This is a genomic window from Pseudomonas sp. BN411 (assembly GCF_029871235.1).
Taxonomy (GTDB): Bacteria; Pseudomonadota; Gammaproteobacteria; order Pseudomonadales; family Pseudomonadaceae; genus Metapseudomonas.
Map to the genome: position 1 here is coordinate 280,074 of NZ_SSOM01000065.1, position 113,804 is coordinate 393,877.

The 113,804-nt window shown below is 63.5% G+C and carries 107 protein-coding genes, 1 tRNA gene and 1 other RNA gene (2 of these 109 cut by a window edge); 77 read left to right on the forward strand and 32 right to left on the reverse strand.

The window, feature by feature from the left end:
- Both E8F06_RS11520 and algW read right to left on the reverse strand, forming a co-directional pair.
- Positions 1–956: the 5' portion of a TonB-dependent siderophore receptor gene (locus tag E8F06_RS11520; protein WP_280367141.1), read on the reverse strand. It extends 1,144 nt beyond the left edge of the window; 956 of the gene's 2,100 nt are visible here — the first part of the coding sequence; it begins with the start codon at positions 954–956; its stop codon lies beyond the left edge, outside the window.
- 130 nt (positions 957–1,086) lie between these two features.
- A complete protein-coding gene (algW, locus tag E8F06_RS11525) occupies positions 1,087–2,238 on the reverse strand; it encodes a Do family serine endopeptidase AlgW (RefSeq protein WP_280367143.1) in 1,152 nt (383 codons plus the stop codon).
- A gap of 111 nt (positions 2,239–2,349) precedes the next feature.
- Here algW and E8F06_RS11530 point away from each other — a divergent pair, with 111 nt between their 5' ends.
- Positions 2,350–3,108 carry a Nif3-like dinuclear metal center hexameric protein gene (locus tag E8F06_RS11530; RefSeq protein ID WP_280367144.1) on the forward strand — a complete coding sequence of 253 codons (759 nt, stop codon included), beginning with the start codon at positions 2,350–2,352 and terminating at the stop codon, positions 3,106–3,108.
- Between the two features lie 48 nt (positions 3,109–3,156).
- On the opposite strand, the gene mltB is transcribed toward E8F06_RS11530, so the two are convergent.
- Positions 3,157–4,254: a lytic murein transglycosylase B gene (gene mltB / locus E8F06_RS11535; protein WP_280367146.1), complete on the reverse strand. Its 1,098-nt coding sequence runs from the start codon at positions 4,252–4,254 to the stop codon at positions 3,157–3,159.
- A 296-nt stretch (positions 4,255–4,550) separates the two neighbouring features.
- Between mltB and cysD the strand changes: the two genes are divergently transcribed.
- Together cysD and cysN are read left to right on the forward strand one after the other, a co-directional pair.
- Positions 4,551–5,468, forward strand: a complete 918-nt coding sequence (gene cysD / locus E8F06_RS11540) for a sulfate adenylyltransferase subunit CysD (protein WP_120652885.1) — start codon at positions 4,551–4,553, stop codon at positions 5,466–5,468.
- Between the two features lie 12 nt (positions 5,469–5,480).
- Entirely contained in the window at positions 5,481–7,382 is a 1,902-nt protein-coding gene (gene cysN, locus E8F06_RS11545) for a sulfate adenylyltransferase subunit CysN (protein WP_280367148.1), read from the forward strand.
- 91 nt (positions 7,383–7,473) lie between these two features.
- Here the strand turns inward: cysN and E8F06_RS11550 are convergent, their stop codons facing one another.
- On the reverse strand, positions 7,474–7,914 hold the full coding sequence (locus E8F06_RS11550; RefSeq protein WP_280367150.1) for a DUF1043 family protein: 441 nt from the start codon (positions 7,912–7,914) through the stop codon (positions 7,474–7,476).
- Positions 7,915–8,043: 129 nt separating this feature from the next.
- Between E8F06_RS11550 and E8F06_RS11555 the strand changes: the two genes are divergently transcribed.
- From E8F06_RS11555 to zapE, 3 genes are all read left to right on the forward strand, one after another.
- Positions 8,044–8,670, forward strand: a complete 627-nt coding sequence (locus tag E8F06_RS11555; protein ID WP_280367151.1) for an alpha/beta fold hydrolase — start codon at positions 8,044–8,046, stop codon at positions 8,668–8,670.
- A gap of 29 nt (positions 8,671–8,699) precedes the next feature.
- Positions 8,700–10,046: a tryptophan--tRNA ligase gene (locus E8F06_RS11560; protein WP_280367153.1), complete on the forward strand. Its 1,347-nt coding sequence runs from the start codon at positions 8,700–8,702 to the stop codon at positions 10,044–10,046.
- 95 nt (positions 10,047–10,141) lie between these two features.
- Positions 10,142–11,236 carry a cell division protein ZapE gene (gene zapE / locus E8F06_RS11565; protein WP_280367155.1) on the forward strand — a complete coding sequence of 365 codons (1,095 nt, stop codon included), beginning with the start codon at positions 10,142–10,144 and terminating at the stop codon, positions 11,234–11,236.
- 60 nt (positions 11,237–11,296) lie between these two features.
- Here zapE and E8F06_RS11570 read toward each other — a convergent pair whose 3' ends face one another.
- Both E8F06_RS11570 and E8F06_RS11575 read right to left on the reverse strand, forming a co-directional pair.
- On the reverse strand, positions 11,297–12,262 hold the full coding sequence (locus E8F06_RS11570) for a hypothetical protein (RefSeq protein WP_280367157.1): 966 nt from the start codon (positions 12,260–12,262) through the stop codon (positions 11,297–11,299).
- Between the two features lie 257 nt (positions 12,263–12,519).
- Positions 12,520–13,419: a GlxA family transcriptional regulator gene (locus E8F06_RS11575; RefSeq protein ID WP_280367370.1), complete on the reverse strand. Its 900-nt coding sequence runs from the start codon at positions 13,417–13,419 to the stop codon at positions 12,520–12,522.
- A gap of 251 nt (positions 13,420–13,670) precedes the next feature.
- Here E8F06_RS11575 and E8F06_RS11580 point away from each other — a divergent pair, with 251 nt between their 5' ends.
- The gene (locus tag E8F06_RS11580; protein WP_280367159.1) at positions 13,671–14,810 is read left to right on the forward strand and encodes an acyl-CoA dehydrogenase family protein; all 1,140 of its coding nucleotides are present in this window, start codon (positions 13,671–13,673) and stop codon (positions 14,808–14,810) included.
- Between the two features lie 48 nt (positions 14,811–14,858).
- Here the strand turns inward: E8F06_RS11580 and E8F06_RS11585 are convergent, their stop codons facing one another.
- Positions 14,859–15,896 (reverse strand): NADP(H)-dependent aldo-keto reductase, encoded by a 1,038-nt coding sequence (locus E8F06_RS11585; protein ID WP_280367161.1) that lies wholly within the window; start codon positions 15,894–15,896, stop codon positions 14,859–14,861.
- Positions 15,897–16,172: 276 nt separating this feature from the next.
- On the opposite strand from E8F06_RS11585, the gene rplM reads away from it, so the two are divergent.
- The 7 genes from rplM to E8F06_RS11620 all read left to right on the forward strand — a co-directional run bounded on the left by rplM (position 16,173) and on the right by E8F06_RS11620 (position 20,994).
- Positions 16,173–16,601, forward strand: coding sequence for a 50S ribosomal protein L13 (gene rplM / locus E8F06_RS11590; protein WP_016490991.1), 429 nt, complete (start codon positions 16,173–16,175; stop codon positions 16,599–16,601).
- Positions 16,602–16,616: 15 nt separating this feature from the next.
- Positions 16,617–17,009, forward strand: a complete 393-nt coding sequence (gene rpsI, locus E8F06_RS11595) for a 30S ribosomal protein S9 (protein WP_003448478.1) — start codon at positions 16,617–16,619, stop codon at positions 17,007–17,009.
- 254 nt (positions 17,010–17,263) lie between these two features.
- Entirely contained in the window at positions 17,264–17,857 is a 594-nt protein-coding gene (petA, locus tag E8F06_RS11600; RefSeq protein ID WP_077526511.1) for a ubiquinol-cytochrome c reductase iron-sulfur subunit, read from the forward strand.
- Positions 17,857–19,068 (forward strand): cytochrome bc complex cytochrome b subunit, encoded by a 1,212-nt coding sequence (locus E8F06_RS11605; RefSeq protein ID WP_280367164.1) that lies wholly within the window; start codon positions 17,857–17,859, stop codon positions 19,066–19,068. The genes petA and E8F06_RS11605 overlap by 1 nt, the downstream gene beginning before the upstream one ends.
- Complete coding sequence (locus E8F06_RS11610) at positions 19,068–19,850, forward strand: cytochrome c1 (RefSeq protein ID WP_280367166.1); 783 nt, start codon at positions 19,068–19,070, stop codon at positions 19,848–19,850. Before E8F06_RS11605 ends, E8F06_RS11610 begins: the two co-directional genes overlap by 1 nt.
- Positions 19,851–19,937: 87 nt before the next feature.
- Positions 19,938–20,555, forward strand: a complete 618-nt coding sequence (locus tag E8F06_RS11615; RefSeq protein WP_271469956.1) for a glutathione S-transferase N-terminal domain-containing protein — start codon at positions 19,938–19,940, stop codon at positions 20,553–20,555.
- Positions 20,556–20,565: 10 nt separating this feature from the next.
- Positions 20,566–20,994 (forward strand): ClpXP protease specificity-enhancing factor, encoded by a 429-nt coding sequence (locus tag E8F06_RS11620; protein ID WP_280367170.1) that lies wholly within the window; start codon positions 20,566–20,568, stop codon positions 20,992–20,994.
- Between the two features lie 46 nt (positions 20,995–21,040).
- Here the strand turns inward: E8F06_RS11620 and E8F06_RS11625 are convergent, their stop codons facing one another.
- Genes E8F06_RS11625 through E8F06_RS11640 form a run of 4 tightly spaced genes read right to left on the reverse strand, consistent with a single transcriptional unit; the run spans position 21,041 to position 24,366 of the window.
- On the reverse strand, positions 21,041–21,571 hold the full coding sequence (locus E8F06_RS11625; RefSeq protein WP_280367172.1) for a BON domain-containing protein: 531 nt from the start codon (positions 21,569–21,571) through the stop codon (positions 21,041–21,043).
- Positions 21,568–22,161, reverse strand: coding sequence for a phosphoheptose isomerase (locus E8F06_RS11630; RefSeq protein WP_077526499.1), 594 nt, complete (start codon positions 22,159–22,161; stop codon positions 21,568–21,570). Before E8F06_RS11630 ends, E8F06_RS11625 begins: the two co-directional genes overlap by 4 nt.
- A 28-nt stretch (positions 22,162–22,189) precedes the next feature.
- The gene (locus E8F06_RS11635) at positions 22,190–22,558 is read right to left on the reverse strand and encodes a YraN family protein (RefSeq protein WP_280367174.1); all 369 of its coding nucleotides are present in this window, start codon (positions 22,556–22,558) and stop codon (positions 22,190–22,192) included.
- Positions 22,555–24,366, reverse strand: coding sequence for a penicillin-binding protein activator (locus tag E8F06_RS11640; protein ID WP_280367176.1), 1,812 nt, complete (start codon positions 24,364–24,366; stop codon positions 22,555–22,557). Before E8F06_RS11640 ends, E8F06_RS11635 begins: the two co-directional genes overlap by 4 nt.
- Positions 24,367–24,486: 120 nt before the next feature.
- Here E8F06_RS11640 and rsmI point away from each other — a divergent pair, with 120 nt between their 5' ends.
- The 18 genes from rsmI to lpxC all read left to right on the forward strand — a co-directional run bounded on the left by rsmI (position 24,487) and on the right by lpxC (position 43,829).
- Positions 24,487–25,359 carry a 16S rRNA (cytidine(1402)-2'-O)-methyltransferase gene (rsmI, locus tag E8F06_RS11645; protein WP_280367178.1) on the forward strand — a complete coding sequence of 291 codons (873 nt, stop codon included), beginning with the start codon at positions 24,487–24,489 and terminating at the stop codon, positions 25,357–25,359.
- A gap of 40 nt (positions 25,360–25,399) precedes the next feature.
- Positions 25,400–25,758: RNase P RNA component class A (gene rnpB, locus E8F06_RS11650), an RNA gene on the forward strand.
- A 320-nt stretch (positions 25,759–26,078) separates the two neighbouring features.
- On the forward strand, positions 26,079–26,534 hold the full coding sequence (mraZ, locus tag E8F06_RS11655; RefSeq protein ID WP_151131983.1) for a division/cell wall cluster transcriptional repressor MraZ: 456 nt from the start codon (positions 26,079–26,081) through the stop codon (positions 26,532–26,534).
- Positions 26,531–27,478, forward strand: a complete 948-nt coding sequence (gene rsmH / locus E8F06_RS11660) for a 16S rRNA (cytosine(1402)-N(4))-methyltransferase RsmH (protein WP_280367181.1) — start codon at positions 26,531–26,533, stop codon at positions 27,476–27,478. Before mraZ ends, rsmH begins: the two co-directional genes overlap by 4 nt.
- Entirely contained in the window at positions 27,475–27,768 is a 294-nt protein-coding gene (gene ftsL, locus E8F06_RS11665) for a cell division protein FtsL (RefSeq protein WP_280367183.1), read from the forward strand. Before rsmH ends, ftsL begins: the two co-directional genes overlap by 4 nt.
- A complete protein-coding gene (locus tag E8F06_RS11670) occupies positions 27,768–29,498 on the forward strand; it encodes a penicillin-binding transpeptidase domain-containing protein (protein ID WP_280367372.1) in 1,731 nt (576 codons plus the stop codon). Before ftsL ends, E8F06_RS11670 begins: the two co-directional genes overlap by 1 nt.
- Positions 29,498–30,961, forward strand: coding sequence for a UDP-N-acetylmuramoyl-L-alanyl-D-glutamate--2,6-diaminopimelate ligase (gene murE, locus E8F06_RS11675; RefSeq protein WP_280367184.1), 1,464 nt, complete (start codon positions 29,498–29,500; stop codon positions 30,959–30,961). The genes E8F06_RS11670 and murE overlap by 1 nt, the downstream gene beginning before the upstream one ends.
- A complete protein-coding gene (murF, locus tag E8F06_RS11680) occupies positions 30,954–32,318 on the forward strand; it encodes a UDP-N-acetylmuramoyl-tripeptide--D-alanyl-D-alanine ligase (protein WP_280367187.1) in 1,365 nt (454 codons plus the stop codon). The genes murE and murF overlap by 8 nt, the downstream gene beginning before the upstream one ends.
- 2 nt (positions 32,319–32,320) lie before the next feature.
- A complete protein-coding gene (gene mraY, locus E8F06_RS11685) occupies positions 32,321–33,403 on the forward strand; it encodes a phospho-N-acetylmuramoyl-pentapeptide-transferase (RefSeq protein WP_280355911.1) in 1,083 nt (360 codons plus the stop codon).
- Positions 33,404–33,409: 6 nt separating this feature from the next.
- Positions 33,410–34,756, forward strand: a complete 1,347-nt coding sequence (gene murD, locus E8F06_RS11690; protein WP_280367189.1) for a UDP-N-acetylmuramoyl-L-alanine--D-glutamate ligase — start codon at positions 33,410–33,412, stop codon at positions 34,754–34,756.
- Positions 34,756–35,964, forward strand: coding sequence for a putative lipid II flippase FtsW (gene ftsW, locus E8F06_RS11695; RefSeq protein WP_280367192.1), 1,209 nt, complete (start codon positions 34,756–34,758; stop codon positions 35,962–35,964). The genes murD and ftsW overlap by 1 nt, the downstream gene beginning before the upstream one ends.
- On the forward strand, positions 35,961–37,031 hold the full coding sequence (murG, locus tag E8F06_RS11700) for an undecaprenyldiphospho-muramoylpentapeptide beta-N-acetylglucosaminyltransferase (RefSeq protein ID WP_280367194.1): 1,071 nt from the start codon (positions 35,961–35,963) through the stop codon (positions 37,029–37,031). The genes ftsW and murG overlap by 4 nt, the downstream gene beginning before the upstream one ends.
- Positions 37,024–38,484: a UDP-N-acetylmuramate--L-alanine ligase gene (murC, locus tag E8F06_RS11705; protein WP_280367197.1), complete on the forward strand. Its 1,461-nt coding sequence runs from the start codon at positions 37,024–37,026 to the stop codon at positions 38,482–38,484. Before murG ends, murC begins: the two co-directional genes overlap by 8 nt.
- A complete protein-coding gene (locus E8F06_RS11710; RefSeq protein ID WP_151131993.1) occupies positions 38,481–39,428 on the forward strand; it encodes a D-alanine--D-alanine ligase in 948 nt (315 codons plus the stop codon). The genes murC and E8F06_RS11710 overlap by 4 nt, the downstream gene beginning before the upstream one ends.
- A 4-nt stretch (positions 39,429–39,432) precedes the next feature.
- A complete protein-coding gene (locus E8F06_RS11715; RefSeq protein WP_280367199.1) occupies positions 39,433–40,296 on the forward strand; it encodes a cell division protein FtsQ/DivIB in 864 nt (287 codons plus the stop codon).
- 21 nt (positions 40,297–40,317) lie between these two features.
- Positions 40,318–41,568, forward strand: a complete 1,251-nt coding sequence (gene ftsA, locus E8F06_RS11720) for a cell division protein FtsA (protein ID WP_190827196.1) — start codon at positions 40,318–40,320, stop codon at positions 41,566–41,568.
- 49 nt (positions 41,569–41,617) lie between these two features.
- On the forward strand, positions 41,618–42,805 hold the full coding sequence (gene ftsZ / locus E8F06_RS11725) for a cell division protein FtsZ (RefSeq protein ID WP_190827198.1): 1,188 nt from the start codon (positions 41,618–41,620) through the stop codon (positions 42,803–42,805).
- Positions 42,806–42,917: 112 nt separating this feature from the next.
- Complete coding sequence (gene lpxC / locus E8F06_RS11730) at positions 42,918–43,829, forward strand: UDP-3-O-acyl-N-acetylglucosamine deacetylase (RefSeq protein WP_028628442.1); 912 nt, start codon at positions 42,918–42,920, stop codon at positions 43,827–43,829.
- A 72-nt stretch (positions 43,830–43,901) separates the two neighbouring features.
- On the opposite strand, the gene E8F06_RS11735 is transcribed toward lpxC, so the two are convergent.
- A complete protein-coding gene (locus E8F06_RS11735) occupies positions 43,902–44,357 on the reverse strand; it encodes a DciA family protein (RefSeq protein WP_280367203.1) in 456 nt (151 codons plus the stop codon).
- A 283-nt stretch (positions 44,358–44,640) separates the two neighbouring features.
- Here E8F06_RS11735 and secA point away from each other — a divergent pair, with 283 nt between their 5' ends.
- The 4 genes from secA (at position 44,641) to E8F06_RS11755 (ending at position 50,552) form a co-directional block, all read left to right on the forward strand.
- On the forward strand, positions 44,641–47,382 hold the full coding sequence (gene secA, locus E8F06_RS11740) for a preprotein translocase subunit SecA (protein WP_280367205.1): 2,742 nt from the start codon (positions 44,641–44,643) through the stop codon (positions 47,380–47,382).
- A gap of 117 nt (positions 47,383–47,499) precedes the next feature.
- Positions 47,500–48,717, forward strand: a complete 1,218-nt coding sequence (gene argJ, locus E8F06_RS11745; protein WP_280367208.1) for a bifunctional glutamate N-acetyltransferase/amino-acid acetyltransferase ArgJ — start codon at positions 47,500–47,502, stop codon at positions 48,715–48,717.
- Between the two features lie 258 nt (positions 48,718–48,975).
- Positions 48,976–49,614, forward strand: a complete 639-nt coding sequence (locus tag E8F06_RS11750; protein WP_280367210.1) for a glutathione S-transferase family protein — start codon at positions 48,976–48,978, stop codon at positions 49,612–49,614.
- Positions 49,611–50,552, forward strand: coding sequence for a Nudix family hydrolase (locus E8F06_RS11755; protein WP_280367213.1), 942 nt, complete (start codon positions 49,611–49,613; stop codon positions 50,550–50,552). Before E8F06_RS11750 ends, E8F06_RS11755 begins: the two co-directional genes overlap by 4 nt.
- Before the next feature lie 575 nt (positions 50,553–51,127).
- Here E8F06_RS11755 and E8F06_RS11760 read toward each other — a convergent pair.
- From E8F06_RS11760 to E8F06_RS11775, 4 genes are read right to left on the reverse strand one after another with little or no spacing between them, the layout of a single operon-like run.
- The gene (locus E8F06_RS11760) at positions 51,128–51,703 is read right to left on the reverse strand and encodes a cob(I)yrinic acid a,c-diamide adenosyltransferase (protein WP_280367215.1); all 576 of its coding nucleotides are present in this window, start codon (positions 51,701–51,703) and stop codon (positions 51,128–51,130) included.
- 1 nt (position 51,704) lies between these two features.
- Complete coding sequence (locus E8F06_RS11765; protein ID WP_280367218.1) at positions 51,705–53,723, reverse strand: ATP-binding protein; 2,019 nt, start codon at positions 53,721–53,723, stop codon at positions 51,705–51,707.
- A gap of 46 nt (positions 53,724–53,769) precedes the next feature.
- Positions 53,770–54,681: a putative 2-dehydropantoate 2-reductase gene (locus tag E8F06_RS11770; protein WP_280367220.1), complete on the reverse strand. Its 912-nt coding sequence runs from the start codon at positions 54,679–54,681 to the stop codon at positions 53,770–53,772.
- On the reverse strand, positions 54,678–55,640 hold the full coding sequence (locus E8F06_RS11775) for a response regulator (protein ID WP_280367224.1): 963 nt from the start codon (positions 55,638–55,640) through the stop codon (positions 54,678–54,680). Before E8F06_RS11775 ends, E8F06_RS11770 begins: the two co-directional genes overlap by 4 nt.
- 224 nt (positions 55,641–55,864) lie before the next feature.
- Here E8F06_RS11775 and E8F06_RS11780 point away from each other — a divergent pair, with 224 nt between their 5' ends.
- Together E8F06_RS11780 and E8F06_RS11785 are read left to right on the forward strand one after the other, a co-directional pair.
- On the forward strand, positions 55,865–56,344 hold the full coding sequence (locus E8F06_RS11780; RefSeq protein ID WP_151132006.1) for a YajQ family cyclic di-GMP-binding protein: 480 nt from the start codon (positions 55,865–55,867) through the stop codon (positions 56,342–56,344).
- Between the two features lie 116 nt (positions 56,345–56,460).
- On the forward strand, positions 56,461–57,288 hold the full coding sequence (locus E8F06_RS11785; protein ID WP_280367226.1) for a mechanosensitive ion channel domain-containing protein: 828 nt from the start codon (positions 56,461–56,463) through the stop codon (positions 57,286–57,288).
- A 57-nt stretch (positions 57,289–57,345) separates the two neighbouring features.
- On the opposite strand, the gene E8F06_RS11790 is transcribed toward E8F06_RS11785, so the two are convergent.
- Both E8F06_RS11790 and E8F06_RS11795 read right to left on the reverse strand, forming a co-directional pair.
- Complete coding sequence (locus tag E8F06_RS11790; RefSeq protein WP_280367230.1) at positions 57,346–59,085, reverse strand: AmpG family muropeptide MFS transporter; 1,740 nt, start codon at positions 59,083–59,085, stop codon at positions 57,346–57,348.
- Positions 59,086–59,172: 87 nt separating this feature from the next.
- The gene (locus E8F06_RS11795) at positions 59,173–59,565 is read right to left on the reverse strand and encodes an MGMT family protein (protein ID WP_280367231.1); all 393 of its coding nucleotides are present in this window, start codon (positions 59,563–59,565) and stop codon (positions 59,173–59,175) included.
- On the opposite strand from E8F06_RS11795, the gene E8F06_RS11800 reads away from it, so the two are divergent.
- The 5 genes from E8F06_RS11800 (at position 59,564) to E8F06_RS11820 (ending at position 64,804) form a co-directional block, all read left to right on the forward strand.
- On the forward strand, positions 59,564–60,562 hold the full coding sequence (locus E8F06_RS11800) for a DUF481 domain-containing protein (RefSeq protein ID WP_280367234.1): 999 nt from the start codon (positions 59,564–59,566) through the stop codon (positions 60,560–60,562). The two genes, E8F06_RS11795 and E8F06_RS11800, sit on opposite strands and share 2 nt — an antisense overlap.
- 130 nt (positions 60,563–60,692) lie before the next feature.
- The gene (locus E8F06_RS11805; RefSeq protein ID WP_280367237.1) at positions 60,693–61,697 is read left to right on the forward strand and encodes a DUF481 domain-containing protein; all 1,005 of its coding nucleotides are present in this window, start codon (positions 60,693–60,695) and stop codon (positions 61,695–61,697) included.
- A 306-nt stretch (positions 61,698–62,003) separates the two neighbouring features.
- A complete protein-coding gene (locus E8F06_RS11810; RefSeq protein WP_280367238.1) occupies positions 62,004–62,960 on the forward strand; it encodes an ornithine cyclodeaminase family protein in 957 nt (318 codons plus the stop codon).
- A gap of 10 nt (positions 62,961–62,970) precedes the next feature.
- Positions 62,971–64,095, forward strand: coding sequence for an FAD-binding oxidoreductase (locus tag E8F06_RS11815; protein WP_280367375.1), 1,125 nt, complete (start codon positions 62,971–62,973; stop codon positions 64,093–64,095).
- A 79-nt stretch (positions 64,096–64,174) separates the two neighbouring features.
- Positions 64,175–64,804, forward strand: a complete 630-nt coding sequence (locus E8F06_RS11820) for a transcriptional regulator (protein ID WP_280367240.1) — start codon at positions 64,175–64,177, stop codon at positions 64,802–64,804.
- Between the two features lie 229 nt (positions 64,805–65,033).
- Here E8F06_RS11820 and E8F06_RS11825 read toward each other — a convergent pair whose 3' ends face one another.
- Positions 65,034–65,987 (reverse strand): helix-turn-helix domain-containing protein, encoded by a 954-nt coding sequence (locus E8F06_RS11825; RefSeq protein WP_280367242.1) that lies wholly within the window; start codon positions 65,985–65,987, stop codon positions 65,034–65,036.
- Positions 65,988–66,104: 117 nt separating this feature from the next.
- Here E8F06_RS11825 and E8F06_RS11830 point away from each other — a divergent pair, with 117 nt between their 5' ends.
- Genes E8F06_RS11830 through E8F06_RS11840 form a run of 3 tightly spaced genes read left to right on the forward strand, consistent with a single transcriptional unit; the run spans position 66,105 to position 67,928 of the window.
- Entirely contained in the window at positions 66,105–66,590 is a 486-nt protein-coding gene (locus E8F06_RS11830) for a nuclear transport factor 2 family protein (RefSeq protein WP_280367244.1), read from the forward strand.
- 48 nt (positions 66,591–66,638) lie between these two features.
- The gene (locus E8F06_RS11835; RefSeq protein WP_280367246.1) at positions 66,639–66,956 is read left to right on the forward strand and encodes a GIY-YIG nuclease family protein; all 318 of its coding nucleotides are present in this window, start codon (positions 66,639–66,641) and stop codon (positions 66,954–66,956) included.
- 36 nt (positions 66,957–66,992) lie between these two features.
- A complete protein-coding gene (locus E8F06_RS11840) occupies positions 66,993–67,928 on the forward strand; it encodes a glutathione S-transferase family protein (protein WP_280367248.1) in 936 nt (311 codons plus the stop codon).
- A gap of 215 nt (positions 67,929–68,143) precedes the next feature.
- Here E8F06_RS11840 and yejK read toward each other — a convergent pair whose 3' ends face one another.
- On the reverse strand, positions 68,144–69,151 hold the full coding sequence (yejK, locus tag E8F06_RS11845) for a nucleoid-associated protein YejK (protein ID WP_190827244.1): 1,008 nt from the start codon (positions 69,149–69,151) through the stop codon (positions 68,144–68,146).
- Positions 69,152–69,214: 63 nt separating this feature from the next.
- Positions 69,215–70,549, reverse strand: coding sequence for a TAXI family TRAP transporter solute-binding subunit (locus E8F06_RS11850; protein WP_280367252.1), 1,335 nt, complete (start codon positions 70,547–70,549; stop codon positions 69,215–69,217).
- A gap of 111 nt (positions 70,550–70,660) precedes the next feature.
- Here E8F06_RS11850 and sbcD point away from each other — a divergent pair, with 111 nt between their 5' ends.
- Both sbcD and E8F06_RS11860 read left to right on the forward strand, forming a co-directional pair.
- Positions 70,661–71,881, forward strand: coding sequence for an exonuclease subunit SbcD (gene sbcD, locus E8F06_RS11855; protein WP_280367254.1), 1,221 nt, complete (start codon positions 70,661–70,663; stop codon positions 71,879–71,881).
- Positions 71,878–75,303, forward strand: a complete 3,426-nt coding sequence (locus E8F06_RS11860) for an AAA family ATPase (protein ID WP_280367257.1) — start codon at positions 71,878–71,880, stop codon at positions 75,301–75,303. The genes sbcD and E8F06_RS11860 overlap by 4 nt, the downstream gene beginning before the upstream one ends.
- A gap of 393 nt (positions 75,304–75,696) precedes the next feature.
- Here E8F06_RS11860 and rlmF read toward each other — a convergent pair whose 3' ends face one another.
- The 7 genes from rlmF to E8F06_RS11895 all read right to left on the reverse strand — a co-directional run bounded on the left by rlmF (position 75,697) and on the right by E8F06_RS11895 (position 84,455).
- Entirely contained in the window at positions 75,697–76,686 is a 990-nt protein-coding gene (gene rlmF / locus E8F06_RS11865) for a 23S rRNA (adenine(1618)-N(6))-methyltransferase RlmF (RefSeq protein WP_280367258.1), read from the reverse strand.
- 174 nt (positions 76,687–76,860) lie between these two features.
- Positions 76,861–78,690, reverse strand: a complete 1,830-nt coding sequence (locus tag E8F06_RS11870; protein ID WP_280367260.1) for an SLC13 family permease — start codon at positions 78,688–78,690, stop codon at positions 76,861–76,863.
- Positions 78,691–78,731: 41 nt separating this feature from the next.
- Entirely contained in the window at positions 78,732–79,028 is a 297-nt protein-coding gene (locus tag E8F06_RS11875; RefSeq protein WP_280367262.1) for a winged helix-turn-helix domain-containing protein, read from the reverse strand.
- Positions 79,029–79,082: 54 nt separating this feature from the next.
- Complete coding sequence (locus E8F06_RS11880) at positions 79,083–81,932, reverse strand: valine--tRNA ligase (RefSeq protein ID WP_280367265.1); 2,850 nt, start codon at positions 81,930–81,932, stop codon at positions 79,083–79,085.
- 120 nt (positions 81,933–82,052) lie between these two features.
- Positions 82,053–82,541 carry a DNA polymerase III subunit chi gene (locus E8F06_RS11885; RefSeq protein WP_280367267.1) on the reverse strand — a complete coding sequence of 163 codons (489 nt, stop codon included), beginning with the start codon at positions 82,539–82,541 and terminating at the stop codon, positions 82,053–82,055.
- A 13-nt stretch (positions 82,542–82,554) separates the two neighbouring features.
- Positions 82,555–82,971: a DNA polymerase III subunit chi gene (locus tag E8F06_RS11890; RefSeq protein ID WP_280367269.1), complete on the reverse strand. Its 417-nt coding sequence runs from the start codon at positions 82,969–82,971 to the stop codon at positions 82,555–82,557.
- Positions 82,968–84,455 (reverse strand): leucyl aminopeptidase, encoded by a 1,488-nt coding sequence (locus tag E8F06_RS11895; RefSeq protein WP_280367271.1) that lies wholly within the window; start codon positions 84,453–84,455, stop codon positions 82,968–82,970. The genes E8F06_RS11890 and E8F06_RS11895 overlap by 4 nt, the downstream gene beginning before the upstream one ends.
- Before the next feature lie 142 nt (positions 84,456–84,597).
- Between E8F06_RS11895 and lptF the strand changes: the two genes are divergently transcribed.
- Complete coding sequence (gene lptF, locus E8F06_RS11900; protein ID WP_280367273.1) at positions 84,598–85,719, forward strand: LPS export ABC transporter permease LptF; 1,122 nt, start codon at positions 84,598–84,600, stop codon at positions 85,717–85,719.
- Positions 85,712–86,773, forward strand: coding sequence for an LPS export ABC transporter permease LptG (gene lptG, locus E8F06_RS11905; protein ID WP_280367275.1), 1,062 nt, complete (start codon positions 85,712–85,714; stop codon positions 86,771–86,773). The genes lptF and lptG overlap by 8 nt, the downstream gene beginning before the upstream one ends.
- Before the next feature lie 49 nt (positions 86,774–86,822).
- Here lptG and E8F06_RS11910 read toward each other — a convergent pair whose 3' ends face one another.
- The 3 genes from E8F06_RS11910 to E8F06_RS11920 form a co-directional block, all read right to left on the reverse strand.
- Positions 86,823–87,320 carry an RDD family protein gene (locus E8F06_RS11910; RefSeq protein WP_280367277.1) on the reverse strand — a complete coding sequence of 166 codons (498 nt, stop codon included), beginning with the start codon at positions 87,318–87,320 and terminating at the stop codon, positions 86,823–86,825.
- A gap of 229 nt (positions 87,321–87,549) precedes the next feature.
- Positions 87,550–87,762, reverse strand: coding sequence for a cold-shock protein (locus tag E8F06_RS11915; RefSeq protein ID WP_016491057.1), 213 nt, complete (start codon positions 87,760–87,762; stop codon positions 87,550–87,552).
- A 291-nt stretch (positions 87,763–88,053) separates the two neighbouring features.
- Positions 88,054–88,139: transfer RNA gene (locus E8F06_RS11920), tRNA-Leu, on the reverse strand.
- 109 nt (positions 88,140–88,248) lie between these two features.
- Here E8F06_RS11920 and queA point away from each other — a divergent pair.
- The 6 genes from queA (at position 88,249) to E8F06_RS11950 (ending at position 94,430) form a co-directional block, all read left to right on the forward strand.
- The gene (gene queA, locus E8F06_RS11925; RefSeq protein WP_280367279.1) at positions 88,249–89,298 is read left to right on the forward strand and encodes a tRNA preQ1(34) S-adenosylmethionine ribosyltransferase-isomerase QueA; all 1,050 of its coding nucleotides are present in this window, start codon (positions 88,249–88,251) and stop codon (positions 89,296–89,298) included.
- 14 nt (positions 89,299–89,312) lie between these two features.
- Positions 89,313–90,428, forward strand: a complete 1,116-nt coding sequence (tgt, locus tag E8F06_RS11930) for a tRNA guanosine(34) transglycosylase Tgt (RefSeq protein WP_280367377.1) — start codon at positions 89,313–89,315, stop codon at positions 90,426–90,428.
- Positions 90,429–90,483: 55 nt separating this feature from the next.
- Entirely contained in the window at positions 90,484–90,822 is a 339-nt protein-coding gene (gene yajC / locus E8F06_RS11935; RefSeq protein WP_280367281.1) for a preprotein translocase subunit YajC, read from the forward strand.
- A 62-nt stretch (positions 90,823–90,884) separates the two neighbouring features.
- Positions 90,885–92,747 (forward strand): protein translocase subunit SecD, encoded by a 1,863-nt coding sequence (gene secD, locus E8F06_RS11940; RefSeq protein WP_280367283.1) that lies wholly within the window; start codon positions 90,885–90,887, stop codon positions 92,745–92,747.
- 8 nt (positions 92,748–92,755) lie between these two features.
- Entirely contained in the window at positions 92,756–93,670 is a 915-nt protein-coding gene (gene secF / locus E8F06_RS11945) for a protein translocase subunit SecF (RefSeq protein WP_280367285.1), read from the forward strand.
- Positions 93,671–93,848: 178 nt separating this feature from the next.
- The gene (locus E8F06_RS11950) at positions 93,849–94,430 is read left to right on the forward strand and encodes a glycine zipper 2TM domain-containing protein (RefSeq protein ID WP_280367287.1); all 582 of its coding nucleotides are present in this window, start codon (positions 93,849–93,851) and stop codon (positions 94,428–94,430) included.
- Between the two features lie 63 nt (positions 94,431–94,493).
- Here the strand turns inward: E8F06_RS11950 and suhB are convergent, their stop codons facing one another.
- On the reverse strand, positions 94,494–95,309 hold the full coding sequence (suhB, locus tag E8F06_RS11955; RefSeq protein ID WP_151132039.1) for an inositol-phosphate phosphatase: 816 nt from the start codon (positions 95,307–95,309) through the stop codon (positions 94,494–94,496).
- 152 nt (positions 95,310–95,461) lie between these two features.
- On the opposite strand from suhB, the gene trmJ reads away from it, so the two are divergent.
- The 21 genes from trmJ to E8F06_RS12060 form a co-directional block, all read left to right on the forward strand.
- A complete protein-coding gene (gene trmJ, locus E8F06_RS11960; RefSeq protein ID WP_280367289.1) occupies positions 95,462–96,235 on the forward strand; it encodes a tRNA (cytosine(32)/uridine(32)-2'-O)-methyltransferase TrmJ in 774 nt (257 codons plus the stop codon).
- A complete protein-coding gene (cysE, locus tag E8F06_RS11965; protein WP_280367290.1) occupies positions 96,235–97,011 on the forward strand; it encodes a serine O-acetyltransferase in 777 nt (258 codons plus the stop codon). Before trmJ ends, cysE begins: the two co-directional genes overlap by 1 nt.
- A 187-nt stretch (positions 97,012–97,198) precedes the next feature.
- Entirely contained in the window at positions 97,199–97,696 is a 498-nt protein-coding gene (gene iscR, locus E8F06_RS11970) for a Fe-S cluster assembly transcriptional regulator IscR (RefSeq protein ID WP_016491067.1), read from the forward strand.
- 49 nt (positions 97,697–97,745) lie between these two features.
- Positions 97,746–98,960 (forward strand): IscS subfamily cysteine desulfurase, encoded by a 1,215-nt coding sequence (locus tag E8F06_RS11975; protein WP_280367293.1) that lies wholly within the window; start codon positions 97,746–97,748, stop codon positions 98,958–98,960.
- 30 nt (positions 98,961–98,990) lie between these two features.
- A complete protein-coding gene (gene iscU, locus E8F06_RS11980) occupies positions 98,991–99,377 on the forward strand; it encodes a Fe-S cluster assembly scaffold IscU (protein WP_151132043.1) in 387 nt (128 codons plus the stop codon).
- 25 nt (positions 99,378–99,402) lie between these two features.
- Entirely contained in the window at positions 99,403–99,726 is a 324-nt protein-coding gene (gene iscA, locus E8F06_RS11985; protein ID WP_280367296.1) for an iron-sulfur cluster assembly protein IscA, read from the forward strand.
- Positions 99,727–99,733: 7 nt separating this feature from the next.
- Positions 99,734–100,255: a co-chaperone HscB gene (gene hscB, locus E8F06_RS11990; RefSeq protein ID WP_280367298.1), complete on the forward strand. Its 522-nt coding sequence runs from the start codon at positions 99,734–99,736 to the stop codon at positions 100,253–100,255.
- Between the two features lie 47 nt (positions 100,256–100,302).
- Positions 100,303–102,162: a Fe-S protein assembly chaperone HscA gene (gene hscA / locus E8F06_RS11995; RefSeq protein ID WP_280367299.1), complete on the forward strand. Its 1,860-nt coding sequence runs from the start codon at positions 100,303–100,305 to the stop codon at positions 102,160–102,162.
- A 7-nt stretch (positions 102,163–102,169) separates the two neighbouring features.
- The gene (fdx, locus tag E8F06_RS12000) at positions 102,170–102,508 is read left to right on the forward strand and encodes an ISC system 2Fe-2S type ferredoxin (protein WP_280367301.1); all 339 of its coding nucleotides are present in this window, start codon (positions 102,170–102,172) and stop codon (positions 102,506–102,508) included.
- A gap of 158 nt (positions 102,509–102,666) precedes the next feature.
- Positions 102,667–102,867, forward strand: coding sequence for a Fe-S cluster assembly protein IscX (gene iscX / locus E8F06_RS12005; RefSeq protein ID WP_280367303.1), 201 nt, complete (start codon positions 102,667–102,669; stop codon positions 102,865–102,867).
- Positions 102,868–102,970: 103 nt separating this feature from the next.
- The gene (gene ndk, locus E8F06_RS12010; RefSeq protein WP_280367306.1) at positions 102,971–103,402 is read left to right on the forward strand and encodes a nucleoside-diphosphate kinase; all 432 of its coding nucleotides are present in this window, start codon (positions 102,971–102,973) and stop codon (positions 103,400–103,402) included.
- Positions 103,403–103,426: 24 nt separating this feature from the next.
- Positions 103,427–104,575: a 23S rRNA (adenine(2503)-C(2))-methyltransferase RlmN gene (gene rlmN / locus E8F06_RS12015; RefSeq protein WP_280367308.1), complete on the forward strand. Its 1,149-nt coding sequence runs from the start codon at positions 103,427–103,429 to the stop codon at positions 104,573–104,575.
- A gap of 13 nt (positions 104,576–104,588) precedes the next feature.
- Complete coding sequence (pilW, locus tag E8F06_RS12020; protein WP_280367311.1) at positions 104,589–105,347, forward strand: type IV pilus biogenesis/stability protein PilW; 759 nt, start codon at positions 104,589–104,591, stop codon at positions 105,345–105,347.
- Positions 105,344–106,468, forward strand: coding sequence for a helix-turn-helix domain-containing protein (locus tag E8F06_RS12025; protein ID WP_280367313.1), 1,125 nt, complete (start codon positions 105,344–105,346; stop codon positions 106,466–106,468). Before pilW ends, E8F06_RS12025 begins: the two co-directional genes overlap by 4 nt.
- A 3-nt stretch (positions 106,469–106,471) precedes the next feature.
- Positions 106,472–107,584, forward strand: a complete 1,113-nt coding sequence (gene ispG / locus E8F06_RS12030; protein WP_120652801.1) for a flavodoxin-dependent (E)-4-hydroxy-3-methylbut-2-enyl-diphosphate synthase — start codon at positions 106,472–106,474, stop codon at positions 107,582–107,584.
- Positions 107,585–107,598: 14 nt separating this feature from the next.
- On the forward strand, positions 107,599–108,888 hold the full coding sequence (gene hisS, locus E8F06_RS12035) for a histidine--tRNA ligase (protein ID WP_280367315.1): 1,290 nt from the start codon (positions 107,599–107,601) through the stop codon (positions 108,886–108,888).
- Positions 108,889–108,919: 31 nt separating this feature from the next.
- Positions 108,920–109,558, forward strand: coding sequence for a YfgM family protein (locus E8F06_RS12040; protein WP_280367317.1), 639 nt, complete (start codon positions 108,920–108,922; stop codon positions 109,556–109,558).
- A 4-nt stretch (positions 109,559–109,562) separates the two neighbouring features.
- Entirely contained in the window at positions 109,563–110,702 is a 1,140-nt protein-coding gene (gene bamB / locus E8F06_RS12045; RefSeq protein ID WP_280367320.1) for an outer membrane protein assembly factor BamB, read from the forward strand.
- 78 nt (positions 110,703–110,780) lie between these two features.
- A complete protein-coding gene (gene der / locus E8F06_RS12050; RefSeq protein ID WP_280367323.1) occupies positions 110,781–112,259 on the forward strand; it encodes a ribosome biogenesis GTPase Der in 1,479 nt (492 codons plus the stop codon).
- A 204-nt stretch (positions 112,260–112,463) separates the two neighbouring features.
- Positions 112,464–113,612, forward strand: a complete 1,149-nt coding sequence (locus E8F06_RS12055) for a pyridoxal phosphate-dependent aminotransferase (RefSeq protein ID WP_280367326.1) — start codon at positions 112,464–112,466, stop codon at positions 113,610–113,612.
- Positions 113,600–113,804 carry the 5' end (the start) of an amidohydrolase gene (locus E8F06_RS12060; protein WP_280367330.1) on the forward strand. The gene runs 590 nt beyond the window's last position, so the window shows 205 of its 795 coding nt (coding positions 1–205); the start codon lies at positions 113,600–113,602; the stop codon falls past the right edge of the window. The genes E8F06_RS12055 and E8F06_RS12060 overlap by 13 nt, the downstream gene beginning before the upstream one ends.

The window sequence follows — 113,804 nt, forward strand, 5'->3', positions numbered from 1 at the left end:
AGGTGTCCCTGGGCGTAGTGATTGGCCAGTCGGATCTTCCACGTCTCGTCGAGGTGGTGTTCGAGGCTGGCCTGGAACATCTGATTGCGGTTGCGGATATCACCGTCATTGGGTTCGCCAAGGAAGGTGGAGCGCTTGACCGCGCCCATTTCGCCGTTGACCGCGGGAATGCCGCGATCGAACACCGAGTCGTGCTGGACGAATTCGGTTTCCAGCAGCAGGCGGGTATCGGAGCTCAGTTGCCAGCTCAGAGCTGGGCTGACGACCAGGCGCTGGTTGCCGACATGGTCGCGGAAACTGCCGTTGTCCTCCGTCGCCAGGTTGACGCGCGAAAGCAGTCTGTCCTCCTCGTCGAGCGGAGCGTTGACGTCCAGGCTGGCGCGATAGCGATCCCAGCTTCCCGCGCTGGCCTTGAAGCGGGAGAAGGTTTCGGCCTGGGGTTTCTTGGTGACGATATTCACCGTGCCACCCGGATCGCCTCGGCCGTAAAGGCTGGCGGCGGGCCCCTTGAGCACTTCGATGCGCTCGATGCCGGACGCGTCCGGCGAGCTGTAGCTGCCGCGATTGATGGCAAAGCCATTCTTGTACAGCTCGCCGGTGGTGAAGCCGCGAATGCTGTAGGAGAGGAAGGTCAGCCCGCCAAAGTTGTTCTGCCGCGATACACCGCCGGCGAAATCCAGTGCGCGGTCGAGGCGGGTGGTATCCAGATCATCCAGCACTTGCGCCGGAATCACGCTGATGGCCTGGGGAATGTCGCGAATATCGGTATCGGTGCGGGTGGCGCTGGCCGAGCGGGTGGCGCGATAACCCTGCGCCGGGCCTTCGACGCTTTCCTGGCGGCGGCTGTCGATCTGGATGTCATCCAACAACAGGGGGAGGGCGGTTTCGGCGGCGGTGGCTTCACCCAGGAGGCTCAACAGCAGTCCGGTGGCAGGTGCAAGGTGACGGTGAGGCATCGAATGATCTTGCAAATATGTAATAACATAACATTTTGCGAGGTGAGAATGGTTCCTGTCCAGTGTCGGAGTGATCTTGCGTCAGAATGCAGAAACGAAAACGGCGCCCGAAGGCGCCGTTTCTTGCTGATCAGCTCCCGCCGTTGCTGCTCGGCGGAGGGCGAACGCCAACTTCGGCGGTCAGCTCCAGTTCCTGGCCGTTGCGCATCACCTGGATGCTGACCTTCTCGCCCGGGCGAGTCCGGGCTACCTGGTTCATGGAGCGGCGACCGTCACCTGCCGGTTCGCCATCGATGCTGAGGATGATGTCGCCGGGTTGCAGGGTGGCACGCTGGGCCGGACTGTCTCGGTAGATGCCGGCGACCACGATTCCCGGGCGACCTTCCAGGCCGAAGGACTCCGCCAGTTCCGGGGTCAAGGGCTGTACTTCGATGCCCAGCCAGCCGCGAATCACCGAGCCGTGCTCGACGATGGCCTTCATCACTTCCAAGGCCAGCTTGACCGGGATGGCAAAGCCGATGCCCTGGGAGCCGCCGGACTTGGAGAAGATCGCGGTGTTGATGCCGATCAGGTTGCCACTGGCGTCGACCAGGGCGCCGCCGGAATTGCCGGGGTTGATCGCGGCGTCAGTCTGGATGAAGTCTTCGTAGGTGTTCAGGCCCAACTGGTTGCGGCCGGTGGCGCTGATGATCCCCATGGTCACGGTCTGGCCGACACCGAAGGGGTTGCCGATGGCGAGCGCGACATCGCCGATGCGGATGTTGTCCGAGCGGCCGAGGGTGATGGGCGGCAGGTCCTTGAGGTCGATCTTCAGCACCGCCAGGTCGGTCTCCGGGTCGCTGCCCACCAAACGTGCCAGGGTTTCGCGGCCGTCTTTCAGGGCGACCACGATCTGGTCGGCGCCGGCGGTCACGTGGTTGTTGGTCAGCAGGTAGCCTTCCGGACTCATGATCACCGCCGAACCCAGGCTGGACTCCATGCGCCGCTGACGGGGCAGGTTGTCGCCGAAGAAGCGGCGGAACTGCGGGTCCTCGAATAGCGGGTGAGCCGGCTTGGTCACCATCTTGGTGGTGTAAAGGTTGGCGACGGCCGGCGATGCACTGGTCACGGCGTCGGCATAGGAGTCCGGGCCCTGGCGTGTGAAGTTGAACTTGGGGGCTTCCTGCAGATGCACTTCCTGACGGGGCATGCCGACCCATTCCGGGTATTGCTGGATGATCAGCAGTGCCACGAGCACGCCGACAATCAGGGGCCAGCTGAGAAATCGCAGGGCCTTGAGCATCGAGGGAGAATCCTGAGGGTTGCGGGGGGCAGGGGTGCCCCTTAAGGTGGCGCCATTATACGAGGGCGCCCGTTAAAAACGAGTCGTCCGCAACAGCTTGTGAGGAATGCCATGGCCATTGCCCTGAACACTCTGGTGGAAGAAGCGGACCGCTATCTGAACGCTTCGCGCATCCAGGATTACTGCCCCAACGGCCTGCAGGTCGAAGGGCGTCCGCAGGTCAGCCGTATCGTTACTGGCGTCACCGCCAGCCAGGCGCTGCTGGACGCTGCGGTCGAGGCCGAGGCAGATGTGGTGCTGGTGCACCACGGATACTTCTGGAAGGGCGAGAACCCCTGTGTCGTGGGCATGAAGCAGCGTCGGCTGAAGACCCTTCTCGCCAATGACGTCAGCCTGCTTGCCTACCATTTGCCGCTGGACCTGCATCCGGACGTGGGAAACAACGTCCAGTTGGCGCGGCAACTCGACATCATCGTCGAAGGCCCGCTGGAGCCGGATAACCCCCGGACCGTCGGGCTGATCGGTTCCCTGGCCGAACCCATGACCGCCACCGACTTCGCCCGTCGCGTACGCGAGGTGCTCGGGCGCGAGCCCCTGCTGGTGGAGGGCGACCGCATGATCAGTCGCATCGGCTGGTGCACCGGCGGTGGCCAGGGCTATATCGATCAGGCGATTGCTGCGGGTGTCGATGCCTATCTCACTGGCGAAGTCTCCGAACAGACCGTGCACAGTGCGCGGGAGAATGGTGTCAGCTTCATCGCCGCCGGCCACCACGCCACCGAGCGCTATGGCGTGCAGGCGCTAGGCGACTACCTGGCCAAGCGCTTCGCCATCGAGCACTTGTTCATCGACTGCGCCAATCCTGCCTGAGTTCGTAGGGCAAGGAAAAAACGGCCGGCTCAGTGAGCCGGCCGTTTTTCATCGGGAACGGTGACGTTGGCTCTGTACCGCCCTGCCCAGTTCCCACACCGCCATGGCGTAGTGTGTGCTGTGGTTATAGCGGGTGATCACGTAGAAGTTCGGTAGGCCGTACCAGTACTGGTAGGTGTTGCCCATGTCCAGGCGCAGCAGGCTGGCACTTTGGTGATTGCCCAGCGAGCTCTGCGGCCGGAGCCCGGCTGCAGTCAGCACACTGATCGGATACTGGGTCTCGAAACCGTTTTCCAGCGAGCGCGCCTGGCCGGTGGCGCGTACGGCTACGGTGTCCCCGGTGATCCAGCCATGCTGCTTGAAGTAGTTGGCCACGCTGCCGATAGCATCGCGGGGGTTCCACAGGTCTCGTTGTCCGTCGCCATCGAAGTCCACGGCATATTGGGTGAAGGACGACGGCATGAACTGTCCGTAGCCCATCGCGCCGGCATAGGAGCCGCGCAGCGACAGCGGGTCCTCACCTTCCTTGCGCGCTTGCAGAAGAAACTGCTCCAGTTCACCGCTGAAGAACTCGGCGCGGCGAGGGTAAGAGAAGGCAAGGGTAGCCAGCGCGTCGATGATCCGTGTATTGCCCATCACACGTCCCCAGCGGGTCTCCACTCCGATGATGCCGACAATGATTTCCGGCGGTACGCCGTACGTGTGGAAGGCGCGCTGCAGATCAGCTTCGTACTGGTCCCAGAACAACACGCCATTACGCACGTTGCCCGGCGTGATGAATTTCTTCCGGTAGCGCAGCCAGGCGCCGTTGGGGCCGCTGGGCGCTGTGTAGGTCGGCGCCTGGCGGTCCATCAGGCGGATCACCCAATCAAGTTCTCGGGTTTGGGCGAGAAGGTCCTGCAGGTGCTGGCGATTGAAGTCGTGCTGGCTGACCATGCGATCGATGAACCGCTGGGCGCTGACGTTGCCCGCGAAGTCGCCGCGCAGCGGCGTGATCGGTTGCACCGAACCGAATGTCGGATGGGCGCTGGGGGTGATGAGCGTCGGTTGCTTTGGCTTCTGGACCGGTTGCGGGACGGGAGTTGGTTTGCTGCTGCAGGCGGAGATCAGGACGAGCAAAGGCAGGGCGAAGGCAACGCGGCGCATGGGAAGTCTTTCGGGACAGGAAAATGTGCTGGCTATGCTAGCGCAGCGCTGCGCAGGAACAAGTCGCGAGTCAGCTTTGCCGGCATTGGGTACTCCTGGCCGAGTCACCGTCCGAGGCTGCGAAGTAGCTCGGGTAGAAGGGCCTTGGCAGCTTCGCTTCCACTGAATTCGTACGGCTATATAAGTATATTTTTTCGGTATAACCAGTCCCCCAGTTAGAGCCTTGCGCTGTGATAGAGTGCCCGCTCGTCCACGGCCCGCCGGCCGTCGTATCAGAAAGACCTTCGTGAGTAGCCATGCTCGATAAACTGACGCACCTGAAACAGCTGGAGGCGGAGAGCATCCACATCATTCGTGAAGTGGCCGCCGAATTCGACAACCCGGTGATGCTCTATTCCATCGGTAAAGACTCCGCCGTCATGCTGCACCTGGCGCGCAAGGCGTTCTTCCCCGGCAAGCTGCCCTTCCCGGTCATGCACGTCGACACCCGGTGGAAGTTCCAGGAGATGTACCAGTTCCGCGACAAGATGGTCGCCGAGATGGGCCTGGACCTGATCACTCACGTGAACCCGGAAGGCGTCGCCCAGGGCATCAACCCCTTCACCCACGGCAGTGCGAAGCACACTGACGTGATGAAGACCGAGGGTCTGAAGCAGGCGCTCGACAAGTACGGCTTCGATGCAGCCTTCGGCGGGGCCCGTCGCGACGAGGAGAAGTCCCGTGCGAAGGAGCGCGTGTACTCCTTCCGCGACAGCAAGCACCGCTGGGACCCGAAGAATCAGCGCCCGGAGCTGTGGAACGTCTACAACGGCAAGGTGAAGAAGGGCGAGTCGATCCGCGTCTTCCCGCTGTCCAACTGGACCGAGCTGGACATCTGGCAATACATCTATCTGGAACAGATCCCGATCGTCCCGCTGTACTTCGCTGCCGAGCGTGAAGTCATCGAGAAGAACGGCACGCTGATCATGATCGACGACGAGCGCATTCTCGAGCACCTCTCCGACGAAGAGAAAGCACGCATCGAGAAGCGCATGGTGCGCTTCCGCACCCTGGGCTGCTACCCGCTGACCGGCGCGGTGGAGTCCACGGCGACCACGTTGCCGGAAATCATCCAGGAAATGCTCCTGACCCGTACTTCCGAACGCCAGGGCCGGGTCATCGACCACGACGCCGCCGGCTCGATGGAAGAGAAGAAACGTCAGGGCTATTTCTAAGGATTCCGCACCATGAGCCATCAATCCGATCTGATCAGCGAGGACATCCTCGCGTACCTGGCCCAGCACGAACGCAAGGAACTGCTGCGCTTCCTCACCTGCGGCAACGTCGACGACGGCAAGAGCACCCTGATCGGGCGCCTGCTGCACGACTCCAAGATGATCTACGAAGACCATCTGGAAGCCATCACCCGCGATTCGAAGAAAGTCGGCACCACCGGTGACGACGTCGACCTGGCGCTGCTGGTGGACGGCCTGCAGGCCGAGCGCGAGCAGGGCATCACCATCGACGTGGCGTACCGCTACTTCAGCACCGCCAAGCGTAAGTTCATCATTGCCGACACCCCCGGCCATGAGCAGTACACCCGCAACATGGCCACCGGCGCGTCCACCTGCGACCTGGCCATCATCCTGGTCGACGCCCGCTACGGCGTGCAGACCCAGACCCGCCGTCACAGCTACATCGCGTCCTTGCTGGGTATCAAGCACATCGTCGTCGCCATCAACAAGATGGACCTGAAAGACTTCGACCAGGGTGTGTTCGAGAGCATCAAGGCCGACTACCTGCAGTTTGCCGAACGCATCAAGCTCAACCCCACGTCGATCCACTTCGTGCCGATGTCGGCGCTGAAGGGCGACAACGTGGTGAACAAGAGCGAGCGCTCGCCCTGGTACACCGGCCAGTCGCTGATGGAAATCCTCGAAACCGTGGAAATCGCCGGTGACCGCAACGTCTCCGACATGCGCTTCCCGGTGCAGTATGTGAACCGTCCGAACCTCAACTTCCGCGGTTTCGCCGGCACTCTGGCCAGCGGCATCGTGCGCAAGGGTGATGAGGTGGTGGCTCTGCCGTCGGGCAAGGGCAGCCGCGTCAAGTCCATCGTCACCTATGAAGGCGAACTGGAACAGGCCGGTCCGGGCCAGGCCGTCACCCTGACCCTGGAAGACGAAATCGACGTCTCCCGCGGGGACATGCTGGTGCATGCCGACAACCGTCCGCAGATCACCGAAGGCTTCGAAGCGATGCTGGTGTGGATGTCCGAAGAGCCGATGCTCCCGGGCAAGAAGTACGACATCAAGCGCGCAACCAGCTACGTGCCGGGCTCGATTCCGAGCATCACCCACAAGGTGGATGTGAACACCCTTGAGGAAACCGCTGGCAGCAGCCTTCAACTGAACGAGATCGCCAAGGTCAAGGTCAGCCTGGATGCGCCCATCGCCCTCGATGGCTACGAGCAGAACCGCACCACTGGCGCCTTCATCGTCATCGATCGCCTGACCAACGGCACCGTCGGCGCCGGCATGATCATCGCTGACCCGCAGGCGGGTCGTAATGTCGATGGTCACCACGGCAAGCAGGCTCACGTATCCCGCGAAGAGCGCGCCGCGCGCTTCGGCCAACAGCCGGCCACCGTGCTGTTCAGCGGCCTGTCCGGCGCCGGCAAGAGCACCCTGGCTTATGCCGTGGAGCGCAAGCTGTTCGACATGGGCCGTGCTGTTTACGTGCTGGATGGCCAGAATCTGCGCCATGACCTGAACAAGGGTCTGCCGCAGGATCGCGCCGGACGTACCGAGAACTGGCGTCGTGCCGCTCACGTTGCGCGTCAGTTCAACGAGGCCGGCCTGGTCACCCTGGCTGCCTTCGTTGCGCCGGATGCCGAAGGTCGCGAACAGGCCAAGGCCCTCATCGGTGCCGATCGCCTGATCACCGTCTATGTCCAGGCGTCGCCGCTGGCTTGCCGCGAGCGCGATCCGCAGGGACTTTACGCAGCTGGCCAGGACAACATCCCGGGCGAGTCCTTCCCCTACGATGTGCCGCTGAATGCCGATCTGGTGATCGACACCCAGGCCACCAACGTGGAAGAGAGTGCGAAGCTGGTGATCGATCTGCTCCGCGAGCGCGGCGCGATCTAAGCGACAGCCCAACAAAAAGCCCCGCGATTGCGGGGCTTTTTGTTGGCTTCCGGTTTGGCTGGCCGGGTTGTCCGGCCGAGCCTTGGCGGAATCAGTACTTGCCTTTCAGGCCGAAGGTTTCGTCCAGGGTGCCGGGTGCGTCCGGAGCTTTGGGCGCGTAGTCCTTGGGCGCTTCGTTGCTCTTCGGCGGGGTCAGACGCTCGCGCGGACTGGCGGCCTCGTCGGCGTGCAGGGCGGCCAGCAGGCGCTGGCGGGTAAGCTCGTCCAGGGCCAGGCGGCTGGCGCCTTCGGACAGATGTTCCTGCACTTCCTGATAGCTCTGGGTGAGCTTTTTCACCAGGTTGGCGGTGGTGTTGAAGTGAGTGACCACCTCGCTCTGGTAGGTATCGAAGCGTTCCTGCAGATCATCCAGCTGACGCTGTGTCCGGCCCGGAGCCGCATTGGGCACCAGGCGGGCGATCAGGAAACCGATGCCGATACCGGCGAGCAGGGCGAAGGCTGGTAACAACCAGACGGTGAGCGACTGTTCCACGAGTCCTTCCTCTATAAACGGCTTTGCTTTACGTTAACGGCTCGAATCCGCGCTGTATACCGCGACGCAAGCCCTGTTGTGCTAATCCAAGACGAGTCGACCCGCCACGGGGTCACGGAGTTTCCCCAGTTGAGCCGCGAAATCCCTCTCCTGCTCGATGGCCCTTGTGGCCAGCTCGAAGCGCTGCATCTCGATCTGCCCGAGGCCAAGGGCCTGGTGCTGATCTGCCATCCCAATCCGGTGCAGGGCGGCACCATGCTCAACAAGGTGGTTTCCACCCTGCAGCGTACCGCTCGTGATGCAGGTTACAGCACCTTGCGTTTCAACTATCGCGGCGTCGGCGCTAGCGCCGGCAGTCACGACATGGGCACCGGTGAAGTGGATGACGCCGAAGCGGCGGGCCACTGGTTCCGTGGCCAGCACCCGGAGCTGCCCCTGACCCTGATGGGGTTCTCCTTCGGCGGCTTCGTCGCTGCCAGCCTCGCGGGACGACTGGCGCGCCAGGGCATCGATGTGCCGCGCCTGTTCATGGTGGCGCCGGCGGTGATGCGCATGACTGACGACAACCCATTGCCCGAGTCCGGCCAGTTGACCGTGATCCAGCCTGACGCGGATGAAGTCGTATCGCCCCAGGCCGTGTACGACTGGTCCGCCGGCCTCGTGCGCCCCCATGAGCTGCTGAAAGTGGCAGAATGCGGGCACTTCTTCCACGGCAAGCTGACCGACCTCAAGGACCTGGTCCTGCCGCGCCTCTGATTCCGAATTAAGTCCGACAAGCGAACACCATGACTACTCGTATCCTTACCGGCATCACCACCACCGGCACGCCGCACCTCGGCAACTACGCTGGCGCCATCCGTCCGGCCATCGTCGCCAGCCGCGCCAGCGACGTCGATTCCTTCTACTTCCTGGCCGACTACCACGCCCTGATCAAGTGCGACGACCCGGCCCGTATTCAGCGCTCGCGCCTTGAGATCGCCGCCACCTGGCTGGCTTGTGGCCTGGATGCCGACAAGGCGACCTTCTATCGCCAGTCCGACATTCCTGAAATCCCCGAGCTCACCTGGCTGCTGACCTGTGTCAGCGCCAAGGGCCTGCTCAACCGCGCCCATGCCTACAAAGCGTCGGTGGACAAGAACCTGGAGAACGGTGAAGACCCGGACGCCGGCGTCACCATGGGCCTGTACAGCTACCCGGTGCTGATGGCCGCGGACATCCTGATGTTCAACGCCCACAAGGTGCCGGTAGGCCGTGACCAGATCCAGCACGTGGAAATGGCCCGCGACATCGGCCAGCGCTTCAACCACCTGTTCGGCGCCGGTCGTGAGTTCTTCACCCTGCCTGAGGCGGTGATCGAAGAAGAAGTGGCGACCCTGCCTGGCCTCGACGGCCGCAAGATGTCCAAGAGCTACGACAACACCATTCCGCTGTTCGGCAGTGCCAAGCAGCTGAAGGATGCCATCGCGCGCATCGTCACCGACTCCCGTGCTCCCGGTGAGCCGAAGGATCCGGACAACTCCCACCTCTTCACCCTCTACCAGGCCTTTGCCACTCCCGCGCAACTGACCGAGTTCCGCGCCGAGCTGCTGGCCGGCCTGGCCTGGGGCGAAGCCAAGCAGCGCTTGTTCCAGCTGCTGGACAACGAACTGGGCGAGGCTCGTGAGCGCTATCACGCGCTGATCGAGCGTCCGTCCGACCTGGAGGACATCCTCCTCGCTGGTGCCGCCAAGGCTCGCAAGATTGCTACCCCGTTCCTCAACGAACTGCGCGAAGCGGTGGGCCTGCGCTCGTTCCGCACCAACGTGCAGGCCGGCGCCGAGGCGAAGAAGAAGGCGACCAAAAGCGCTCGCTTTGTCAGCTTCCGCGACGAGGACGGCAGCTTCCGTTTCCGCCTGCTGGACGCCGATGGCGAGCAGCTGCTGCTGTCCCGCTCCTTCGCCGATGGTAAGGCTGCCGGGCAGGTCAGCAAGCGTCTGCAGTCGGGTGATGAGCTGGACCTGCGTGTGGAGGGTGACGCGTTCGGTATCTGGCTGGACGATGAGCAAGTGGCTTCCAGCCCCGCATTCGCTGACGATGCGGCCCGAGATGCGGCGATCCAGCGCCTCTATTCGGCTCTCGCACCTCAGGAATAACTGTCTTTCCAGCGGCCGGTTCTGCCGGCCAATTGCCAATCAACGGGGCAGGCTCTAAAGTACCTGCCCCGTTTTTCGTTGCCTTGCTATCGATCATGACCCCCCTCGAGCGCTACCAGTCCGATCTCAAGCGGCCGGATTTCTTCCACGATGCCGCGCAAGAAACCGCCGTTCGCCATCTGCAGCGGCTGTACGACGACCTGATCGCCGATGACCGCAGCAAGCCCGGCCTGCTGGGCAGCCTGTTCGGCAAGAAGCGCCAGGGCCCGGTCAAGGGCCTGTACTTCTGGGGTGGCGTGGGTCGCGGCAAGACCTACCTGGTGGACACCTTCTACGACGCGCTGCCGTTCAAGCAGAAGATGCGTACTCACTTCCACCGCTTCATGAAGCGCGTCCACGAGGAAATGAAAACCCTCAAGGGCGAGAAGAACCCGCTGACCATCATCGGCAAACGTTTTGCCGACGAAGCCCGGGTGATCTGCTTCGACGAATTCTTCGTCTCCGATATCACCGACGCCATGATCCTGGCCACGCTCCTCGAAGAGCTGTTCAAGAACGGCGTTAGCCTGGTGGCGACCTCCAACATCGTTCCTGACGGCCTCTACAAGGACGGCCTGCAGCGCGCGCGTTTCCTGCCGGCCATTGCGTTGCTGAAGGAACACACCGATATCGTCAACGTCGACAGCGGCGTGGACTACCGCCTGCGTGCCCTGGAGCAGGCCGAGCTGTTCCACTTCCCGCTGGACGCCGAGGCCGAGGCCAGCCTGAGCCGCAGCTTCAAGAGCCTGCTGCCTGACTGCACCATGGCCCAGGAAAACGAAGCCCTGATGATCGAGAACCGCGAAATCCGTGCCGTGCGCGTCTGCGAAGACGTTGCCTGGTTCGAGTTCCGTGAGCTTTGCGATGGTCCGCGCAGCCAGAACGACTACATCGAGCTGGGCAAGATCTTCCACGCGGTGATCCTCGCCAATGTCGAGCAGATGGGGGTGGCCAAGGACGACATGGCGCGGCGTTTCATCAACCTGGTGGACGAGTTCTACGACCGCAACGTGAAGCTGATCATCTCCGCCGAGGTGGAGCTGAAGGATCTCTACTCCGGTGGCCGCCTGAACTTCGAGTTCCAGCGCACCCTCAGCCGTCTGCTGGAGATGCAGTCCCACGAGTTCCTGTCGCGGCCTCACAAGCCCTGAGGTCCGTGTAATGAAAAAAGGCTGCCCGAGGGCAGCCTTTTTTCATTCCGGCTTGTGGGCTCAGTTCTGCGCCAGCTTCTCTTCCCGCTGTTTCAGCAGCTTCTGCGCATGGGCCACTTCCAGGGCTTCCATGGCGTTGATCGGCTTGATCGCAATGGCCTTCTTCAGGTGTTCCAGCGCCTTGGCTTCCTCGTCTTCGCCGTATACGTAATCCAGCGCGTTGGCGTACTCGTAGTGGCCGATGGGCAAGTCGTCCGTGGCTTTGAAGGAGCGGGCGAAGTATTGCTCCATCTTGTCCGAGCTGACGCCGTAGGTCATTTTGCCCACCAGCTTGCCGACCCGGCGGATCACGCCGGCCTCGTAGCCGCCGTATAGGGCCAGGGCGAAGGGTTGGCCAGGCTGTGTCTTCAGCAGCGCATCCAGCTCCTCGGGAATCTGGCTGGTGTAACCACGCTTGAGCACCACCGGTACCGGTAGCTCCTCGCCCAGACGGGCCTTGGCGTAGGCGCTGCCGAACTGGGCGACTACGTCAGCCTTCACCAGCTCGCCGGCTTCGTCGGTATAGCGGATCACTTCTTCCAGCAGGCGATGCTTCTCCGTCTGGTCCGGCACCAGGAACATGGCGTAAACCACCTGGGCGAACATGGCGGGGATCTGGCCGCCGACGCCGAGGGCCAGGCCTTGCTTCTTGGCTGCGGCGAAGTCGCCACGGAACATCAGGCGCCACACGTCCTGCAGCTTGGCCGCATAGACCTCGGCCTCCTCAGGCTTGCCGGTGAAGCCGGTATTGCCGGTCACGGTGAGCTCCAGGGCCTTGGGGTACTTGGTGGCCATGGTTACGACCCAGTCGGCGTCCGGGTAGGGGTAGTTCGCGCCAAAGCCGCGGGTCAGTCGAGGCCAGGCTTCGCGCAGCTTGTCGCCGGAATAGTCGTAGGCGGCCTTGTCGTAGGGGAAGGGTTTCCAGTTGTCGTCCGCCACAGCGGTGAGGCTGCAGGCGGCCAGCAGGGCAAGCAGGTAGCGGCGCATGGCGATGGACCTTTTCTTGTTGTTGTCCTCCCGCGCCGGGGCTGGCGCGGGTGCGGGGCATCCCGTTCGGGCATGGGCCGATCATAGGGCGGTGGTGGTCGTGGCCAACCCATCCTTGGGATGGCGCCGCACCTAACGTGAAAACGTCGCGAGCGAAGGCCAGGCAAGGCGGAGACAGCCGAAGAGGCGCAGTTTACGAGTTGTAAATGAGCATTCTGAGGCTGTTTCCAACACGGCATGGCCGAGCGCAGCAGTTTTCACTCGCCTTTCTGCTGGTACTGGCGGCGGTACTGATTAGGTGAGAGCTGGGTGTGTTGCCGAAACAGTCGGGCGAAGAAGCTGGCGTCGTCATAGCCCACTTCGTAACTGATGGTCTTGATGCTCTTGCGCGTAGCCGAGAGCAGCCCCTTCGCCGTTTCGATGCGTAACCGCTGCAGGTAGTGCAGTGGTTTGTCGCCGGTGGCTGCCTGGAAGCGCCGCATGAAATTGCGAATGCTCATGCCGTGCTCCCGCGCCACATCTTCGAAGCGGAACTTGTCGGCAAAGTGGTCTTCCAGCCAATGCTGGATCTGCAGGATGGTCATGTCGTGGTGCAGTTTCTGTCCACCGAAGCCGATGCGGCCCGGCGTGTAGCTGCGCTGCACTTCATAGAGGATGTCGCGGGCCACGGCCTGAGCGATACCAGCGCCGCAGAAGCGCTCGATCAGGTAGATATAGAGGTCGCAGGCCGACGTGACGCCGCCGGCGCAATAGAGGTTGTCGGCATCGGAAAGGTGCTTGTCCTGGTTCAGCAGCACTTTGGGGAAGCGTTCGGTGAATTCGCAGAAGAAGCGCCAGTAGGTGGTTGCTTCCTTGCCGTCCAGCAGGCCGGCCTGGGCCATCCAGAACACCCCGTACGCTTCGCCGCAGATGGCGCTGCCGGCAGCGTGGCGTTCGCGCAACCACTCGCAGACGCTTGGGTAGCGGGCGAGCAGGGCGTCGAAGTCACCCCAGAAGGTCGGGATGACGATGATGTCCGCTTCATCCAGCACCCCGTCCACCGGGATGCGTACCTCGCTGAAACTGGTCACCGGCTGGCCATCAGGGCTGACCAGGCGGGTCTGGAAGGCGGGGGTAAAACCTTTGCCCTGCAGCTTGCCGAAGCGCAGGCTGGCCATGTGGAAGAAGTCCTTGGCCTGCATCAGGGTGGAGGCGAAGACACCGTCGATGGCCAGGATGCTGACTTGTCGAAGGTTGGGAGACTGCGTAATGCTCATGGTGTTGTTCTTATTAGGGGAAAGCGGTCATTCTGCGGCTGGATCGTCTTATTTTTTGTCCTATGTGTCCAGTATGGCGGGGCAGGGGACTGGCCTAGAGTCGGTGGCCTCCGAACCCCACACGACAAGCAGTTTCATTCCAAGGTGATGCCATGATCCCGAGAACCCTGTTCAGCTCCGATCACGAACTCTTCCGCGATACCGTGCGTAAGTTCCTCGAGCAGGAGGCGGTGCCCTATCACCACCAGTGGGAGAAGGACGGCCATATCGACCGGACCCTGTGGAACAAAGCTGGCGAGGCCGGAATGCTCTGCTCGCATATCCCGGAGGAGTACGGCGGCATGGGCGCTGACTTCCTATACAGCACGGTGGTGATCGAGGAGATCGGCCGCCTTGGTTTGACTGGTATTGGCTTTTCCCTGCATTCCGACATCGTTGCGCCCTACATCCTTCACTACGGTTCCGAGGCGCAGAAGCTGAAATACCTGCCCAAGCTGGTCAGCGGCGAGCTGGTGACGGCCATCGCCATGACCGAGCCGGGCGCCGGTTCCGACCTCCAGGGCGTGAAGACCACCGCTGTGCTGGACGGCGACGAGTACGTCATCAACGGCTCCAAGACCTTCATCACCAACGGTTTCCTGGCCGATCTGGTGATTGTGGTGGCCAAGACCGATCCCAAGGCCGGCGCCAAGGGCACCAGCCTGTTCCTGGTGGAAGCGGGCACGCCGGGCTTTGCCAAGGGCAAGCGTTTGGAAAAGGTGGGCATGAAGGCCCAGGACACCTCCGAGCTGTTCTTCCAGGATGTTCGTGTGCCGAAGGAGAATCTGCTGGGCCAGGCGGGCATGGGATTCGCCTATCTGATGCAAGAGCTGCCCCAGGAGCGCCTGACGGTTGGCATCGGCGCGTTGGCTTCGGCCGAGGCTGCGCTGAACTGGACCCTGGACTACACCCGCGAGCGCAAGGCGTTCGGCAAGTCAGTCGCCGAATTCCAGAACACCCGCTTCAAGCTGGCGGAAATGGCTACCGAGATCCAGATTGGCCGTGTCTTCGTTGATCGGTGCCTGGAGCTGCACCTGCAGGGCAAGCTGGATGTGCCCACTGCGGCAATGCTCAAGTACTGGGGTACCGACCTGCAGTGCAAGGTGCTGGACGAGTGCGTGCAACTGCACGGTGGCTACGGCTTCATGTGGGAGTACGCGGTGGCGCGGGCCTGGGCAGATGCGCGCGTGCAGCGGATCTATGCCGGCACCAACGAAATCATGAAGGAGATCATCGCCCGCTCCCTGGTCTGAGCCTCCGGCGGATGTGAGAAGCCCGGCAATTGCCGGGCTTCTGCGCTTTTACGGGGCCGGGTTCGGCTGGTCCTTGTGGATGGCGGCGATGCCTTCAAGCACGTCTTCCGAAAGCGTCAGCTCGGTACTGCGCAGGTTCGCTTCCAACTGCTCCAGGGAGGTGGCCCCGATGATGTTGCTGGTCACGAAGGGTTGCGCGGTGACGAAGGCTAGAGCCATCTGCGCCGGGTCCAGGCCATGTTCGCGAGCCAGTTGAACATAGCGCGAGCAGGCGGACTGGGATTGCGGGTTGGTGTAGCGGGTGAAACGGCTGAACAGGGTAATCCGGGCGTTGGCCGGGCGGGCGCCGTCCTCATACTTGCCGGAGAGCATGCCGAAGGCCATGGGCGAATAGGCCAGCAGGCCGCATTGCTCGCGCATCGCCACTTCGGCCAGGCCTACCTCGAAGCTGCGGTTGAGCAGGTTGTAAGGGTTCTGGATGGACACGGAGCGGGGCAGGCCGAGTTGCTCGGCCAGCTGGAGGAACTTCATCGTACCCCAGGGCGTTTCGTTGGACAGGCCGATGTGGCGGATCTTGCCGGCTTTCACCTGTTCGCCGAGTATTTCGAGGGTTTCCTGCAGCGGGGTGAATGCTTCGTCCTTGTGCTGATAGCCGAGCTGGCCGAAGAAGTTGGTGCTGCGCTCGGGCCAGTGCAACTGATAAAGGTCGATCCAGTCGGTCTGCAGGCGCTTGAGGCTGGCATCCAGGGCGGCGGTGATGTGCTGGCGGTTGTGCTTCAGGTTGCCGCCGCGGATGTGGCTGATGCCGTTGCCGGGGCCGGCGACCTTGCTCGCCAGGACCCAGTCGGCACGGTCACGGCGCCTGGCGAACCAGTTGCCGATGATGGTTTCGGTGGCGCTGTAGGTTTCGGCGCGTGGCGGCACCGGATACATCTCGGCGGTATCCATGAAGTTGATGCCGTAGGCCTTGGCACGCTCGATCTGGGCAAAGGCTTCGGTCTCGGTGTTCTGCTCGCCCCAGGTCATCGTCCCCAGGCAAAGGCTGCTGACCTTGAGATCAGTGCGGCCAAGTTGGCGGTATTCCATCGCTGCCTCCTGCGTCTTCGGTAAAGAACGCATGAAATCAGGTTGAAATTTTTCCTGCAATCGGCATAATTTCGCGGCTTTCTTTGCGGGGATGCCTAGCCTGCGAAGATTGAAGGTGGGGATGCCTAGCCTGCCGAAAACCCTTTTGCCGTAGCGGACGCGCTGACCCGAGCCCCCGATAGCGTCTGTTTCCGGCTGTCCCTGACTTGTCAGGGCGAGCACTATTCAGTAAGATCCGCCGTCTTATTTTCAGGGCGGCCCCTGAGGCTATAGCGAATGAAGACTTTTACTGCAAAACCGGAAACTGTTAAGCGCGACTGGTACGTCGTCGACGCTGCAGGTCAGACCCTGGGTCGTCTGGCCACCGAAATTGCCAGCCGTCTGCGTGGCAAGCACAAGCCCGAATACACCCCTCACGTTGACACCGGCGACTACATCGTCGTGATCAATGCCGAGCAGGTTCGTGTTACCGGTGCCAAGACCACCGACAAGATGTACTACTCGCACTCCGGCTTCCCGGGTGGCATCAAGGAAATCAACTTCGAGAAGCTGATTGCCAAGGCCCCCGAGCGCGTGATCGAGACCGCGGTAAAAGGCATGCTGCCGAAGAATCCGCTGGGCCGCGACATGTATCGCAAGCTGAAGGTGTACAAGGGTGCTGTTCACCCGCACACCGCTCAGCAGCCCCAAGAACTGAAGATTTAACGGGATAAGTTCATTATGTCGGCGACTCAAAATTACGGCACCGGCCGTCGTAAGACTGCTACCGCTCGCGTCTTCCTGCGTCCGGGCACTGGCAAGATCTCCATCAACAACCGCAGCCTGGATACCTTCTTCGGCCGCGAAACCGCTCGCATGGTCGTGCGTCAGCCCCTGGAGTTGACCGAGACCGTCGAGAAGTTCGATATCTACGTTACCGTCGTTGGCGGTGGTGTAAGCGGTCAGGCCGGTGCTATCCGCCACGGCATCACCCGCGCCCTGATCGAATACGACGAGACCCTGCGCAGCCCGCTGCGTAAGGCCGGCTACGTAACTCGCGATGCTCGCGAAGTTGAACGTAAGAAAGTCGGTCTGCGTAAAGCGCGTAAGCGTCCGCAGTACTCCAAGCGTTAATCCGACGCTTGCAAAAAACGCCCAGTTTCTTCGGAGCTGGGCGTTTTTTTATGCGCAAAGAATTACGTCCTGCGACAGCTTGTCGCACGCACGGATCCCCCGCCAATCAAGGCTTTCGGGTCATTTGTATCCGGCTATTACCTTGTCAGCAAAGGGGGTTTTCTTTACCATTTGGCGAATTTTTTGCGCGGCTCGATTTTTTACTTAGTAGAGGCCTGAACAACAGGCCACAGAAGCTGATGGGAGACGACTGAATGAGCAATGACGGCGTGAATGCAGGCCGGCGTCGCTTCCTCGTAGCGGCCACGTCCGTGGTCGGTGCTGCGGGAGCGGTGGGGGCTGCGGTCCCGTTCGTGGGGTCATGGCTGCCCAGTGCCAAGGCCAAGGCCGCGGGTGCACCGGTCAAGGTGAATATAAGCAAGGTCGAAGCAGGCCAGCAGATCATTGCCGAATGGCGTGGTCAGCCGGTGTTCATCGTGCGTCGTACCGAGGAGATCCTGGCTAACCTGCCGAAGATCCACGACCGCATGGCCGACCCGGAGTCCAAGGCTTCGGTGCAGCCGACCTATGTGGATCCGGTCAGCCGCTCGATCAAGCCGGAAATCCTGGTACTGGTCGGCATCTGCACCCACCTGGGCTGCTCGCCGTCCTTCCGCCCGGAAGTCGCCCCGGCTGACCTGGGCGCCGAGTGGGTTGGTGGCTACTTCTGCCCCTGCCATGGCTCCCGCTATGACCTCGCCGGCCGTGTCTACAAGGCGCAACCCGCGCCGATCAACCTGCCGGTGCCACCGTACTCGTATGAGACGGATGACGTCATCATCGTCGGTGTGGACCAGGAGAAGGCCTGATGAGCAAATTCATGGAATGGGTCGATGCGCGCTTCCCCGCGACCAAGATGTGGGAAGACCATCTGAGCAAGTACTATGCGCCGAAGAACTTCAACTTCTTCTATTTCTTCGGTTCGCTGGCACTGCTGGTACTAGTCAACCAGATCCTCACCGGTATCTGGCTGACCATGAGCTTCACTCCGTCCGCAGAAGAAGCCTTTGCGTCCGTCGAGTACATCATGCGCGACGTGGAGTACGGCTGGATCATCCGCTACCTGCACTCCACAGGTGCATCGGCGTTCTTCATCGTTGTCTACCTGCACATGTTCCGCGGCCTGCTTTACGGTTCCTACCAGAAGCCGCGTGAACTGGTGTGGATCTTCGGCATGCTGATCTACCTCGCCCTGATGGCCGAGGCCTTCATGGGCTACCTGCTGCCCTGGGGCCAGATGTCCTACTGGGGTGCCCAGGTGATCATCTCGCTGTTCGGTGCCATCCCGGTTGTAGGTGATGACCTGACCCAGTGGATCCGCGGTGACTACCTTATCTCCGGCATTACCCTGAACCGCTTCTTCGCCCTGCACGTGATCGCCCTGCCGATCGTCCTGCTTGGCCTGGTCGTGCTGCACATCCTGGCGCTGCACGAAGTGGGTTCGAACAACCCGGACGGCGTGGACATCAAGAAGAAGAAGGACGAGAACGGCATTCCGCTCGACGGTATCGCGTTCCACCCCTACTACTCCGTGAAAGACATTGTCGGCGTAGTGGTGTTCCTCTTCGTGTTCTGCTTCGTGGTGTTCTTCTTCCCGGAAATGGGTGGTTACTTCCTCGAGAAGCCGAACTTCGAACAGGCCAACCCGTTCAAGACTCCTGAGCACATCGCGCCGGTTTGGTACTTCACTCCGTTCTACGCGATCCTCCGTGCGGTACCTGACAAGCTCCTCGGCGTAATCGCCATGGGTGCTGCCATCGCCGTGCTGTTCGTGCTGCCGTGGCTGGACCGCAGCCCTGTGAAGTCCATGCGTTACAAGGGCTGGCTGAGCAAGATCTGGCTGCTGGTGTTCTGCATTTCCTTCGTCATCCTCGGCGTACTGGGTGTTCTGGCTCCGACTCCGGGCCGTACCCTGCTGTCCCAGGTGTGCACCACCCTGTACTTCGCGTACTTCATCCTGATGCCGTTCTACACAAGGATGGAAAAAACCAAACCGGTACCGGAAAGGGTGACAGGCTGATGAAAAAGCTATTTGCTGCATTTGTATTTGCTGCTCTGCCGGCTCTTTCCTTTGCTGCTGGCGGTCATGATGTGCATCTGGACAAGGTCGACATCGACCTGACCGACAAGGCTGCCATGCAGGACGGCGCGCGTACCTTCGCGAACTACTGCATGGGCTGCCACAGTGCCAAGTTCCAGCGTTACGAGCGCGTAGCCAAGGATCTGGGCATTTCGGAAGAGCTGATGCTGCAGAACCTGGTCCTCACTGGCGCCAAGATCGGCGACCACATGAAGATCGGCATGCAGCCGCAGGACGCCAAGGTATGGTTCGGTGCAGCGCCGCCGGACCTGACCCTGGTTGCCCGCGTACGTGGCACTGACTGGCTGTACAGCTACCTGCGTTCCTTCTATGAAGATCCTGCACGTCCGTGGGGCGTGAACAACAAGGTCTTCCCGAACGTGGGCATGCCGAACGTACTGGTCAGCCTGCAGGGCCGTCAGGTCGTTGGTTGCAAGCAGGTTCAAGTGGTTGAGGACGGCAAGAAGCAGTTCGATCCGCTGACTGGCGCACCGCTGACCCATGAGGCCTGCGACCAGCTGACCGTGCTGCCGAAGACCGGAAAGCTGACCGAAGCTGAGTTCGACGAGAAGGTCCAGAACCTGGTGACCTTCCTCGCCTACTCGGCCAACCCGGTCAAGCTGGAAAGCCAGCGCATCGGTACCTACGTCCTGCTGTACCTGGCGTTCTTCTTCGTGTTCGCCTACCTGCTCAAGCGTGAGTACTGGAAGGACGTTCACTGATACGCCGCTGTACCGTTGTCAAAGCGCGCGCCCTTATAGGGCGCGCGCGTCTTTCTGCCCCTGAATAATTCGAGTGAGGAGGGCGCAATGGCCGTCACCAATAGGCTGGCCTGTTATTCCGACCCTGCCGACCACTACTCCCATCGCGTGCGCATCGTGCTCGCCGAGAAGGGGGTTGCCGCCGAGATCATCAACGTCGAGCCGGGCCGTTGCCCACCCAAGCTGGCCGAGGTGAACCCCTATGGCAGCGTTCCGACCCTGGTGGATCGCGATCTGGCTCTCTATGAATCCACGGTAGTGATGGAGTATCTCGAAGAGCGATATCCCCATCCGCCGCTGCTGCCGGTGTATCCGGTGGCTCGTGCCAATACCCGTCTGCTCATCCATCGCGTGCAGCGCGACTGGTGCTCGCTGGTGGACCGCATCCTCGATCCGCGCAGCAAGGACGCCGACAAGGCGCTGGCGCGCAAGGAGCTGCGTGAAAGCCTGACTGGCGTGTCGCCACTCTTTGCGGACAAGCCCTTCTTTCTGAGCGAAGATTTCAGTCTGGTGGATTGCTGCCTGCTGCCGATTCTCTGGCGCCTTCCCGTACTGGGCATCGAATTGCCGCGGCCGGCCAAGCCTCTCCTGGATTACATGGAGCGGGCGTTTGCCCGTGACTCCTTCCAGGCCAGCCTGTCCGCCGCCGAGCGCGAAATGCGCTAAGGAGACCTAGATGAATTCCAGTCGTCCCTATCTGGTCCGCGCGTTGTACGAGTGGATCGTCGACAACGATTGCACCCCACACCTATTGGTCAATGCTGAGCACGCCGGCGTGCGGGTTCCGCCCGGTTACGCCAACGATGGCCAGATCGTGCTCAATGTTTCCCCCAGTGCCGTGCGTCATCTGCACATGGACAACGAGGCGGTGAGCTTCGAGGGGCGTTTTGGTGGTGTTGCCCACAGCCTCTACATTCCTTCCGCTGCGGTCATGGCAATTTACGCGCGGGAGAATGGCCAGGGCATGGTGTTCGATCTTGAACCGCCGCTGCCTGGTGATGATCCGGAGCCAGATGGCGATGGGCCTTCCGGTGACGAGCCGTCGGGCTCGGGTGGCGAGCCTTCGCGACCCAGCGGCCGGCCCAGCCTGAAAGTGGTCAAGTAATAAAAAAGGCGATCCTCGGATCGCCTTTTTCATGCCTGCCGTAAGGTCAGTTGGTGTATTCGAAGAGTCGGACGATCTTCTGTACCCCAGAGACGCTCTGGACAATGCTGGTGGCCAGTTGGGCTTCCTGGCGGGTAACCAGGCCCAGCAGATAGACGATGCCGTTCTCGGTGATCACTTTGATCTGTGAGCTGGGGGCCTTGCCGTCGGCCAGTAGCTGGGTGGTGATCTTGGTGGTGATGGTGCTGTCGTTCATGCGCGCCAGGGTGGAGGAGGGCGGCAGCACTTGCAGCTCGTTGTGCACACGACGAACACCCTGAGCGGACTGGGCGGCCTGACCGGCCAGTTCCTTGAGATCGGCGCGAGGCGTCTGGCCAGCGAGCAGGACGACGCCGTTGTAGCTGGATACGACGATGTGCGAGTTGGTCTTCAGATCAGGGCTGGCCGCTTCGACTTTGGCGCGTACTTTCGATGGTGTGGACTGGTCATCGATGGTCTTGCCGATGGTGCGGCCACCGCAGCCGGAGAGCGCGAGGCAGAGGGCCAGGCCGGCGAGTATCAGCGGGGAACGGATCATTCTTCACTCCCAAACAGTTGACGGTCGATCAGGTCGCAGAGGCAATGGATGGACAGCAGGTGCACTTCCTGGATTCGTGCGGTGATCTTGGACGGCACACGAATTTCCACGTCCTCCGGAAGAAGCAGGGAGGCCATGCCGCCGCCATCACGCCCGGTCAGGGCGACGACGACCATCTCGCGGTCGTGGGCGGCCTGGATGGCCTGGATCACGTTGGCCGAATTGCCGCTGGTGGAGATGGCCAGAAGGACATCACCAGGTTGGCCGAGCGCGCGGATCTGCTTGGAAAAGACTTCGTTGTAGCTGTAATCGTTGGCGATGGAGGTGATGGTCGAGCTGTCGGTGGTCAGGGCAATGGCCGGGAGGCTCGGGCGCTCGCGTTCGAAGCGATTGAGCAGTTCCGAGGAAAAGTGCTGGGCATCGCCGGCCGAGCCGCCGTTGCCGCAGGACAGGATCTTGCCCTCATTGAGCAGCGCGTGGACCATCACCATGCTGCCGTGCTCGATGTGCGGGGCCAGCACTTCCATCGCCTGCAGCTTGGTGTCGATGCTGGCTTGGAAGAGTTGGCGGATACGGGGTTGCATGTCCATCGGGTAAGACCTTCAGTGGGGCGACCGATCAGATGTCGAAGGCGTTCTTCAGCCAGGTCAGTCGCGGGGGCGAATCACCGTCCATTGCATCGACGGCAATCACATCAAATCTACAAGGGTGTTTTGCCCAGCGGGATTCCTGCTGGAGGAACTGCTGGGCGGCGTATGCCAGTTTTTCGCGCTTGCGGGCATCGACGCTCTCGAGTGCGCCGCCCCATCCGGTATGACGCCGGTAGCGGACTTCGGCGAATACTACTGTATCGCCGTCGAGCATGACCAGATCGAGCTCTCCCCGCCGGCATAGCCAGTTCTGGGACAACAGACGAAGCCCATTTGCTTCTAGGTGGGCGCGGGCAACGGCTTCTGCCGCTTGCCCGCGGACTCGTCGATCGATCAAGAGTCGCTGTCTTGCAGGCGCTGGACCTGGCCGTCGCGGAACTCGGCCCAGGGCAGCTGGCGCTCGACTCGACGAGCGGGGTTGAGGGTCAGGCGACCGGAAAGGCCATCAACCTTTGTTTCCGGCAGGGCCTTCAGTTGCGTCAGGCGCGGTGCCAGGCGATAGGCGTCAGCGCCCATCGCGTATAGGCGGCCGAGGCTTCCGCCAGCCTGGGGCCATTGGCTGCCTACCTGCTGGCGCAGCGGATCATCGCCATTGAGCAGCCACGGGGTCTCGCAGAAGCGGATGCCATTCAGGTCCTGGTACTGGGCCGGGTCGTTGCTCGCGGAGTAGAGGTGGGACGTGGCGTAGACCGGTACATCGCCCGCGTACTGGAAGGCCAGGGTTGGCTTGATCTGCTGGGCCTGCTGCGGGGTGGCGGCGAGGAAGATGAAGTCGACGTCCTGGCGGCGCGCGGGTTGGGCGGCCATCGGAACCCCCAAGGTGCCCTGCAGGCGTTTGGCACGGGCTTCGCTCTGGCGGAGTTGGAAGAGATCGGCGATCTGCTGGGCCAGGGCGACTGGCTGGTCGACATGCTCGGCGGCGATCAGTCGGCCACCTTCGGCCTGCCAGCTTTGCTGGAAGGCGCGCAGTACGCGGTCGCCCCACTCGCCACGAGGAACGAGGGCCACTGCGCTGCGCATGCCGTCAGCCCAGGCGCGGCGGGCTACCTCGCGGGCTTCGTCTTCGGCGGCGAGGCCGAATTGGAAGAGCTGGGCGGGTGCTTCCTGGCTGGAGTCGCTGTAGTTCAGGGCCAGTGTGGTGATGGGCAGTTGTTCGCGGGAGCTGAGCTGCTTGACCAGCGGCTTCTCCAGCGGACCCACCACCAGTTGCACCCCGTCGGCCTGGGCCTGGCGGTAGAAGTCATCGATGGAGGTCAGCTTGGAGCTGTCATACAGCTCGATGGCAGGTTGTGGCTGGCCGGATTGCTGGGCCTGGTAGTGGGCCGCCAGGAAGCCGTCGCGCAGCGCGCGGGATACCGAGGCAAGCTGACCTTCCTGGGGCAGCAGCAGGGCAATCTTGGTCAGCGGTTGGCCTGCAATCTCCTTCAGCTTGGTCAGGGCCTGCGGCAGCTGCTTGGCGGCCGGGTGGTCCGGGTTCTGTGCGCGCCAGTTGTCGATGGCGGCCTGCTGCTGTTCGAGGGTGGAGGACGTCTTGGTCAGTCGCGCGAGCTCCAGCCAGCCGGCCAGATCCTTGTCGGCGCCACCTTGCAGCTGGTCCAGCGGCAGGCTGGAAACCAGTGCCCAGATGGCTTCGTGGTTGCTGCTGGCAGCTTCGCCACTCAATAGGGGGGCAATGAATACACGCTCGCGTGCGGCGGCGAGGGTCTGGCCATCGGCCTCCAGGGCGCGGGCGCGGACGAGCTGGGTGCGCACCTGCTGGTCGACGGGCAGCTCGGCCAAGTGCTCGAGGCTGGGGTGGCTCAGGGCCTTGAGGGCGCTCTTCGGCTGGTTGCGCGCCATGGCCAATTCAGCGGCCAGGGTGCTGGCGAATATCTGCTGAGCGGGCTTCAGGCTTTCCATCGGAATCTGCTCGAGGATTCGAGCGGATCGGCCAACGTCCTGCTGTTTGTAGGCGAGGTCGGCGGCAGAAAGACGCAGCAGCACGGCCTGTTCCGGCTTGGCCTCGCTAGCCTGCTGTAGCAGTTGCTCGATGCTGGCCTCGGGGGTGCGGGGCAATTCGCCAAGGCTGGACGAGGGCGAGCTGGAGCAGGCAGCCAGCAGGCCAGCGAGGCATAGGGCGGAGAGCGGACGCAGGCAAGCGATCATTTATCGGTCCCGATACTCGTTAAAGAAAGACGCGATTGTACCCAAGCACCGGTTGAGGCGCGATGTCGGGCCGGTGAATCGGGATACAATGCGCGCTTTCAGTCTTTTCCGAGGTGCCTTGTGACTCTTTCCTCCGCCAGCGGCAACGCATCAGGCACGCTTTATGTAGTCGCAACGCCAATCGGCAATCTCGACGACATCACTGCCCGAGCTTTACGGGTGCTGCGGGAGGTTGCTCTGATCGCCGCCGAGGATACCCGTCACTCTGCGCGCCTCCTGCAGCACTTCGGAATCGAAACTCCTCTGGCGGCCTGTCATGAGCACAATGAGCGCGATCAGGGTGGTCGCTTTCTCGCGCGCCTGCAGGCTGGAGAAGATGTGGCGCTGATTTCCGACGCGGGTACGCCGTTGATTTCAGATCCAGGCTTTCACCTGGTGCGCCAGGCGCGTGCCGCTGGTGTCGCAGTGGTGCCGGTGCCCGGTGCCTGCGCCCTGATCGCCGCCCTGTCGTCGGCCGGATTGCCGTCGGATCGGTTCATCTTCGAAGGTTTCCTACCGGCCAAGGCTAATGCGCGTCGCGGGCGGCTGGAAGAAATGAAGGAGGAACCGCGCACCCTCATCTTCTATGAGGCACCCCACCGGATTCTGGAGTCGCTGGAGGATATGCGCAGCGTCTTCGGTGGTGATCGTCCTGCGGTGCTGGCGCGTGAGCTGACGAAGACTTTCGAGACTCTGAAGGGTGCGCCGCTGGATGAACTGTGCGGCTGGGTGGCGGCTGACTCCAACCAGCAACGGGGTGAGTGCGTAGTGCTGGTGGGCGGCTGGCAGGCTCCGGAAGGTGAGGGCGCGCTGAGTGCCGAAGCCCTGCGGGTGCTGGATCTGCTACTGGCTGAAATGCCGGTCAAGCGGGCTGCCGCGCTGGCGGCGGAGATCACTGGCGTACGCAAGAATCTGCTCTACCAGGCGGCTCTGGAGCGACAGGCTGATTCCTGAGCTTGTTCTCGGAGGCGCCTGCCGTTAACCTTGGCGGCGGAGAGTCGATCGGACAGTCGCTGTCTCATTTCGTTCTGCGATTTTGAGAGGGAGGAAAGTCCGGGCTCCATAGGGCGGAGTGCCAGGTAACGCCTGGGAGGCGCAAGCCTACGGAAAGTGCCGCAGAAAATAACCGCCTAAGCGCGTAAGCGCCGGTAAGGGTGAAAAGGTGCGGTAAGAGCGCACCGCACGACTGGTAACAGTTCGTGGCTAGGTAAACCCCACTCGGAGCAAGACCAAATAGGAATCCATGGCGTGGCCCGCGTCGGATTCGGGTAGGTTGCTAAAGGCTGTCAGTGATGGCAGCCGTAGATGAATGACTGTCCTCGACAGAACCCGGCTTACAGATCGACTCTCTGCTTTTTTACTTCTCTCCGCGTTAGCTCTTCGGTGTTGCGTTCCCCTCCTTTCAAATGCCGAAAAGATCTTACTCTTAACAAATTACTTTAAGTTCGAAGTTCAGCTCCTTGTAAGTGCTGGATTTTCCTCCTGCTTTACTCCGTCAAAACCGTCTAAATCCCCTCTCAGCCCTCGCTAAATTGCCGTCCTGTAAGGAATTTTCCGCTTTTGCGCGCCTTGACGGTGGGGCTGGCCCATTTCTATAGTGTGCGGAAGTGGAGTGAAGTGGGTAGAAGTGGGATTTATCGGCAAGGAAAGCCAATCAAAGGGGGAGCGCAGCCGTGTTTCGCGGAGCCAACGCCATCAGTCTCGACGCTAAGGGGCGACTCGCGATGCCAAGTCGGTATCGGGACGAGCTCGTTTCGCGTTGTGGTGGCCAGCTCATCGTTACAATCGACGCCGTCGATCCCTGTTTGACTGTTTACCCCCTGCCTGAATGGGAGCTCATCGAAGCCAAGCTGCGAGAGCTGCCTTCCCTGCGCGAGGAAACTCGTCGCCTGCAACGTTTGCTGATCGGTAATGCCGTGGACCTGGAGCTCGATAGCGCCGGTCGCTTTCTGGTGCCGCCGCGCCTGCGCGAGCACGCCGGACTGGACAAGCGGGCCATGCTGGTCGGTCAACTGAACAAATTCCAACTGTGGGATGAGGATGCCTGGAACGCGATTTCCGAGGCAGACCTCATGGCAATCAAACAGCCCGGCGGTCTGCCGGACGAACTACGTGACCTAATCCTGTGAGTGCAACCAGCAGCTTCCGCCATATCACCGTCCTGCTCGAAGAGGCAGTGGAAGGCCTCGCCCTGCGCGCGGATGGCTGCTACCTGGATGGCACGTTCGGGCGGGGCGGGCATAGCCGGCTCATCCTTGAGCGGCTTGGACCCGGGGGACGCTTGCTGGGATTCGACAAGGACCCGCAAGCGATTGCGACGGGGCAAGCTCTGGCGGCCGATGACGGCCGCTTTGTCATTGTGCAACGGAGCTTTGCCGAGCTCGGTGACGAAGTGCGCCAGCGGGGCCTGGATGGCAAGGTGGACGGCGTTCTGCTCGACCTTGGCGTCTCCTCCCCGCAGCTGGACGACCCGGAGCGTGGTTTCAGTTTCCTCAATGATGGCCCGCTGGACATGCGCATGAACCCTGATCGCGGCCAGAGCGCTGCGCAGTGGATCGCCAGTGCCAGCGAGGACGAAATCGCCCGTGTCTTCAAGGACTACGGCGAAGAGCGTTTTGCCAAGCGCATGGCCCGTGCTGTGGTGCAGCGTCGCGCAGAGAAGCCTTTCGAACGCACCGCCGACCTTGCGGCCGTACTGAGCGCCGCCAATCCGGCCTGGGAAAAGGGCAAGAACCCTGCGACCCGTGCGTTCCAGGGCATCCGAATTCACGTCAACAACGAACTGGGCGACCTTGAGCAGGGGCTTGATGCCGCGCTCGAGGCAGTCGCCGTTGGCGGTCGCCTGGTGGTGATCAGCTTCCACTCCCTGGAAGACCGCATCGTCAAACAGTTCATGCGCAAGCACGCCAAGGGCGAAGCCGACAAGCTGCCCCGCGACCTGCCGATTCGCCAGGCCGTTTTCGATCCTCGCCTGAAGCTGCTGGGTAAACCGCAATACGCGTCGGACGAAGAGCTCAAGGCCAACCCGCGTTCGCGCAGTGCAGTCATGCGTGTGGCGGAGAAGCTGCGATGAGCCGCATTTACGCCAAACCCCTGCCCGGTGGCAGCCTGCTGATGCTGCTGCTGTTTGGTGGCGTCCTGCTGTCCGCCATTGCCGTTTCCTATAGCGCCCACTGGAACCGCAAGCTGCTCAACGAGCTCTACGCGGAACTCAGCGTGCGCGACAAAGCCCAGGCCGAATGGGGGCGCCTGGTCCTCGAGCAAAGTACCTGGACCGCACACAACCGCATCGAGTCCCTGGCCAGCGAACAGCTGAAGATGCGCATCCCTGATCCGGCCGAAGTGCGGATGGTGGCGCCATGATGAAGCTGGAAGGCGCACTCTATCCCTGGCGCTTCCGGATCGTTCTGGGCCTGCTTGCCATCATGGTCGGCGCCATTTCCTGGCGTATCGTCGACCTGCACGTGATCGACCATGACTTCCTCAAGGCGCATGGCGATGCTCGTAGCGTTCGGCATATCCCGATTCCCGCCCACCGCGGCCTGATCACCGACCGCAATGGTGAACCGCTGGCGGTGAGTACCCCGGTCACCACCCTCTGGACCAACCCCAAGGATCTGATGGCGGTTCGCGACGAGTGGCCGCGCATCGCCCAAGCGCTGGGTCAGGACCCGAAAGGCTTCGCCCAGCGCATCGAGCAGAACGCCAATCGCGAATTCATGTACCTGGCGCGCGGCCTCACCCCGGAGCAGGGGCAGGCCGTCCTGGCCAACAAGCTGCCGGGCGTTTATGGGATCGAGGAATTCCGTCGGTTCTATCCGGCGGGTGAAGTGACCGCTCATGTGGTTGGCTTCACCGATGTCGATGACCGTGGTCGCGAAGGCGTCGAGCTTTCGTTCGAGGAATGGCTGGCCGGCGTGCCCGGCAAGCGCCAGGTCCTCAAGGATCGACGTGGCCGTCTGATCAAGGACGTCCAGGTCGCCCGCAATGCCAAGCCGGGCAAGACTCTGGCCCTGTCCATCGACCTGCGCCTGCAGTACCTGGCCCATCGGGAGCTGCGCAACGCCCTGGTAGAGAACGGGGCGAAGGCTGGCAGCCTGGTGATCGTCGACGTGAAGACTGGCGAAGTGTTGGCCATGGCCAACCAGCCCACCTACAACCCGAACAACCGTCGCAACCTTCAACCGGCCGCCATGCGCAACCGCGCGATGATCGACGTGTTCGAGCCGGGTTCTACGGTCAAGCCGATCTCCATGGCCGCTGCGCTGCAGACCGGCCGCTGGAAGCCCGAGAACAAGGTCGAGGTATACCCCGGCTCGTTGCAGATCGGCCGTTACACCATCAAGGACGTATCCAGGACCGAAGGGCCGATCCTCGACCTGACTGGAATCCTGATCAACTCCAGTAACGTCGGCATGAGCAAGATCGCCTTCGATATTGGCGGCGAGACCATTTACGACACCATGCGCAGGCTCGGTCTCGGCCAGGATACCGGTCTCGGCTTCCCGGGCGAGCGTGTGGGCAACCTGCCCAACCACCGCGAGTGGCGCAAGGCCGAAACCGCCACCCTGTCCTATGGCTACGGCTTGTCCACTACCGCGATCCAGCTCGTCCATGCCTACGCCACCCTGGCCAACAACGGTCAGGCCGTGCCGCTGTCGATGACCCGGGTGGACAGCATCCCCGACGGTGCCCAGGTCCTGCCGGAAGAAGTGGCCAAGACCATGCAGGGCATGCTCCAGCAGGTGGTCGAGGCGCCGCGCGGTGTGTTCCGCGCACAAGTGCCTGGGTACCACGTGTCCGGCAAGAGTGGTACGGCGCGTAAAGCCAGCGTAGGAACCAAGGGCTACACCCAGAACGCCTATCGCTCGCTCTTCGCGGGCTTCGGTCCGTCCACCAATCCGCGCATTGCGATGGTGGTGGTGATCGACGAGCCCAGCAAGGCGGGCTACTTCGGCGGCCTGGTTTCGGCCCCGGTATTCGGCAAGGTGATGGCCGGCGCGCTGCGACTGATGAACATCGCGCCGGACAACCTGCCCACCGAGGAACAACAGACCGCGGAAGCGGCCACCGGCAAAGGAGGGCGGATCTGATGCCCATGCCACTGAACCAATTGTTGCCCCAGGCGCAAAGCGCCACCCTGATTCGTGAACTGACCCTGGACAGCCGCAAGGTGCGTCCGGGCGATCTGTTTCTGGCCGTACCCGGTGCCCAGCACGACGGTCGCGACCACATTGCTGATGCGGTGTCCCGTGGCGCCGTCGCCGTGGCCTATGAAGCCGTGGATGCGAAGGTGTCGGAAACCGCCGGTGCCGAGCTGATCCCGATCAAAGGCCTGGCCGGCCAGCTGTCGGCCATTGCCGGTCGCTTCTATGGTGAGCCGAGCCGTGCCCTGCGCCTGGTCGGTGTCACCGGCACCAATGGCAAGACCAGCGTCAGCCAACTGCTGGCCCAGGCCCTCGACCAGTTGGGCGAACGCTGCGGCATCGTCGGTACCCTGGGTACCGGCTTCTATGGCGAGCTGGAAAGCGGTCGCCACACCACACCCGATCCGCTGGCCGTGCAGGCCACCCTGGCAGGCCTGAAACAGGCCGGTGCCCGTGCCGTTGCAATGGAAGTTTCTTCCCATGGCCTTGAGCAGGGTCGGGTTGCTGCGCTGGACTTCGATGTCGCAGCGTTCACCAACCTGTCCCGCGACCACCTGGACTTCCATGGTTCGATGGAGGCCTACGCGGCCGCCAAGGCCAAGCTGTTCAGCTGGCCGAACCTGCGTGCGCGGGTGATCAACCTGGATGACGAATTCGGCCGCAAACTGGCCGGCGAACAGCACGAGTCGCGTCTGTTCAGCTACAGCCTGGAAGAATCCAGTGCCTTCCTTTATTGCCGAGAAGCCCATTTCGACGATCACGGCGTGCGTGCCCACCTGGTTACCCATCAGGGTGAAGGCTTGCTGCGCAGCCCGCTGCTGGGGCGCTTCAACCTGAGCAACCTGCTGGCCGTTGTCGGCGCGTTGCTGGCCATGGATTACCCGCTGGCCGATGTGCTGAAGGTCCTGCCGTCGCTGCAAGGCCCGGTAGGGCGTATGCAACGACTGGGCGGCGGCGAGAAGCCGCTGGTGGTGGTGGATTACGCCCATACGCCGGATGCCCTGGAGAAGGTTCTGCAGGCTCTGCGCCCCCATGTCCGTGGCCGCCTGCTCTGCCTGTTCGGTTGTGGTGGTGATCGCGATCGCGGCAAGCGTCCGCTGATGGCTGCCGTTGCCGAGCACCTGGCCGACCACGTGCTGGTAACCGACGACAACCCGCGCACCGAGGACCCGGCGCAGATCTTCGCTGATATCCGTCCGGGCTTCGCCGATGCGGACAAGGTCGAGTTCATTGCTGGTCGTGGCCTGGCTATCGCCCAGTTGATCGCTTCGGCTGGCGTTGACGACGTCGTGCTGCTGGCCGGCAAGGGCCATGAGGATTACCAGGAGATCGCCGGCGTACGCCATCTCTTCTCCGACCTCGACGAGGCGGCCAAGGCGCTGGACGCGAGGGAGGTGCCCAATGCTTAAGCCCTTCCGTCTTTCCGAGCTCCTCGGACCGCTGCAAGCCGAACTGGTGGGGGCCGACGTCGCCTTCACCGGCGTTTCCAGCGACAGCCGCAAGATCGAAGCCGGACAGCTCTTCATCGCCTTGGTTGGCCCGCGTTTCGACGGCCATGACTACCTTGGCGACGTTGCTGCCAAGGGCGCCATCGCCGCCCTGGTACAGCGCAAGGTGGCGGATGCGCCTATCCCGCAACTGGTGGTGACCGATACCCGCGAAGGTCTTGGCCGCCTGGGTGCCTACAATCGCGACGGTTTCACCGGCCGCGTCGCAGCGGTCACCGGTTCCAGCGGCAAGACCACCGTCAAGGAGATGCTTGCCAGCATCCTGCGGACCCAGGGAAGCGTGCTGGCCACGCGCGGCAACCTGAACAACGACCTCGGCGTGCCTCTGACCCTTCTGGAGCTGGGTGCCGAACACGACAGCGCGGTGATCGAACTGGGTGCCTCGCGCGTCGGTGAAATCCTCTACACCGTCGGCTTGACCCGGCCGCAGGTGGCGATCCTGAACAACGCCGGTACCGCCCATGTGGGCGAGTTCGGTGGTCCGGAAAAGATTGTCGAAGCCAAGGGCGAAATCCTCGAGGGGCTGCCGGCTGACGGCGTCGCCGTGCTGAACCGCGACGACCGCGCATTCGACATCTGGCACACCCGCGCTGCAGGCCGCCGCGTGATCAGCTTCGGCGTGACTGATGGCCGCGCCGATGTACGTGCCGAGAACCTGACCCGCGATGCGCGCGGTTGCATGGCCTTCAGCCTTCGTGGCCTGGCCGGCGACGCGGACATCCAGCTGAACCTGTTGGGGGCGCACAACGTCGCCAACTCCCTGGCCGCCGCTGCCGCCGCACACGCCCTTGGCGTGCCGCTGGTCGGGATCAAGGCAGGCCTGGAAAACCTGCAGCCTGTCAAAGGCCGCGCCGTAGCGCAGCTCGCCACGAGCGGCATGCGCGTGATCGACGACAGCTACAACGCCAACCCCGCGTCGATGCTGGCCGCCGTTGATATACTCGCCGGCTTTTCCGGTCGCACCGTCCTGGTGCTCGGGGATATGGGCGAACTCGGCGACTGGGCCGAACAAGGGCATCGCGAAGTTGGCGAATACGCTCGCGGCAAAGTCAGTGCCCTGTACGCCGTTGGCCCGCTGATGGCGCACGCCGTCGCTGCCTTTGGTGCCCAGGGGCGCCACTTCGCCGACCAGGCCAGCCTGATCCAGGCGCTGGTCAGCGAGCAGGATGCAAACACCACAATTTTGATCAAAGGCTCCCGCAGCGCGGCGATGGACAAAGTCGTCGCGGCATTCTGCGGGACGGGGGAGGCTCACTAATCATGCTGCTGCTGCTCGCTGAGTACCTGCAACAGTTCTATAAAGGGTTCGGCGTATTTCAGTACCTGACCCTGCGCGGGATTCTCGGCGTCCTGACAGCGCTGTCGCTGTCGCTCTGGCTCGGTCCCTGGATGATCCGCACCCTGCAGATCCGCCAGATCGGTCAGGCCGTGCGTAACGATGGCCCGCAATCGCACCTGTCGAAATCCGGCACGCCGACCATGGGTGGCGCGCTAATCCTGACCGCCATCGCCATCAGCACCCTGCTCTGGGCCGATCTGTCCAATCGCTATGTGTGGGTGGTGCTGGCCGTGACCCTGGCGTTCGGCGCCATCGGCTGGGTGGATGACTATCGCAAGGTGATCGAGAAGAACTCCCGCGGCCTCCCGAGCCGCTGGAAGTATTTCTGGCAGTCCGTGTTCGGTATCGCCGCCGCGATCTTCCTTTATATGACCGCCAGCACGCCGGCCGAGACCACGCTGATCCTGCCGCTGGTGAAGAACATCGAGATCCCGCTGGGCATCGGTTTCGTGGTGCTGACCTACTTCGTGATCGTCGGCTCGAGCAACGCGGTGAACCTGACTGACGGCCTCGACGGCCTGGCGATCATGCCCACCGTGATGGTCGGCGGCGCGCTGGGGATCTTCTGCTACCTGTCGGGCAACATCAAATTCGCCGACTACCTGCTGATCCCTTACGTACCGGGCGCGGGTGAGCTGATCGTGTTCTGCGCCGCTCTGGTGGGCGCCGGCCTCGGCTTCCTCTGGTTCAACACCTACCCGGCCCAGGTCTTCATGGGTGACGTCGGCGCCCTGGCCCTGGGTGCCGCCCTCGGCACCATCGCCGTGATCGTGCGCCAGGAAGTGGTGCTGTTCATCATGGGCGGTGTGTTCGTCATGGAGACCCTGTCGGTGATGATCCAGGTCGCATCGTTCAAGCTGACCGGTCGTCGTGTTTTCCGAATGGCCCCTATCCATCACCACTTCGAACTGAAAGGCTGGCCCGAACCCCGGGTCATCGTACGGTTCTGGATCATCACTGTGATCCTGGTGCTCGTTGGTCTTGCCACCCTGAAACTGAGGTAATCGAGAGTGACGCTGATCGCTTCCGACCAGTTCCGCATCGTTGTCGGCCTCGGCAAGAGCGGCATGTCCCTGGTGCGCTTCCTGGCGCGCCAGGGCGTGCCGTTTGCCGTGGCTGATACCCGTGCGAACCCGCCGGAGCTGGCGACGATCCAGAGCCAGTTCCCGCAGGTGGAAGTACGCTGTGGCGAGCTCGATCCGGATTTCCTCAGCCGTGCCAGCGAGCTTTACGTGAGCCCGGGCCTGGCGGTGGCCACGCCTGCGCTGCAAGAAGCGGCACGGCGTGGAACCAAGCTGTCCGGGGACATCGAACTGTTCACTCGCCATGCCAAGGCGCCGATCGTCGCCATCACCGGCTCGAACGCCAAGAGCACTGTCACCACCCTGGTGGGCGACATGGCCCAGGCTGCCGGCAAGCGTGTCGCTGTAGGCGGCAATCTTGGTACTCCGGCGCTGGACCTACTGGACGACGACGTCGAGCTCTACGTGCTGGAGCTGTCCAGTTTCCAACTGGAAACCACCGACCGGCTGAATGCCGAGGTGGCCACCGTGCTCAACGTCAGCGAAGACCACATGGATCGCTACGCTGACATGCAGGCCTACCACCTCGCCAAGCACCGCATCTTCCGTGGCGCGCGCCAGGTCGTCGTCAATCGCGGTGACGCCTTGTCGCGTCCGCTTGTGGCCGACCAATTGCCCTGCTGGACATTCGGCCTGAACAAACCTGACTTCAAGTCCTTCGGCATGATCGAGGAAGACGGCGAGAAGTACCTGGCCTACCAGTTCGACAAGCTGATGTCGGTTCGCGAACTGAAGGTTCGCGGCGCCCACAACCAATCCAACGCACTGGCTGCCCTGGCCCTGGGCCACGCCGTTGGCCTGGCGTTCGAGCCCATGCTCGATACGCTGCGGACTTTCGCCGGGCTGGCCCATCGCTGCCAGTGGGTGCGCGAGCTGCGTGGCGTCTCCTACTACGACGATTCCAAGGCGACCAACGTCGGGGCTGCCCTGGCGGCGATCGAAGGCCTGGGCGCCGATATCGACGGCAAGCTGGTGCTGATTGCCGGTGGCGATGGCAAGGGCGCTGATTTCTCCGGCCTCAAAGGCCCGGTGGAAGCGTTCTGCCGCGCCGTCGTGCTGCTGGGCCGGGATGCCGAGCTGATCGCCGCCGCCCTGGGGGATTCCGTGCCGCTGGTTCGGGTAAAAAACCTGGACGAAGCAGTGCTGCGCTGCTCCGAACTGGCCGAGGCTGGCGACGCCGTATTGCTCTCGCCGGCGTGTGCCAGCCTGGACATGTTCAAGAACTTCGAAGAACGCGGGCGTCTATTCGCCCAGGCCGTGGAGGGGCTCGTCTGATGCTGGCCCGTCTGCTCGCCGCCCCGTCGCCGCTGCGCAGCCGCCGCGGCATCGACATCGACTTCCCGCTGCTGGCCGGTTGCCTGTCGCTGCTCGGCCTGGGCCTGGTGATGATCACCTCGGCTTCGTCGGAAGTCGCGGCGGCGCTGTCCGGCAACCCGCTGTACCACATGATCCGCCACCTGATTTACCTGATGATCGGTCTCGTCGCGGGCCTGATCACGCTACAGATCCCCATGGCTTTCTGGCAGCGCCATGGCGCTCGACTGATGTTGGCTGCCATCGTCCTGCTGATCATGGTCCTGCTTCCCGGGATCGGCCGAGAAATCAACGGCGCCAAGCGCTGGATTGGTTTCGGTCTGTTCAACCTGCAGCCGTCCGAGCTGGCCAAGCTGTTCACCGTGATGTTCATCGCCGGCTACATGGTGCGTCGCCAGGACGAAGTTCGCGAGAAGCTGACCGGCTTCATCAAGCCAATGCTGGTGCTGGGCCCGATCGCCGTACTGCTGCTGGCCGAACCGGACTTCGGAGCCACCGTGGTGCTGGTGGGCTCCTGCATCGCGATGCTGTTCCTCGGCGGGATCAACCTGCTGCGCTTCGTCCCCCTGGCCGGTGCCGTACTCGCCGCCGGCGTGCTGGTAATGACCAGCCAGAGCTACCGGATGCAGCGCTTGACCAACTTCATCGACCCCTGGGCCGACCAGTACGGCGCGGGCTATCAGTTGAGCCAGGCGTTGATCGCTTTCGGTCGCGGCGAATGGCTTGGTGTAGGTCTGGGCAACAGCATCCAGAAACAGTTCTACCTGCCTGAGGCTCATACCGACTTCGTGTTCGCGGTGCTGGCCGAAGAGCTTGGAATGGTGGGCGCACTGGCAACCGTCGGCCTGTTCGTCTTCGTCAGCGTCCGGGCCCTCTACATCGGTCTATGGGCCGAGAAGGCGCGCCAGTATTTTTCCGCCTACGTCGCCTACGGCCTCGCTTTCCTCTGGATCGGCCAGGTGTTGATCAACATCGGTGTGAACGTCGGCCTGCTGCCGACCAAAGGCCTGACCCTGCCGTTCCTCAGCTACGGCGGCAGCTCCCTGGTGATCTGCTGCGTCAGCCTTGCGCTGCTGCTGCGAATCGAGTGGGAGCGGCGTACTCAGCTTGGCAACGAGGAAGTGGAGTTCGTCGAGAGCGATTTCTTCGACGAGGAGGTGCGCCCATGAGCGGCAACGTGCTGATCATGGCCGGCGGCACCGGCGGCCACGTATTCCCCGCCCTGGCCTGTGCCCGCGAGTTCCAGGCCCGTGGTTTCAAAGTGCACTGGCTGGGTACGCCGAAAGGCATCGAGAACGAACTGGTTCCCCAGGCCGGTCTGCCGCTGCACCTGATCCAGGTGAGTGGCCTGCGCGGCAAGGGATTGAAGTCCTTGCTCAAGGCTCCATTCGAGCTGCTCAAGTCGCTGTTCCAGGCGCGCCGTATCGTGCGTGAGCTCAAGCCGGTCTGCGTGCTGGGCATGGGCGGCTATGTCACCGGTCCCGGCGGACTGGCGGCGCGCCTGTCCGGCGTACCGCTGATCATTCATGAGCAGAACGCCGTGGCCGGCACTGCCAACCGCAGCCTGGCACCGATCGCCAGCCGCGTTTGCGAGGCCTTCCCCGATACCTTCGGGAAAAGCGACAAGCGGCGCACCACCGGCAACCCGGTGCGCGAAGAGCTGTTCCTGGAAACCCCGCGTGACACCCTGGCCGGTCGCAAGCCGCGCCTGCTGGTGCTGGGCGGCAGCCTGGGCGCCGAGCCCCTGAACAAGCTGCTGCCCGAAGCCCTTTCCCGGCTGTCCGCTGACCTGCGCCCGGAAGTGTTCCACCAAGCCGGTCGCAAACATGACGAGATCACTGCGGAGCGTTATCGCGAGGCCGCGGTCGAAGCGGAGGTCGCGCCTTTCATCAAGGACATGGCCCGTGCCTATGCCTGGGCCGATCTGGTCATCTGCCGTGCAGGCGCCCTGACCGTGAGCGAATTGGCCGCTGCCGGCCTGCCATCGTTCCTGGTGCCGCTGCCCCATGCGATCGACGACCACCAGTCGCGCAACGCCGAATACCTGGCGAAGGAGGGCGCGGCTGTCCTTCTTCCGCAACATTCCACTGACGCGGCCACGCTGGCCGCTCAGCTGACCGAGGTCCTGATGCAGCCCGAGAAACTCAAGGCCATGGGCGCTACCGCCCGCCGTCTGGCCAAACCCGCCGCCACCCGCACCGTGGTCGAGATCTGCCTAGAGGTGGCCAATGGTTGAAAGCCAGAAAGCCATGCCCCAGCCGGAGATGCGCCGCATTCGTCGTATCCACTTCGTCGGCATCGGCGGCGTGGGCATGTGTGGGATCGCCGAAGTGCTGCTGAACCTGGGCTACCGGGTTTCCGGTTCCGACCTCAAGGCCTCGGCCGTGACTGAGCGCCTGGAGAAGTTCGGCGCGCAAATCTTCATCGGCCACCGCGCCGAGAACGCCGAGCACGCCGATGTGCTGGTGGTGTCCAGCGCCGTGAACAAATCCAACCCCGAGGTCGCGGTCGCCCTGGAGCGCCGTATCCCTGTGGTGCCGCGCGCTGAAATGCTCGCCGAGCTGATGCGCTACCGCCACGGCATCGCCGTCGCCGGTACCCACGGCAAGACCACCACCACCAGCCTGATCGCGTCGGTCTTCGCCGCCGGCGGCCTGGACCCGACCTTCGTCATCGGCGGTCGCCTGAATGCCGCGGGCACCAATGCCCAGCTCGGCACTAGCCGCTATCTGGTGGCCGAGGCCGACGAGAGCGACGCCAGCTTCCTGCACCTGCAGCCGATGGTGGCCGTGGTCACCAACATCGACGCGGACCACATGAGCACCTACGAGGGCGACTTCAATCGACTGAAGAAGACCTTCGTGGAGTTCCTCCACAACCTGCCGTTCTACGGTCTGGCCGTGCTCTGCGTGGATGACCCGGTGGTCCGTGAAATCCTGCCCCAGGTGGCACGCCCCACCGTGACCTACGGCTTCTCCGAAGACGCGGACGTACGCGCCATCAATATCCGTCAGGAAGGCATGCGCACCTGGTTCACCGTCCTGCGCAAGGACCGCGAGCCGCTGGATGTCTCGGTGAATATGCCGGGCAACCACAACGTGCTGAATTCCCTGGCCACCATCGCTATTGCCACCGACGAAGGCATCAGCGACGAAGCCATCGTCCAGGGCCTGTCCGGCTTCCAGGGCGTGGGCCGGCGCTTCCAGGTCTACGGCGAGCTTCATATCGAAGGCGGCAGCGTGATGCTGGTGGACGACTACGGCCACCATCCGCGCGAAGTGGCCGCAGTGGTCAAGGCCGTTCGTGGTGGTTGGCCGGAGCGCCGCCTGGTGATGGTCTACCAGCCGCACCGCTACAGCCGTACCCGCGATCTTTACGACGATTTCGTGCAGGTACTGGGTGAAGCCAACGTCCTGCTGCTGATGGAGGTCTACCCGGCCGGCGAAGAGCCGATTCCCGGTGCCGACAGCCGTCAGCTCTGTCACAGCATCCGTCAGCGCGGCCAACTGGACCCGATCTATATCGAGCGTGGCGTGGACCTCGCGCCACTGGTCAAGCCGCTGCTGCGTCCCGGCGACATCCTGCTCTGCCAGGGGGCCGGTGACATCGGTGCACTGGCACCGCAACTGATCCAGAACCCGCTGTTTGGCGGTCAGGCCGACGACGCCGCCAAGAGGAAGACGAAATGAGCGCGCACTTCAAATCCACCCTCGAGCCGGCTGCGTTCGGTCGGGTCGCCGTGCTCTACGGTGGCAAGAGCGCCGAGCGCGAGGTTTCGCTGAAATCCGGCGCCATGGTGCTGCAAGCCCTGCAGTCTGCCGGTGTGGACGCTTTCGGCATCGATGTCGGTGACGACCTGCTGCAACGGCTGCAGGCGGAAAAGATCGACCGCGCCTTCATCATCCTCCACGGCCGTGGCGGCGAAGACGGCAGCATGCAAGGCCTGCTGGAGTGCCTGGAAATCCCCTATACCGGCAGCGGCATCCTGGCTTCGGCCCTGGCGATGGACAAGCTGCGTACCAAGCAGCTGTGGATCAGCCTCGGCTTGCCGACGCCGCGCCACGCCGTGCTGGCCAGCGAGCAGGACTGCCGCCAGGCAGCCGCTGAGCTGGGCTTCCCGCTGATCGTCAAGCCGGCGCATGAAGGTTCCAGCATCGGCATGGCGAAGGTCGAGGATGTCGACGCGCTGATCGAGGCCTGGCGTGATGCAGGCGTCTACGACCCGCAGGTGCTGGTGGAACAGTGGATCCACGGCCCGGAATTCACTGTTGCCTGGCTGCGTGGCGAAGTGTTGCCGCCCATCCGCCTCGGTACCCCGCACACCTTCTACGACTACGACGCCAAGTACCTGGCCAGTGATACCCGCTACCAGATCCCCTGTGGCCTGGATGCGGACAAGGAAGAGGAGCTGAAGCAACTGACCGCGCGTGCCTGCGAGACTCTCGGCATCCAGGGCTGGGCCCGTGCCGACGTCATGCAGGACGCCGAAGGGCGCTTCTGGCTCCTTGAAGTCAACACCGCACCGGGCATGACCGATCACAGCCTGGTGCCCATGGCCGCGCGCGCTGCGGGCCTGGATTTCCAGCAATTGGTGCTGGCGATCCTGACCGACAGCGTCGAGGCAAGGGGCTGATCCCATGCGTAGCGCCACTATCCGCCGCCAGGAACCCGTAATCGGCCGCGTCGCTCCGTCGCGCAAGCCGATACCGCGTGGCGCCAGCCGGACGGTGGCCAAGGAACCGCTGAGCCAGCGCCTGCCCAAGCCCAGCTTTGGCTTCCTGCGCAAGCTGGTCTGGCCAGTGATGCTCGTGGTGCTCGGTTTCGGTGCCTACGAAGCGGCCCAGCGGCTGCTGCCGTACGCCGACCGGCCCATCGCCAAGGTCAATGTCCAGGGCGATCTGAGCTACATCAGCCAGCAGGCGGTTCAGCAGCGCATTGCGCCGTACATCGCCGCGAGCTTCTTCAGCATCGACCTGGCGGGCATGCGCCGCGAGCTGGAGCAGATGCCGTGGATCGCCCACGCCGAGGTGCGCCGGGTGTGGCCGGACCAGGTGATGGTCCGACTGGAAGAACAACTGCCCATCGCCCGCTGGGGCGACGAGGCACTGCTGAACAACCAGGGCCAGGCATTCGCCCCGCGCGAACTGACCCACTACGAACAGCTGCCGCAGCTCTGGGGACCGCAGCGCGCCCAGGAGCAGGTGATGCAGCAATACCAGATGCTCAGCCAGATGCTGCGCCCGCTCGGTTTTTCCATAGTCCGGCTGGAGCTGCGTGAACGCGGCAGTTGGTTCCTGTCCACCGGGCAGGGCGTCGAGCTCCTGCTTGGGCGGGATCATCTGGTGGAGAAGATGCGACGTTTTATCTCGATCTACGAGAAAACGCTGAAGGACCAGATTGCGAACATAGAGCGCGTCGACCTGCGCTATCCCAACGGCCTCGCAGTGGCCTGGCGGACGCCGGTCGAGGCCCCGGCGGCGACCACGGTCGCCGTGCAGTGAATTAGAGAGAAGGTTAGAAGCATGGCAAGCGTACAGAGCGGCAAGATGATCGTCGGCCTGGACATCGGCACCTCCAAGGTGGTGGCGTTGGTGGGCGAGGTTGCGGCTGATGGCCAACTCGAGATCGTCGGCATTGGCACTCACCCGTCGCGCGGCCTGAAGAAGGGCGTGGTGGTGAACATCGAATCCACCGTGCAATCCATCCAGCGCGCGGTGGAAGAGGCTCAGTTGATGGCGGGTTGCCGCATCCACTCGGCCTTCGTCGGCATCGCCGGCAATCACATCCGCAGCCTGAACTCCCACGGCATCGTGGCGATTCGCGATCGCGAAGTCAGCGGCGCCGATATCGAACGCGTACTGGATGCCGCCCAGGCGGTCGCCATCCCGGCCGACCAACGTGTGCTGCACACCCTGGCCCAGGACTACGTAATCGATAACCAGGAAGGCGTGCGCGAGCCGCTGGGCATGTCCGGCGTCCGCCTGGAAGCCAAGGTGCACGTGGTGACTTGCGCGGTGAATGCCGCTCAGAACATCGAGAAGTGCGTGCGCCGCTGCGGTCTGGAAGTCGACGACATCATCCTCGAGCAACTGGCCTCGGCCTACTCGGTCATCACCGATGACGAGAAAGAGCTGGGCGTCTGCCTGGTGGACATCGGCGGCGGCACCACCGACATCGCCATCTTCACCGAGGGCGCGATTCGCCACACCGCGGTGATCCCGATCGCCGGCGACCAGGTGACCAACGACATCGCCATGGCCCTGCGTACGCCGACCCAGTACGCCGAAGAGATCAAGATCCGCTACGCCTGCGCCCTGGCCAAGCTGGCCGGTGCTGGCGAAACCATCAAGGTGCCCAGCGTGGGCGACCGTCCGCCGCGCGAACTGTCGCGCCAGGCCCTGGCTGAAGTGGTCGAGCCGCGTTACGACGAGCTCTTCACCCTGATTCAGGCCGAGCTGCGCCGCAGCGGTTACGAAGACCTGATTCCGGCGGGCATCGTTCTTACCGGTGGCACCGCCAAGATGGAAGGTGCGGTGGAACTGGCCGAAGAGATTTTCCACATGCCGGTGCGCCTGGGCGTACCGCATAGCGTGAAGGGGCTCGCCGATGTCGTGCGCAACCCCATCTATTCCACGGGCGTAGGCCTGCTGATGTACGGATTGCAGAAGCAGTCCGACGGCATGCCTGTCTCCACTGGCAGCTACGGCTATGCCGAAGAAGCCAAGGCTCCTGTACTGGAACGGCTCAAGCGCTGGGTTCAGGGCAATTTTTAACCGCGGTACGCAGTAGGCGAAAAAACTAAAAAAGGAAGGAGAGGGGAAAATGTTCGAACTCGTAGATAACGTTCCGCAAACAGCGGTCATCAAGGTAATCGGTGTCGGTGGTGGCGGTGGCAACGCCGTGAACCACATGGCCAAGAGCAGCATCGAAGGCGTCGAGTTCATCTGCGCCAACACCGATGCCCAGGCGCTGAAGAACATCGGCGCGCGCACCGTGCTGCAACTCGGCCCGGGCGTGACCAAGGGCCTGGGTGCCGGCGCGAATCCGGAAGTCGGCCGTCAGGCTGCCATCGAAGACCGTGAGCGCATCGCCGAAGTGCTGCAGGGCGCCGACATGGTCTTCATCACCACCGGCATGGGCGGCGGCACCGGTACCGGCGCTGCACCGATCATCGCTGAAGTGGCCAAGGAAATGGGCATCCTCACCGTTGCGGTGGTGACCCGTCCGTTCCCGTTCGAAGGTCGCAAGCGTATGCAGATCGCCGACGAGGGCATCCGCTCCCTGGCGGAAAGCGTCGACTCGCTGATCACCATCCCCAACGAGAAGCTGCTGACCATCCTCGGCAAGGACGCCAGCCTGCTGGCCGCCTTCGCCAAGGCCGACGACGTGCTCGCCGGTGCGGTGCGTGGCATCTCCGACATCATCAAGCGTCCCGGCATGATCAACGTCGACTTCGCCGACGTTAAGACCGTGATGGGCGAAATGGGCATGGCGATGATGGGTACCGGCTGCGCCAGCGGTCCGAATCGCGCTCGCGAAGCCACCGAGGCTGCTATCCGCAACCCGCTGCTGGACGATGTGAACCTGCAGGGCGCTCGCGGCATCCTGGTCAACATCACCGCTGGTCCGGACCTGTCCCTGGGCGAGTACTCCGACGTGGGCAACATCATCGAGCAGTTCGCTTCCGAGCACGCCACCGTCAAGGTGGGTACCGTGATCGACCCGGATATGCGTGATGAACTGCACGTAACCGTCGTGGCCACTGGCCTGGGTGCGCGCATCGAGAAGCCGGTCAAGGTGGTCGACAACACCGTTCAGGCAGCCGCCGTGGCCACTGCCACCGTTGCCGCTCGTCCGGAGCAGCCGTCCGTCAACTACCGCGACCTGGATCGCCCGACCGTGATGCGTAATCAAGCTCACGCCGGTGCGGCCACCGCGGCCAAGCTCAACACTCAGGATGACCTGGATTACCTGGATATCCCGGCATTCCTGCGTCGCCAGGCTGATTGATGATTTGTATCAGGAGCATTAGGGTGATTGGTGTTCAGCAAAGGGCGGTTCTGCTATTATCGCCGCCCATTGTTGAAAACAGTTCGCAACTTGCGCACAAGCGGCCAATGCCATGATCAGACAACGCACTCTCAAGAACATTATCCGTGCCACTGGCGTGGGGCTGCATTCCGGGGAAAAGGTCTACCTGACCCTCAAGCCCGCTCCTGTGGACACTGGCATAGTGTTCCGCCGTACCGACCTCGATCCCGTGGTGGATATTCCTGCACGCGCAGAGAATGTCGGTGAGACCACCATGTCGACCACACTGATCAACGGTGAGGTCAAGGTGGACACCGTGGAGCACCTGCTTTCGGCCATGGCAGGCCTGGGCATCGACAACGCCTACGTCGAACTCTCCGCGTCGGAAGTGCCGATCATGGACGGCAGCGCTGGTCCCTTCGTCTTCCTGATTCAATCCGCCGGCCTGCAGGAGCAGGACGCGCCGAAGAAGTTCATCCGCATTCTGCGCGAAGTGACTGTGGAGGAGGGCGACAAGCGCGCCACCTTCGTGCCCTTCGACGGTTTCAAGGTGAGCTTCGAGATCGATTTCGATCACCCGGTATTCCGCAATCGTACCCAGAGTGCGAGCGTGGATTTCTCCAGCACCTCGTTCGTCAAGGAGGTCAGCCGTGCGCGGACCTTCGGCTTCATGCGCGACATCGAGTTCCTGCGTTCCCAGAACCTGGCACTCGGCGGCAGCGTGGAGAACGCCATCGTGGTTGACGAGAACCAGGTGCTCAACGAAGACGGCCTGCGTTACGAGGACGAGTTCGTCAAGCACAAGATTCTCGATGCGATCGGTGACCTCTATCTGCTCGGCAACAGCCTGATCGGCGAATTCCGTGGTTTCAAGTCGGGCCACGCGCTGAACAACCGTTTGCTGCGCCAGCTCATCGAGCAGAAGGACGCCTGGGAAGTGGTGACCTTCGAGGATGCCAGGACTGCACCTATCTCCTATATGCGACCGGTAGCAGCCGTTTAAGCAATACCCTCTTTCCTGACTTCAAAGGCCACCTTCGGGTGGCCTTTTTTTATCTCCAGGTTTTCGACCTGCTCAGTCCTGTGATTTGCCGTGGCGCGCCAGGCGTTCCAGCGCTTCCCTCAGGCGCGGATCGCTGACGGTTTCCGCCGTGGCCTGCAGGCTCTCCGCGGCGGTGGTTGACAGGCGGCCTTCCGTCACTGGGGCGCTGCTCGGGGTGAAACTCGGCTGGACCTTGAAAACGATCCGCTCCAGGCCGGCGAAGGCCTCGAATCCCTTCAGCTGGCGTAGCAAGCGGGCCTGCTGGTAGCGCAGCCGGGTCGCCCAATGACCGTCGGTGACGATCAGCAGCAGTCGGCCTTCGCGCCAGGAGGCGACATGGCAGTGTTCGCGAGCGGCTGGCTGTAGCTGGCTGGCGAGCAGCTGCTGCAGTTGGTCGATGCGCTGGGCTTCGTTGAAAAGAGCCCGCAACGGCTTCTCCTCGCGCAACAGCGCGGCGGGGGAGCGGGCGGGTAGGGGACGAAACGCCATGATGGGTGCTTGAATGAGGGCTTGTGCGCCCATATTAACAGAGGCAGTTCCTCGCCTCGGCTTGTGCGCGCAATTCGATCGCTCAGGCTGTCGGTTCCTCTGGGTCCATGTAGCGATTGGCCATGACCGGGAAGTGTGGACGCCGTCCTACGGCAACCGGGAAGTGCTCCCGCTTTCCTCAGCAAGGAATCCGGGTAGAATGCCCCCTTCGCAAGCAGCCATGGCGGCTGCGCGGGCGACTACAGGCCGCCCTCCATCTCAATGTGTGGAAGATCCTCTCTATATGTTTGCGCCATTGTTGAAGAAACTCTTTGGAAGCAAGAACGAACGCGAAGTGAAGCGCATGGCCAAGGCTGTGCAGGCTATCAACGCGTTCGAAGAGCAGATGGTGGCCCTGTCCGATGACCAGCTGCGTGCCAAGACCGAAGAGTTCAAGGCGCGTCTGGCCAAGGGTGAGACCCTTGACCAGTTGTTGCCGGAAGCCTTCGCCGTGGCGCGTGAGGCCGGCAAGCGCGTCATGGGCATGCGCCACTTCGACGTCCAGCTGATCGGCGGCATGACCTTGCATGAAGGCAAGATCGCCGAGATGCGTACCGGTGAGGGCAAGACCCTGGTAGGGACCCTGGCCGTGTACCTGAACGCGCTGTCCGGCAAAGGCGTGCACGTGGTCACCGTGAACGACTACCTGGCCCGCCGCGACGCCAACTGGATGCGTCCGCTGTATGAATTCCTCGGCCTCTCCGTGGGTGTCGTCACGCCCTTCCAGCCGCCGGAAGAGAAGCGTGCCGCCTACGCCTCCGACATCACCTATGGCACCAACAACGAATTCGGTTTCGACTACCTGCGCGACAACATGGCGTTCAGTCTGGACGACAAGTTCCAGCGCGAGCTGAACTTCTCCGTGATCGACGAAGTGGACTCCATCCTCATCGACGAAGCGCGCACCCCGCTGATCATCTCCGGCCAGGCCGAAGACAGCTCCAAGCTCTACATCCAGATCAACAAGCTGATCCCGCGCCTCAAGCAGCACATCGAAGAGGTTGAGGGGCAGGTCACCCAGGAAGGCCACTACTCGGTCGACGAGAAGACCCGTCAGGTCGAACTCAACGAGATGGGTCACCAGTTCATCGAGGAAATGCTCACCCAGACCGGCCTGCTGGCCGAGGGCGAGAGCCTCTATTCGGCGCATAACCTTAGCCTGCTGACCCACGTCTATGCCGGACTGCGCGCCCACACGCTGTTCCACCGCAACATCGAATACATCGTGCAGAACGACCAGGTCCTGCTGATCGACGAGCACACTGGCCGTACCATGCCGGGCCGTCGCCTGTCCGAGGGCCTGCACCAGGCCATCGAAGCCAAGGAAAACCTGCCGATCCAGGCGGAGAGCCAGACCCTGGCTTCTACCACCTTCCAGAACTACTTCCGCCTCTACAAGAAGCTGTCCGGCATGACCGGTACCGCCGACACCGAGGCCTTCGAGTTCCGCCAGATCTACGGCCTGGACGTGATCGTCATCCCGACTCACCGCCCTGTTGCCCGTAAGGACTTCAACGACCTCGTCTACTTGACCCAGGAAGAGAAGTTCAGCGCCATCATCACCGACATCAAGGAATGCCAGGCCAGCGGCCGTCCGGTGCTGGTGGGTACCGCGTCGATCGAGAGCTCCGAGTACGTTTCCCAACTGCTGGGCAAGGCGGGCATCGAGCACAAGGTGCTCAACGCCAAGTACCACGAGAAGGAAGCCGAAATCATCGCCCAGGCCGGTCGTCCGGGGGCCGTGACCATCGCCACCAACATGGCCGGTCGTGGTACCGACATCCTCCTCGGCGGTAATTGGGAAGCCGAAGTGGCGGCCCTGGAAGCCCCGACCGACGAGCAGGTCGCGCAGATCAAGGCCGAGTGGCAGAAGCGTCACCAGCAGGTGATCGAGTCCGGTGGCCTGCATGTGGTCGCTTCCGAGCGTCACGAATCCCGCCGTATCGACAACCAGCTGCGTGGCCGTGCCGGTCGCCAGGGTGACCCGGGTTCCAGCCGTTTCTACCTGTCGCTGGAAGACAACCTGATGCGCATCTTCGCCTCCGACCGGGTGAAGAACTTCATGAAAGCGCTGGGCATGCAGTCCGGCGAGGCCATCGAGCACCGCATGGTGACCAACGCCATCGAGAAGGCGCAACGCAAGGTCGAAGGTCGCAACTTCGACATCCGCAAGCAGCTCCTCGAATACGACGACGTGGCCAACGAACAGCGCAAGGTGATCTACCACATGCGCAACAGCCTGCTGGCTGCAGAGCATATCGGCGACACCATCAGCGAATTCCGCGAAGAAGTGCTGAACAGCACCATCGACGCCCATATCCCGCCGCAGTCGATGCCTGAGCAGTGGGACGTCAGCGGTCTGGAAGCCGCCCTGTACAGCGATTTCGGCCTGAAGCTGCCGGTGCAGCAGTGGCTCGACGAAGACGACAAGCTCTACGAAGAGACTCTGCGCGAGAAGATCCTGACGCAGCTGCTCGCTGCCTACAACGAGAAGGAAGACCTCGCCGGCGCCGAAGCCCTGCGTGCCTTCGAGAAGCAGATGCTGCTGCGCGTGCTGGACGACCTGTGGAAGGATCACCTGTCCACCATGGATCACCTGCGTCACGGTATCCACCTGCGCGGCTACGCCCAGAAGAACCCGAAGCAGGAGTACAAGCGCGAGTCCTTCACCCTGTTCCAGGACCTGCTCGACTCCATCAAGCGCGACACCATCCGTGTCCTCTCCCACGTCCAGGTCCGCCGCGAAGACCCGGTCGAAGAAGAGGCCCGACTGCGCCGCGAGGCCGAGGAAATGGCCCGTCGCATGCAGTTCGAGCATGCTGCCGCGCCGAGCCTCGATGAGCCGGAAGTGGGCGAAGAGCAGGGCGATGTGGCTGTCGCCACCGCGGCCGCTCCGGTACGCACCGAGCCCAAGGTTGGCCGTAACGAGCCGTGCCCCTGTGGCTCCGGCAAGAAATACAAGCACTGCCACGGTCAAATCAACTAAGGCTCTGCTGTAATTCCAACGCCGCGACCGGCCCTGCCGCTCGCGGCGTTTTTCCTGATATCCCTGGCCGTCTGCGCCGTCCGCAGCCGGTCGCCTGCTGACAAAGGAGCGCTTCCCATGGCTGTTGGTCTTGGCCCTCTGCCTACCCTGCACCCGGTACCCGGTTTCGAACTCGGCATCGCCTCTGCCGGCATCAAGCGCCCTGGGCGCAAGGATGTGGTCGTGATGCGCTGCGCCGAAGGCTCCACCATCGCCGGCGTGACCACCACCAATGCCTTCTGCGCTGCCCCGGTGCTGATCACCCGTGAGCGCCTGCAGGGCGAAGTACGCTACCTGCTGACCAACACCGGCAACGCCAACGCCGGCACCGGTCCGGACGGCCTGGTCCGCGCGCGCCGTTCCTGCGCCAAGCTGGCTGAACTGGCTGGCGTGAGCGAAGACGCCGTGCTGCCGTTCTCCACCGGCGTGATCGGCGAGCCGCTGCCGGTCGAGAAGATCGAAGCCGCACTGCCGGCGGCACTGGCTGACCTCAAGGTGGATAACTGGGCCCAGGCCGCCGAAGGCATCATGACCACCGACACCCAGCCCAAGGGTGCCTGCCGCCAGTTCGAGCACGACGGCGTGACCGTCACCATCACCGGCATCAGCAAGGGTGCCGGCATGATCCGCCCGAACATGGCCACCATGCTCGGCTACATCGCCACTGACGCAAAGGTTGCTGGTGATGTGCTGCATGCCTTGGTGCGCGATGCCGCGAACAAGTCCTTCAACCGCATCACTATCGATGGTGACACCTCCACCAACGACTGCTGCATGCTGATCGCCACCGGCCAGGCTGCCCTGCCGGAAATCACCGCTGCCAGCGGTGAGCTGTTCGCCAAGCTCAAGCAGGCCGTGTTCGACGTCTTCATGGAAATCGCCCAGGCCATCGTGCGCGACGGCGAAGGTGCGACCAAGTTCGTCACTGTGCAGGTCAACGGTGGTGGCAACCACCAGGAATGCCTCGACGTGGCCTACGCTGTGGCCCATTCGCCGCTGATCAAGACCGCGCTATTCGCATCCGACCCGAACTGGGGCCGCATCCTGGCTGCCGTGGGCTACGCCGGCGTGCCGAACCTGGACGTGAGCAAGATCGACGTGTTCCTCGGCGAAGTCTGCATCGCCAGCCAGGGTGGCCGTGCCTCCACCTACACCGAAGCGCAGGGCGCTGCGGTGATGGCTCGCGAAGAGATCACCATCCGCATCGAGCTGGGCCGTGGTGACTGCAGCGAAACCATCTGGACCACCGACCTGTCCCACGAATACGTGAAAATCAATGCTGAGTACCGCACCTGAGAACCCGCCCACGATCAGCTGCGCGTCGGAATAACTGCGTTGGGAATGGCTTCGGGCTTGCTCATTTACAGCTCGTAAACCCCGCGCCCTCAGCCATTCCCGCCTTGTTCTTCTCTAGCTCGCAAGATCGTGAACGGGTTCAGTAGTGCAGCGGCATTCCCGATTTTCATCCCCCGATGAAAATCGGGAATTTGCCATGGGCGCAGGCAGCTTCCATGATCCAGCGACACCCTAGGGAACTGGAAAAAGGAGGAAGGCATGTCCCTGAAACTGGTAATTGGCAACAAGAACTACTCGTCCTGGTCGTTGCGCGCATGGCTGGCCATGGAGCTGACCGGCTCACCCTACGACGAGGTCCGCATTCCGCTCTACCAGGCCGATAGCCACAAGCGCCTGCTGGGCTACTCGCCCACTGCCAAGGTGCCTGTGTTGCAGTCCGAAGACGGCACCGTCTGGGACTCCCTCGCCATCGCCGAATACCTTGCCGAGCGCTTCCCCGAGGCGCATCTCTGGCCCTTTGGCCAAGCGGCCCGCGCCATGGCCCGTTCGGTATGCGCTGAAATGCACAGTGGCTTCGTGCCGTTGCGTAGCCATATGCCGATGGACATGAAGCGCAATAAGGCGCTCGCCGAAGTGCCGGACGAGGTTGCGGAAGACATTCGCCGCATCTGCGCGATCTGGGCCGAGTGCCGCTCGCGCTTCGGTCAGGACGGCCCCTATCTGTTCGGCCATGCCAGCATCGCCGATGCATTCTACGCGCCGGTGGCCTGCCGCCTGCGCAGCTACGGCGTTGAGCTGCCGGCAGACGCCGCGGCCTACGTCGACACCATTTACCGGTGGCCTGCCTTCCAGCGCTGGTACCAGGCCGCCTTGCAGGAAACGGAGATCATCGAATGAAACGAGTGCATGTGGCAGCCGCGGTTATCCGCGGCGCCGACGGCCGGGTGCTGATCGCCAGGCGCCCGGACGACAAGCACCAGGGCGGCCTCTGGGAGTTTCCCGGGGGCAAGGTGGAGGAGGGCGAGGCCGTGCAGGTCGCGCTTTCCCGAGAACTGGAGGAGGAACTGGGCATCCGCGTCAGCGCTGCCCGTCCGCTGATCCAGGTGCACCACGACTACCCGGACAAGCATGTGCTGCTGGATGTCTGGGAAGTCAGCGCTTTCACCGGCGAACCCCATGGCGCCGAGGGCCAGCCGCTGGCCTGGGCCTCACCGCGTGAGTTGGGGGATTACGAATTCCCGGCGGCCAACAAGCCGATCGTGGTAGCGGCGCGACTGCCCGACCGCTATCTGATCACGCCTGACGACATTGAACCTCAGGCGCTGTTGGCCGGCCTCAAGGCCGCCCTGGCCAAGGGCGTGCGCCTGGTGCAATTGCGTGCGCCGCGCATGTTCGACGCCCAGTACCGCGACCTGGCGGTCGACGTGCAGGGTCTCTGTGCCGGCAAGGCGCAACTGATGCTCAAGGGCCCGCTGGAGTGGCTGGGCGACTTCCCCGCAGCTGGTTGGCACCTGACCGCCGAGCAACTGCGCAAGTACGCACCCAACGGCCGTCCTTTCCCGCGAGAGCGCTGGCTGGCGGCGTCGTGCCACAGCATCGAGGAATTGCAGCTGGCGGCGGCCATGGAAGTGGATTTCGTCACCCTCTCGCCGGTGCAGGCCACCCAGACCCATCCCGAAGCCCAGCCCTTGGGGTGGGAGCGTGCCGAGGAGCTGCTTCGCGGCTTCAATCAGCCGGTCTACCTGCTGGGCGGCGTTGGCCCTGATGACCTGGAGCAGGCCTGGAAGGTCGGTGCCCAGGGTGTGGCGGGGATACGGGCGTTCTGGCCGGAATGATCGACGGCGCAGGCCTTTGGCCTGCAGTGCGATTGGTATGGCTATGAATGCGTTAAGCGTTCCTGGAAGGTGCTGAGCCAGGTTGCTTACCGGGTTTTGCGGATGTTTCTGGTTTCGCCTTCCCAGGCGAGTCCCTTTTGCAAACGCCCAAAAGGAACCAAAACGCTTGCCCCTGCATCCGGGTTTGGCTTCGCCAAACTCCCCTCGCTCTATCGTTGCGCCGGGGGCACGGCGAGAGGGGCCATCCATGGCCCCACACGCCTCTCGCGGCATCCACGCCTCTCGCGGCATCCATGCCGCTCGTCCCCTCTGCAACGATTCCGCTCGGCCTCCTGAAGGGACGCAGTCGCTGCCCCACCTCAGACGCTCAGGTTCAGGCCCGTGTGGGCTTCAGGATGACTTGTGCCTCGCCGGCGCGAGTCACCCCTCTCCCTCTGGGAGAGGGGCGGGGGTGAGGGACGTGTCGGCTTGCGCGGAGTCCTGGAGGTTCTGTGCTAGAGCGTTCCATTTCTCTCAGCAACAGCTAACGCAAAGATAGCCATCGGTATCGCCCCTGCAGAGCTAGCGTCAGGCGATCACTCTTTCTTCGCAGCCTGCCACAACACCTCATCGACCCCCTGTCGCCGGGCGATCAGGCGAGCGGCGACGAAGAGCAGGTCGGAGAGGCGGTTGAGGTAGGCCAGCAGTTCCTCGCGCAAGGGCTCTTCGCCGTTCAGTGTCTGGGCGCGGCGTTCGGCGCTGCGGGCGAAGCTGCGGCAGATGTGCGCCTGGGCCACCAGGCGGCAGCCGCCGGGGAGGATGAAGTTCTTCAGCGGCCCGAGCTCTTCGTTCCACAGGTCGATGGCGGCTTCCAGCCGCTCGATCTCCTGCATGTCCACCACCTGGTATTCCGGCATCGCCAGTTCGCCGCCAAGGTCGAACAGGCGGTGCTGACATGGCGTCAGTACGCCAATCACCTCATCCAGGCCCGGGCAGCTCTGCGCGCTTTCGGCCAGCTCCGCCAGCAGCAGGCCGAGCTGGCTGTTCAGGGTGTCCACCTCGCCTATCGCCTCGATGCGTGGGTGGTCCTTGGATACGCGCCGGCCGCTGGACAAGCCGGTCTCGCCTTTGTCGCCGGTGCGTGTATAGATCCTGGAAAGGCGGTTACCCATATCAAGCTCCGGCTTCGGTGGCGCTGGAAGTCAGCGGCAGGCGCAGGGTGAAGCAGGTGCCCTGGCCGGGCTTGGACTGCACTTCCATCTGGCCTTTGTGATTGTTGGTGATGATGAAATACGAGACCGATAACCCCAGGCCCGTGCCCTGGCCCACCTCCTTGGTGGTGAAGAAGGGCTCGAAGATGCGTTTGCGCACGTTCTCGGGAATGCCCACGCCTGTGTCTTCCACCTGAATTTCCGCCCAGGGCGGACTCAGGCGGGTACGTAGCGTGATGCGGCCTTCCTCGTCGTCCTCGCGCTGGTGGATAGCCTGGGCCGCGTTCTTCAGGAGGTTGAGCAGCACCTGCTCCAGCTCGTTGGCGGTACCGGGTACCGGCCCCAACTCGGCGTCGAATTCTCGGACGATCTGCAGGCCCTTGAAGTCGAAGCCTTCGGTCAGGTCGAAGTCGTTGCTGGCGATCTCCAGCGCCTGGTCGATCAGCACTGGCAGCTGACAGGGCGCCAGCTGGCGGTTGCTGCGCCGGCTGAAGGCGAGCATGTGGCTCACGATCTTGGCCGCGCGGGCCCCGGCCTGATGGATATCGTCCAGCAGCTTGGGCACCTCGCGGGCGTCCAGGTAGTGGCTGATGGATTGCAGGCTGATACCGCTGATGGCGGCCTGCTCCTGGTTGCGGTCCAGCTCCGGGGAGATGCGTCGCCGGATGTTCTGCACGTTGTGCAGGATGGCGCCCAAGGGGTTGTTGATCTCGTGGGCCATGCCGGCAGCCAGGCCCCCCACCGAGAGCATCTTCTCCGACTGCACCATCAGCTCTTCCATGGACAGCCGCTGGGTGATGTCGTCGATGCGGATCACCACGCCGCGCCCGGTGCCGCCCATCAACGGGTAGAAGGTCAGGGCGTAGTGGTGGACGTTCTCGCCCGCCAGCCAGCTCACCCGCTCCACTTTCTCCACCTTGTGCTTCTCGGCGGTCAGGCGGATCTGCGGGAGGAAGGGCTTGAGCGAGGGGAAAGCCAGGAAAACAGGCTGGTTCAGCGCATCGTCCATGGGCGTGCCGGAGAGCGCGCTGGCTTCCTGGTTCCACTGGGTGACGTAGAGCTGCTCGTCCAGGGCGATGAGCGCCGAGGGCATGGAGTCGATGATGCTGTTGAGGTAGTTCTGGAAGCCGGTGAGCTTCTTCTCGATCTTGCTGCGCACCTGCACTTCCAGCTCCAGCTTGCGGTTGGAGTGGCGGGTTTCCTCGGCCAGTTCGTGGGCCTGGTCGAAGGCGGCCTGGGCGTCGTCGCGGGCGCGCTTGAGTTGCTGTTCGCGGGCTTCGATGCGGCTGAGCATGGTGTTGAACGCGTCGGCGAGGTTGCCGATTTCGTCGCGGTTGCCACGGGGCGCGCGCAGCGAGTAGTTCTCTTCCCGGGTCACTTGGCGCGAGAGCTCCTCCAGGCGGCGGATGGGACGGGTGACCATGCGCCGGATCTGCCGCGCCACCAGCAGCCAGAGCAGCACGCTGCAGGCGAGGATCGCCAGGCTCGCCGTCAGGGTGCCGGTATAGAACACACTGGGCAGCTCGCTGGAGGCCACCAGCAGCAGGTGGCCGGCGGGCTTGCCGGGGATGGGCAGCTCGGCGAGGTGACTGGTGCGAAACTCCCGCAGGCGCCAACTGGAAATGTCGCTGGCTTTCAGCGGCAGGTCGAGTTGTTCGCCACGCTGCAACTGGGCCAGCAGCCGGCCATCGGTGTCGTACAGCGCGGCGGCGCGTAGTGGCGTGTAGCCGTTCAGGCGCTGCAGCATCTCCTTGGCATTTTCTTCCGAAGACAGCGCCTCGGGACCGACGGCCGAGGTAGCGAAGAGCCGGCCAAGGGTTTCCAGGCCCTGGGGGGCCACGCTTTCCTGGGAGATCCAGTAGGCGGCGCTGATGAAGGCCAGGTTGGCGATGAGCAGGACGGTAGCGAGCAGAACCAGCAGGGCGGCGAGCAGTTTGCGGCCGACCGAGAGGTTTTCGAGGCGCTGACGCAGGCTGGTCAAGGGGGTTGATATCCGCAGCTGGGCAGAAACGCAGGTTAGCGCGGGGTCAGGTGACGGGCAATCCGCGCTGTTCGAGATGGGCCCTCAGGCGGGTATGCAGGCTTTCCAGGTGCGGCAGCTTGAGCCGATGGCGCGTGGCGGTGGCACAGGCGTGGCCGAGCAGGTAGCTGATCTCGGTGCGGCGGCCGTTGGCGACGTCCTGGTACATGGATGAGTAGTTCGCTGCGGTGGCCTGAATCACTCGCAGCACTTCCTCATGCAGCCCTTCGGCCGCATCTGGCTGCCCGCAATGCTGGAGCAGTTCGGCCAGTTCCGCGCAGAGCACGCTGACCTCGGCCGGGTGATTGGCCAGGCCACCGTTGCGGCAGTCGTGCAGCACGGTGAGGGGGTTGATGGCGCAGTTCAGTGCCAGCTTGCGCCACAGGCGGGAGAGGATGTCCGGCGTCCAGCCATGGGGAATGCCGGCCCGCTCCAGGTCCGCGAGCCAGTCCGGCGCGGCCGGCTGCAGCGGGTCGCCGAGCCAGGTAAAGCCATGGCCGGCGAAGACCACGCGGAAGTCCGCTTCGCGAAAGGCACCTTCGGTACTGGAGGCGAGCACGCAGCGGGTGTGTGGCAAGCGCAGGGAAACGGCGTCCTGGCTGCCCAGGCCGTTCTGCAGCAGGATCAGTTCGGCGCCAGGGGCCAGGTAGGGCAGCAGGGGCTGGACCGCCGCTTCCGCGTCATAGGCCTTGCAGGCCACCAGTAGCCGGCTGATGGGGCCTGCAGTGCTGGGCAGCACCGCAGGGATGGCGTACTGGCGGGCCTGGCCCTGTTCCACCAGGGTCAGGCCACCGGCTGCTTCGTAAGCCTTGAGGCGGGCGCGATCACGCAGGATCAGCCGTACCGGCAGATCCGCGCGCGCCAGGCGAGCGGCCCAGAGACTGCCCAGGCTACCGGCGCCGAGAATGTGCCAGGTCATGGTTGCGGCAGGCGCAGCGCGGTGACGCGGCCGCTGGCGTAGGCCTCGGGCAGCATGGCGCTGGCTTTTTCCAGCAGCTCCTCGACGTCCAGGGGCAGGGCCTTGGTGTCCAGGCCCACGAGGGCGATGCCGGCCTTGAGGGTGATGAAACCTTCGCTGGTCTTGAAGGCCTTCAGGTTCAGCCCTTCGTGCAGGCGGCGGAAGCTGCTCGGCGAGCATTCGTGGAGGTCGTCGAGTAGCGTGATCAGGCCGAAGTGGCTGTCATCCACGCGGGTCAGCACGTCCAGCGGGCGCACCAGTTGCTGCAGGCGCCGCGCGACCCCGTGCAGCAGCTCGTTGTAGAAGGTTTCTCCGTATTGCTGGCGCAGTTGCGGTGCGTCCAGCAGGCCGATCAGCAGGTAGCACAGCGCGCCGCCGCGAGACTCCACCTGGCGCAGGCTGTCGGCGAGCTTCTGCCGCAGGTAGCGCGGGTTGCCGAGGCCGGTCAGGGAGTCCACCAGGTTGCGCTGTTCCAGGCTGGCGATGTTCTGGGTGAGCAGGCGGTTTTCCTGCAACAGGCGCTGCAAGGTGTTGCACAGGCGGTCGGCGGCGTAGACGCGGGGAACCAGTTGCTCGCTCATGGCCGCCTTGCTGATGAAGTCGTCCACACCCCGGTCGAAAGCCTCGCCCAGGACGTTTTCACCCTCCTTGCCGGTCAGCAGGATGATGTAGCTGTAGTGGTCGGTCATCTCATCCAGCTGGCGGACCCGCGCGGTCAGTTCCAGGCCGTCGATTTCGGGCATCAGCCAGTCGGCGAGGATGACGTTGGCAGGCTTGTCTTCCAGCAGCTTGAGGGCTTCGCTGGCGCTGCTGGCAAATCGCAGATCCTGGTAACCGGCCTGGCTCAGGGCACGGCCGATCATGGCGCTGGAGAATTTGGCATCGTCCACCACCAGGATACTGAGATAGGGGTTGGGCATTTGGCAGGCTCGCAAGGAGGGTGGAATAGCAGAGTATGGCGTTATGATATCAAGCCTTATCCAGGTTGCCTTGTCGCCCCACCGTTCTGCCGGTTTCGGACTGCTGGGGACGGCCCCCGGAAGGCGGCTTGTCGCTCGGTTATAATGGGTCCGCATTTTTTACCGTCAAGCCAGGCGCGTTCATATCCGTGATGCAGATCGCGCCGTCTATCTGGAGGAATCCCATGCCCTCGTTCGACGTGGTGTCCGAACTGGACAAACACGAAGTCACCAACGCTGTCGACAACGCCATGAAGGAGCTCGATCGCCGCTACGACCTGCGCGGCAAGGGCAGCTTCGAGTTCAAGGAACTGACCGTCACCCTGACCGCAGACGCCGATTTCCAGCTGGAGCAGATGCTGGAAATCCTCAGGATGGCCCTGGTCAAGCGCAAGATCGATGTCCAATGCCTGGAGATCAAGGATTCCTACGCGTCCGGCAAGGTCGTGAAGCAGGAAGCCGTGCTGCGCGAAGGTATCGACAAGGAACTGGCGAAAAAGATCGTCGCCCACATCAAGGAAAGCAAGCTCAAGGTCCAGGCCGCCATCCAGGGCGAGCAGGTACGAGTGACCGGCAAGAAGCGTGACGACCTCCAGGAAGCCATCGCTGCCCTGCGTGCCAAGGAATTCGGCATGCCCCTGCAGTTCAACAACTTCCGCGACTGAGCGGAACCTTCGCGACCGATCAGCGTCGCAGAACTGGAACCTTTTGAACCTTCGCTGCCATGGCTTGTCCATGGCGGCCTGGTTTTGCATTGCTGAAATAGTGCAGGAGAACACGCATGGAGATGAACGTCGACCAACTGGTGAAGGCATCCGAATCCTGGATGCCCGTCGTGCTGGAGTACAGCGGCAAGCTGACCCTGGCCCTGATCACCCTGCTGCTGGGCTGGTGGCTGATCAACATGCTGACCGGCAAGGTCGGTGCCCTGATGCAGCACCGCCGCGTCGACCGTACCCTGCAGGGGTTCGTCGGCAGCCTGGCCAACATCATTCTCAAAGTACTGCTGCTGGTCAGCGTGGCCTCGATGGTCGGCATCTCGACCACCTCTTTTGTTGCCGCCATCGGTGCGGCGGGCCTGGCTATCGGCCTAGCGCTGCAGGGTAGCCTGGCGAACTTCGCCGGCGGCGTGCTGATCCTGCTGTTCCGCCCGTTCAAGGTGGGTGACTGGATCGAAGGGCAGGGCGTGGCCGGGACGGTGGATGCCATCCACATCTTCCACACCACGCTGAAGACCGGCGACAACAAGGTCGTGATCGTGCCCAACGGCAGCCTGTCCAACGGCAACATCACCAACTATTCGCGGGAGAAGACCCGCCGTGTCGATATCAACATCGGCATCGACTACGACTGCGACATCAAACGCGCCCGCCAGGTGCTGCTGGAGATCGCTCGCGATCCTCGCGTGCTGAAGAACCCTGAGCCGGTGGTTTTCGTCACCGGGCTGGGCGAAAGCGCCATCAACATTTCCCTGCGTGTCTGGGTCGAAACCGCCGACTACTGGGCGGTGAATTTCGACTTCATCGAGCGCGCCAAGGAGAAAATGGACGAAGCGGGAATCAGCATCCCGTTTCCCCATCGCGTGGTGAAGCTGGTGCAGAGCGCCTGAAGACCCACCCATGAAAAAGGCCGGCAAATGCCGGCCTTTTTCATGCCTGTGGATAAATCAGGGCTGCTCGGGAGAGCCGGGCGCCGCCGGGGCGTCGGAGGAGCCGTTCTCCTTCGGATGCTGGCGGTCGCGGCCCCACTGGATGGCGATCAGCACCAGCGTGGGGATGCCCAGCAATGCGGTGAGCATGAAGAAGTTGTGGTAGCCGACGCTTTCCACCATCACCCCCGAGTAGCCGCCGATCAGGCGCGGCAGCAGCAGCATGATGGAGCTGAGCAGGGCGTACTGGGTGGCGGAGAACTTCAGGTTGGTCAGGCTGGAGAGATAGGCGACGAAGGCCGAGGTGGCCAACCCTGCGCTGAAGTTGTCGCAGGAGATGGTCAGGATCAGCATGTTCAGGTGCGGACCCATGTCGCTCAGGGCCACGAACATCAAGTTGGTGGCCGCTGAGCTCACGCCGCCGATGAAGAGGATCGGCAGGATGCCGAAGCGCACGATCAGCACACCGCCGGCTGCCGCGCCGAACAGTGTCATCACCAGGCCGAACAGCTTGCTGACACTGGCGATCTGCTCCTTGCTGAAGCCCTGGTCGATGTAGAACACGTTGGCCATCACGCCCATCACGGTGTCGGACATCCGGTAGGTGGCGATCAGGCCCAGCAGCAGCAGCGCCTGCCAGCGATAACGCTGGACGAACTCGCTGATCGGCGTCAGCACCGGTGCCATCAGCAGACGCCCGGCGGCGGAGAAGCAGGCCAGGGTGATCAGCAGGAACAGCGTGCCGCGCGGCCAGGCGCCCGAAGAGAAGGCTTTCACTGCGGCGGCGATGGTCACCAGGATCACGATCAGCACGATGATCGACACCGCCTGGTGGACGAAGTCGAAGTTGGGCATGACCTTGCCGCGCGCAGCCACCAGCAGTTGGCGGCGTTGCTGGCTGAGCAGTTCGCGCACCGGCATGATCTGGCGCATGCCCCAGGGCGACAGGCAGGTGATCAGGAAGATCGCGTAGAGCGCGGCGCGCGGCCAGGCGCGGTCGAGCATGCCGGTGATCATCGCCGGCAGGGAGATCAGCATCACCAGCAGGATCAGTACCGAGGAAAGCTGGTGCTTGAGCTTGAAGCGGGAGTTGTTGCCCTGTGCCGGCAGGTCCACCAGCGGCTCGCGCATCCACAGGCTGGTGATCAGGCCCGGCAGCATCAGCAGCGCGAAGAGCAGGTAGGTACCAGCCCAGGCGCCGTATTCATAGACCTTGGCGGTGGAGCCGAACCACTCGGCGAAGTAGAGCGCACCGGCGGTGGCGAGCAGCGCGGAGACCCGGTAGCCGGTCATGTAACTGGCGGCCAGGGCGGCCTGGCGGCTGTCCTCGGCGATCTCCAGGCGGTAGGCGTCGATCGCGATGTCCTGGGTGGCCGACGCGAAGGCCACCACCACGGCCAGGGCGATCAGCCAGGTGAGGTTCGTCTGTGGGTCGCACAGGGCCATGCCCACCAGCCCGAGGCCCACCAGCGCCTGGGAGAGCACCAGCCAGGAACGCCGACGGCCGAGTCGGCCCAGCAGCGGCAGGCGCCACTGGTCGAGCAGCGGCGACCAGATCCATTTGAAGGCGTAGGCCAGGCCGATCAGGCTGGCGAAGCCGATGGTCTCGCGGGATACCCCGGCCTCACGAAGCCAGACGGAAAGGGTGGAGAACACCAGCATATAGGGCAGGCCGGCGGCGAAACCCAGCAGCAATAGCGAAAGAGTGGCCGGCGAGGCATAGGCGGCGATGGCTGCGCGCCAGGAACGATGGGGCATTAGCGGTGCGGTCCGAAAAGCGTGGTGCTGGGCATTGGGCTGCTCGCGGCGTCCAGGATGGGGGCTGAAAACAGGGCAGGGCGCACTCTAACCCTTGGGCGGTATGGGATGCCAGCCGTGCCGACGCATGTCCACCCGATCGTTCTGGATACTGACCCCTTCAGCGCGCAAACGTGCTCGCTGCTCATCGCCGGAGGGGGTGCCCAATGCCAGGCTGAAGCGCCCGCCGGCGCCCAGCACGCGATGCCAGGGCAACTGGGTGCCCGTCGGCAGGTGGCTCAACGTGCGCCCGACCCAGCGTGCGGCGCGGCCAAGGCCCGCGAGATCGGCCAGTTGGCCATAGGTCACCACCTTGCCTTCCGGCACCTGCGCCAGGGTCAGGTAGAGGGCCTCGCGACGCACGTCCACGCTTGCTGTCGGCAAGTCCCCCCATGCATGCTCTGGCGCCTCTTCCTTCTTCTTCTTCTTCTTACCGACCATGCTGCTCCGTAGCCTAAGTGCTTTGTTCGTGTGCCTGGCCTGCTCGCCGCTCTGGGCCGACACCGTCTGGTTGAACAACGGTGACCGCCTGACTGGCGAAATCATCCTGCTGGATGGCGGCAAGCTGGCATTGAAGACCAAATACGCCGGCCAGGTGCTGATCGACTGGAAGGATATCGACACCCTGCGCTCCGAGAAACCGCTGCTGATCAAGCGCAAAGGCCTCGACAGCCAGCATAGCCACAGCCTCGCAGCGGCGAGCAAGGGCATGGTGCGGCTGCAGAACGGCAAGAGCGAAACGGTGCCGCTGGCGAGCATCCGCCAGATCGTGCCACCCCGGCCTTTCATCAAGGATCGTGTGTGGGAGGGCAACCTCGACGTCAAGCTGGATCTGGAGCGCAACGAGGACAAGACGGACGAGTGGAAGCTCAAGGGCGATACCCGCGTCGAGCATGGCCGCTGGCGCCACGTGCTGAGCGGACAGTTCGAAAAGGAGACCACGAACGGCGAGCGCACCGAGGACAACTGGGAGCTGGAGTACGACCTCGACCGCTTCCTCACCGAGCACTGGTTCGTTCGCGGCAGCTACGACCAGGAGAACGACCAGTTCCAGTTCTTCGAGCGCCAGCGTTCCTATGGCGTCGGTCCGGGTTATCGCTTCTGGGACAACGAATTGGGCCGCTTCGACCTGATCGCCCAGCTCACCCGCTTCCAGCTGGACAGTGACGCCGGAAACGTCGACTTCAACGCCTATTCCTTCGAGTGGGACTTCAAACGGCTGATCTGGGGCACGCGCTTCGAGCTCTATTCCAAGGCTCAGTTGCAGGTGCCGCGGATCGAAGAGATCGACTACGTACTCGACAGTGAATTCGGCCTGCGCTACCGCCTCAACGACTGGGCGCGGCTCTCGCTGCTCTATGAGCTGGACCAGATTCGGGGCATGGGCCAGAGCGATTCGGACAGGCATTACCTCATCGGCGTCGGCGTCGGCTGGTAGCGATACGCCAGGTCACGCCCATCGATTTTTCGGAACTCAGCGGACGCAGGCCGGTCAGTCCTTGCTCTGCTGTCGGTCATAAGGATAATGCCCGGCTTTTTTTCGAGAACCCGAGCAAAGAAGCCGTTTTATGCTGTCCCGATCCCTGCTGTGCATGGCGCTCGCCGCCGCTTCCTCCGCCACTTTCGCTGACACCGTCTGGTTGAAGAATGGCGACCGGCTCACCGGCACTATTCGCGTTTTCGATGGTGGCAAGCTGGTGCTGGAGACCGACTATGGCGGAACCATTCCGCTGGACTGGAAGAAGATCGCCACCCTGGAAAGTGACCGCGAACTGCTGATCAAGCAGGGCGACTTCGACGGCGAGCGCGCCAAGTCGCTGCATCGCGCCGACGATGGCAAGGTCATCCTGGCCAACGGCGAGGCGCCGAAGGAAGTGGAACTGGCCAGCATCGAACAGATCATGAAGCCCAAGCCCCTGGTCGAGGACCTGACCTGGACTGGCAACGTCGACCTGTCGCTGGACTACAAGCGTGCTGAAAAGGACACCGACGACTACGACGTCGACTTCAATACCAAGGCCCGTCACGGTCGCTGGCGGCACAACGCCAACGGTGAGTACAACCGGGAATTCACCGACGAGGTGAAGACCACGGACAACTGGGAAGCCGAGTACGCGCTCGATCGCTTCATCACCGACAAGTTCTTCTGGCAGGGCCGGGGCGAGTACAAGCGCGACAAGATCGAAGACCTCGAGCGCCAGCGCACCCTGGGTACCGGCCCCGGTTACCAGTTCTGGGATGACGAACTGGGCGCCTTCTCCCTCGCCGGCCTGGTCAACCGGACCGACTACGACTTCTCCAACGGCGAGAAAGAGAACTTCTATTCCCTCAGTACCAAGTGGGACTACAACCGTTACCTGGTGGGCAAGACCGTAGAGTTCTTCACTACTGGCGAGATCGGCCGCCCGCTGGACAACACCGCCGACTATGCCCTGGATGCCGAAATGGGCCTGCGCTACAAGGTCACCGACTGGGCATCGCTCAACGTCAAGGCGGAGAAGGACCAGGTCAGCGGCGCCGAGGGCGATGTCGACGAAACCCGTTACACCGTGGGCTTCGGTGTGGGCTGGTAAACCACTTCCTTTGGGGCATGGTCATGAGCAATCAGCTCTTCCCGTGACGATCAAAACACCCAATTGGCAGGATGAAATTTGTAGGATGGGTCGGGCGGCGTTCCGCGAGCTTGCGATACCCATCAACCCCGTCCGCATGGGTATCGCTCCGCTCCACCCATCCTACGGCCTGAAATCGATCCCGCAGGACGTGCGCCTTATACCCAGGCGCCAAACTCGTACATCCGGTCGGTTGTCCCCTTGCTGGTATAAACTTTAAAGTCCAAGATGGACAAAATGTTTATATCCAGCCCCGGGAGCGTCCCCATGTCCAGCACTTCGCCCCTCGTTCTCGCGCAAGCCGAAGCCCGCCGCCTGCTCCAGCAGGTCGACGTGCACCAGGCCATGCGCCAGATGTTCCTCGACCTGGCCGCCGGTGAAGCCGTGCAGCCGGCCCAGCAACTGGTGGAATTCCCCAATGCAGCCGGCGATTTCATCAATTACCTGGGCGTGCTGGCCAAGGACGGGGTCTATGGGGTCAAGACCTCGCCCTACATCAAGAAGCCCGACGGCGCCCTGGTGACCGCCTGGACTCTGCTGATGTCCATGGATAGCGGCCAGCCGCTGTTGCTCTGCGATGCCGGCGAGCTGACCACCGCGCGCACCGCCGCGACTACGGCGGTGGCGGTGGAGGCCCTGGCGCCTGCGCGGGCGAGCCGCTTGGCGGTGATCGGCAGCGGCCCGGTGGCCCGTGCCCACCTGCATTACGTGAAAGGCCTTCGCGACTGGCAGCGCATCTCCGCCTATTCGCCAGCCCTGGCAGCGGATGCGGAAGTCCAGGCGCAACTGCGCGCCCAGGACCCGCGCGTGGAAATCAGCGCCAGCCTGGAAGACGCTGTGGCCGAGGCCGACGTGGTGATGCTCTGCACCTCTTCCGCCGGTCCCGTGCTGGACCCGCGCAGCCTGGGCAAGCCCGCCCTGGTCACCTCCATCAGCACCAATGCCCCGCGTGCCCACGAGGTGCCACCGCAAGCCTTGGGTGAAATGGATGTCTACTGCGACTACCGCGCCACTACCCCAGGCTCCGCGGGCGAGATGCTGTTGGCCGCCGAGCACCACGGCTGGAACCGCGAGGCCATCCGTGGCGACCTGCCGGAATTGCTGAGCGGCAAGGCCGCGCGTCCGGACTACAGCCGCTCGGTGTTCTTCCGCTCCATCGGCCTGGGCCTCGAAGACATGGCCCTGGCCAATGCCCTCTATCATCTTCAGCGCCAAGGACAGTGAGGCAGACACCATGAACCAGGCTGACTTCATCATCATCGGTGCCGGAATCGGCGGCGCTTCCACCGGCTTCTGGCTGTCCCGTCATGGTCGCGTGCTGGTGCTGGAACGCGAAGAGCACGCCGGCTACCACTCCACCGGTCGCTCCGCCGCTCTCTATACCGTCGCCTACGGCACGCCGCAGGTGCGTGCCCTGACCGCCGCCAGCCGGGCATTCTTCGATGCGCCACCGGAAGGTTTCAGCGAACACCCGCTGCTTACCCCGCGTGGCGAGATGGTGGTGGACTTCACCGGCGACGCCGAAGAACTCAAACGCCAGTTCGACAGCGCGCTGGAAAACGTGCCCGACATGCAGATGCTCACCCCGGATCAGGCCTGCGCGTTGGTTCCGGTACTGCGCCGCGACCTGGTGCAGGGCGCCATGCTCGACCCCAGCGCCGCCGATATCGATACCGATGCGCTGCACCAGGGTTACCTGCGCGGTATCCGTCGCAATGGCGGCGAGGTGCGCCTTGGCTGTGAAGTGACCGCTGCCCGTCGCGAGGGTGAACAGTGGGTGGTGGAAACCGCCCAGGGCACTTTCCAGGCGCCGACGCTCATCAACGCCGCCGGCGCCTGGTGCGACCAGTTCGCACAACTGGCCGGCGTCCAGCCCCTGGGCCTGCAACCCAAGCGCCGTGCCGCCTTCATTTTCTCGCCGCCCGAAGGCATGGATGCGCACAAGTGGCCGGCACTGGTGAGCCTGGACGAGTCCTTCTACTTCAAGCCGGATGCCGGCGTGCTGCTGGGTTCGCCGGCCAACGCCGACCCGGTGGAAGCCCACGACGTGCAGCCGGAAGAACTGGACATCGCCCTCGGCATCTACCAGATCGAGGAGCACACCACCATGAGCATCCGCCGCCCCACGCGAGTCTGGGCCGGCCTGCGCTCGTTCTTCCCCGATGGTGACCTCGTGTCCGGCTACGATCCGAGCAGCCAGGGTTTCTATTGGGTGGCGGGGCAGGGCGGCTACGGCATCCAGACGTCGGCGGCCATGGGCGAGGCCAGCGCCTGCCTGATCCTGCGTCAGTCGCTGCCTGAGCACCTGGCGCGCTTCGGTCTGACCGAGGCGATGTTGTCCCCTGCGCGGCTGGGGTGACGACGCAGGCGCTTTACGCCACACTCGCTGCGCCGGGCCCCGCGCCCGGCGCCGATCTTCCCGCTCCAGGAGCCGCTCCATGATCCCCCGCCAAGACCTCGCCCTGGACAACTACCGGGCCGTCGCCGACGCCATCGCCACGCTGTTCTTCCCGCATGCCGAGGTGGTGCTGCACGACCTGCGCACGCAGAAGATCGATTACATCGCCAACAACATCTCCAAGCGCTGCGTCGGCGACGATGCCGCCCTGGAAGACATGCTCGGCGAAGACGGCGAGCGGAACATCGGCCCCTACGAGAAGCTCAACTGGGACGGCCAGAAGATCCGCTCCGTGAGCACCGTGCTGCGCGACGCCCATGGCGCGCCCGTTGCCGTGCTCTGCATCAACCTGAACATCTCCATGTTCGAGGCGGCCAAGGCAGCCCTCGACCTGTTCCTTTCCTCCAGCAAGCTCATTCCCCAGCCCGATGCCCTGTTCCGCGACGACTGGCAGGAGCGCATCAACACCTTCCTGCACAACTGGCTGCGCCAGCGCCAGCTCGGCCTCAACCTGCTGACCCGCGAGCACAAGCGCGAACTGGTCCTGGCGCTGCACGCCGAAGGCGCCTTCAAGGGCAAGAGCGCGGCCAACTACGTCGCCAACGTCCTCAACATGGGCCGCGCCACGGTCTACAAGCACCTCAAAGAGCTGAAGGAAGAGTCGGTCTAGGGCAATCCTGGCTCGACATTTCCCTGTGGGGGCGAATTCATTCGCCAAGCGGGCCGCAGGTCCGCCAGCCGAGCCGTGCTGGTGGGCTGAAGCGGAACGCCGCCCGGCCCACCCTACGAATCTGAAGGTGGAGTCGGTCTGACGCTCAGACGCCGACCTTGTAGGCGCGAGCTCTGCTCGCGATTGCGAACCCCCTTCGCGAGCAGAGCTCGCTCCTACGGGAAATTCTTCAGCAACCCCCGCGCAGCCTGCGCCTGAACGCCCCCGGCGTCTCCCCGCACAGCTGCTTGAACAATTTGGCGAAGGTCGCCCGGTCGGCATAGCCCACCTGGGCCGCCACCTGTTCCAGAGAGCGTGCCGGATTGCGCAGGGCGGTTTGCGCGGCGCTGATGCGCAGGCGTTGCAGGTAGGCGTTCGGGGTCAGGCCGGTCGCCACCTTGAAGCGTCGCAACAGGGTTCGGCTCGAACAGTGCGCCTGGGCCGCCAGGGCTTCCAGATCCAGTGGCTCGGCCAGGTTGCGTTGCAGCCAGACCAGCAAGGGACCGATCTGTGGATCATCGCTGCCAGTACTGGGCAGCAAGGGGGCGAAGCGCGATTGGCGCCCGCGCTGCATCTCGAACACCATGGCGCCGGCCACCCGTTGGGCGAGCCAGTCGCCGCCGTGCCAGCCGATCAGGTACAGGCACAGATCCAGTCCCGCCTGGGCGCCGCCCGAACAGAAGAGGTTGCCGTCTTCGGTCAGCAGGGCGTCCGGCTCCAGCCACACCTGTGGATAACGTTTGCGAAAGGCCGGCGCCAGCGCCCAGTGGGTAGTGGCGCGGCGACCATCGAGCCGGCCGGAGGCGGCCAGCAGGAAAGCGCTGCTGCACAGGCTGGCGAGTTGCTGCGAATCCGGTCGTGCGGCGAGCCAGGGCAGTAGCGACTGATTGGCGGCCAGGGTCTTGTCCACTGCTGGGCCGGTAGCGGTCAGCACGACAAGGTCGGCAGCCTCCGCCAGTGCCAGGTCGCCATCCACACGCACCTCGGCCATGCCGATATCCACAGGCCGACCGTCGCAACTGAAGCGCTGGACCTGGAACAGTGGCTCGCCAGCCAGTTGGTTGGCCAGGCGGAATGCATCGTCGGCCGTGGCCAGGCTGGAGCAGACAGTCTGTGGGCAGACGAAAAGGGCGATGCGGATCATGTGCGGACTCGGCAACCGGATTGGCGATTATTGACACAAAGTTGGCGATGTCGCCAATCGCCACCTGAACCATTCGGGTCAATACTGCTAGCCATACAGTCCTTGCCGGAGTTGCCCATGGCTCACCCCAACGCTGAGCTCATCACCCGCTTCTATCAGGCTTTCCAGCGCCTCGACGCCGAAACCATGGCCGCTTGCTACAGCGCGGACGTGCACTTCAGCGACCCGGTGTTCTCCGATCTCAACGGCCAGGAAGCCGCCGACATGTGGCGCATGCTCGCCAGCCGCGCCCAGCAGTTCAGCCTGACCTTCGATAGCGTCGAAGCCGACGACCTCAGCGGCCGCGCCAACTGGGTCGCCACCTACCTGTTCAGCCAGACCGGGCGCATGGTGGAGAACCGTATCCAGGCGCGCTTCCTCTTCTCCGACGGTCAGATCATCGAGCACCACGACAGCTTCGACCTCTGGCGCTGGGCTCGCCAGGCCCTGGGTGCCAAGGGCCTGCTGCTGGGTTGGTTGCCGGCCGTGCAGAACGCCATTCGCAAGCAGGCCGCGCGCGGCCTGGCGGCGTACCGTGCCGGGGCGTTGAAGGACTTGTCTTGACGAGGTGAGGCAATGCCTAATGCGGCGGCCTTCAATCAGGACCCCGCAATGCCCGAGCAAACCGAATCCGCCCCTGCCGCCAAGCCCTGGTACGTGTACCTGGTGCGTGCCGAGAACGGTGCCCTCTACTGCGGCATCAGCGACGACCCGCAGCGGCGTTTTGCCCAGCACCAGAGCGGCAAGGGCGCGCGATTCTTCCATTCCAGCCCGGCTAGCGCCCTGGTGTTCGTCGAAGCCTGTGCCGACAAGAGTGAGGCCTTGCGCCGCGAGATCGCCATCAAGCGCATGAAGAAGGCGGTCAAAGAGTCGCTGATAGAGGGCTGGACGCGCACGGAAAGGATAGGCCTCGAAGAAGTGGCCGGATAAGCTCCGGCCTTATCACAATCGCAGCGGAGCCCTGCCATGTCCGAACTCATCCTGCATCACTACGAGCCCTCGCCCTTCGCCAAGAAGGCGCGGCTGATGCTCGGTTACAAGCAGCTGTCGTGGCGCTCGGTGGAGATCCCACGGATCATGCCCAAGCCCGATCTGATGGCGCTGACCGGCGGCTATCGCAAGACCCCGGTGCTGCAGGTGGGCGCCGACATCTACTGCGACACCGCACTGATCGCCCGTCGACTGGAGCAGGAAAAAGCCGGCCCCGCGCTGTTCCCGGAGGGCCAGGAGTTCAATGTCGCCAGCTTCGCCCTGTGGGTGGACTCGGTGATCTTCCAGCATTCCGTGACCCTGGTGTTCCAGCCCGAATCCATGGCCGTGCGCATAGGCCAACTGCCGCCAGCGGTGCAGCAGGCTTTCCTCGCTGACCGCGCCAGACTGTTCTCCGGCGGCAGCACTGCTCGCCTGCCGGCGGAGCAGGCTCGCAGCAATTGGCCGGTACTGATGGGGCGACTGCAGCAACAACTGGAGCGCAGCGAAGGCGACTTCCTCTTTGGTGAACCTTCGGTGGCCGATTTCTCCCTGGCCCACTGCCTGTGGTTCCTCAAAGCCACGCCGGTTACCGCGCCGCTGGTGGACGACTATCCGGAGGTGGCGGCCTGGTACGGCCGCGTGCTGGGGTTCGGCGAGGGCGCATGCAGTCCGTTGTCTGCCGCAGAAGCGATTGAAATCGCCCGCAGCGCCACTCCGGCTGCATTGCCCGCCGAAGATTTCGTCGACCCCAATGGCTTCACCCGCGGCCAGAACGTGCTGGTGGCAGCCACCGACTATGGGGTTGATCCGGTGGAGGGTGAGCTGCTGTTCGCCGGCCGCGAGGAAATCATCCTGCGCCGCGAGGATGAACGCGCAGGCCTGGTGCATGTGCACTTCCCAAGGTTGGGGTTCCGCATAGAGGCCCGTTGAACTGGGGCGATTTTCTGTAGGGGCGAATTCATTCGCCATGCAGACCGCAGGTCTGCCCTCCGAGCGACCAGGGGGTCGCTTCGCAACCCTTGGCGAATGAATTCGCCCCTACAGGGCTTTCACCCAGGTGGGCTGAAGCCCACCCTACGGATGACGTAGTCCCGGTTTGTGAGCACCCAAAAACGAAGCCCGGCATGTGCCGGGCTTCGTCGTTATCAGTCTTTGCGCCGCTTCAACTGATCCTTCAGCTGGGTCGGCAGCTGACGAATGATCAGCATGTCGCGGCCCTCGTCGTATTCGATCTTCGAGCCCAGCAGGTGCGCTTCGAAGCTGATCGACAGGCCTTCGGCGCGGCCGGTGAAGCGCTGGAACTGGCTGAGGGTGCGCTTGTCCGGCGGAATCTCCGGGGACAGGCCGTAGTCCTTGTTGCGGATGTGCTCGTAGAAGGCGCGCGGGCGGTCTTCGTCGATCAGGCCGGACAGCTCGTCGAGGGTGATCGGCTCGCCCATCTTGGCCTGGGTGGTGGCGTAGTCCACCAGGGTCTTGGTCTTTTCGCGGGCCTGCTCCTCGGCCAGGTCCTCGCTTTCCACGAAGTCGCTGAAGGCCTTGAGCAGCGTGCGGGTCTCGCTCGGCGGGTCGACGCCTTCCTGGCAGCCGATGAAGTCGCGGAAGTAGTCCGAGACCTTTTTGCCGTTCTTGCCCTTGATGAACGAGATGTACTGCTTCGACTGCTGGTTGTTCTGCCACTCGGACATGTTGATGCGGGCCGCCAGGTGCAGCTGGCCCAGGTCCAGGTGCTTGGCCGGCGTCACTTCCAGGGAGTCGGTCACCGCCACGCCTTCGCTGTGGTGGAGCAGGGCGATGGCCAGGTAGTCGGTCATGCCTTGCTGGTAGTGGGCGAAGAGCACGTGGCCGCCGGTGGAGAGGTTGGATTCCTCCATCAGCTTCTGCAGGTGCTCCACGGCTTGGCGGCTGAAGGCGGTGAAGTCGCGGGCGCCGTCCTGGTATTCCTTCAGCCAGCCGCTGAAGGGGTAGGCGCCGGACTCATCGTGGAAGAATCCCCAGGCCTTGCCCTGCTTGGCGTTGTAGCTCTCATTGAGGTCGGCCAGGAGGTTTTCCATGGCCTGGGACTCGGCCAATGCGCTGTCCCGGGCATGCAGCACGGCGGCGCTGCCGTCGGGCTTCTTGTCGATGAAGTGAACGATGCAGTGGCGGATGGGCATGGATCTTCGCTCTCAGGGGCACATCCGGCGCGAGGACACGCCGGGTGGAAAAAGTTCGCCAGTTTACCCGACCTGTTCTTCCGCTGCCTGCCGTCTCTGCACCGCTTGCAGCCGTTCGATCACATAGCGCAGGTGCACATGCAGGTCGTACAACTCGTTGGAGTAGGACAGCGGCACTTCCACCTTGGCCAGGCGTCGCTCCAGTGTCTCCAGTTCGTCGATCTGGGCGGCGAGCTGTTCCGGCGGCGTGCTGGCGTCCAGCTTGCGGTCGATCTCGCGCAGGTACTTGTACCAGCGGTAGATGCGCGCGCGGATGCGCCAGCGGTAGATGGGGCCGATGGCCTTGGACAGGGGGATCATGATCACGATCAGCGGGATCAGCAGGATGATGTAGCGGTCGGCCAGGGAGGCGATGCGGAAGGGCAGGTAGCGCTGCAGGATCGGTAGGCCCTTGTCGTAGTAGTAATTGGCTTCGCTCAGGCTGGAGAGCGTCTGCGGTTTGGGGCTGGGGTAAGCGCCAGGTGGATCGAGCAGGGTGCCGTTCTTCATCACCTCGCGCGCCGCTTCGAGGATCAGCGGGGTAAGCGAAGGATGGAATTCGTCGTTCACCACCAGGGTGGCCACCGGCGCCAGGGTGCGCATGTCTCGCGAGGGACTGTTGCTGGCAAGGTTCAGCACACCTTCGCCCACCTCCAGCTTGGTCAGGTAGGGCAGGCGCGCACGGTAGGCAGCGCTGCGGCGCAGGCTTACCAGGTCCAACTCGGGGCTGGCCGCCAGGCGCTGCACTACGGTGCTTTCCGCCGGGCCGAGGAAGAAGCCGGCGTCCAGTTCGCCAGTCAGCAGGGCGTTGGCCGCCGGGCTGCCGCTGATGGTCTGCCACTGCTGCGGGTAGCGCTCAGGACTGATCTGGTTGGCGGCGAGGACCGCGTCGCTGACCGAACGGGTGCCGCTGTTCGCGGCGCCGATGGCAACACGCAGTTGCAGCAGGTCGGCCATGCTGTCGATTTCCAGCTCCTTGCGTTTGAACAGCCAAAGCGGCTCCTGGTACATCACGCCGAGGCCGTGCAGCTGTTCGCGCTCCTTCGTGCTGAGGGTGAGTTCCTGGCCGCTCTGCACCAGGGCCATCTCCACCTCGCCGCTCTGTAGCTTGGCCAGGTTGTCCAGCGAGCCGCTGCTGCGCACCAGTTCCAGCTCGAACCCTTGCTTGGCCAGCTCTTCCTTGAGCTTCTCGCCAAAGGCGTTGTAACCGCCCGACGGACCGCCGGTGGCCAGCCGCACGTGCATGGGCGGCGGCGGGGCGACGAAGTAGAAGAGGGCGCCCACCAGCGCCGCCATCACCGGGATCAACCAGAGGTTGGCCAGGATCATGATCTTGAGGTCACGGAAGATGCGTTGCATGTCGGTCCTTGTCTGCAGCGAATGCTGGGAAGGATAGCGGCTCGGCGGTTGCCAGGCTGCCAAGGAAATGACAGGGTTGCCGGCATTTCCGTTCCGCCACAGTGATCCACGATGCGCATCCTCCACACCTCCGACTGGCACCTGGGCCAGCACTTCATGGGCAAGACCCGCCAGGCCGAGCACCAGGCCTTCTGCCGCTGGCTGATCGAACAGGTGCGCGAGCGCCAGGTGGACGCGGTGCTGATCGCCGGAGACATCTTCGATACCGGCGCGCCGCCCAGCTACGCCCGCGAGCAGTACAACCAGTTCATCGTCGAACTGCGCGATGCCGGCGCCAGCCTGGTGGTGCTCGGCGGCAACCATGACTCGGTGGCCATGCTCGACGAAAGCCGTACCCTGCTGGCGCAACTGGATACCCGCGTGGTGCCGGCAGTGGGCACCGAGCTCGACGAACAGGTGCTGGTGCTGAAACGCCGTTCCGGTGTGCCGGGTGCGATCCTCTGCGCCATTCCCTTCATCCGCCCGCGCGACGTGCTGCAAAGCCAGGCCGGGCAGAGTGCAGCGGACAAGCAGCTGTCCCTGCAGCAGGCCATCCAGGATCACTACCAGCAGCTCTTCGCCCTGGCCGAGCAGCGTCGCGTCGAGCTGGGCGGAGGCCTGCCCATCGTCGCCACCGGCCATCTGACCACCGTGGGCGCCAGCGCCAGCGAGTCGGTGCGGGAGATTTACGTCGGTGCGCTGGAGGCATTCCCCACCAGTGCGTTCCCGGCGGCGGACTACATCGCCCTCGGACATATCCACAGGCCGCAGAAGGTTGGTGGCCTGGAACACATCCGCTACAGCGGCTCGCCCATTCCGCTGTCGTTCGACGAAGCGCGGCAGCAGAAGGAAGTGTTGCTGGTGGAACTGGACAGCATCGGCCTGCACAAGGTGGAAGCGCTGCCGGTGCCGCGTTTCCAGGCCCTGCACTCCCTGCGCGGCGCCCTGGCGGACCTGCCCGCGCAACTGGCCGAGGTGGCCCGCGAGGGGACGCCGGAGCACCCGGTGTGGCTGGAAGTGATGGTCAGTGCCGACGATTACCTCAGCGACTTGCAGGCGCGCCTGGCGTCCCTTTGCGAAGGCCTGCCGGTGGAAGTGCTGCGCATCCGCCGCGAGCGCGGCAATGCCCAGCCGGGCCTGGTGCGCGAGGGACGGGAGACCCTCGATGAACTGAACCCGGAGGAGGTCTTCGACAAGCGCCTGGAGAGCGAGGAGCTGGACGACGCCCTGCGCGGCAACCTGCTGGGGCTGCACCGTGAAGTGCTGGCCGGGCTGCGGGAGGAACAGGCATGAAAATCCTCAGCCTGCGCCTGAAGAACCTCAATTCGCTGAAGGGTGAATGGAAAATCGATTTCACCGGCGAGCCCTTTGCCGGCAACGGTCTGTTTGCCATCACCGGCCCCACCGGCGCCGGCAAGACCACCCTGCTGGATGCCATCTGCCTGGCGCTTTACCACCGCACACCGCGCATGGGCACTGTCTCGGCCAGCATCAACGAGCTGATGACCCGTCACACCGCCGACTGTCTGGCCGAGGTGGAGTTCGAAGTTAAGGGTGTGGGCTATCGCGCCTTCTGGAGCCAGCGCCGCGCCCGCGACAAGGCCGATGGCGGCCTGCAGCCGCCCAGGGTGGAGCTGGCGCGGGTGCAGGATGGGGAAATCCTCACCGACAAGATCAACGACAAGCTCAAGCTGACTGAAAGCCTGACCGGTCTTGATTTCGAGCGCTTCACCAAATCGATGTTGCTGGCCCAGGGCGGTTTTGCCGCCTTCCTCGAAGCCAGCGCCAATCAGCGCGCGGAATTGCTCGAAGAGCTGACCGGCACCGAAATCTACGGGCGCATTTCCCAGCGCGTGTTCGAGCGGACCCGTGAAGTGAAGGCCGGGCTGGATCAACTGCGCGCCCGTGCCGAAGGCGTTGAACTGCTCAACGAAGAGGCTCGTGCGGCTCTGCAGCAGGAGTCCGAAACCCTCGCGGGCGAAGAGCAGCAGTTGCAGGTTCGCCAGGCTGACCTGCAGCGCCAGCGCCAGTGGCGCGACGAGCTGGACAAGGCGCTGGCCCGCCAGCAGACCGCCGAGCAGCAGGGCGTCGTTGCCCGCGCCGCGCTGGAACAGGCGCAGCCTCAGTTGACGCGTCTCGCCGCCAGCGAGCCGGCCACCAAGCTGTTGCCGCTGCACCGCGACTGGCAGCGGGCCCAGCAGCAGTTGAACCAGGATGAAAGCGAGCTGCGGGTCACCCGCCACGACCTGCAGGGCCTGGCCGAGCGCATCCTCGACCAGCTCTGGCAGGGTGCGCAGCTGGGCGGTCAGTGGGTGCAGGCCCGGCAAAATGCCCTTGGAAGCCTCCAGGTCGAGCGAGAAGCCCTGGAGAAGCGTCTGGCCGAACTACCCCAGCGGGCACGGCTGGGCGAGCACCTGGGGGCCTGGAAGGCCGAATTCGGCGCCTTGGCCCGACGCGAGGCTGAGCTGGCCGAACAGCGTGGTGTCCAGGTCGGACTGACGCGCCAGGCCAGTGAACTGTCGGCTCGCCTCGATCTGGCCCGTACCACTTTGGAAAGCGCCCGGACCGAACAAGGACAGGCCCAGCAGGCGGAGGCTGAAGCACAGGGCCGACTCGATGCCCTGGTGGGCGGGCAGGACGATGCCGCCCTGCGCAGCCAGTGGCAGCAATTGCTTGAGCGTGGCCGTCAGCTTGAGCGCCTGGAGCAGCTCTCCCAGCAGCGCCGGCAATTGGCCGAGCGGCAGTCGCGGGCCCACGAGCAGTTGCTGCCCCTGCAGGATGAGCAGAAGGCCTTGAGCGAACAGCGCGAAGGCTTGCGGCGTCGCTTCGCCGAGCTCAAGCAGCAGATCGCCGACAAGGAAAAACTCCTCGAACAGGAACAGCGCATCCAGCAGCTGGAGGCCTATCGCGCGGCCCTGCAGCCCGGCGAAGCCTGTCCGCTGTGCGGCTCCCACGAACACCCGGCCATCGCCGAATACCAGGCGCTCAACCTGTCGGCCACCCAGCAGGGCCTGCAGGACCGCAAGGCCGCCCAGGACGAGGTTCGCCAGCAGGGCGAAACCCTGAGCAGCCGCCTGGCCACGCTGGACGCACAGGTCGCGCAGCTCAACGAGACGCTGCAAGGCGGCGAGGCGGAACAGCGCGAGTTCGTGGAGCGTTGGCGCGAGCTGTGCCAGGCGCTGGAGCTGCAATTACCCGATCTGGCCGCCTTGCAGGCCGAGCTACTGGGCCACGCCGAGCGGCTGCAGGCGCTGCAGGACCGCCTGTCTCAACTGGACGCGCTCAAGTCCGACCTGACGTCGGCGCGTGATCTGCGCCTGCAGCGCGACAAGGCACTGCATGACTGCACCAGCCAGCTTGCGTTGCTGGAAAAGGATCAACAGGGCCTGCGTCAGCAGGAGCAGGCCACCCTCCAGCGTCTGGAACAGCTGGACGCCCAGCAGCGCGAGGCTCGCGATCAGTTGACCGCTGGTCTCGCGCCCCTGGGCTACAGCCTGCCGGAGTCAGGGGATGCCTGGCTGGCCGAGCGCGAGGCTGAATGGCTGCAATGGCAACAGGACCAGGCGGCCAGCCAGCAACTGGACGGCCAGCTGCGTGACCAGCAGCACGCACTGGAGACAGCTCGCGAACAGGCCCGCCTGTGGCAGGGGCGCTGGCAGGCGTCCGGTCACACCGGGCAGGCGCCCCTGGCGCCGGTGAACGATCCCCAAGCGGCGCTTGCCGCTGTGGAAACCGAACTGGAGGCGGCGCAACAGCGGCTCAACCAACTCAAGGGCACCGAGCGCAGCCAGGACCAGCGGGTCCAGGAAGCCCGGCATCAGTTGCACCTGCAACTGGATGCCTGGCGCCAGGGCCTGGCATCCAGCCCCTTTGCCGACGAGGCGGCCTTCCTGGCCGCATTGCTGGACGATACCGAGCGCGACGCCCTGCTGGCGTTGCATCAGCGTCTGAACCGAGAACTGGGGGATGCCAACGCCTTGCTGGCCGATGCCCAGGCCCTGGTAGAGCGCCTGCAGGCAACGCCCCAGAGCGAGCTGGACCGCGAACGGCTGGAGGCGGAATGGCAGTCTCTGACCGAACGGATGCGTGGGTTGAGCCAGCGCCAGGGAGAAATCCGTGCCCAGCTTTCCGGCGACGAGCAGCGCCGGCAGAGCCAGCAGGCACTGTTCGCCGAGATCGCCCGGCAGGAAACCGAGTACGACCTCTGGCAACGCTTCAATGGCCTGGTCGGCTCGGCCGACGGCGCCAAGTACCGCAAGTTCGCCCAGGGCCTGACCCTGGATCACCTGGTGCACCTCGCCAACCTGCAATTGCAACGTCTCCACGGCCGCTACCAACTGGCGCGGCGCCAGAGCGGCGAGCTGGAACTGGAAGTAATGGACACCTGGCAGGCCGACGTCGTCCGCGACTGCAAGACCCTGTCCGGTGGCGAGAGCTTCCTGGTCAGCCTGGCGCTGGCACTGGCGCTGTCCGACCTGGTCAGTCACAAGACCAGCATCGACTCGCTGTTCCTCGATGAAGGCTTCGGCACCCTCGACGGTGAAACCCTGGAAGTCGCACTCGATGCCCTGGATGCACTGAACGCCAGCGGCAAGATGATCGGCGTGATCAGCCACGTGGAAGCCCTGAAAGAGCGCATCCCGGTGCAGCTCAAAGTGCACAAGGGAGTGGGCATGGGCTACAGCCGGCTGGATGCCTGCTTCGCGGTCGGGTAATTGAGGCAGGGCAGACCTACGGTCTGCTTAGCGATTGAAATCGCCCCCACAGGATGGGCAAGACGGTTCAGCTGGCACGGATAGCCCCCTCTCCCGCTTGCGGGAGAGGGTTGGGGTGAGGGCATCTGGAAGCGGCTCGATCTACCCAGGGCAGACCTGCGGTCTGCTTGGCGATTGAAATCGCCCTCATAGGATGGACAAGACGGTTCAGCTGACACGGACAGCCCCCTCTCCCGCTTGCGGGAGAGGGCAACTGGAAGCGGCTCGATCTACCCAGGGCAGACCTGCGGTCTGCTTGGCGATTGAAATCGCCCCCATAGGATGGGCAAGACGGTTCAGCTGGCACGGACAGCCCCCCCTCCCGCTTGCGGGAGAGGGTTGGGGTGAGGGCGATCAGGCCCAGCGTTCCTTGCGCCATGCCTCGCGCTGTGCAGCATCGAGGAAGGTCCAGGCGACGAAGCGGCTTTGCTTCTGGCCCTGGGCCATTTCCAGTACGCGGATTTCCACGGCGTCGCTACGCCGCAGGCGGGCTTCCATGCCGGGCAGGTTGCCGCCTTTGGACACCAGGCTGCTGAACCACAGCACCTGTTCCTTGAACTGCACGCTCTCATCGACCATCCGTTGCAGGAAGCCGGCTTCGCCGCCCTCGCACCAGAGTTCAGCGCCCTGGCCGCCGAAGTTCAGCACCGGCAGCTTGCGCTTGGGGTCGAGCTTGCCGAGGTTCTTCCACTTGCGCTGGCTGCCACGGGTGGCTTCGTCCAGCGAGCTGTGGAAGGGCGGGTTGCACAGGGTCAGATCGAAGCGCTCGCCCGGTGCGATCAGGCCCTTGAAGATGTTCTTCGGCTGGGCCTGCTGGCGCAGGTCGATGGCGCTTTCCAGTTGGTTGGACTGGACGATGGCGCGGGCCGAACCCAGGGCCGTGCCGTCGATATCGGTGCCGGTGAAGTGCCAGCCGTATTCACTGTGGCCAATCAGCGGGTAAATGCAGTTGGCGCCGACACCGATATCCAGCGCCTGGATGCCCTTGCCACGGGGAATCTGCCCGTCGTTGCCTTCGGCCAGCAGGTCGGCCAGGCCGTGAAGGTAGTCGGCGCGGCCGGGAATGGGCGGGCAGAGGTAGCCGGCGGGGATGTCCCAGTGGCGAATGCCGTAGAACTGCCGCAGCAGGGCCCTGTTGAATACCTTGACCGCCTCCGGGTCGGCGAAGTCGATGCTTTCCTTGCCGTAGGGGTTGGTGATGACGAAGCGCGCCAGTTCCGGACTGCCCTGGATCAGCTTGGGGAAGTCATAGCGGCCCTGGTGGCGGTTGCGCGGGTGCAACTGGCCTTTGGCGGCGGGCGGCTTGGCGGTGGCGGGGCGTGGGCGCTTGGGCGGTTGCGGCATGTTGGCGGTGTCGGCAGGGGAAACGCGGCATTTTCCCACAGCCGACGCGTCCAGTGGGCACTGCGGTGTGCCTGTAGGTTGGTCCGAGCTCCGCGAGGCCCAACAATCAAGGCTCAGCTCCGCAGTGTTGGGCTTCGTGCCTCAGCCCAACCTACGTTTGCCTTGCGTCTTGGGTCAGAGCGGGAACACCAGTGGCACCAGGAACACGCTGACGATCATCACCAGGATGGTGAAGGGCACACCCACCTTCACGAAGTCCCCGAAGCGATATTGCCCAGGACCCAGCACCAGCGTGTTCACGGGGGATGAGATGGGCGTCATGAAAGCCGCCGAGGCTGCCAGGGCGACGATCATCGCGAAGGGGTAGGGCGACATCCCCAGCTGCTGGGCGGTCGCGATGGCCACCGGGGCCATGAGCACGGCGGTGGCCGTATTGGAGATGAACAGGCCGATCAACGCGGTGACGATGAACAGGCAGGCGAGCATGGCGTAGGGACCGGCATTGCCCAGCAACGCCACCAGACCCTTCACCGCCAGGTCGATGCCGCCGGTCTGATGCAGGGCCTGGGCGAAGGGCAGCATGCCGACGATCAGGATCAGGGTCGGCCAGTGAATGGCGCGGTAGGCGCTGTCCAGATCGATGCAGCGGAACGCCCCCATGAGCAGGCAACCGATCAGGGCGGCCATCACGTTGGGCACCAGGCCGCTGACCATCAGGAAGATCATCACTGCCAGACTGAGCAGCGCGTAGGGCGCCTTGCGTGCGGTGGGGGCCACCTCGTCCACTTCGGCGGGCAGGCTCAGCACGAGGAAGTCGCGGCTCTGGCCCTGCAACTGGTGGATGGCCTTCCATTCGCCGGCCACCAGCAGCATGTCGGAGGCTTTCAGTTTTTCGTCCACCAGCACGCCGTCCAGCGCCTCTCCATGGCGGCGCAGGCCGACCACATTGAGTTTGTGGCGGGAGCGGAAACCCAGCTCCTGGATGGTCTTGCCCGGCAGCTTCGACTCCGGCGGCAGCGCCACTTCGGCCAACCCCAGCGAGTGGGCATGCAGGCTGTAGTAGGAGGAGGGCAGCGGCAGTGGTTCCAGGCCCAGTTCCTGGTAGGCGCCGAGCAGACCGATGGTGGGGCTGGCGAGGTCTACCAGGAGTACGTCGCCGGGTTCCAGCAGGGTATCGCCGGTAGCCATCAGCAGGAGGGTGCGAAAACGGCGCTGGCGCTCGACGGCAATCACGTTGATGCCGTACTGCTTGCGCAGTTCCAGTTCGTTGAGGGCCTGGCGCGCCAGAGGCGAGTCGGCACGCACCTTGAGGCGCCGTTCCCGTTCGTTGAGCGAGTAGGCCGTGGCCAGGTCGGACAGGGTCAGGCGCGGCACGGAGGCGGCTTCGTCACTGCCCCGGGGCGTGAGCCAGTGCCGGGTCAGCAGCATGTAGACGACGCCCAGCGCCAATACCGCAAGCCCCACCGGCGTCAGGCTGAAGAAGCCGAAGCCGTCGAGGCCGGCGCGGCGCAGTTCGCTGTGCACCACAAGGTTGGGCGCGGTGGCGACCAGGGTGAGCATGCCGCTGATCAGGCCGGCAAAGGCGAGCGGCATCATCAGCCGCGCAGGGGCGATCTTCAGCCGTGCGGCGACGCCGAGGGCGACGGGAATGAAGATGGCGACCACGCCGGTGGAACTCATCACCGAGCCGAGGCCGGCGGCTGCCAGCATCAACAGCACCAGCAGGCGTGTTTCACTGCTGCCGGCGCGTGCCACCAGCCAGTCGCCGAGGCGATAGGCGATGCCGGTGCGGACGAGGCCGTCACCGATGACGAAGAGGGCGGCGATCAGTACCACGCTGGGGTCACTGAAGCCGGCCAGGGTATGACTGATATCGAGAATGCCGGTCAGCGGCAGGGCGACGATGACCAGCAGGGCGACCACGTCCATGCGTGGCTTGTTGATTACGAACAGGGTGATGGCGGCGAACAGCAGGGCCAGCACCAAGAGCAATTCGTGGTTCAAGCAGTACTCCCGGAGGTTCCTTGGCGGGGAGCGGCAGTCTGTCAGGGGTAGTTCAGAACGGCCTTGATCTGTTGCAGGTTAGCGGCGATCCAGTGCTTGTCGATGGCACCCCAGTCACGGATCACGTAGTGCCCGGCGTTATTGCGCTCGCCGGACTGCTGCTCGAAATGGCAGTCGATATCCAGCTCGCCCAGGGCCAGCAGGGTGTCCTGTGCGGTGCGCCGGGGCATTCCGGTGGCATCCATGATGGCCGGCACGCTGACAGCGGTACCGCTGTCGATCAGCCAGGCGACGTAGAGGCGTCGGTAGAAGCTGGTCTTGGTCTTGCTGGTTTCCATGGACTGTCCTTCAGCGGATAGAACGAGGCCCGCAATTGCGGGCCTTGTCGTGTGTTACAGGCTGGCGATTCGCGAGCGCTGTTCGGTCAGGTTGGCCAGTGCCTGTTCGGCTTCGGCCAGCTTGGCGCGCTCCTTGTCGATCACCTCGGCCGGCGCCTTGGCAACGAAACCTTCGTTGCCCAGCTTGCCGCCAACACGTTTCACTTCGCCGTCCAGACGTTGGATTTCCTTGTCCAGGCGGGCCAGTTCCGCGTCCTTGTCGATCAGGCCGGCCATGGGCACCAGCACCTGCATGTCACCCATCAGGGCGGTGGCGGACATCGGCGCTTCTTCGCCAGCAGCCAGGACGCGAATGGTCTCCAGCTTGGCCAGTTTCTTCAACAGCGGCTCGTTGTCGGCCAGCCGGCGACGGTCTTCGTCGTTGGCGTTGGCGAGGATGATGTCGATGCGCTTGGCCATGGAGATGTTCATCTCGCCACGGATCTGCCGCACGCCGAGCATCAGTGCCTTGACCCACTCGATGTCGCCTTCGGCGGCAGCGTCGATGCGCTCTTCCACGGCAACCGGCCACGGCTGCAGCATCAGGGTGTCGCCGCTCTTGCCGGCCTGGCCCTTGATGCGCTGCCAGATCTCTTCGGTGATGAAGGGCATGAACGGGTGCGCCAGGCGCAGGGCCACTTCCAGTACGCGGATCAGGGTACGGCGAGTGCCGCGCTGACGCTCGATGGGGGCGTTCTCGTCCCACAGCACCGGCTTGACCAGTTCCAGGTACCAGGCGCAGTACTGGTCCCAGACGAACTCGTAGAGGGTCTGGGCGGCCAGGTCGAAGCGGAAGCCGTCCAGATGGCGGGTGACTTCGGCTTCGGTGCGCTGCAGCGCGGAGATGATCCAGCGGTCGACCGAGGACAGTTCGACCGGTTCGTCGTTGACGCCGGTGTCCTGGCCATCGGTGTTCTCGATGACGAAGTTGGCGGCGTTCCACAGCTTGTTGCAGAAGTTGCGGTAGCCCTCGACGCGGCCCATGTCGAACTTCACGTCACGGCCGGTGGAAGCCAGCGAGAGGAAGGTGAAGCGCAAGGCGTCGGTGCCGTAGCTGTTGATGCCTTCGGGGAACTCGGCCTTGGTCTGCTTGGCGATCTTCTCGGCGAGCTTGGGCTGCATCATGCCGCTGGTGCGTTTTTCCAGCAGGGTGTCCAGGTCGATGCCGTCGACGATGTCCAGCGGGTCCAGGACGTTGCCCTTGGACTTGGACATCTTGTGGCCCTGGGAATCGCGCACCAGACCGTGGACGTAGACGGTCTTGAAAGGAACCTGCGGGGTGCCGTCCTCGTTCTTCACCAGGTGCATGGTCAGCATGATCATGCGGGCGACCCAGAAGAAGATGATGTCGAAACCGGTGACCAGCACGTCGGTGGGGTGGAAGGTCTTGAGGAACTCGGTCTGTTCCGGCCAGCCCAGGGTGGAGAAGGTCCACAGGCCCGAGCTGAACCAGGTGTCCAGCACGTCTTCGTCCTGGCGCAGGGCGATGTCGCCCAGGTTGTGCTTGGCGCGCACTTCGGCTTCGTCGCGGCCGACGTAGACATTGCCGGCTTCGTCGTACCAGGCCGGAATGCGATGGCCCCACCAGAGCTGGCGGCTGATGCACCAGTCCTGGATGTCACGCATCCAGGAGAAGTACATGTTCTCGTACTGTTTGGGCACGAACTGGATGCGGCCGTCTTCCACGGCGGCGATGGCAGGTTCGGCCAGCGGCTTGGTGGAGACGTACCACTGATCGGTCAGCCACGGCTCGATGACTGTGCCGGAGCGGTCGCCCTTGGGCACTTTCAGCGCGTGGTCTTCGATCTTCTCGAGCAGGCCGAGTTGTTCGAAGGCGGCGACGATCTGTTTGCGCGCTTCGAAGCGGTCCAGGCCGGCGTATTGCGCGGGCAGGCTGCCGTCGAGCTGGTCGTTGACGCTGCCGTCGAGGTTGAACACCTGGGCGGTGGCGAGCACGGCGGCGTTCTTGTCGAAGATGTTGATCAGCGGCAGGTCGTGGCGTTTGCCGACTTCATAGTCGTTGAAGTCGTGGGCCGGGGTGATCTTCACGCAGCCGGTGCCGAACTCGGGGTCGCAGTATTCGTCCGCGATGATCGGGATGCGGCGGCCCACCAGGGGCAACTCGACGAAGGTGCCGATCAGGTTCTTGTAGCGCTCGTCCTCCGGGTGCACGGCAACGGCGCTGTCGCCCAGCATGGTTTCCGGACGGGTGGTGGCGACGATCAGGTAATCCTTGCCGTCGGCTGTCTTGTGGCCGTCGGCCAGCGGGTAGCGCAGGTTCCACAGGCTGCCTTTCTCGTCGTGGTTTTCCACTTCGAGGTCGGAGATGGCGGTGTGGAACTTGGTGTCCCAGTTGACCAGGCGCTTGCCGCGGTAGATCAGGCCATCTTCATGCAGGCGTACGAAGGCTTCCTTCACCGCGTCGGACAGGCCGTCGTCCATGGTGAAGCGTTCGCGCGTCCAGTCCACGGAGGAACCGAGGCGGCGAATCTGGCGGGTGATGGTGCCGCCGGACTGTTCCTTCCATTCCCAGACTTTCTCGAGGAATTTTTCGCGGCCGAGGTCATGGCGGCTGACGCCCTGGGCGGACAGCTGGCGCTCCACCACCATCTGGGTGGCGATGCCGGCGTGGTCGGTGCCCGGCTGCCACAGGGTGTTGCGACCCTGCATGCGGCGGAAGCGGATCAGGGCATCCATGATGGCGTTGTTGAAGCCATGACCCATGTGCAGGCTGCCGGTCACGTTCGGCGGCGGGATCATGATGGTGTAGGGCTCGCCGGAACCTTGCGGGGCGAAGTAGTTGTTCTTCTCCCAGGTCTGGTACCAGGAAGTTTCGATGGCGTGGGGCTGGTAGGTCTTGTCCATGGTTCGGCGGGGACCCTAGAGGCGTCTGAACGGGAAAACGGGAGAGTATAACGGCAACGGCCCCTCGAAAGAATTGGCGCGCGTTGCCGGTGCCGCCCGGTGGTTACCGGGCCCGCCGGATCACTGCCGGCGTGGCGGCAGCAGGCGGGTCAGGCGGGCTTCGAGGCGGCGTTTGAGTTCGGCTTCGATCTGCGGCACGAAATCGTCGATCACATCCTGCAGGATCACCTGCGCGGCGGCGCGAAGTTCGCCGTCCAGGCGCGCCAGTTCCGGGTTGCCGGCCGGCGTCATGCGCTGGCGGATGGCATCCGCAATGGGCCGGGTGGGCGCGGGCACCGGCGCCGCCTCGACTGGCTGAGCCGGGGCGGGGGCCGGAGCAACCGGGGCCGCCTGGAACAGGGGCATCGGCTGGGCTGGCGGCACCATGACGGCCGGAGACACGGGCGCGGGCTCGACTATCTCGGACAGGAGTGGAATGCCGTCGGCATCCAGGGTCTCGGTGAGCAGGGGAGGCTCGGCGCCATTGGGCTCGTCGCCGAGCAAGGCTCGAATGGATTCGAGGTCGTCCAGCAAGTGTGCCGGCTTGGGGGGGAGCTTGGGGGTATCCATGGTACGGCTGCGGCTAGAGTTCGACTCGTTTCGGATCATAGCCCCGCTGCCGGTAGCTGCGGAAATTCTCCCGGCAGGCGGCAAGCAGGGCGGGTTCCTGGTTGACGATCTCGATGACTCGGCTGAAACGGTCGACGTGGGGGGAAATGGTCGAGGCGAGGTTGATCAGCAGACCCTGCGGGGTGGCCGGCGCTTCGTCCAGGGCCAGCACTACCGGGGCGTCGGCGTCGTCGTCGATGAGGCTGTGGGGAATGAAGCTTTCGGCCCGGAAGCGCCAGAGCAGTTCGTTCAGCTCATCGCGCTGGGCGGCATCGGTACAGCGCAACAGGACTGGCAGCCCATGCCGCCAGCCCTTCGCGGCCAACTGGCAGGCCGCGCGCAGGCGGTCCGCCGGGTTGGCCGACGAGAGTACGTAGAACTCTATCCTCACTTGATGCGGTCCAGCAGGTACTGGGTGAGCAGCGGCACCGGACGGCCTGTGGCGCCTTTATCCTTGCCGCCGCTGACCCAGGCGGTGCCGGCGATGTCCAGGTGCGCCCAGTGGAACTTCTTGGCGAAGCGCGACAGGAAGCAGCCGGCGGTGATGGTGCCAGCCTTCGGGCCGCCAATGTTGGCGATGTCGGCGAAGGGACTGTCCAGCTGCTCCTGGTACTCGTCGAACAGCGGCAACTGCCAGGCGCGGTCGTCGGCGTATTCACCGGCCTTGAGGATCTGCTTCACCAGCGCGTCATTGTTGCCCATCAGGCCCGAGGTATTGCTGCCCAGGGCGACGATGCACGCGCCGGTAAGGGTGGCGATGTCGATGACAGCCTGGGGCTTGAAGCGTTCGGCGTAGGTCAGGGTGTCGCACAGCACCAGGCGGCCTTCGGCGTCGGTGTTGAGGATCTCGACGGTCTGGCCGCTCATGGTGGTGACGATGTCGCCCGGGCGCGTGGCGCCGCCGCTGGGCATGTTCTCGGCGCAGGCCAGCAGGCCCACCAGGTTGATCGGCAGTTGCAGTTCCAGCACGGCACGGAAGGTGCCGAGCACGCTGGCGGCGCCGCACATGTCGTACTTCATCTCGTCCATGCCGGCAGCTGGCTTGATGCTGATGCCGCCGGTGTCGAAGGTGATGCCCTTGCCGACCAGCGCGAAGGGTTTGTCGTCCTTCTTGCCGCCCTGGTAGTTGAGCACGATCATCCGCGGCGGCTGCTCGCTGCCCTGGGCCACGGCGAGGAAGGCGCCGGCACCCAGTTCCTTGAGTTTCTTCTCGTCCAGCACCTCGACCTTGAGGTTCTTGTGCGCCTTGGCCATGGCCTTGGCTTCTTCGGCGATGAAGCTCGGGTGGCAGAGGTTCGGCGGCAGGTTGCCGAGGTCGCGGGTAAAGGCCATGCCGTTGGCGATGGCCTGGGCGTGCAGGCTGCCGCGCTCGACGTCGGCCTGGTCGGCCTTTTCCACCAGCAGGGTGACTTTCTTCAGAGCCTTGGGATCGGCCTTCTGGCTCTTGAAGCGGTCGAAGACGTAGGCGCCGTCGGCCAGGGTTTCCACCATCAGGCGGGCCTTGCCATAAGCGTCGCGGCCTTTCACGGCGAGCTCGGACAGGGCCAGGATGGCGTCGCTGCCGCCGAGGCCTTTCAGCACGCCGTTCACGGCGGCGATCATTTTGCGGAATTGGCGGTCAGAGAGCTCGCGCTCCTTGCCGCTGCCCACCAGTAGCACGCGTTCGGCCTTGAGGTTGGGGAGGCTGTGCAGGAGCAGGGTCTGGCCCACTTTGCCGGCCAGGTCGCCGCGCTTGAGCAGGGTGGTAATGGCACCGCCAGCTGCAGCGTCTACGGCCTGGGCGGTCGCGCCGAGCTTGCGTCCTTCGCCAACGGCGACGACCAGCGTGGCGGTTTTCAGGGTTTCCAGACGGGCGCTTTTGACAAGGAATTCCATGACATGTGTCCCCAAGACAAAGAGCCGGGATTGCAGGATAATGCCGGCTATTTTTTCAGTGGCCCGTCAGAACGGCGGGCTGGCCATAAAGCGGCTAGTTTGAGCGTAGCCGCCTGAGCCTGACAACCCTGGAGTGTCTGGTTTGATTGTCTTCCGTTATCTCTCCCGCGAGGTTCTGGTTACCCTGAGCGCGGTCAGTGCCGTGCTGCTGGTGATCATCATGAGCGGCCGTTTCATCAAGTATCTGGCGCAGGCCGCACAGGGAGCCCTGGACCCCGGCGTGCTGTTCCTGATCATGGGATTCCGGATTCCCGGCTTCCTCCAGCTGATCCTTCCCCTCGGGTTGTTCCTTGGTTTCCTGCTGGCCTATGGCCGGCTCTACCTCGAAAGCGAAATGACCGTTCTGAGCGCAACTGGCATGAGCCAGCAGCGCCTGATGGCCTACAGCCTGGCGCCGGCCCTGCTGGTCGCGCTGCTCGTGGCCTGGCTGAGCCTCGGTCTGGCGCCCCAGGGCGTATCCCAGGTGGCGCGCATCCTCAATGAGCAGGACGCCCTGACCGAGCTGGATACTCTGGTTCCCGGACGCTTCCAGGCCCTCAAGGGTGGTGGCCGGGTGACCTACACCGAAACCCTGTCCTCCGACCGTGGCGAGCTGGGCAGTGTGTTCATCTCGGAGAAGCGCATTTCGCGGCAGGACGGCAAGGACCGTGGCATTGGCGTGCTGGTGGCGGAGAAGGGCCACCAGGAGATCCAGCCTGACGGCAGCCGCTATCTGATCCTCAAGAACGGCTACCGCTACGACGGCAATCCCGGCAAGGCGGACTACCGCATCATCCAGTACGAAACCTACGGTGTGTTGCTGCCCAAGCCGGAAATCAGCTCCGAGATCGGCGAGCGCGAGGCGGTGCCCACCTCCGAGTTGATCGGCAGCAAAGACCCGCGCTACCAGTCCGAATTGCAGTGGCGCCTCTCCATTCCGTTGCTGGTGTTCGTCGTCACCCTGCTCGCGGTGCCGCTGTCCAGGGTCAATCCGCGCCAGGGCCGCTTCCTCAAGTTGCTGCCGGCGATCTTGCTTTATATGGCGTATCTGGCCCTGTTGATCGCCGCGCGTGGCCAACTGGACAAGGGGCGTATCCCCATGTCGGTTGGCCTGTGGTGGGTGCACGGCCTGTTCTTCTCCGTCGGCCTGTTGTTGTTGTACTGGGAGCCTCTGCGCCTGAAGTGGGCGGCTCGTCGTGATGCCCGTGAGGTGGCCCATGGTTAGGTTGGATCGTTACATCGGCACCAGCGTGTTCTTCGGCATCCTCGCGGTGCTTGGGATCATCGTCAGCCTCGCTGCGCTGTTCGCCTTCATCGACGAACTGGGCGATGTGGGCGGCGACTACGACGTGCTGGCTGCCGCCTGGTACGTCTTCCTCACCCTGCCGCGCCGTGTCTACGACATGCTGCCCATGGCGGCGCTGATCGGCAGCCTGATCGGTCTCGGTACCCTCGCCAGCAGCAGCGAGCTGACGGTGATGCGTGCTGCCGGCGTATCCGTCGGCCGCATCGTCTGGGCGGTGATGAAGCCCATGCTGGTGCTGATGGTGGTGGGCGTGCTGATTGGCGAGTACGCCGCACCCTGGAGCGAAAACCTGGCCCAGGCCAATCGCTCCCTGGCCCAGGGCAGCGGGGATGCGCAGAGCTCCAAGCGCGGCCTCTGGCATCGTCAGGGTGAAGAGTTCGTCCACATCAACGCCGTGCAACCCAACGGCGTGCTCTATGGCGTGACTCGCTACCACTTTGATGGTGAGCGTCACATGCAGTCGGCCAGTTTCGCCAAGCGCGCGCTGTATCAGGGCGACTACTGGCAGCTGGAGGATGTGACCACGACCCATTTCCGTGGTGATCACACCGAAGTGGTCAATAGCGTTACCGAGCGCTGGGATGTCGAGCTCAAGCCGGAGCTGCTCGGAACCGTGGTCATGGAGCCCGAGGCGCTGTCGATTTCCGGCCTCTGGCGTTACACCCACTATCTGGCGGAGCAGGGGCTGAACAATGGCCGTTACTGGCTGGCGTTCTGGACCAAGGTTCTGCAGCCCCTGGTCACTGCCGCCCTGGTGCTGATGGCGATCTCGTTCATCTTCGGTCCGCTGCGCTCAGTGACCCTCGGTCAGCGGGTGTTCACTGGCGTGGTGATCGGCTTCGTCGTGCGCATCAGTCAGGACTTGCTCGGGCCGTCGAGCCTGGTGTTCGGCTTCTCGCCGCTGTTCGCGGTGCTGGTGCCGGCGGGCGTCTGCGCCCTGGCTGGTATCTGGTTGCTGAGACGCGCGGGCTGATCCCTGAACGACGCAAGAAAAAGCCGGCTTTCGCCGGCTTTTTTGTGGGTCATTTCTTGTGTGCGTCCTTGGGAATGCGGACGACCTGGGTTTCGGAATAGATGTCATGCCAGGTGCGCTTCTGTTTGTCCCAAAGGCTCCAGAAGAAGCCAAGGCCCAGCGCCAGCCAGGAGCCGATGGCAATCACGAAACGCAGCAGCGCTTGCCACAGGCTGATGGCCGAGCCGTCCTTGTTCTGTACGCGGATGCCCCAGACCTGCATGCCGAGGGTTTGCCCGTTGTGGGTCCAGAACTTGGCGAAGAAGCCAAACAGTGCGAAGACCAGCAGCGTGGAGAGCAGCGGATCGCCCGAGAGGGCGCCCTGGTCGGCCAGCTGGCGCAGACGCTCGCCGCCGTAGATAAGGCGCAGCACTACCTGTTGGTAGATCAGGGTAACCACCATCAGCAGGGCGACGCAGAGAAGGAAGTCGTAGAAGATCGCGGCGAAGCGGCGAACCAGCCCGGCGGTGGGGAATTCGCCCTGGGGGCGCAGCTCATGTTTCGGCATTGCGGGCTCTTGGCGTGTGGAAGGCGCGCCATTCTAACAGTCGAACGGGAAGGGAGCTGTTAATGAGCATTACGCGCTTCGTTCCCTGAGCGCGTTAGGCGCAGGAGAACTTCAATGAAGTATCGCGTGCGAATCCGGTAGTTGCCTTTGTGCAGGGGCTTTCGTCGATCTGCGGGCATAAAAAAACCCCTGATGTTTCCATCAGGGGCTTTCGGCGACGCTCAGGTAATTAGTTAACTACCTGAACCTTGTCAGCCTGCATGCCTTTCTGGCCTTGTACGGCTTCGAAGGTAACCTTCTGGCCTTCTTTCAGGCTACGGAAGCCCGAGCCTTCAATAGCGCGGAAGTGAACGAACAGATCCGGGCCGCTTTCCGGGGTGATGAAACCAAAACCTTTCTCGTCGTTGAACCACTTGACGGTGCCGGTTTGACGATTCGACATATCTTTTTCCTTGAAACTGAAGTTGATGACAGCCTGCTGTTCACTGACGCGGCAGAAGGGCTGGAAACTGGTTGCAAAGAGGTAAGAGAAGTCGAGCGGGATGTAGCGGATCTGGTGATCTACCGCATCAGGTCACGATTCAACAGCGACCCATGCAAACACAGTTGGCCAACTCTACGTAGTTTTTGAGGAATTGCCAATCCCCGTTAGGCCAATCTTTACAGGCGGTAGATTGCCTTGTGGGCGGGTAGGGAAATACGGGAGGAAGCCTTGTCAGGCTTGAAGATATCGTGGTGCCCCGGGAGAGACTCGAACTCTCACTCTGTCGCCAGAAACGGATTTTGAATCCGCCGCGTCTACCATTCCGCCACCGAGGCACGATGGCGGCGCAGTATAGGGAGGCGCTCTGGGCCGGTCAATCCGTCTTCGTGGTCAGGAACGGGCATTTCCTGTACTATCTGCGCCCCTGCGATACGACCCCCCACCATGCGCGTAGCCGACTTCCACTTCGAGCTTCCTGAAGCTCTTATCGCCCGTCATCCCCTGGCCGAGCGCCGTGCCAGCCGTCTTCTCGTGTTGGATGGCGTGACCGGTTCCCTGAGCCATCGCCATTTTGCCGACCTGCTGGAGTACCTGCGCCCCGGCGACCTGATGGTGTTCAACAACACCCGAGTGATTCCCGCGCGCCTGTTTGGCCAGAAGGCCTCAGGCGGCAAGCTGGAAATACTCGTCGAACGAGTGCTGGACAGTCATCGCGTACTGGCGCACGTGCGCTCCAGCAAGTCGCCCAAGCCGGGCTCGACCCTGCTGATAGACGGCGGCGGCGAAGCCGAAATGCTCGCCCGGCATGACGCCCTGTTCGAACTGAAGTTCGCCGAGGAAGTGCTGCCGCTGCTCGAGCGCGTCGGACATATGCCATTGCCTCCCTACATAGACCGGCCCGACGAAGACGCCGACCGCGAGCGTTATCAGACCGTCTATGCCCGCCACGCGGGGGCCGTTGCAGCACCCACCGCCGGGCTGCACTTCGATCAGGCCCTGCTGGATGCTGTCGCTGCCAAGGGTGTGGAGAGTGCTTTCGTCACCCTGCATGTCGGCGCCGGCACGTTCCAGCCGGTGCGGGTAGAGCGCATCGAGGATCACCACATGCACCACGAATGGCTCGAGGTGGGCCAGGACGTGGTGGATGCCGTGGCCGCCTGCCGTGCTCGTGGCGGTCGAGTCATCGCCGTCGGCACCACCAGTGTGCGTTCCCTGGAAAGCGCAGCGCGGGATGGCCAGCTCAAGGCCTTCAGCGGCGACACCGACATTTTCCTGTACCCGGGCCGGCCCTTCCATGTGGTCGATGCCCTGGTCACCAACTTTCACCTGCCCGAGTCCACGTTGCTGATGCTGGTGTCGGCTTTCGCCGGCTATCCGGAGACCATGGCTGCATACGCCGCCGCAGTGGAGCAGGGCTACCGATTCTTCAGTTACGGTGATGCCATGTTCATCACCCGCAATCCCGCCCCGCGCGGACCCGAGGACCAAGCATGACGCGCACCTGCCGGATGAACTTCGAGTTGCTGGCCACCGACGGCAAGGCCCGTCGCGGCCGGCTGACCTTCCCCCGGGGTGTGGTCGAAACGCCCGCCTTCATGCCTGTAGGAACCTACGGCACCGTGAAGGGAATGCTGCCGCGCGATATCGAAGGCATTGGCGCGCAGATCATCCTCGGCAACACCTTCCATCTCTGGCTGCGGCCGGGCATGGAGGTGATCAAGCGCCATGGCGACCTGCATGACTTCATGCAGTGGCAGGGTCCGATTCTCACCGACTCTGGTGGCTTCCAGGTGTTCAGCCTGGGCGCCATGCGCAAGATCAAGGAAGAGGGCGTGACCTTCGCCTCTCCGGTGGACGGCGCCAAGGTGTTCATGGGGCCCGAAGAGTCCATGCAGGTTCAGCGCGACCTGGGTTCCGACATCGTGATGATCTTCGACGAGTGCACGCCCTATCCGGCGGACTTCGATGTCGCCAAGCGCTCCATGGAACTGTCCCTGCGTTGGGCCAAGCGTTCCAAGGTGGCCCACGGTGAAAGCACCGCCGCGCTCTTTGGCATCGTCCAGGGCGGCATGCACGAGGAGCTGCGCATGCGCTCCCTGGAAGGTCTCAGCGAGATCGGCTTCGACGGTCTGGCCATCGGTGGTCTCTCCGTGGGCGAGCCGAAGGAAGAGATGATTCGCGTGCTGGACTACCTGCCCGGCCAGATGCCAGCGGACAAGCCGCGCTACCTGATGGGTGTCGGCAAGCCGGAAGACCTGGTGGAAGGCGTGCGTCGCGGTGTGGATATGTTCGACTGCGTGATGCCGACCCGTAACGCGCGAAATGGCCACCTGTTCATCGACACCGGCGTGCTGAAAATCCGCAATTCGGTGCATAAGCATGACGAGTCCACGCTGGACCCGACCTGCGACTGTTACACCTGCAAACACTTCTCACGCGCCTATCTGCACCATCTGGACAAATGCGGCGAAATGCTCGGCAGCATGTTGAATACAATCCACAACTTGCGGCATTACCAGCGCCTGATGGCTGGTTTGCGCGAGGCAATTCAACAGGGTAAATTGGCCGCCTTTGTCGATGCCTTCTATGCCAAGCGCGGACTACCGACTCCGCCCCTGGACTGATAAAGCCGCATTTTTCCAGAGTCGATTTTTCATATTTCCGCAACAGGAGTGCTAAATGAGCTTTCTGATTCCCGCCGCCTACGCCGACGCTGCTGCGCCGGCTGCTGCCGGCCCTGCCGGTACCGGCTTCGAGTGGGTTTTCCTGATCGGTTTCCTGGTCATCTTCTATCTGATGATCTGGCGTCCCCAGGCCAAGCGCGCCAAGGAGCACAAGAACCTCCTCGGCAACCTGCAGAAAGGTGACGAAGTGGTCACCTCCGGCGGCATCGCCGGCAAGGTCACCAAGGTCGCCGATGACTTCGTGGTCGTCGAAGTGTCCGACAACGTAGAGCTGAAGTTCCAGAAGGCGGCAATCGCGGCGACCCTGCCGAAGGGCACCCTGAAAGCCATCTAAGGATCCATGGATCAACACCGACGGGGCGCCAACAGGCGCCCCGCGTCATAACGGGCGGAGTCATGCTCAACAAGTACCCACTGTGGAAATATCTGCTGATCCTGGCGGTGCTGGCGATCGGCCTGGTCTATTCCGCACCCAATCTCTATCCGGACGATCCGGCGATCCAGATCAGCGGCACCAGTACCGCGCTGAAGATCCAGCAATCAGACCTGGACAAGGCCAACGAAGCGCTGAAGCAGGCCGGCATCGAACTGAAATCCGCCAGCATCGGCCAAACCGGTGGCCTGCTCCGTCTGACCAAGCTGGGTGACCAACTGCCGGCCAAGGATGTGGTGCGCAAGGCCCTTGGTGACGACTACGTGGTCGCACTCAACCTGGCCCCGACCACTCCGGACTGGCTGCGCAAGCTCGGCGCCGCGCCGATGAAGCTGGGTCTCGACCTCTCCGGTGGTGTGCACTTCCTGCTGGAAGTGGACATGGAGAAGGCTGTCGATGCGCGCCTGAAGATCTACGAAGGCGAAGTTCGTACGGTGCTGCGCAAGGAGCGTGTCCGCTACCGCAGCCTTCCGGCCCAGGAAAACGGCTTCCAGCTCGGCTTCACCGACCAGGAATCCCTGGACAAGGCTCAGTCGCTGATCCGCAAGAGCTTCAACGACTTCGATATCACCACCTCCGTGCGTGGTGATCAGCAGATCCTGCAGCTGGCCCTGACCCAGGCCAAGCTGGCGGAGATCCGCGAATACTCCATCAAGCAGAACCTCACCACCGTTCGTAACCGCGTGAACGAACTGGGTGTGGCCGAGCCGATCGTGCAGCGCCAGGGCGCCAACCGCATCGTGGTCGAGCTGCCGGGCGTGCAGGACACCGCCGAAGCCAAGCGTATCCTCGGCAAGACCGCCAACCTGGAGTTCCGTCTGGCTGCCGAGGCTACCGCCAGCAAGGCATCGACCGAATCCTTCGAATTCCGTGAGCCGGGCCGTCCGGCCGTGCCGCTGGAGCGCAGCCTGATCATCACCGGTGACCAGGTGACCGACGCCCAGGCCAGCTACGACGAAAACGGTCGCCCGCAAGTGAACATCCGCCTCGATGGCCACGGCGGCGAGCTGATGAGCCGTGCCACCCGCAACAACGTGGGTCGCAGCATGGCGGTGATCTTCATCGAGCAGCGCCCGATTACCCGCTACGTGACTCAGGACGTCGACGGCGTCCAGAAGGAAGTGGCGGTGCAGAGCTTCAAGGAAGAGAAGAAGATCATCAGCCTGGCGACCATCCAGTCGCCGCTGGGCAGCCAGTTCCGCATCACCGGCCTGAACGGCCAGGGTGAGTCCTCGGAACTCGCCCTGCTGCTGCGCGCTGGTGGCCTGGCTGCACCGATGTACTTCGCCGAAGAACGCACCATCGGTCCGAGCCTGGGCGCCGAGAACATCATCAAGGGCATCGAATCCACTGAGTGGGCGATGGTCTTCGTGTCGCTGTTCATCATGGCCATCTACCGCTTCTTCGGCTTCCTGGCCACCATCGCCCTGGCGTTCAACCTGGTGCTTCTGGTCGGCCTGATGTCGGTGATCGGTGCCACTCTGACCCTCCCGGGTATCGCCGGTATCGTGCTGACCCTGGGCATGGCGGTGGACGCCAACGTGCTCATCTACTCGCGGATTCGTGAGGAGTTGGCCAATGGTCTGTCGGTTCAGCGTGCGATCCACGAAGGCTTCGACCGCGCCTACACCGCGATCGTCGACAGTAACCTCACCACCCTGCTGGTGGGCGGCATCCTGTTCGCCCTCGGCACCGGTCCGATCAAGGGCTTTGCCGTGACCATGTCGCTCGGGATCATCACCTCGATGTTCACCGCCATCATGTTCACCCGCGGCATGGTCAACCTGATCTTCGGTGGCCGCAACTTCAAGAAACTGTGGATTTGAGGCCTGTCATGATCAAGTCAACCATCCGTTTCATGGCGATACGCAACGTTGCGTTCGCCATTACTGTGATCATCAGCCTGATCGGTATCGGCAGCCTGTTCGCCAAGGGTCTGAACTTCGGCCTGGACTTCACTGGCGGTACCCTGATCGAGCTGTCCTACGAGAAACCGGCGAACCTCGAATTGATCAAGCAGGAGCTGGGTCAGGTGGGCTACCCGGATGCCGTGGTGCAGAGCTTCGGCGCTTCCACCGATGTGCTGGTGCGTCTGGCTGGCGAAGACCCGCAACTGGGCAACAAGGTCGCCGAAGCCCTGCGCAAGGTCGACGCCGAGAGCAAGTTCGAACTCAAGCGCGTCGAGTTCGTTGGCCCGCAGGTGGGCGAGGAGCTGCGTGACCAGGGTGGCCTGGCCATGCTGCTCGCACTGGGCGGCATCCTGTTGTACCTGGCCTTCCGCTTCCAGTGGAAGTTCGGCATTGGTGCCGTGGCCTCGCTGGTCCACGACGTGGTTGTGACCCTGGGCATCCTGGCGTTCTTCCAGATTCCCTTCGACCTCACCGTGCTGGCCGCGGTCCTGGCGATGATTGGCTACTCGCTGAACGACACCATCATCATCTTCGACCGTATCCGCGAGAACTTCCGCGTGCTGCGTCGTGCAGACCTGATCGAGAACATCGACGTGTCCTGCACCCAGACCCTGCTGCGGACCATCGCGACTTCGATGTCGACCGCTCTGGCGCTGTTCGCCCTGCTGATCTTCGGCGGCGACAGTCTGCATGGCTTCGCTCTGTCGCTGTTGGTCGGTGTGGTGGTGGGTACCTACTCCTCCATCTATATCAGTGCCCCGGTGCTGATCTGGCTGAAGCTGACCTCCGAAGACCTGATTCCGCCGGCGAATACCGCCGAGGTGGATGACCGTCCCTGAGGTGCTTGAGCGCCATGTACAAGGCCCGGCAATGCCGGGCCTTGTCGTTTCTGGTGCATGAGACTGACGTCCCATTTGTCGGAATATTCCCACAGGTTTGGGAACTCGGGATTTTTTCGCCTATCCAAGGCAGGGAGTAGGGCATGCAAGCCTGCGATGGAAGATTCAGGAGGTTCAAGTGAACAAGTCGATGCTCGTCGGTGCTGTTTTAGGTGCGGTTGGTGTGACTGCCGGCGGCGCCGTGGCCACCTACAGTCTGGTAGGTAATAACGGCCCGGAGTATGCGGAAGTGCTCGCTGTCCAACCGATCAATGAAACCGTGAAGACCCCGCGCGAGGTCTGCAATGACGTGGCGGTGACCCGCCAGCGTCCGGTCAAGGATCAGCATCAGATCGCCGGTACCGTGCTGGGTGCGGTGGCGGGTGGTCTGCTGGGTAACCAGGTTGGTGGTGGTAACGGCAAGAAGATCGCCACTGTCGCAGGTGCGGTAGGTGGCGGTTATGCCGGTAACAAGGTGCAGGAACACATGCAGGAGAGCGACACCTACACCACTACGGAAACCCGTTGCAAGACGGTTACCGATACCAGCGAGAAGCTGGTGGGCTATGACGTGAAGTACCAGCTCGACGGCAAGGTCGGTCAGGTGCGCATGGATCATGATCCGGGCCGGCAGATCCCGCTCGGCAAGGACGGTCAGCTGATCCTTGGTCAGCAGGGCGCTGTCCAGCCTCAAGGTGGTGTTGCGGGCGTGCAGGAATAAGCAGCGTCCAGAATGCAAAAAACCCGGCCAAGGCCGGGTTTTTTGTGGTCGCGAGAGGCGCGATCAGCGCTTCAGCGACGGCGGCAGGTGCGGTTGGATGGCAGTCAGCACGGCCTTGAAGCACTTGGTGTTGCCCGCTACCACGTGACCCTTTTCAAGGAAGTCGTGACCGCCGGTGAAGTCGCTTACCAGGCCGCCTGCTTCTTGCACCAGCAGGGCGCCAGCCGCCATGTCCCACTCGGACAGGCCAAACTCCCAGAAGGCGTCGAAACGGCCGGCCGCGACATAGGCCAGGTCCAGGCTGGCGGAGCCGGCGCGGCGGATGCCGGCGGTCTGGCCGACCAGGCTGCGGAACATGCCCAGGTAGCTGTCGAGGTTGTCGAGCTGGTTGTCACGGAAGGGGAAGCCGGTGCCGAGCAGGGCGCCTTCCAGGCTCTTGCGCGGGCTGACGCGCAGGCGGCGACCGTTGAGGGCGGCGCCACGGCCGCGGCTGGCGGTGAACTCTTCCTGGCGAACCGGATCCAGAACTACGGCGTGTTCCAGGCGACCCTTGTATTTGCAGGCGATGCTGACGGCGAAGTGCGGAACGCCACGGATGAAGTTGGTGGTGCCATCCAGCGGATCGATGATCCACAGGTAGTCGGCGCCTTCTCCCTTGCCTTCCAGCAGGCCGCCTTCCTCGCCGAGGATGCCGTGGTTCGGGTAGGCCTTGCGCAGGGCCTGCACGATGGACAGCTCAGCGGCGCGATCGACCTCGGTGACGTAGTCCTTGGCGTCCTTCTCGTTGACGGAGATAACGTCCAGGCGCTCGATAGAGCGGAAAATCAGTTCACCGGCGCTGCGAGCGGCGCGCAGGGCGATATTCAGCATAGGCTGCATGGGGAGTTCACCTGGGTCGTTAAAGAAGAAAGCCGCACATGGTATCAGAAAAAGCTCGAAGCAGGCAGGGGAGGCTGCGTGATTCGTGGCGTTGCGTCGGGGCGTCCGGTAATATTCCGCTCCCTTAGAGCTTCCGCTGAGAGACTAGAGCGTTGCTGCAGAACATTCGCGTGGTACTGGTCAATACCAGTCATCCCGGCAATATAGGTGGTGCCGCTCGCGCCATGAAGAACATGGGCCTGTCGAAGCTGGTGCTGGTAGATCCCGTGGATTTTCCCAGTCCCGAAGCGCGCGCCCGTGCTTCCGGCGCCGACGACATTCTTGACGCTGCCCAGGTGGTCGCCACCTTGGAAGAGGCATTGGTGGGGTGCAGCCTGGTGGTTGGCACCAGTGCTCGTGATCGCCGAATTCCCTGGCCCCTGCTCGATCCGCGCGAGTGCGGCAGGACCTCGGTAGAGCGGGCTCAGGCTGGGGGTGAGGTCGCCCTGGTGTTCGGTCGCGAATATGCCGGCCTGACCAATGAAGAACTGCAGCGCTGCCAGTACCACGTGCATATTCCCTCCAATCCGGATTTCTCCTCGCTGAACCTGGCTGCAGCGGTCCAGGTGCTGGTCTACGAAGCGCGCATGGCCTGGCTGGAAGTGGAGGGGCTGCCGAGCAAGGTGGAGAAGGTGGAAACCACCGCCATGCTCAACGCCCAGCCGGTGACCGTCGATGAGCTGGAGCGTTACTACGAACACCTGGAGAGTACTCTGGTGGAGATCGGCTTCCTCGATCCGGAGAAGCCTCGGCACCTGATGTCCCGGCTGCGTCGACTCTATGGGCGAGCCAATATCAGCAAGCTGGAAATGAATATCCTGCGCGGCATTCTCACCGAGACACAGAAGGCCGTGCGGGGCGAAGCAAGCAAGCGGAGTGACAAGTGATGTTCGACAGCATTCGAGAAGACATTCAGAGCGTATTCCACCGTGATCCGGCTGCGCGCAATGCCTTCGAGGTGCTCACGTGTTACCCGGGCCTGCATGCCATCTGGTTGCATCGCGTGGCTCATGCCCTCTGGACTGCAGGCTGGAAGTGGCTGGCGCGGCTGGTTTCCAACTTCAGTCGTTGGCTGACCGGCATCGAGATCCATCCGGGAGCGAAGATCGGTCGCCGCTTCTTCATCGACCACGGCATGGGCATCGTCATCGGCGAAACAGCCGAGATCGGCAATGACGTCACTCTCTATCAGGGCGTGACCCTCGGCGGCACGAGTTGGAACCAGGGCAAGCGCCATCCGACGCTGGAGGATGGCGTGGTGGTAGGGGCGGGGGCCAAGGTGCTCGGTCCCTTCACCGTTGGCACCGGCGCCAAGATCGGCTCCAACGCCGTGGTGACCAAGGAGGTGCCGGCAGGCGCTACTGCGGTGGGTATTCCCGGTCGAGTCATCGTCAAGGCCGATCCTGAGCAGGAAGCCAAGCGCCAGGCCATTGCCGAGCGTTTCGGCTTCGATGCCTACGGTCTGGGCCAGGACATGCCGGACCCGGTGGCGCGTGCGATCGGCCAGTTGCTGGACCATGTACAGGCCGTGGACGAACGCCTCGACGGCATGTGCAAGGCGCTCACCGCGCTGGGCAGTGATTACTGCGCCAAGGCCCTCCCGGAGCTGCGCGACGAGGACTTCGCGGGGGTAAAGGACGACGAGCGCAAGCCGGTCGCCTGAGGCCTACTTATTCGACCTTGGTCCAGTGCGCTGAGGTCGGATTATTAGGATGCTAACGGGATGTGCCTCTGCTATCATGCACGCCCCTGCAAGATGTAATCCCGACTGTTTTAATCAGGCTTATAGTTGACTTAAATAGTCGGGAATCGCATACTCGCTGCATTCCAGCGATCCCGTGGTACCCACCATGCGACTGACCACCAAAGGCCGATACGCCGTCACCGCCATGCTCGACTTGGCGCTACATGCGCAGCACGGGCCGGTGTCTCTGGCAGATATTTCCGAGCGGCAGGGTATTTCCCTGTCCTACCTCGAACAGCTTTTCGCCAAACTCCGCCGTGGCAACCTGGTCAGCAGTGTGCGCGGCCCGGGTGGTGGCTACCAGCTTTCCCGTGACATGCATGGCATTCACGTCGCCCAGGTAATCGATGCGGTCAACGAGTCGGTGGATGCCACTCGTTGCCAGGGCCTGGGCGATTGCCATTCCGGTGACACCTGTCTCACTCACCACCTGTGGTGCGATCTGAGTCTGCAGATCCACGAATTCCTCAGCGGCATCAGCTTGGCCGATCTGGTCAACCGTCGCGAGGTCCAGGAGGTCGCTCAGCGGCAGGATCAACGCCGCTGTGGAAGCAATGGCAGGATGCCGCACCTCGATAAGATTGAAGCGTCTGCCATCGATTGAGCAGGGCGCCGGCCTGTGATTGGCCTCGATACCTGATAGGAGAGCCCCGATGAAATTGCCGATCTACCTCGACTATTCCGCCACTACGCCGGTGGACCCGCGCGTCGCTCAGAAGATGAGCGAGTGCCTGCTGGTGGACGGCAACTTCGGCAACCCGGCCTCGCGCTCCCACGTGTTCGGCTGGAAAGCTGAAGAGGCAGTGGAGAATGCCCGTCGTCAGGTGGCAGAGCTGGTCAATGCCGACCCGCGCGAAATCGTCTGGACTTCCGGCGCTACCGAATCCGACAACTTGGCCATCAAGGGTGTCGCGCATTTCTACAGCGGCAAGGGCAAGCACATCATCACCTCGAAGATCGAGCACAAGGCGGTTCTGGATACCACCCGCCAGTTGGAGCGCGAAGGCTTCGAAGTGACCTACCTGGAGCCGGGCGAAGACGGCCTGATCACTCCGGCCATGGTCGAGGCTGCCCTGCGTGACGACACCATCCTGGTTTCGGTCATGCACGTGAACAACGAGATCGGCACCGTCAACGATATCGCCGGCATCGGTGAACTGACCCGTGCCCGCGGCATCCTGTTCCACGTCGATGCAGCCCAGTCCACCGGTAAGGTGGAAATCGACCTGGAGAAGCTGAAGGTCGACCTGATGTCCTTCTCCGCCCACAAGACCTACGGTCCGAAAGGCATCGGCGCCCTGTACGTTCGCCGTAAGCCCCGCGTACGCCTGGAAGCCCAGACGCACGGCGGCGGCCACGAGCGCGGCATGCGCTCCGGCACCCTGGCGACCCACCAGATCGTCGGCATGGGCGAAGCCTTCCACATCGCCAAGCAGGAAATGGCCAGCGAGCGCGTGCGCATCAAGGCCCTGGCCGATCGCTTCTGGGCTCAGATCGATGGCATGGAAGAGCTCTATCTGAACGGTAGCGCCACCTCGCGCGTGCCGCACAACATGAACGTCAGCTTCAACTACGTCGAAGGCGAGTCGCTGATCATGGCGCTCAAGGACCTCGCGGTCTCCTCCGGTTCCGCCTGCACCTCGGCCTCTCTGGAGCCGTCTTACGTGCTGCGCGCCCTGGGCCGCAACGACGAGCTGGCGCACAGCTCCATCCGCTTCACTTTCGGCCGTTTCACCACCGAGGAAGAAGTGGACTACGCCGCTGCCAAGGTGCGCGAAGCGGTCAGCAAGCTCCGTGAACTGTCCCCGCTGTGGGATATGTATAAAGAGGGCGTCGACCTTTCCCAGGTCGAATGGCAGGCGCACTGACGCCACCCTGATGAGTGAGGAATAGTTACCATGGCTTACAGCGACAAGGTCATCGACCACTACGAAAACCCGCGTAACGTGGGCAAGCTCGACGCCCAGGACCCGAATGTGGGTACTGGCATGGTCGGCGCCCCGGCCTGCGGCGACGTGATGCGCCTGCAGATCAAGGTCAACGAGCAAGGCGTGATCGAAGACGCCAAGTTCAAGACCTACGGCTGCGGTTCCGCCATTGCTTCCAGCTCCCTCGCCACCGAGTGGATGAAGGGCAAGACCCTGGATGAAGCGGCTGCCATCAAGAACACCACCATCGCCGAAGAACTGGCCCTGCCGCCGGTGAAGATCCACTGCTCGGTACTGGCTGAGGACGCCATCAAGGCGGCCGTCCATGACTACAAGCAGAAGAAGGGTCTGCTCTAAGCGCTCGAACGAGTAAGGAGTTGCAATGGCCATCAGCATGACTGAATCCGCCGCCCGCCACGTGCAGCGTTCCATCGACGGACGCGGCAAGGGTGAAGGTATCCGTCTGGGGGTGCGTACGACTGGCTGCTCCGGTCTCGCCTACGTGCTGGAGTTTGTCGATGAGGTGACCGGGGAAGACCTGGTCTTCGAGAGTCATGGCGTCAAGGTGATCATCGATCCCAAGAGCCTGACCTACCTCGATGGCACTGAGCTGGACTTCGTTCGCGAAGGGCTCAACGAAGGTTTCAAGTTCAATAACCCGAACGTGCGCGGCGAATGCGGCTGCGGCGAGAGCTTCAACGTCTGAGGCGTGTGTGGGAACTCCCTGTCATTTTGCGCTGTTTGACCTGAAGCCGGGTTATCGACTGGATCTCGACCAGCTTGCGACTCGTTATCGCGAGCTGGCGCGCACCGTCCATCCCGACCGATTCGCTGATGCTTCCGAGCGCGAGCAGCGCTTGGCGCTGGAGCGTGCTGCACAGCTCAACGACGCCTACCAGACACTAAAGAGTGCGCCGCGGAGAGCCTTGTACCTGCTGGCCCTGAAAGGGCGCGAGCTTCCGCTCGAAGTCACGGTGCAGGACCCGCAGTTCCTTCTGCAGCAGATGCAGTGGCGTGAAGAGCTGGAAGAGTTGCACGACAGCGCCGACCTGGAAGGTGTCGCTGCCTTCAAACGCCGGCTCAAGGCTGCGCAGGCCGAGCTCGATGTCGAGTTTGGCGAGTGCTGGGATGATACTGAGCGCCGCGAAGATGCCGAGCGTCTGGTGCGCCGCATGCAGTTCCTCGACAAGCTGAACCAAGAAGTGCGCCAACTGGAAGAGCGCCTCGACGATTAACCCGCGATGCCGTCTTGGTTGCCGGTACGCCTGATAAAAAGACAAGCATGGCCCTACTGCAGATCGCCGAACCCGGGATGAGCCCTCAGCCGCACCAGCGCCGTCTGGCGGTGGGTATCGACCTGGGTACCACCAATTCGCTGGTCGCCGCTGTGCGCAGCGGTGTCGCCGAGCCCCTGCCGGATGCCGATGGCCAGGTCATCCTGCCGTCCGCGGTCCGCTATCACGCCGACCGTGTCGAAGTCGGTCGCAGTGCCAAGCAGGCCGCTTCCAGCGATCCGCTGAACACCATCATTTCGGTCAAGCGCTTCATGGGGCGCGGCCTGGAAGACGTCAAGCAGCTGGGCGAACAACTGCCTTACCGTTTCGTCGGTGGCGAATCGCACATGCCTTTCATCGAGACCGTCCAGGGCGCCAAGAGCCCGGTGGAAGTCTCGGCTGACATTCTCAAGACCCTGCGCCAGCGCGCCGAAAACACCTTGGGTGGCGAACTGGTCGGCGCGGTGATCACTGTGCCGGCGTACTTCGATGAAGCCCAGCGTCAGGCTACCAAGGACGCCGCTCGCCTTTCCGGTCTCAACGTCCTGCGCCTGCTCAACGAACCGACCGCCGCCGCAGTGGCATACGGCCTGGACAAGCAGGCCGAAGGCGTTGTCGCCATCTACGACCTGGGTGGCGGCACCTTCGATATTTCCATCCTGCGTCTGACTCGTGGTGTCTTCGAGGTCATGGCCACCGGTGGCGACAGTGCCCTGGGTGGTGATGATTTCGACCACGCCATCGCTGGCTGGATGGTGCATCAGGCCGGCCTGTCCGCCGATCTGGATCCGGGTGCTCAGCGCAGCCTGCTGCGCGTTGCCTGCGATGCCAAGGAGGCCCTGACCGATACCGATAGCGTCGAACTGGTCTATGGCGACTGGCGCGGCGTGCTGACTCGCGAGCAGTTCGATGCGCTGATCGAGCCCATGGTGGCGCGTAGCCTCAAGGCCTGCCGCCGCGCTGTGCGTGATTCTGGCATTGAGCTGGAAGAAGTCGAAGCCGTGGTCATGGTGGGTGGTTCCACTCGTGTGCCGCGCGTGCGTGAAGCAGTCGCGGAAATGTTCGGTCGTCAGCCCCTCACCGATATCGATCCCGATCAGGTAGTGGCAATCGGCGCCGCCGTACAGGCCGATATCCTGGCCGGCAACAAGCGCGGCGAAGAGCTGCTGCTTCTGGATGTGATTCCTCTGTCGCTCGGCCTGGAAACCATGGGCGGGCTGATGGAGAAGGTGATCCCGCGCAACACCACAATTCCCGTGGCGCGCGCCCAGGACTTCACCACCTACAAAGATGGCCAGACGGCCATGATGATTCATGTGCTCCAGGGTGAGCGCGAGCTGATCAAGGATTGCCGTTCCCTGGCACGCTTCGAGCTGCGCGGCATCCCGCCGATGGTGGCGGGCGCGGCGAAGATTCGCGTGACCTTCCAGGTGGACGCGGACGGCCTGCTGGGCGTAACCGCCCGTGAGCTCGCTTCCGGCGTCGAGGCGAGCATCCAGGTCAAGCCGTCCTATGGCCTGACCGATGGCGAAATCTCGCGCATGCTTCAGGATTCCTTCCAGTACGCCGGCGAAGACAAGAACGCCCGCGCCCTGCGTGAGCAGCAGGTTGAGGCCGAGCGCTTGCTGGAAGCGGTCCAGGCCGCCCTGGAAGTAGATGGCGAGCGCCTGCTGGATGAAGCCGAGCGCGCAGCGATCCTGGATAGCATGCAAACCCTTCGCGACCTGGCGATCGGCAGTGATGTCGCCGCCATCGAAGCCCAGATCAAGCGCCTGTCCCAGGTGACTGATGCCTTTGCTGCGCGTCGTATGGATGCCGCCGTCAAGGCAGCCCTGTCCGGCCGCCGACTCAACGAAATCGAGGATTGACCCAGAAATGCCGCAGATCATCATCCTGCCCCACGCCGAGCATTGCCCCGAGGGTGCTGTGATCGAAGCGAAGCCGGGCGAGAGCATCCTGGATGCCGCCCTGCGCAGCGGCATCGACATCGAGCACGCCTGCGAGAAGTCCTGCGCCTGTACCACCTGCCACGTGGTGGTGCGCGAGGGGTTCAATTCCCTGGAAGCGTCCGACGAACTGGAAGATGACATGCTCGACAAGGCCTGGGGTCTGGAACCTAATTCCCGTCTGTCCTGCCAGGCCCTGGTTGCGGATGAAGATCTGGTGGTGGAGATTCCGAAGTACACCATCAATCAGGTGTCCGAAGGTCACTGAAACGCGATTTGAAGCGTGCCGCACGTCGGTCTCGTCAGAGGCTCGTCCGCAGGGGCAAACTCTGCTGAGCACCGCTCGCTAGAATCTGTAAACTGCGCGTCCTCGCCTGCTTTGTCCTGCCTGGCTCGCGAGTCTCGAAACCGCCTTTGGAGCGTCATATGAGCCTTAAATGGACCGACGTACTGGAAATTGCCATCCAGCTTGCTGATGCCAAGCCGGATGTCGACCCGCGCTACGTGAACTTCGTCGATCTGCACAACTGGATCGTGGCCCTGCCGGAATTCTCCGATGATCCCCAGCGCGGTGGCGAGAAGGTTCTGGAGGCCGTCCAGGCCGCCTGGATCGAAGAAGCCGACTGACCGGCTTCTGCCCCTGGGCTGCGGCCCTACGCATTTCCCCCTAACCCGCGTATAATTCGCGGGTTTAATTTTTCGCTTTAATCCTTGTTTCTGGAGTTTTTCCATGGCTGTCGAACGTACTCTCTCCATCATCAAGCCGGACGCCGTTGCCAAGAACGTTGTGGGCGAGATCGTCACCCGCTTCGAAAAGGCCGGTCTGCGCGTCGTTGCCGCCAAGATGGTTCAACTGTCCGAGCGCGAAGCTGGCGGTTTCTACGCTGAGCACAAAGAGCGTCCTTTCTTCAAGGACCTGGTTTCCTTCATGACTTCCGGTCCGGTAGTCGTTCAGGTTCTGGAAGGCGAGAACGCCGTTGCCAAGAACCGTGAACTGATGGGCGCGACCGATCCGAAGAAAGCCGACGCTGGCACCATCCGCGCCGATTACGCTGTTTCCATCGACGAAAACGCCGTACACGGTTCGGATTCCGAGGCTTCCGCTGCTCGCGAAATTTCCTACTTCTTCGCCGCCACCGAGGTGTGCGCTCGCATTCGCTAATCGCGAATGGGAGAGGGTGAAGCCATGACTGAATCGACCGGTAAAGTGAACCTGCTGGGTCTGACCCAGCCGCAACTGGAAAGCTTCTTCGAGTCCATCGGGGAGAAACGCTTCCGCGCCGGTCAGGTGATGAAGTGGATTCACCACTTTGGCGTCGATGATTTCGACGCCATGAGCAATATCGGCAAGGCCTTGCGCGACAAGCTCAAGGCCTCTGCCGAGATTCGCGGCCCGGAAGTGGTCAGCCAGGACATCTCCAGCGATGGCACCCGCAAGTGGGTGGTCCGAGTGGCCTCCGGTAGCTGCGTCGAAACCGTGTACATCCCGCAAGGCGGTCGCGGCACCCTGTGTGTCTCGTCCCAGGCCGGTTGCGCCCTGGACTGCAGCTTCTGCTCCACGGGCAAGCAAGGTTTCAACAGCGACCTCACCGCCGCCGAAGTGATCGGCCAGGTGTGGATCGCCAACAAGTCCTTCGGGACCATCCCTGCGAAGATCGACCGTGCCATCACCAACGTGGTGATGATGGGCATGGGCGAGCCGCTGCTGAATTTCGACAATGTCGTCGCCGCCATGAACATCATGATGGACGACCTCGGTTACGGCATTTCCAAGCGCAAGGTGACCCTGTCCACCTCGGGCGTTGCGCCGATGATCGACAAGCTGGGCGAGGTGATCGACGTTTCCCTCGCGCTGTCGCTGCACGCACCGAACGACCCGCTGCGCAACCAGCTGGTGCCGATCAACAAGAAGTACCCCCTCGAAGTGGTGCTCGATGCCTGCCGCCGCTACATCTCCCGTCTCGGTGAGAAGCGCGTGCTGACCATCGAGTACACCCTGCTCAAGGACGTCAACGACCAGCCCGAACACGCTACCCAGATGATCGAGTTGCTCAAGGACTTCCCCTGCAAGATCAACCTGATCCCGTTCAACCCCTTCCCGCACTCGGGTTACGAGCGGCCGAGCAATAATGCGATCCGCCGCTTCCAGGACCTGTTGCACAAGGCCGGGCACAATGTCACCGTCCGCACCACACGCGGCGACGACATCGATGCAGCCTGTGGCCAGTTGGTCGGCCAGGTCATGGACCGTACCCGCCGCAGCGAGCGTTACATCGCCGTACGCCAGCTGAATGCCGAAGCGGAGGCGTCCAGCAACGCCGCGAACCGGAACTAGAGAAGGACACCCCATGACCCTGCGCGCTGCGCTGCTCCTCGTTTCCACCGCATTGCTCGCGGCCTGCGTGTCGACCGGTCAGGTCGATCCGATGAAGACCGACAAGGGTCGTGATGCAGCACGCGATGCCTACATCGAACTGGGTATCGGCTACCTGAAGCAAGGGGCCACCGAGCGGGCCAAGGTGCCGCTGAAAAAGGCCCTTGAGCTAGACCCGTCCAATGCTGACGCCAACGCGGCCCTCGCCCTGGTGTTCCAGACCGAGATGGAGCCGGAGCTGGCCGACCAGCACTACCGCAAGGCCCTGTCGTCCCGTAACGATGCGCGCATCCTCAACAACTACGGCAGCTTCCTCTACGAGCAGGGCCGTTATAAGGATGCCTACGACCGCTTCCAGCAAGCCACAGACGACAACCTCTATCCCGAGCGCTCGCGCGTGTTCGAGAACCTCGGCCTGACCGCGCTGAAGATGAACAATCCGGCGCTGGCCAAGCAGCACTTTGAAAAGTCCCTGCGCCTGAATCGCCAGCAGCCCAAGGCGCTGCTGGAAATGGCCCAGCTGTCTTTCGACGAGAAGCAGTACGTGCCGGCTCGTGACTACTACCAGCGCTATTCCCAGATTGCCGAGCAGACCGCCCAAAGCCTGCTGCTCGGGTCGCGTCTGGCGACCATATTCGAAGACCGCAACCAGGCTGCCAGCCTCGGTCTGCAACTCAAGCGACTCTATCCCGGCACGCCGGAATATCAGCAATACCTGTCGGAGCAAAGATGAAAGCGTCGCATCCCGAAGCTGTAGCGGCGACCCGCGCCAACCCGGGCGAAACCCTGCGTCAGGCCCGTGAGAGCAAGGATTTGTCCCTGGGCGAGGTCGCCCGCCACCTGAACCTGACCGAGCAGGCCCTGCGTCAGCTCGAGGCGGGTGATTTCGAGCAGTTGCCGGGGCACACCTTCGCCCGCGGCTACGTGCGCGCCTACGCCAAGCTGCTGGGTATGGACCAGGCTGTTCTGGTTGCCGAGTTCGACCATTACACCGGCACCGATGCCAAGGGCAGCAATGTGCACAGCCTGGGTCGCATCGAAGAGCCCGTGCGCTTGTCCCAGAGCGTGCTGCGTATCGTCAGCTTCATCATTTTGGTGGCCCTTGGCGCCGTCGGCTTTTTCTGGTGGCAGGAGCATTCCAGCCGCAACAACGAAGAAGCGGCCAGCGTGAACATGGAGCATGTGGAAGTGGAAAGTGCCGACGGCACCACCCAGATCCACCCGCTCGACGAGCCGGAAGACCAGGCCGTGGCCGAGGCCCAGGAAGGCGACGCGCCGACCCCGGCTGAAGTTTCCCCGGAAACGGCTGCTCAACCGGAACAGCAGGCCGCTGCAGGCGCTGCCCCTGTTGTGCCGGCTGGTGAGACCGCGCCTGCCGCCACGGCCCCGGTCGCACCAAGCCAGGTACCGGCGATTGCCGCTGCTGCCGCACCGGCTGCGCAACCGACCGCTCCCATTGCTCCGGCCGCAACTGCCGCTACTGCCGCTACTGCTCCCGCAGTTCCGGTGGTTCCTGCCGCCGCCCAGCCGGCAGCTCCGGTAGCTCCGGCCGCGCCCGCTACCGCCCCGGCTCCTGCCACCGAGGCCCCGGCCCCCGTGGCAGCCCAGCAGGGCCAGGGCGTGGTGCGTATCCAGTTCACCGCCAATTGCTGGACCCAGGTCACCGATGCCGACGGCAAGGTACTGGTCAGCGCCCTCAAACGCACCGGCGACAGCGTCGAGCTGGCCGGCAAGGCACCGCTGGAAGTTCGCCTGGGCTTCGCCCGCGGCGCGCAAGTCAGCTACAACGGCCAGTCGGTCGACATATCGCCTTATGTTCGCGGCGAGACCGCTCGCCTGAAGTTGGGGCAATAAGCCATGCATTGCGAATCCCCGATCAAACGCCGCGTTTCGCGGAAAATCTGGGTCGGCTCCGTACCGGTGGGCGGCGATGCGCCCATCGCCGTGCAGAGCATGACCAACACTGACACCTGCGACGTCGCCGCCACTGTGGGCCAGATCCAGCGCCTGGTGGATGCCGGCGTCGATATCGTTCGCATCTCCGTACCGGACATGGACGCAGCCGAGGCCTTCGGCCGCATCAAACAGCAGGTCCAGGTGCCGCTGGTGGCGGACATCCACTTCGACTACAAGATCGCCCTGCGCGTCGCCGAACTGGGTGTCGACTGCCTGCGCATCAACCCGGGCAACATTGGCCGCGAAGACCGCGTCCGGGCGGTGGTCGATGCCGCGCGCGACAAAGGCATCCCGATCCGCATCGGCGTCAACGCCGGTTCGCTGGAGAAGGACCTGCAGAAGAAATACGGCGAGCCCACGCCGCAGGCTCTGGTCGAGTCTGCACTGCGCCATGTGGAGCATCTCGACAAGCTGGACTTCCAGGACTTCAAGGTCAGCGTAAAGGCTTCTGACGTGTTCATGGCCGTCGAAGCCTACCGCCTGCTGGCCAAGCAAATCGTGCAGCCGCTGCACCTGGGCATCACCGAAGCGGGTGGCCTGCGCTCCGGCACCGTGAAGTCTGCGGTAGGCCTGGGCATGCTGCTGGCCGAAGGCATCGGCGACACCATTCGCATCTCCCTGGCGGCGGATCCGGTGGAAGAGGTCAAGGTCGGCTTCGACATCCTCAAGTCCCTGCACCTGCGCTCCCGTGGCATCAACTTCATCGCCTGCCCGAGCTGCTCGCGGCAGAACTTCGATGTGGTCAAGACCATGAACGAGCTGGAAGGGCGCCTCGAAGACCTGCTGGTACCGATGGACGTGGCCGTAATCGGTTGTGTGGTCAACGGTCCGGGTGAAGCCAAGGAGGCCCATATCGGCCTGACCGGCGGCACCCCGAACAATCTGGTCTACATCGACGGCAAGCCGGCGCAGAAGCTGAACAACGACAACCTGGTGGACGAGCTCGAACGGCTCATCCGCGAAAAGGCGGCTGCAAAGGCCGAAGCTGACGCGGCGCTGATCGCCCGTAGCTGAAACAAGGAACCCACGTGAGCAAGACCTTGCAAGCCATTCGTGGCATGAACGACATCCTGCCGGAGCAGACGCCCGCCTGGCGTTACCTGGAAAACACCGTCGCCGACCTGCTGGATAGCTACGGTTACAAGGAAATCCGCCTGCCGATCCTCGAGTTCACCGAGCTGTTCGCCCGCGGTATCGGCGAAGGCACCGATGTGGTCGACAAGGAGATGTACACCTTCCTCGATCGCAACGAAGAGTCGCTGACCATGCGCCCGGAAGGCACTGCGGGCTGCGTGCGCGCCGTGCTGGAGCATGGCCTCACCGGTGGCGGCCAGGTGCAGAAGCTGTGGTATGCCGGCCCGATGTTCCGCTACGAGAAGCCGCAGAAGGGTCGCTACCGCCAGTTCCACCAGATGGGTGTGGAAGTCTTCAACCTGCCCGGCCCGGACATCGACGCCGAACTGATCGTGCTCACCTGGCGCCTGTGGAAAAAGCTCGGCCTGGCCGACGCCGTGACCCTGCAGCTGAACAGCCTGGGTTCCAGCGAGGCTCGCGCCCGTTACCGCGATGCCCTGGTCGCCTACCTGCAGGATCGTTACGACCTGCTGGACGAAGATAGCCAGCGCCGCCTGACCACCAATCCGCTGCGTATCCTCGACAGCAAGGACGGCGGTACCCAGGCCGTGTTGGTGGATGCGCCGACTCTGCACGACTACCTGGATGAAGAGTCCCTGGCCCACTTCGAAGGCCTCAAGGCGCGTCTGGATGCCGTGGGTATCCGCTACGAAATCAACCAGAAGCTGGTGCGCGGCCTGGACTACTACAGCCGCACCGTCTTCGAGTGGGTGACCGACAAGCTCGGCTCCCAGGGCACCGTCTGTGCCGGTGGCCGCTACGACGGCCTGGTCACCCAGTTCGGCGGCAAGCCGACTCCGGGCGTGGGTTACGCCATGGGCGTCGAGCGCCTGGTGCTGCTGCTGGAAACCCTCGGCCTGGTACCGGATGAGCTGAACAGCCCGGCCGACGTCTATATCTGCGCCTTCGGCGAAGCCGCCGAGCTGGCCGCCCTCGGCCTTTCCGAGCAGCTGCGCGATGCGGTTCCGGGCCTGCGCCTGCTGGTCAATGCCGGTGCCGGCAGCTTCAAGAGCCAGTTCAAGAAGGCCGACAAGAGCGGTGCCCAGTACGCGTTGATCCTGGGGGACGACGAACTGGCCAAGCGCGTGGTAGGTTGCAAGCCGCTTCGCGACGACAGCGAACAACAAAATATTGCCTGGGATGCTCTGGCTGAGCATCTCGCTGCCTGCTTGAAGCGGGCTTGAGCATCCAAAGATCAGGAGTACGGGGTTAAGCATGCAGACTGAAGAAGAACAGATTGCGCAGTTCAGGGACTGGTGGCAGCGCAACGGCAAACCCATGCTCACTGGCGGCGCACTGGCGCTGGCGGTGGTCTTCGGTTGGCAGGCCTGGCAGAAGTACGAAACCAATCAGGCCCAGGGCGCCTCGGTCGTTTACCAGCAACTGCTGGAAACCGCGCTGAACCCCAGCGGCACTCCGGATTCGGCCAAGGTCGCCGAACTGGCCGGCAAACTGAAGAGTGACTTCGGTGGCACCCACTACGCCCAGTACGGCAGCCTGTTCGTGGCCAAGGTCGCGGTCGACGCCGGCAAGCTTGACGACGCCGCTGCCGAACTCAAGGCCGTGCTCGACAAGCCCGCCGATGCGACCCTCGGCGAACTCGCCCGCCAGCGCCTGGCCCGTGTCCTGGCCGCCCAGGGCAAGGCCGAAGATGCCCTCAAGCTGCTGGAAGGCGACGCCGACAAGGCCTTCTCTGCCAGCCGCGAAGAACTCAAGGGTGACCTGCTGGTGCAGCTGGGTCGCGCCGATGACGCGCATGCCGCCTACCTGAAAGCCAAGGCCGCACTGCCCGAAGACGCCGCCGTAGGTGGCCTGCAGATGAAGCTCGACGACCTGGCAAAAGGGGACGCGTGACGTGATGCGCTGGAAGAATGCCGCAGTGCTGGCCCTGGCCGTTCTGGCCGTGGGCTGCAGCAGCAACAGCAAGAAGGAACTGCCGCCGGCCGAGCTGCCCGATATCACTGAAGAGGTGAGTCTGGACAAGGGTTGGAGCCGCTCCATTGGCGATGGCCAGGGCGAGACCTACAACCTGCTGGTGCCCGCCGTCGACGGCGACACCATCTATGCCTCGGACGTCAACGGCGAGGTCATGGCGCTCAACCGCTTCAATGGCGACGTGATCTGGAAGCAGGACCTGGAACTCCCGGTATCCGGCGCCGTGGGCGTTGGCTATGGCCTGGTGATGGTCGGCACCCTGAAGGGTGAAGTCGTTGCCCTGGACGCCACCAACGGTGAAGAAAAATGGCGCGCCCGCGTCAACGGCGAAGTGCTGGCCCCGGCGGCCAACAACGGTGACGTGGTGGTCGTGCAGACCCAGAACGACACCCTGTTCGGTTTCGATGCCGCCACCGGCAACCAGCTCTGGATCTACGAGAACACCCCGGCGGTGCTGACCCTGCGTGGTACTGGCGCGCCTGTCGTGACCAACAACCTGGCCGTGGCCGGCCTGTCCACCGGCAAGGTGCTCGCGCTGGATATCAAGCGCGGCATTCCGGTCTGGGAACAGCGCGTGGCAGTGCCCCAAGGCCGTTCCGAACTGGATCGCGTCGTGGACATCGACGGTGGCCTGCTGCTGTCCGGTGGCACCCTCTACGTGGCCACCTACCAGGGCCGAGTCGCTGCCCTGGATCTGGAGAGCGGCCGTGTGCTCTGGCAGCGCGAAGCGTCCAGCTACGCTGGCGTCGCCCAGGGCTTCGGCAACGTCTACGTGAGCCTGGCCAACGGCACCGTGGAAGGTGTGGATGAGCGTTCCGCCTCCGCCCTGTGGAGCAACGACGCGCTGGCCCGCCGCCAGCTGTCCGCTCCGGAAGTCTTCTCCAGCTACGTGGCTGTGGGCGACTTCGAAGGTTACCTGCACCTGCTGAGCCAGGTGGACGGTCACTTCGTCGGCCGCACGAAGATCGACGGCGACGGCCTGCGTGCCCGTCCGCTGGTGGTCGGCGAGTGGATGTATGCCTACGGCAATGGCGGAAAGCTGGTCGGCCTGACCATCCGCTAAGCTGAAGCTTGATACCCGGCCGCTGCCGTCGAACGGCAGCGGCCTTTGTGTTTTATGAAATAACGAATGGAGAGCCTCATGGTTCCCGTAATCGCCCTGGTGGGTCGGCCAAACGTCGGCAAGTCCACCCTGTTCAACCGCCTGACCAAGACCCGTAACGCGATCGTCGCGGAATACGCAGGTCTCACCCGTGACCGCCAGTACGGCGAGGCGAAGTGGCAGGGTCGCACCTATATCGTCATCGACACCGGAGGTATCTCCGGCGATGAGGAAGGCATCGACGCAAAAATGGCTGAGCAGTCGCTGCAGGCCATTGAAGAAGCCGATGCAGTGCTCTTCATGGTCGACTCCCGCGCCGGGATGACTGCGTCCGACCAGATGATCGCCGAGCACCTGCGCAAGCGGAACAAGCGCAGCTTCCTGGTGGCCAACAAGGTCGACACCGTTGACCCGGATATCGCCCGCGCCGAGTTCAGCCCTCTGGGCCTGGGCGACGCCTTGCCGATTGCTGCCGCTCACGGCCGTGGCATCAGCCAGATGCTGCAGGAAGCGCTGGGCGTGTTTCCCCGTGACGACCAGGCCGACGAGGAAGAAGCGGCCGAAGCCGAAGTGGTTGCGGAAGGCGAAGAAGCCAAGCGCATTCCCGGCCCGAGCGAGAAGGACGGCATCAAGATCGCCATCATCGGTCGCCCCAACGTCGGCAAGTCCACGCTGGTCAACCGCATGCTCGGTGAAGAACGGGTGATCGTTTACGACCAGGCCGGCACCACCCGCGACAGTATCTACATTCCCTTCGAGCGCAACGAAGAGAAGTACACCCTCATCGACACCGCTGGCGTACGCCGTCGCGGCAAGATCTTCGAGGCTGTGGAAAAGTTCTCGGTGGTGAAAACCCTGCAAGCCATCCAGGACGCCAACGTGGTGGTCTTCGTGATGGACGCCCGCGAAGGCGTGGTCGAACACGACCTCAACCTGCTGGGCTTCGTGCTGGAAACCGGCCGCGCGCTGGTCATTGCCCTGAACAAGTGGGACGGCATGGAGCCGAGTGAGCGCGACTACGTGAAGACCGAGCTGGAGCGCCGGCTGTTCTTCGTCGATTTCGCCGACATCCACTTCATTTCCGCGTTGCACGGCACTGGCGTCGGTCACCTGTACAAGTCGGTGCAGGACTCGTTCCGCTCGGCCATCACCCGTTGGCCGACCAGCCGCCTGACCCAGATCCTCGAAGACGCGGTGCAGGAGCACCAGCCGCCGCTGGTCAACGGTCGCCGCATCAAGCTGCGCTACGCCCACCTGGGTGGTGCCAACCCGCCGCTGATCGTGATCCACGGCAACCAGGTGGAATCGGTGCCGAAGTCCTACTCGCGCTATCTGGAAAATACCTACCGGCGCGTGCTCAAGCTGGTCGGTACGCCGATCCGCATCGAGTACAAGGGGGGCGAGAACCCCTACGAGGGCAAGAAGAACACGCTGACCGAGCGTCAGGTGAACAAGAAGCGCCGCCTCATGTCGCACCACAAGAAGGCCGACAAGAAGCGCCGCGACAAGAAGCGCTGATTGATCGATACGAAAGAGGGCGCCCTGGGGCGCCTTTTTTCTTTCCGGGAGGAACCCGTCTTTTGTAGGAGCGAGCTCTGCTCGCGAATCGGGCTGGCACGCTGTTTCGCGAGCAGAGCTCGCTCCTACCGGCATTCCTGTGGTCGCGAAACCCCTCAGGGCTTAAGCTATGACCCACTTTCCAGTCGCCAGCAGCCTGAAGAAATGATCGCCAGCAAGTTGCCCAACGTCGGCACCACCATCTTCACCCGCATGTCCCAGCTCGCCGCAGAAGTCGGCGCTATCAACCTGTCCCAGGGCTTCCCGGATTTCTCCGCGCCAGCCGCCCTGTGCGATGCGGTCGGCCGGCACATCGCCGCTGGGCATAACCAATACGCCCCGATGACCGGCCTGCCCGCCCTGCGCGAGCAGGTGGCGGCCAAAGTGGCCACTTTCTATGGCCGCGCGGTCAGCGCCGATGCCGAGGTGACTATCACGCCCGGCGCCACCGAAGCGATTTTCTGCGCCATCCAGGCGGTGGTCCGTGCCGGCGACGAGGTGATCGTCCTCGATCCGTGCTACGACAGCTACGAGCCATCCGTGGAGCTGGCCGGCGGCCGTTGCGTCCATGTGCCGCTGGCGCTGCCGGGCTTCTGCATCGATTGGCAGCGCATGCGCGACGCGTTGAGCCCGCGTACCCGCATGATCATCCTCAACAGTCCGCACAACCCCAGTGGCGCGCTGATTTCCCGCGCTGAACTGGACCAGTTGGCCGAGCTGATCCGTGGCCGCGATATCTACCTGGTCTCGGACGAGGTCTATGAGCACCTGGTGTTCGACGGCGTCAGCCATGTCAGCGTGCTGGCTCATGACGAACTCTACGCCCGCGCCTTCGTGGTCAGCTCCTTCGGCAAGACCTATCACGTCACCGGCTGGAAGACCGGCTACGTAGTCGCCCCGCCGGCGCTCTCCGCCGAGTTGCGCAAGGTCCACCAGTACGTGAATTTCTGCGGCGTCACTCCGCTGCAGTGGGCATTGGCCGATTTCATGACGGCGCATCCGGAGCACCTGGCCGAACTGCCGGGCTTCTACCAGGCCAAGCGTGACCTGTTCTGCGACCTGTTGGCCGGCTCGCGCTTCGGCTTCACTCGCGCTGCCGGTACTTACTTCCAGTTGGTGGACTACAGCGCCATCCGCGACGACCTGGACGACGTGGCCATGTCCGAGTGGCTGACCCGTGAGCATGGCGTGGCCGCCATCCCGGTCTCGGTGTTCTACCAGCAGGCACCCAAGGACCTGCGCATGGTGCGGTTCTGCTTCGCCAAACGTGAGGAGACGCTGCGTCAGGCGGCGGAAAAGCTATGCGCGATCTGACCACCTTGCCCGACCTCAAGCTGGCCCTGGTGCAGACCACCCTGGCCTGGCATGACTGCGCCGCCAACCACGCGCACTTCGAAGCGCTGCTGGAGCAGGCGAGGGGGGCGGACCTGATCGTCCTGCCGGAGATGTTCACCACCGGCTTCTCCATGGATTCGGCGGCCCTCGCCGAACCCGAACAGGGTCCGA

Coding starts and splice junctions, on each gene's coding strand:
- E8F06_RS11880 (WP_280367265.1), bottom strand. CDS start 81,932: ATGGACAAGACCTACCAGCCCCACGCCATCGAAACTTCCTGGTACCAG.
- E8F06_RS11830 (WP_280367244.1), top strand. CDS start 66,105: ATGGCTCACCCCAACGCTGAGCTCATCACCCGCTTCTATCAGGCTTTC.
- E8F06_RS11910 (WP_280367277.1), bottom strand. CDS start 87,320: ATGCCGAAACATGAGCTGCGCCCCCAGGGCGAATTCCCCACCGCCGGG.
- rpsI (WP_003448478.1), top strand. CDS start 16,617: ATGTCGGCGACTCAAAATTACGGCACCGGCCGTCGTAAGACTGCTACC.
- E8F06_RS12025 (WP_280367313.1), top strand. CDS start 105,344: ATGAAAGCGTCGCATCCCGAAGCTGTAGCGGCGACCCGCGCCAACCCG.
- iscX (WP_280367303.1), top strand. CDS start 102,667: ATGAGCCTTAAATGGACCGACGTACTGGAAATTGCCATCCAGCTTGCT.
- E8F06_RS11820 (WP_280367240.1), top strand. CDS start 64,175: ATGATCCCCCGCCAAGACCTCGCCCTGGACAACTACCGGGCCGTCGCC.
- cysD (WP_120652885.1), top strand. CDS start 4,551: ATGCTCGATAAACTGACGCACCTGAAACAGCTGGAGGCGGAGAGCATC.
- iscR (WP_016491067.1), top strand. CDS start 97,199: ATGCGACTGACCACCAAAGGCCGATACGCCGTCACCGCCATGCTCGAC.
- E8F06_RS11715 (WP_280367199.1), top strand. CDS start 39,433: ATGCGTAGCGCCACTATCCGCCGCCAGGAACCCGTAATCGGCCGCGTC.
- E8F06_RS11975 (WP_280367293.1), top strand. CDS start 97,746: ATGAAATTGCCGATCTACCTCGACTATTCCGCCACTACGCCGGTGGAC.
- tgt (WP_280367377.1), top strand. CDS start 89,313: ATGAACTTCGAGTTGCTGGCCACCGACGGCAAGGCCCGTCGCGGCCGG.
- murG (WP_280367194.1), top strand. CDS start 35,961: ATGAGCGGCAACGTGCTGATCATGGCCGGCGGCACCGGCGGCCACGTA.
- secA (WP_280367205.1), top strand. CDS start 44,641: ATGTTTGCGCCATTGTTGAAGAAACTCTTTGGAAGCAAGAACGAACGC.
- lptG (WP_280367275.1), top strand. CDS start 85,712: ATGGTTAGGTTGGATCGTTACATCGGCACCAGCGTGTTCTTCGGCATC.
- E8F06_RS11810 (WP_280367238.1), top strand. CDS start 62,004: ATGTCCAGCACTTCGCCCCTCGTTCTCGCGCAAGCCGAAGCCCGCCGC.
- murE (WP_280367184.1), top strand. CDS start 29,498: ATGCCCATGCCACTGAACCAATTGTTGCCCCAGGCGCAAAGCGCCACC.
- E8F06_RS11615 (WP_271469956.1), top strand. CDS start 19,938: ATGGCCGTCACCAATAGGCTGGCCTGTTATTCCGACCCTGCCGACCAC.
- hscA (WP_280367299.1), top strand. CDS start 100,303: ATGGCCCTACTGCAGATCGCCGAACCCGGGATGAGCCCTCAGCCGCAC.
- suhB (WP_151132039.1), bottom strand. CDS start 95,309: ATGCAGCCTATGCTGAATATCGCCCTGCGCGCCGCTCGCAGCGCCGGT.
- sbcD (WP_280367254.1), top strand. CDS start 70,661: ATGCGCATCCTCCACACCTCCGACTGGCACCTGGGCCAGCACTTCATG.
- petA (WP_077526511.1), top strand. CDS start 17,264: ATGAGCAATGACGGCGTGAATGCAGGCCGGCGTCGCTTCCTCGTAGCG.
- E8F06_RS11610 (WP_280367166.1), top strand. CDS start 19,068: ATGAAAAAGCTATTTGCTGCATTTGTATTTGCTGCTCTGCCGGCTCTT.
- E8F06_RS11560 (WP_280367153.1), top strand. CDS start 8,700: ATGACTACTCGTATCCTTACCGGCATCACCACCACCGGCACGCCGCAC.
- ftsA (WP_190827196.1), top strand. CDS start 40,318: ATGGCAAGCGTACAGAGCGGCAAGATGATCGTCGGCCTGGACATCGGC.
- zapE (WP_280367155.1), top strand. CDS start 10,142: ATGACCCCCCTCGAGCGCTACCAGTCCGATCTCAAGCGGCCGGATTTC.
- yejK (WP_190827244.1), bottom strand. CDS start 69,151: ATGCCCATCCGCCACTGCATCGTTCACTTCATCGACAAGAAGCCCGAC.
- E8F06_RS11605 (WP_280367164.1), top strand. CDS start 17,857: ATGAGCAAATTCATGGAATGGGTCGATGCGCGCTTCCCCGCGACCAAG.
- E8F06_RS11790 (WP_280367230.1), bottom strand. CDS start 59,085: ATGCCCCATCGTTCCTGGCGCGCAGCCATCGCCGCCTATGCCTCGCCG.
- E8F06_RS11570 (WP_280367157.1), bottom strand. CDS start 12,262: ATGCGCCGCTACCTGCTTGCCCTGCTGGCCGCCTGCAGCCTCACCGCT.
- E8F06_RS11640 (WP_280367176.1), bottom strand. CDS start 24,366: ATGATCGCTTGCCTGCGTCCGCTCTCCGCCCTATGCCTCGCTGGCCTG.
- E8F06_RS11795 (WP_280367231.1), bottom strand. CDS start 59,565: ATGGTCGGTAAGAAGAAGAAGAAGAAGGAAGAGGCGCCAGAGCATGCA.
- rplM (WP_016490991.1), top strand. CDS start 16,173: ATGAAGACTTTTACTGCAAAACCGGAAACTGTTAAGCGCGACTGGTAC.
- E8F06_RS11710 (WP_151131993.1), top strand. CDS start 38,481: ATGAGCGCGCACTTCAAATCCACCCTCGAGCCGGCTGCGTTCGGTCGG.
- bamB (WP_280367320.1), top strand. CDS start 109,563: ATGCGCTGGAAGAATGCCGCAGTGCTGGCCCTGGCCGTTCTGGCCGTG.
- E8F06_RS11580 (WP_280367159.1), top strand. CDS start 13,671: ATGATCCCGAGAACCCTGTTCAGCTCCGATCACGAACTCTTCCGCGAT.
- yajC (WP_280367281.1), top strand. CDS start 90,484: ATGAGCTTTCTGATTCCCGCCGCCTACGCCGACGCTGCTGCGCCGGCT.
- ftsZ (WP_190827198.1), top strand. CDS start 41,618: ATGTTCGAACTCGTAGATAACGTTCCGCAAACAGCGGTCATCAAGGTA.
- E8F06_RS11915 (WP_016491057.1), bottom strand. CDS start 87,762: ATGTCGAATCGTCAAACCGGCACCGTCAAGTGGTTCAACGACGAGAAA.
- E8F06_RS11625 (WP_280367172.1), bottom strand. CDS start 21,571: ATGATCCGTTCCCCGCTGATACTCGCCGGCCTGGCCCTCTGCCTCGCG.
- mraY (WP_280355911.1), top strand. CDS start 32,321: ATGCTGCTGCTGCTCGCTGAGTACCTGCAACAGTTCTATAAAGGGTTC.
- iscU (WP_151132043.1), top strand. CDS start 98,991: ATGGCTTACAGCGACAAGGTCATCGACCACTACGAAAACCCGCGTAAC.
- E8F06_RS11735 (WP_280367203.1), bottom strand. CDS start 44,357: ATGGCGTTTCGTCCCCTACCCGCCCGCTCCCCCGCCGCGCTGTTGCGC.
- cysE (WP_280367290.1), top strand. CDS start 96,235: ATGTTCGACAGCATTCGAGAAGACATTCAGAGCGTATTCCACCGTGAT.
- E8F06_RS11850 (WP_280367252.1), bottom strand. CDS start 70,549: ATGCAACGCATCTTCCGTGACCTCAAGATCATGATCCTGGCCAACCTC.
- E8F06_RS11585 (WP_280367161.1), bottom strand. CDS start 15,896: ATGGAATACCGCCAACTTGGCCGCACTGATCTCAAGGTCAGCAGCCTT.
- mltB (WP_280367146.1), bottom strand. CDS start 4,254: ATGCGCCGCGTTGCCTTCGCCCTGCCTTTGCTCGTCCTGATCTCCGCC.
- iscA (WP_280367296.1), top strand. CDS start 99,403: ATGGCCATCAGCATGACTGAATCCGCCGCCCGCCACGTGCAGCGTTCC.
- E8F06_RS11875 (WP_280367262.1), bottom strand. CDS start 79,028: ATGGAAACCAGCAAGACCAAGACCAGCTTCTACCGACGCCTCTACGTC.
- E8F06_RS11530 (WP_280367144.1), top strand. CDS start 2,350: ATGGCCATTGCCCTGAACACTCTGGTGGAAGAAGCGGACCGCTATCTG.
- E8F06_RS11770 (WP_280367220.1), bottom strand. CDS start 54,681: ATGACCTGGCACATTCTCGGCGCCGGTAGCCTGGGCAGTCTCTGGGCC.
- E8F06_RS11575 (WP_280367370.1), bottom strand. CDS start 13,419: ATGGCCAGCCTGCGCTTCGGCAAGCTGCAGGGCAAAGGTTTTACCCCC.
- der (WP_280367323.1), top strand. CDS start 110,781: ATGGTTCCCGTAATCGCCCTGGTGGGTCGGCCAAACGTCGGCAAGTCC.
- E8F06_RS11895 (WP_280367271.1), bottom strand. CDS start 84,455: ATGGAATTCCTTGTCAAAAGCGCCCGTCTGGAAACCCTGAAAACCGCC.
- queA (WP_280367279.1), top strand. CDS start 88,249: ATGCGCGTAGCCGACTTCCACTTCGAGCTTCCTGAAGCTCTTATCGCC.
- E8F06_RS11630 (WP_077526499.1), bottom strand. CDS start 22,161: ATGGACATGCAACCCCGTATCCGCCAACTCTTCCAAGCCAGCATCGAC.
- murC (WP_280367197.1), top strand. CDS start 37,024: ATGGTTGAAAGCCAGAAAGCCATGCCCCAGCCGGAGATGCGCCGCATT.
- E8F06_RS11805 (WP_280367237.1), top strand. CDS start 60,693: ATGCTGTCCCGATCCCTGCTGTGCATGGCGCTCGCCGCCGCTTCCTCC.
- E8F06_RS11860 (WP_280367257.1), top strand. CDS start 71,878: ATGAAAATCCTCAGCCTGCGCCTGAAGAACCTCAATTCGCTGAAGGGT.
- ftsL (WP_280367183.1), top strand. CDS start 27,475: ATGAGCCGCATTTACGCCAAACCCCTGCCCGGTGGCAGCCTGCTGATG.
- E8F06_RS11835 (WP_280367246.1), top strand. CDS start 66,639: ATGCCCGAGCAAACCGAATCCGCCCCTGCCGCCAAGCCCTGGTACGTG.
- lpxC (WP_028628442.1), top strand. CDS start 42,918: ATGATCAGACAACGCACTCTCAAGAACATTATCCGTGCCACTGGCGTG.
- cysN (WP_280367148.1), top strand. CDS start 5,481: ATGAGCCATCAATCCGATCTGATCAGCGAGGACATCCTCGCGTACCTG.
- ftsW (WP_280367192.1), top strand. CDS start 34,756: ATGCTGGCCCGTCTGCTCGCCGCCCCGTCGCCGCTGCGCAGCCGCCGC.
- ispG (WP_120652801.1), top strand. CDS start 106,472: ATGCATTGCGAATCCCCGATCAAACGCCGCGTTTCGCGGAAAATCTGG.
- E8F06_RS11800 (WP_280367234.1), top strand. CDS start 59,564: ATGCTGCTCCGTAGCCTAAGTGCTTTGTTCGTGTGCCTGGCCTGCTCG.
- algW (WP_280367143.1), bottom strand. CDS start 2,238: ATGCTCAAGGCCCTGCGATTTCTCAGCTGGCCCCTGATTGTCGGCGTG.
- E8F06_RS11755 (WP_280367213.1), top strand. CDS start 49,611: ATGAAACGAGTGCATGTGGCAGCCGCGGTTATCCGCGGCGCCGACGGC.
- E8F06_RS11885 (WP_280367267.1), bottom strand. CDS start 82,541: ATGGATACCCCCAAGCTCCCCCCCAAGCCGGCACACTTGCTGGACGAC.
- E8F06_RS11620 (WP_280367170.1), top strand. CDS start 20,566: ATGAATTCCAGTCGTCCCTATCTGGTCCGCGCGTTGTACGAGTGGATC.
- E8F06_RS11785 (WP_280367226.1), top strand. CDS start 56,461: ATGGAGATGAACGTCGACCAACTGGTGAAGGCATCCGAATCCTGGATG.
- secD (WP_280367283.1), top strand. CDS start 90,885: ATGCTCAACAAGTACCCACTGTGGAAATATCTGCTGATCCTGGCGGTG.
- E8F06_RS11825 (WP_280367242.1), bottom strand. CDS start 65,987: ATGATCCGCATCGCCCTTTTCGTCTGCCCACAGACTGTCTGCTCCAGC.
- E8F06_RS11760 (WP_280367215.1), bottom strand. CDS start 51,703: ATGGGTAACCGCCTTTCCAGGATCTATACACGCACCGGCGACAAAGGC.
- E8F06_RS11815 (WP_280367375.1), top strand. CDS start 62,971: ATGAACCAGGCTGACTTCATCATCATCGGTGCCGGAATCGGCGGCGCT.
- E8F06_RS12040 (WP_280367317.1), top strand. CDS start 108,920: ATGCAGACTGAAGAAGAACAGATTGCGCAGTTCAGGGACTGGTGGCAG.
- E8F06_RS11840 (WP_280367248.1), top strand. CDS start 66,993: ATGTCCGAACTCATCCTGCATCACTACGAGCCCTCGCCCTTCGCCAAG.
- murF (WP_280367187.1), top strand. CDS start 30,954: ATGCTTAAGCCCTTCCGTCTTTCCGAGCTCCTCGGACCGCTGCAAGCC.
- rlmF (WP_280367258.1), bottom strand. CDS start 76,686: ATGCCGCAACCGCCCAAGCGCCCACGCCCCGCCACCGCCAAGCCGCCC.
- E8F06_RS11780 (WP_151132006.1), top strand. CDS start 55,865: ATGCCCTCGTTCGACGTGGTGTCCGAACTGGACAAACACGAAGTCACC.
- rlmN (WP_280367308.1), top strand. CDS start 103,427: ATGACTGAATCGACCGGTAAAGTGAACCTGCTGGGTCTGACCCAGCCG.
- E8F06_RS12055 (WP_280367326.1), top strand. CDS start 112,464: ATGATCGCCAGCAAGTTGCCCAACGTCGGCACCACCATCTTCACCCGC.
- secF (WP_280367285.1), top strand. CDS start 92,756: ATGATCAAGTCAACCATCCGTTTCATGGCGATACGCAACGTTGCGTTC.
- argJ (WP_280367208.1), top strand. CDS start 47,500: ATGGCTGTTGGTCTTGGCCCTCTGCCTACCCTGCACCCGGTACCCGGT.
- ndk (WP_280367306.1), top strand. CDS start 102,971: ATGGCTGTCGAACGTACTCTCTCCATCATCAAGCCGGACGCCGTTGCC.
- E8F06_RS11775 (WP_280367224.1), bottom strand. CDS start 55,640: ATGCCCAACCCCTATCTCAGTATCCTGGTGGTGGACGATGCCAAATTC.
- pilW (WP_280367311.1), top strand. CDS start 104,589: ATGACCCTGCGCGCTGCGCTGCTCCTCGTTTCCACCGCATTGCTCGCG.
- E8F06_RS11750 (WP_280367210.1), top strand. CDS start 48,976: ATGTCCCTGAAACTGGTAATTGGCAACAAGAACTACTCGTCCTGGTCG.
- E8F06_RS11670 (WP_280367372.1), top strand. CDS start 27,768: ATGAAGCTGGAAGGCGCACTCTATCCCTGGCGCTTCCGGATCGTTCTG.
- fdx (WP_280367301.1), top strand. CDS start 102,170: ATGCCGCAGATCATCATCCTGCCCCACGCCGAGCATTGCCCCGAGGGT.